This window comes from Companilactobacillus huachuanensis (assembly GCF_005404815.1).
Classification (GTDB): domain Bacteria; phylum Bacillota; class Bacilli; order Lactobacillales; family Lactobacillaceae; genus Companilactobacillus; species Companilactobacillus huachuanensis.
Genome location: NZ_BJDF01000012.1, coordinates 1 through 107,204, shown reverse-complemented (window position 1 = coordinate 107,204; position 107,204 = coordinate 1). Strand labels below are relative to the sequence as shown.

88 protein-coding genes, 1 tRNA gene and 1 pseudogene are annotated in these 107,204 nt (G+C 37.6%); 74 read left to right on the top strand and 16 right to left on the bottom strand.

The features are described from left to right. From FFM71_RS13625 to mgtE, 5 genes and pseudogenes are all read left to right on the top strand, one after another. A pseudogene (locus tag FFM71_RS13625) lies at positions 1-151 on the top strand (IS630 family transposase); the annotation flags it as partial. A gap of 290 nt (positions 152-441) precedes the next feature. Continuing rightward, a complete protein-coding gene (yjbM, locus tag FFM71_RS08340) occupies positions 442-1,095 on the top strand; it encodes a GTP diphosphokinase (RefSeq protein ID WP_137611715.1) in 654 nt (217 codons plus the stop codon). Beyond that, positions 1,095-1,907, top strand: coding sequence for an NAD kinase (locus FFM71_RS08335; RefSeq protein WP_137611714.1), 813 nt, complete (start codon positions 1,095-1,097; stop codon positions 1,905-1,907). Before yjbM ends, FFM71_RS08335 begins: the two co-directional genes overlap by 1 nt. After that, entirely contained in the window at positions 1,894-2,814 is a 921-nt protein-coding gene (locus FFM71_RS08330) for an RluA family pseudouridine synthase (protein ID WP_137611713.1), read from the top strand. The genes FFM71_RS08335 and FFM71_RS08330 overlap by 14 nt, the downstream gene beginning before the upstream one ends. Then, complete coding sequence (gene mgtE, locus FFM71_RS08325; protein ID WP_137611712.1) at positions 2,807-4,180, top strand: magnesium transporter; 1,374 nt, start codon at positions 2,807-2,809, stop codon at positions 4,178-4,180. Before FFM71_RS08330 ends, mgtE begins: the two co-directional genes overlap by 8 nt. Positions 4,181-4,660: 480 nt before the next feature. Here mgtE and FFM71_RS08320 read toward each other — a convergent pair whose 3' ends face one another. From FFM71_RS08320 to FFM71_RS08310, 3 genes are all read right to left on the bottom strand, one after another. Further along, positions 4,661-5,305 (bottom strand): copper homeostasis protein CutC, encoded by a 645-nt coding sequence (locus tag FFM71_RS08320; protein WP_137611719.1) that lies wholly within the window; start codon positions 5,303-5,305, stop codon positions 4,661-4,663. Between the two features lie 778 nt (positions 5,306-6,083). Continuing rightward, positions 6,084-6,923 carry an undecaprenyl-diphosphate phosphatase gene (locus FFM71_RS08315; RefSeq protein WP_137611711.1) on the bottom strand — a complete coding sequence of 280 codons (840 nt, stop codon included), beginning with the start codon at positions 6,921-6,923 and terminating at the stop codon, positions 6,084-6,086. A gap of 31 nt (positions 6,924-6,954) precedes the next feature. Next, complete coding sequence (locus tag FFM71_RS08310; protein ID WP_137611710.1) at positions 6,955-7,971, bottom strand: lactonase family protein; 1,017 nt, start codon at positions 7,969-7,971, stop codon at positions 6,955-6,957. A gap of 75 nt (positions 7,972-8,046) precedes the next feature. On the opposite strand from FFM71_RS08310, the gene FFM71_RS08305 reads away from it, so the two are divergent. From FFM71_RS08305 to FFM71_RS08240, 14 genes are all read left to right on the top strand, one after another. Continuing rightward, positions 8,047-9,255, top strand: coding sequence for an AI-2E family transporter (locus FFM71_RS08305; protein WP_137611709.1), 1,209 nt, complete (start codon positions 8,047-8,049; stop codon positions 9,253-9,255). A 727-nt stretch (positions 9,256-9,982) separates the two neighbouring features. After that, positions 9,983-10,492, top strand: a complete 510-nt coding sequence (trmL, locus tag FFM71_RS08300) for a tRNA (uridine(34)/cytosine(34)/5-carboxymethylaminomethyluridine(34)-2'-O)-methyltransferase TrmL (RefSeq protein ID WP_137611708.1) — start codon at positions 9,983-9,985, stop codon at positions 10,490-10,492. Positions 10,493-10,503: 11 nt separating this feature from the next. Then, positions 10,504-10,959 (top strand): DUF1149 family protein, encoded by a 456-nt coding sequence (locus FFM71_RS08295; RefSeq protein ID WP_137611707.1) that lies wholly within the window; start codon positions 10,504-10,506, stop codon positions 10,957-10,959. A gap of 149 nt (positions 10,960-11,108) precedes the next feature. After that, positions 11,109-13,508, top strand: coding sequence for a DNA translocase FtsK (locus FFM71_RS08290; protein WP_137611706.1), 2,400 nt, complete (start codon positions 11,109-11,111; stop codon positions 13,506-13,508). After that, positions 13,505-14,779 carry an EF-P 5-aminopentanol modification-associated protein YfmF gene (gene yfmF / locus FFM71_RS08285; RefSeq protein WP_137611705.1) on the top strand — a complete coding sequence of 425 codons (1,275 nt, stop codon included), beginning with the start codon at positions 13,505-13,507 and terminating at the stop codon, positions 14,777-14,779. The genes FFM71_RS08290 and yfmF overlap by 4 nt, the downstream gene beginning before the upstream one ends. Before the next feature lies 1 nt (position 14,780). Continuing rightward, complete coding sequence (gene yfmH / locus FFM71_RS08280; protein ID WP_137611704.1) at positions 14,781-16,019, top strand: EF-P 5-aminopentanol modification-associated protein YfmH; 1,239 nt, start codon at positions 14,781-14,783, stop codon at positions 16,017-16,019. Between the two features lie 3 nt (positions 16,020-16,022). Continuing rightward, positions 16,023-16,745, top strand: coding sequence for an elongation factor P 5-aminopentanone reductase (ymfI, locus tag FFM71_RS08275; protein ID WP_137611703.1), 723 nt, complete (start codon positions 16,023-16,025; stop codon positions 16,743-16,745). Between the two features lie 65 nt (positions 16,746-16,810). Continuing rightward, positions 16,811-17,659, top strand: coding sequence for a helix-turn-helix domain-containing protein (locus tag FFM71_RS08270; RefSeq protein ID WP_137611702.1), 849 nt, complete (start codon positions 16,811-16,813; stop codon positions 17,657-17,659). Positions 17,660-18,274: 615 nt separating this feature from the next. Beyond that, complete coding sequence (gene pgsA, locus FFM71_RS08265; protein WP_137611701.1) at positions 18,275-18,859, top strand: CDP-diacylglycerol--glycerol-3-phosphate 3-phosphatidyltransferase; 585 nt, start codon at positions 18,275-18,277, stop codon at positions 18,857-18,859. 23 nt (positions 18,860-18,882) lie between these two features. After that, positions 18,883-19,425 carry a nicotinamide-nucleotide amidohydrolase family protein gene (locus FFM71_RS08260; RefSeq protein ID WP_137611700.1) on the top strand — a complete coding sequence of 181 codons (543 nt, stop codon included), beginning with the start codon at positions 18,883-18,885 and terminating at the stop codon, positions 19,423-19,425. A gap of 88 nt (positions 19,426-19,513) precedes the next feature. After that, positions 19,514-20,689, top strand: coding sequence for a recombinase RecA (gene recA / locus FFM71_RS08255; protein WP_137611699.1), 1,176 nt, complete (start codon positions 19,514-19,516; stop codon positions 20,687-20,689). A 149-nt stretch (positions 20,690-20,838) separates the two neighbouring features. Next, a complete protein-coding gene (gene rny / locus FFM71_RS08250; RefSeq protein WP_137611698.1) occupies positions 20,839-22,404 on the top strand; it encodes a ribonuclease Y in 1,566 nt (521 codons plus the stop codon). Positions 22,405-22,520: 116 nt separating this feature from the next. Continuing rightward, a complete protein-coding gene (locus FFM71_RS08245) occupies positions 22,521-23,606 on the top strand; it encodes a glycosyltransferase family 4 protein (RefSeq protein WP_137611718.1) in 1,086 nt (361 codons plus the stop codon). Positions 23,607-23,746: 140 nt separating this feature from the next. Next, complete coding sequence (locus FFM71_RS08240; RefSeq protein WP_137611697.1) at positions 23,747-24,511, top strand: helix-turn-helix domain-containing protein; 765 nt, start codon at positions 23,747-23,749, stop codon at positions 24,509-24,511. 680 nt (positions 24,512-25,191) lie between these two features. Here FFM71_RS08240 and FFM71_RS08235 read toward each other — a convergent pair. After that, positions 25,192-25,830 carry a YigZ family protein gene (locus FFM71_RS08235; RefSeq protein WP_137611696.1) on the bottom strand — a complete coding sequence of 213 codons (639 nt, stop codon included), beginning with the start codon at positions 25,828-25,830 and terminating at the stop codon, positions 25,192-25,194. Positions 25,831-25,860: 30 nt separating this feature from the next. Here FFM71_RS08235 and FFM71_RS08230 point away from each other — a divergent pair, with 30 nt between their 5' ends. The 22 genes from FFM71_RS08230 to FFM71_RS08130 all read left to right on the top strand — a co-directional run bounded on the left by FFM71_RS08230 (position 25,861) and on the right by FFM71_RS08130 (position 48,470). Continuing rightward, the gene (locus tag FFM71_RS08230) at positions 25,861-27,171 is read left to right on the top strand and encodes a DEAD/DEAH box helicase family protein (RefSeq protein WP_137611695.1); all 1,311 of its coding nucleotides are present in this window, start codon (positions 25,861-25,863) and stop codon (positions 27,169-27,171) included. A gap of 290 nt (positions 27,172-27,461) precedes the next feature. After that, positions 27,462-27,848 (top strand): ComF family protein, encoded by a 387-nt coding sequence (locus tag FFM71_RS13620; protein ID WP_223876502.1) that lies wholly within the window; start codon positions 27,462-27,464, stop codon positions 27,846-27,848. Between the two features lie 96 nt (positions 27,849-27,944). Next, entirely contained in the window at positions 27,945-28,493 is a 549-nt protein-coding gene (gene hpf / locus FFM71_RS08220) for a ribosome hibernation-promoting factor, HPF/YfiA family (RefSeq protein ID WP_137611693.1), read from the top strand. Between the two features lie 211 nt (positions 28,494-28,704). Further along, on the top strand, positions 28,705-31,065 hold the full coding sequence (gene secA, locus FFM71_RS08215) for a preprotein translocase subunit SecA (RefSeq protein WP_137611692.1): 2,361 nt from the start codon (positions 28,705-28,707) through the stop codon (positions 31,063-31,065). A 42-nt stretch (positions 31,066-31,107) separates the two neighbouring features. Further along, positions 31,108-32,221 (top strand): peptide chain release factor 2 gene (gene prfB / locus FFM71_RS08210; protein WP_137611691.1). Its coding sequence is split into 2 segments (ribosomal slippage): positions 31,108-31,179 and positions 31,181-32,221, totalling 1,113 coding nucleotides; the frame shifts between segments, so codons are not numbered across the junction. Then, the gene (locus tag FFM71_RS08205; protein WP_137611690.1) at positions 32,221-32,886 is read left to right on the top strand and encodes a response regulator transcription factor; all 666 of its coding nucleotides are present in this window, start codon (positions 32,221-32,223) and stop codon (positions 32,884-32,886) included. The genes prfB and FFM71_RS08205 overlap by 1 nt, the downstream gene beginning before the upstream one ends. Positions 32,887-32,888: 2 nt before the next feature. Then, positions 32,889-34,538 carry a sensor histidine kinase gene (locus FFM71_RS08200; protein WP_137611689.1) on the top strand — a complete coding sequence of 550 codons (1,650 nt, stop codon included), beginning with the start codon at positions 32,889-32,891 and terminating at the stop codon, positions 34,536-34,538. Between the two features lie 98 nt (positions 34,539-34,636). Further along, the gene (locus FFM71_RS08195; RefSeq protein WP_137611688.1) at positions 34,637-35,512 is read left to right on the top strand and encodes a phosphate ABC transporter substrate-binding protein PstS family protein; all 876 of its coding nucleotides are present in this window, start codon (positions 34,637-34,639) and stop codon (positions 35,510-35,512) included. Position 35,513: 1 nt separating this feature from the next. Continuing rightward, positions 35,514-36,434 (top strand): phosphate ABC transporter permease subunit PstC, encoded by a 921-nt coding sequence (pstC, locus tag FFM71_RS08190; protein WP_137611687.1) that lies wholly within the window; start codon positions 35,514-35,516, stop codon positions 36,432-36,434. Continuing rightward, complete coding sequence (pstA, locus tag FFM71_RS13530) at positions 36,434-37,321, top strand: phosphate ABC transporter permease PstA (protein WP_179951376.1); 888 nt, start codon at positions 36,434-36,436, stop codon at positions 37,319-37,321. Before pstC ends, pstA begins: the two co-directional genes overlap by 1 nt. Before the next feature lie 3 nt (positions 37,322-37,324). Continuing rightward, positions 37,325-38,131: a phosphate ABC transporter ATP-binding protein PstB gene (pstB, locus tag FFM71_RS13525; protein WP_179951375.1), complete on the top strand. Its 807-nt coding sequence runs from the start codon at positions 37,325-37,327 to the stop codon at positions 38,129-38,131. A gap of 13 nt (positions 38,132-38,144) precedes the next feature. After that, on the top strand, positions 38,145-38,903 hold the full coding sequence (gene pstB, locus FFM71_RS08180; protein WP_444542312.1) for a phosphate ABC transporter ATP-binding protein PstB: 759 nt from the start codon (positions 38,145-38,147) through the stop codon (positions 38,901-38,903). Positions 38,904-38,915: 12 nt separating this feature from the next. Further along, the gene (gene phoU / locus FFM71_RS08175; RefSeq protein WP_137611686.1) at positions 38,916-39,608 is read left to right on the top strand and encodes a phosphate signaling complex protein PhoU; all 693 of its coding nucleotides are present in this window, start codon (positions 38,916-38,918) and stop codon (positions 39,606-39,608) included. Positions 39,609-39,663: 55 nt separating this feature from the next. Then, positions 39,664-39,921, top strand: coding sequence for a PspC domain-containing protein (locus tag FFM71_RS08170; RefSeq protein WP_137611685.1), 258 nt, complete (start codon positions 39,664-39,666; stop codon positions 39,919-39,921). 29 nt (positions 39,922-39,950) lie between these two features. Next, a complete protein-coding gene (locus tag FFM71_RS08165; protein WP_137611684.1) occupies positions 39,951-40,316 on the top strand; it encodes a phage holin family protein in 366 nt (121 codons plus the stop codon). Between the two features lie 194 nt (positions 40,317-40,510). Continuing rightward, positions 40,511-41,470 (top strand): HPr(Ser) kinase/phosphatase, encoded by a 960-nt coding sequence (hprK, locus tag FFM71_RS08160; protein WP_137611683.1) that lies wholly within the window; start codon positions 40,511-40,513, stop codon positions 41,468-41,470. After that, positions 41,470-42,279: a prolipoprotein diacylglyceryl transferase gene (gene lgt / locus FFM71_RS08155; RefSeq protein WP_137611682.1), complete on the top strand. Its 810-nt coding sequence runs from the start codon at positions 41,470-41,472 to the stop codon at positions 42,277-42,279. The genes hprK and lgt overlap by 1 nt, the downstream gene beginning before the upstream one ends. A gap of 64 nt (positions 42,280-42,343) precedes the next feature. Then, positions 42,344-43,285, top strand: a complete 942-nt coding sequence (trxB, locus tag FFM71_RS08150; protein ID WP_137611681.1) for a thioredoxin-disulfide reductase — start codon at positions 42,344-42,346, stop codon at positions 43,283-43,285. 278 nt (positions 43,286-43,563) lie between these two features. Continuing rightward, on the top strand, positions 43,564-43,815 hold the full coding sequence (locus tag FFM71_RS08145; RefSeq protein ID WP_048698728.1) for a helix-turn-helix domain-containing protein: 252 nt from the start codon (positions 43,564-43,566) through the stop codon (positions 43,813-43,815). Positions 43,816-43,950: 135 nt separating this feature from the next. After that, positions 43,951-45,669 (top strand): phospho-sugar mutase, encoded by a 1,719-nt coding sequence (locus tag FFM71_RS08140; protein WP_137611679.1) that lies wholly within the window; start codon positions 43,951-43,953, stop codon positions 45,667-45,669. A gap of 249 nt (positions 45,670-45,918) precedes the next feature. Further along, positions 45,919-47,211, top strand: coding sequence for an alkaline phosphatase family protein (locus tag FFM71_RS08135; protein WP_137611678.1), 1,293 nt, complete (start codon positions 45,919-45,921; stop codon positions 47,209-47,211). A gap of 14 nt (positions 47,212-47,225) precedes the next feature. After that, a complete protein-coding gene (locus FFM71_RS08130) occupies positions 47,226-48,470 on the top strand; it encodes an MFS transporter (RefSeq protein ID WP_137611677.1) in 1,245 nt (414 codons plus the stop codon). A 409-nt stretch (positions 48,471-48,879) separates the two neighbouring features. Here the strand turns inward: FFM71_RS08130 and FFM71_RS08125 are convergent, their stop codons facing one another. After that, positions 48,880-49,248, bottom strand: coding sequence for a type II toxin-antitoxin system PemK/MazF family toxin (locus FFM71_RS08125; protein WP_137611676.1), 369 nt, complete (start codon positions 49,246-49,248; stop codon positions 48,880-48,882). Between the two features lie 2 nt (positions 49,249-49,250). After that, entirely contained in the window at positions 49,251-49,511 is a 261-nt protein-coding gene (locus FFM71_RS08120) for an antitoxin (protein ID WP_137611675.1), read from the bottom strand. A gap of 225 nt (positions 49,512-49,736) precedes the next feature. On the opposite strand from FFM71_RS08120, the gene uvrB reads away from it, so the two are divergent. Further along, positions 49,737-51,746, top strand: coding sequence for an excinuclease ABC subunit UvrB (uvrB, locus tag FFM71_RS08115; protein WP_137611674.1), 2,010 nt, complete (start codon positions 49,737-49,739; stop codon positions 51,744-51,746). Between the two features lie 2 nt (positions 51,747-51,748). Beyond that, entirely contained in the window at positions 51,749-54,604 is a 2,856-nt protein-coding gene (gene uvrA / locus FFM71_RS08110; protein WP_137611673.1) for an excinuclease ABC subunit UvrA, read from the top strand. A gap of 68 nt (positions 54,605-54,672) precedes the next feature. Here the strand turns inward: uvrA and FFM71_RS08105 are convergent, their stop codons facing one another. Both FFM71_RS08105 and FFM71_RS08100 read right to left on the bottom strand, forming a co-directional pair. Continuing rightward, positions 54,673-57,237, bottom strand: coding sequence for a MucBP domain-containing protein (locus tag FFM71_RS08105; RefSeq protein WP_137611672.1), 2,565 nt, complete (start codon positions 57,235-57,237; stop codon positions 54,673-54,675). A gap of 286 nt (positions 57,238-57,523) precedes the next feature. Continuing rightward, on the bottom strand, positions 57,524-59,548 hold the full coding sequence (locus FFM71_RS08100; RefSeq protein WP_137611671.1) for a cation:proton antiporter: 2,025 nt from the start codon (positions 59,546-59,548) through the stop codon (positions 57,524-57,526). A 127-nt stretch (positions 59,549-59,675) separates the two neighbouring features. Between FFM71_RS08100 and rapZ the strand changes: the two genes are divergently transcribed. The 3 genes from rapZ to whiA are packed head-to-tail and all read left to right on the top strand — an operon-like array spanning position 59,676 to position 62,540. After that, entirely contained in the window at positions 59,676-60,590 is a 915-nt protein-coding gene (rapZ, locus tag FFM71_RS08095) for an RNase adapter RapZ (protein WP_137611670.1), read from the top strand. Further along, the gene (gene mgfK, locus FFM71_RS08090; protein WP_137611669.1) at positions 60,577-61,611 is read left to right on the top strand and encodes a gluconeogenesis morphogenetic factor MgfK; all 1,035 of its coding nucleotides are present in this window, start codon (positions 60,577-60,579) and stop codon (positions 61,609-61,611) included. Before rapZ ends, mgfK begins: the two co-directional genes overlap by 14 nt. Further along, positions 61,611-62,540, top strand: a complete 930-nt coding sequence (gene whiA, locus FFM71_RS08085; protein ID WP_137611668.1) for a DNA-binding protein WhiA — start codon at positions 61,611-61,613, stop codon at positions 62,538-62,540. Before mgfK ends, whiA begins: the two co-directional genes overlap by 1 nt. 55 nt (positions 62,541-62,595) lie before the next feature. Here whiA and FFM71_RS08080 read toward each other — a convergent pair whose 3' ends face one another. From FFM71_RS08080 to FFM71_RS08070, 3 genes are all read right to left on the bottom strand, one after another. Beyond that, positions 62,596-64,314 (bottom strand): putative glycosyltransferase family protein, encoded by a 1,719-nt coding sequence (locus FFM71_RS08080; protein WP_137611667.1) that lies wholly within the window; start codon positions 64,312-64,314, stop codon positions 62,596-62,598. A 606-nt stretch (positions 64,315-64,920) separates the two neighbouring features. Beyond that, the gene (locus FFM71_RS08075; RefSeq protein WP_137611666.1) at positions 64,921-66,312 is read right to left on the bottom strand and encodes a DHA2 family efflux MFS transporter permease subunit; all 1,392 of its coding nucleotides are present in this window, start codon (positions 66,310-66,312) and stop codon (positions 64,921-64,923) included. Between the two features lie 948 nt (positions 66,313-67,260). Continuing rightward, positions 67,261-67,779: a MarR family winged helix-turn-helix transcriptional regulator gene (locus FFM71_RS08070; protein ID WP_137611665.1), complete on the bottom strand. Its 519-nt coding sequence runs from the start codon at positions 67,777-67,779 to the stop codon at positions 67,261-67,263. A 151-nt stretch (positions 67,780-67,930) separates the two neighbouring features. Here FFM71_RS08070 and FFM71_RS08065 point away from each other — a divergent pair, with 151 nt between their 5' ends. Together FFM71_RS08065 and FFM71_RS08060 are read left to right on the top strand one after the other, a co-directional pair. After that, complete coding sequence (locus FFM71_RS08065) at positions 67,931-68,866, top strand: ATP-binding cassette domain-containing protein (RefSeq protein WP_137611664.1); 936 nt, start codon at positions 67,931-67,933, stop codon at positions 68,864-68,866. Positions 68,867-68,884: 18 nt separating this feature from the next. Further along, positions 68,885-69,661: an ABC transporter permease gene (locus FFM71_RS08060; RefSeq protein ID WP_137611663.1), complete on the top strand. Its 777-nt coding sequence runs from the start codon at positions 68,885-68,887 to the stop codon at positions 69,659-69,661. Positions 69,662-69,742: 81 nt separating this feature from the next. Here FFM71_RS08060 and clpP read toward each other — a convergent pair whose 3' ends face one another. The 3 genes from clpP to FFM71_RS08045 all read right to left on the bottom strand — a co-directional run bounded on the left by clpP (position 69,743) and on the right by FFM71_RS08045 (position 72,584). After that, on the bottom strand, positions 69,743-70,330 hold the full coding sequence (clpP, locus tag FFM71_RS08055) for an ATP-dependent Clp endopeptidase proteolytic subunit ClpP (RefSeq protein ID WP_137611662.1): 588 nt from the start codon (positions 70,328-70,330) through the stop codon (positions 69,743-69,745). 155 nt (positions 70,331-70,485) lie between these two features. Further along, positions 70,486-71,622 carry an acyltransferase gene (locus FFM71_RS08050; protein ID WP_137611661.1) on the bottom strand — a complete coding sequence of 379 codons (1,137 nt, stop codon included), beginning with the start codon at positions 71,620-71,622 and terminating at the stop codon, positions 70,486-70,488. 86 nt (positions 71,623-71,708) lie between these two features. Next, on the bottom strand, positions 71,709-72,584 hold the full coding sequence (locus FFM71_RS08045; RefSeq protein WP_137611660.1) for a LysR family transcriptional regulator: 876 nt from the start codon (positions 72,582-72,584) through the stop codon (positions 71,709-71,711). Between the two features lie 127 nt (positions 72,585-72,711). On the opposite strand from FFM71_RS08045, the gene FFM71_RS08040 reads away from it, so the two are divergent. The 7 genes from FFM71_RS08040 to FFM71_RS08010 are packed head-to-tail and all read left to right on the top strand — an operon-like array spanning position 72,712 to position 79,472. Then, positions 72,712-73,620 carry an ACP S-malonyltransferase gene (locus tag FFM71_RS08040; protein WP_137611659.1) on the top strand — a complete coding sequence of 303 codons (909 nt, stop codon included), beginning with the start codon at positions 72,712-72,714 and terminating at the stop codon, positions 73,618-73,620. Then, a complete protein-coding gene (gene mdcA, locus FFM71_RS08035) occupies positions 73,613-75,253 on the top strand; it encodes a malonate decarboxylase subunit alpha (protein ID WP_137611658.1) in 1,641 nt (546 codons plus the stop codon). Before FFM71_RS08040 ends, mdcA begins: the two co-directional genes overlap by 8 nt. Before the next feature lies 1 nt (position 75,254). After that, positions 75,255-76,055 carry a triphosphoribosyl-dephospho-CoA synthase gene (locus tag FFM71_RS08030; RefSeq protein ID WP_137611657.1) on the top strand — a complete coding sequence of 267 codons (801 nt, stop codon included), beginning with the start codon at positions 75,255-75,257 and terminating at the stop codon, positions 76,053-76,055. After that, positions 76,056-76,355 (top strand): malonate decarboxylase subunit delta, encoded by a 300-nt coding sequence (locus FFM71_RS08025; RefSeq protein WP_137611656.1) that lies wholly within the window; start codon positions 76,056-76,058, stop codon positions 76,353-76,355. Next, complete coding sequence (gene mdcD / locus FFM71_RS08020; protein ID WP_137611655.1) at positions 76,345-78,009, top strand: biotin-independent malonate decarboxylase subunit beta; 1,665 nt, start codon at positions 76,345-76,347, stop codon at positions 78,007-78,009. The genes FFM71_RS08025 and mdcD overlap by 11 nt, the downstream gene beginning before the upstream one ends. Further along, complete coding sequence (locus FFM71_RS08015) at positions 77,997-78,641, top strand: malonate decarboxylase holo-ACP synthase (RefSeq protein WP_137611654.1); 645 nt, start codon at positions 77,997-77,999, stop codon at positions 78,639-78,641. The genes mdcD and FFM71_RS08015 overlap by 13 nt, the downstream gene beginning before the upstream one ends. 39 nt (positions 78,642-78,680) lie before the next feature. Continuing rightward, positions 78,681-79,472, top strand: coding sequence for an alpha/beta fold hydrolase (locus tag FFM71_RS08010; protein ID WP_137611653.1), 792 nt, complete (start codon positions 78,681-78,683; stop codon positions 79,470-79,472). Between the two features lie 650 nt (positions 79,473-80,122). Here the strand turns inward: FFM71_RS08010 and FFM71_RS08005 are convergent. Further along, a tRNA-Arg gene (locus FFM71_RS08005) sits at positions 80,123-80,194 on the bottom strand. Positions 80,195-80,428: 234 nt separating this feature from the next. On the opposite strand from FFM71_RS08005, the gene FFM71_RS08000 reads away from it, so the two are divergent. From FFM71_RS08000 to FFM71_RS07940, 13 genes are all read left to right on the top strand, one after another. Then, entirely contained in the window at positions 80,429-81,475 is a 1,047-nt protein-coding gene (locus FFM71_RS08000; RefSeq protein WP_137611652.1) for a sugar-binding transcriptional regulator, read from the top strand. Between the two features lie 34 nt (positions 81,476-81,509). Beyond that, complete coding sequence (gene gap / locus FFM71_RS07995) at positions 81,510-82,538, top strand: type I glyceraldehyde-3-phosphate dehydrogenase (RefSeq protein WP_137611651.1); 1,029 nt, start codon at positions 81,510-81,512, stop codon at positions 82,536-82,538. 121 nt (positions 82,539-82,659) lie between these two features. Next, positions 82,660-83,874, top strand: coding sequence for a phosphoglycerate kinase (locus FFM71_RS07990; RefSeq protein WP_137611650.1), 1,215 nt, complete (start codon positions 82,660-82,662; stop codon positions 83,872-83,874). Positions 83,875-83,900: 26 nt separating this feature from the next. Continuing rightward, a complete protein-coding gene (gene tpiA / locus FFM71_RS07985) occupies positions 83,901-84,653 on the top strand; it encodes a triose-phosphate isomerase (RefSeq protein WP_137611649.1) in 753 nt (250 codons plus the stop codon). Positions 84,654-84,738: 85 nt separating this feature from the next. Then, positions 84,739-86,040, top strand: coding sequence for a phosphopyruvate hydratase (gene eno / locus FFM71_RS07980; RefSeq protein ID WP_137611648.1), 1,302 nt, complete (start codon positions 84,739-84,741; stop codon positions 86,038-86,040). 777 nt (positions 86,041-86,817) lie between these two features. Beyond that, complete coding sequence (locus tag FFM71_RS07975; RefSeq protein WP_137611647.1) at positions 86,818-87,876, top strand: oxidoreductase; 1,059 nt, start codon at positions 86,818-86,820, stop codon at positions 87,874-87,876. A gap of 15 nt (positions 87,877-87,891) precedes the next feature. Then, complete coding sequence (locus FFM71_RS07970) at positions 87,892-89,433, top strand: ClC family H(+)/Cl(-) exchange transporter (RefSeq protein ID WP_137611646.1); 1,542 nt, start codon at positions 87,892-87,894, stop codon at positions 89,431-89,433. A gap of 76 nt (positions 89,434-89,509) precedes the next feature. Continuing rightward, positions 89,510-89,746 carry a preprotein translocase subunit SecG gene (gene secG / locus FFM71_RS07965; protein ID WP_057892842.1) on the top strand — a complete coding sequence of 79 codons (237 nt, stop codon included), beginning with the start codon at positions 89,510-89,512 and terminating at the stop codon, positions 89,744-89,746. Between the two features lie 58 nt (positions 89,747-89,804). Then, positions 89,805-90,542, top strand: coding sequence for an alpha/beta hydrolase (locus tag FFM71_RS07960; RefSeq protein ID WP_137611645.1), 738 nt, complete (start codon positions 89,805-89,807; stop codon positions 90,540-90,542). A gap of 8 nt (positions 90,543-90,550) precedes the next feature. Next, positions 90,551-92,881, top strand: coding sequence for a ribonuclease R (gene rnr / locus FFM71_RS07955; RefSeq protein WP_137611644.1), 2,331 nt, complete (start codon positions 90,551-90,553; stop codon positions 92,879-92,881). 5 nt (positions 92,882-92,886) lie between these two features. Continuing rightward, on the top strand, positions 92,887-93,357 hold the full coding sequence (gene smpB, locus FFM71_RS07950; protein ID WP_137611643.1) for an SsrA-binding protein SmpB: 471 nt from the start codon (positions 92,887-92,889) through the stop codon (positions 93,355-93,357). A gap of 242 nt (positions 93,358-93,599) precedes the next feature. Then, a complete protein-coding gene (locus tag FFM71_RS07945) occupies positions 93,600-95,396 on the top strand; it encodes a DUF2207 domain-containing protein (RefSeq protein ID WP_171000512.1) in 1,797 nt (598 codons plus the stop codon). Positions 95,397-95,762: 366 nt separating this feature from the next. Beyond that, positions 95,763-97,571 (top strand): DUF2207 domain-containing protein, encoded by a 1,809-nt coding sequence (locus FFM71_RS07940; protein ID WP_137611641.1) that lies wholly within the window; start codon positions 95,763-95,765, stop codon positions 97,569-97,571. Between the two features lie 52 nt (positions 97,572-97,623). On the opposite strand, the gene FFM71_RS07935 is transcribed toward FFM71_RS07940, so the two are convergent. After that, entirely contained in the window at positions 97,624-99,816 is a 2,193-nt protein-coding gene (locus FFM71_RS07935; RefSeq protein ID WP_137611640.1) for an LPXTG cell wall anchor domain-containing protein, read from the bottom strand. A 260-nt stretch (positions 99,817-100,076) separates the two neighbouring features. Here FFM71_RS07935 and FFM71_RS07930 point away from each other — a divergent pair, with 260 nt between their 5' ends. The 6 genes from FFM71_RS07930 (at position 100,077) to FFM71_RS07905 (ending at position 106,951) form a co-directional block, all read left to right on the top strand. Next, a complete protein-coding gene (locus tag FFM71_RS07930; protein ID WP_137611716.1) occupies positions 100,077-100,721 on the top strand; it encodes a deoxynucleoside kinase in 645 nt (214 codons plus the stop codon). Positions 100,722-101,041: 320 nt separating this feature from the next. After that, a complete protein-coding gene (locus FFM71_RS07925) occupies positions 101,042-101,536 on the top strand; it encodes a QueT transporter family protein (protein WP_137611639.1) in 495 nt (164 codons plus the stop codon). 79 nt (positions 101,537-101,615) lie between these two features. Continuing rightward, positions 101,616-102,815: a glycosyltransferase family 4 protein gene (locus FFM71_RS07920; protein ID WP_137611638.1), complete on the top strand. Its 1,200-nt coding sequence runs from the start codon at positions 101,616-101,618 to the stop codon at positions 102,813-102,815. Continuing rightward, positions 102,808-103,842, top strand: coding sequence for a glycosyltransferase family 4 protein (locus FFM71_RS07915; protein ID WP_137611637.1), 1,035 nt, complete (start codon positions 102,808-102,810; stop codon positions 103,840-103,842). Before FFM71_RS07920 ends, FFM71_RS07915 begins: the two co-directional genes overlap by 8 nt. After that, complete coding sequence (locus FFM71_RS07910) at positions 103,842-104,885, top strand: lysylphosphatidylglycerol synthase transmembrane domain-containing protein (RefSeq protein ID WP_137611636.1); 1,044 nt, start codon at positions 103,842-103,844, stop codon at positions 104,883-104,885. Before FFM71_RS07915 ends, FFM71_RS07910 begins: the two co-directional genes overlap by 1 nt. Continuing rightward, positions 104,885-106,951: an LTA synthase family protein gene (locus tag FFM71_RS07905; RefSeq protein ID WP_137611635.1), complete on the top strand. Its 2,067-nt coding sequence runs from the start codon at positions 104,885-104,887 to the stop codon at positions 106,949-106,951. Before FFM71_RS07910 ends, FFM71_RS07905 begins: the two co-directional genes overlap by 1 nt. Positions 106,952-107,204: the final 253 nt, after the last annotated feature.

The window sequence follows — 107,204 nt, the reverse complement described above, 5'->3', positions numbered from 1 at the left end:
CAGGCGAATTCCAGAAATGGAACAATTAAAACAAGAAGTAGCAGCATGGTGTAGTGAACGTAATGCTAAAAATTTATCAATAGATTGGCAATTCACAACTGCAGATGCACGTATAAAATTACATTCACTTTATCCAAAACTTGAAGGTTGATTAAATATAAACATGAGAGCTACGCTCCACTAGTTGGAAGAGCTGAGAGTATTCATTTGCAGCGAAAGTGGCGATAGAGCTTCAGCTCTTACACCACCGGACGTGTTGAAGACTCGCGGGTTTTGCGAGGCTTCAACCGAGGCTTGAGACCGCTCTTTGGCTCGAGCCGCTCCGCGCAGCAATTGAATACTCTCAGCTCTGGAAACGTCAAGTCAAAAAAACATTTAGATTAGAGTGAATCTAAACCGAATATAAGATATATTTAAAGAAGTAAGTAAAGCGAGGTCATTATGTCAGAAATCAAATGGAATGAATTTTTGATACCATATTCACAAGCAGTAGACGAATTAAAAATCAAATTTAGAAATTTGCGTAAGGAATTTCTGGAGAAGAACGAACATTCTCCCATCGAATTTGTGACTGGTCGTGTTAAGACTGTCGACAGTATCAAAGAAAAGATGCGTCGTCGTTTTATTAATGAAGATTTATTAGAACAAGATATGCAAGACATAGCGGGAATTAGGATTCAATGTCAGTTTGTTGAAGATATTTACGATGTTGCTAAATTGCTTCATATCAGAGAAGATATGCGAGTAATTGAGGAACGTGATTATATTGCCAACAGTAAGTCGAGTGGTTATCGCTCATATCATGTGGTGATTGAATATCCGATTCAAACTGCTAGTGGTCAGAAGAAAATTTTGGCGGAAATTCAAATAAGAACTTTGGCGATGAACTTCTGGTCCACAATTGAACATTCTTTGAACTACAAATATAAAGGTGATTTTCCCGAGGAAATCAACGAACGGCTTAAGCGAGCTGCGGAGGCTTCATTCATGCTGGATGAGGAAATGTCTAAAATCCGCGAGGAGATTCAGGATGCTCAACAATATTTCACCGATCGAAAGCGTGATATAAATAACTCAACGGAGCACGATAAATAATGAAATTATGGATTAATAATAATAGTAAAGAAAAATCAGTTGCTGCGGCTAATCAATTGCGTAGTAAATTGCTTGATGCTGGTCTAGTTTTGGATCGTCGGGATCCACAATTGGTTATTAGTGTTGGAGGCGATGGAACGCTTCTGAGTACTTTTCACGCTTATGCAGCCCATTTGGACAGTGTTAAATTTTTAGCTCTGCATACAGGTCACTTGGGGTTTTATTCGGACTGGACCGACACTGAAATTGATGATTTGGCTAATCGAATCATAGAATGTAAGGACAATATTCCTTCCACAAGTTATCCACTTTTAGATGTGATGGTCGAAAACAAAGAAGGATCACTATTCCATGGTATCGCGATTAATGAAACCGTGGTCAGGCGACTATCTTCGTTGACGATGAAGGCTCGAGTTGACCTAGATAAAGAATTTTTTGAAAGTTTTCGTGGCGATGGACTATGTTTTTCGACGCCAACTGGTTCAACTGCGTACTCGAAGTCAATCGGTGGGGCACTAATTCATCCCAAGATCAGTGTCTATCAAATGATTGAAATTGCTTCGATCAATAACCGAGTTTACCGGACAATTTCGTCGCCAATTATCATTCCTCACAATCAACAAGTCGATCTTTATCCACAGACGGCGGACGATTACGTCATTAGTTGTGATGGAATTACGACAAAACTGAAAAATGTCAGAAAAATTACCATTAAATTGAATTATCAACGTGCACAATTTGCACAGTACCGTCACCGTCACTTCTGGACTAGAGTCGAGACAGCTTTCTTAGGACAAGATGAACAAAAATAACCGGATCATGAAGTTCACAATTGGTGATGATGATAAGAAAATTATCCGTAAGTTTTTAGTCCAACACGAATTTTCTTCCAGTCAATTGCACAATTTAAAGAACAAAGGCGGATTGATTTTCGTTAATCATAAGCAACGTCACTTTGATTTTAAGATGAAAATCGGCGATGTGATCTTGATTGTTATGAATGAAGAAGAACCCTCAGATTTGATTGCACCAATGCAAGGACCCGTTGATGTTATTTTTGAGGATAATTATTTATTAGTTGTGAACAAGCCACCGGGGATCGCTAGTTTACCCGCCAAAGCTAAGTCTGGAAAAACGATGGCTAATTTGGTGAAAGGTTATTTGTTGAATAAAAAAGAAAATCCGACAATTCACTTGGTAACACGATTGGACCGCAACACTTCTGGCCTGATGGTTTTTGCCAAGACTTCGTATGCCCATTCGTTGCTAGATCGAATTCTTCATAAGGAAGATTTTCAAAAATTCTATCTAGCGATGATTTATGGTCAAGTACAACCAGAAAATGGGTTAATTGATTTGCCAATTGGAATTGATCCAAGTGCCTTTTATATGCGCAATATTGACTATAAAAAGGGGAAACCGTCCCAGACTGTGTATGAAACTGTGGAAAAGTTTTCGACGGGTAGTTTGTTGAAACTGAAACTGTTAACAGGACGGACGCATCAAATTAGAGTTCACTTAACTGCAATTGGTCACCCAATTATCGGCGACGATATGTACAGTGGAAAAGTTGATTCACGAATAGATCGACAAGCACTGCATTGTTATCGGTTGAATATTGTTCATCCTGTGACCAAGCAGTTATTAAAACTTCAAGCACCATTGCCAGCTGATATGGTAATGTTAATGAGTGTGTTAAGGGGTGAGAAGAATGGATGAGAACGAAAAAAGACTGCAAGATAAATTTACGCAATTAAAGGGTTATCTTGATAATGGTGATAAGAAACGCTTTCGAAAAACTTATTTGGATATGCATTTTTATGACCAGAGCACTTTCTATCTTACGTTGAATAAGGCTGAACGTGTAACGTTATACTCAATTCTGGAACCAGATGAAATGGGTGACATGTTTGATACTATTGAGGATGATAATCCTGAGATTCCAGGATTGTTAAAGGAAATGGATCTTGGATATGCCTCCAAAATGTTGAACGATATGTATGATGATAATGCGGCTGATGTTTTGGAACATTTGAATAAAGTCGATGTTGACCGATTCCTTGAACAAATGCCAAATAGCGATGCTAACAATCTGCGCGGACTGTTGCATTACGATACCGAGACGGCCGGTGGTATTATGACCACGGACTATGTTAGATTTTATGAAGAAGAGAAGGCTGCTTCAGCGATTAAGGCGTTGAAAGGCTATGCTCATACAGCTGAAACAATTTATTACTTATATATTTTGGATCATCACGATGATTTAGTCGGCGTTATGTCGTTGCGTGATTTGATCTTGCTTGATGATAACGATACATTGGGCGAAAAAATGAATAGCGATATTATAACGGTCAATGTTGATGCAGAACAGGCAGAAGTTGCTCAAGTCTTTAGAGATTATGAATTCTTAGCCGTTCCCGTTGTTGATCACTCCAATAAATTAGTGGGTATTGTTACTGTTGATGATGTTATTGAAGTTATCGATGATGAAGCCCAACAAGATTACTCTGGTTTGGCCGGTGTTAGTATGGACGAAACCAATAATGACGGACCATTCAAGGCGGCCTCAAAACGATTACCTTGGTTGATTACGTTGCTATTACTGAGTATGATCACTGCAACATTGATCAATCATTTCGAAGGATTATTGGCAGAAGCTAGTATTCTAGCAGTTTTCATTTCGACAATCACCGGTACAGCTGGTAATGCAGGTACCCAAAGTTTGGCCGTAGCGGTTAGACGATTAGCAGTTGAAGAAATTGATCGCAATGATTTTTTGAAATTGATTGGAAAAGAGTTAGTAACAGGCTTCGTGACAGGTTTGGTAACTGGGATTTCCGTATTCATGTTAGTTGGAATTTGGAAACATAATTTTGTTTTAGGAATGGTAATCGGTTTAGCCATGTGCGCCGCCATTACCGTTGCCAACTTAGCCGGAAGTTTAATTCCAATGTTGATGTCAAGTTTTGGCTTCGATCCAGCTGTAGCTAGTGGGCCATTTATTTCAACTTTGAGTGATTTGACATCAGTTTTGATTTATTTCAGTATTGCAGGGATGTTTATGCAGTATTTTGTCAGAACATAGAACAAAAAAGGAGTTGCCCTTGTGTAGCTTGTTTTGAGACTTAGCTTACCAGCGATAAAAATGACTGAATATCTAAAGGTTGAAAGTTTAGTTAATTATGCCGTCTCCAGAGCTGAGAGTATTCATTTGCTGCGCGGAACGGCCCGAGCCAAAGAGCGGTCTCGGACCTCGGTTGAAGCCTCGCAAAAACCGCGAGTCTCCAACTCGCCCGGTGGTGTAATTGCTGAAGCAATAACGCCACTTTCGCTGCTAATGAATACTCTCAGCTCTTCCAACTAGTTTATTTTTTTTTTAGCGGAATAGTAGAATAAAGACTTCTGCTTATTTAAATAAATTAGCTCTAAGCCTGTAATAATAAGGGTTAGATTAATTTATCACCTTTCAACCTTCAGCTGAATATACAAAAAATAGGTTCGAATTCAAATGGGAAACATTATATCCCAAAAGAATTCGAACCTATTTAATTTTATCTAAAAACGGTTAGTTATTAATTCCATCAATAATTTTGGTGCCGTGTAATTCTTTAACACCGAGTTTTTCCGATATGGTATCAACATTTTCAAAATTAACACCACCACCAGGTAAAATTAAAATTCTACCGTCAGCGTAATCAATATACTTTTTGATATTATCCAAAGTCATATCGATTGGAGTAGTCAATGGGCCACCGTGAGTCAAAATACGATCAACATCGTGGTCAACTAACCAGTCAATAGCATTTTTTTTGTTATCCTCAGCTAAGGCATCAAAAGCCATATGGAAGACGATTTGCATGCCAGCGGAAGCCGCAATCAATTGTTCCATAGCATCTTCGTCAATATCGCCATCAGCAGTCAATGCACCAAAGGCAACAGCGTCAACGCCCAATTTTTGAGCCTCAAACAAGTCAGCTTCCATCATTTTGAGTTCAAGGCCGTTGTAAACAAAATTTCCACCACGAGGACGAATCATTTCGACTAGTGGCACCGATTTTTCTTGAAGGTATTTAGTGGCCTCTTGCAAGACACCATGGCTGGGAGTTGTTCCTCCAACAGCCAAATTATCGTTTAATTCGATTCGATTAGCACCTTTTAAAACAGCGGTGGGAATCTTAGTAAAGTTTTCTACAGCTACTTCTTTAAAGATAATAGTCAACCCCTCTTCATTGTTGTGGTTACATTCTAACAAATATTGTTGTAAAAGTCTGATGTTATGTAAATAAGCTCTTTTTTTGTCATTAGAAATCTAAAGTTTAGTTAAATATGCCGTTTCCAGAGCTGAGAGTATTCAATTGCTGCGCGGAACGGCCCGAGCCAAAGTGCGGTCTCGAACCTCGGTTGAAGCCTTACCAAAGCCCGGTAAGTCTCCAACACGCCCGGTGGTGTAATTGCTAAAGCAATAACGCCACTTTCACAGCAATTGAATACTCTCAGCTCTTCCAACTAGTTGGTTTTTTTATGAAAGGAATAATAAAACTAAAACAAAATTCCTGATTATTTATATAAATTAACTCTAGGCCGGTAACAACAATGGTTATATTAGATTTTCGATCTTTAGTTAGTATAATAATTTTGGTTTCATTTTTCATCGTATTGAATAAATTTATATTAGATTATCTGATCGAATATAAATTTAGTTTTAGAGGTATAACTGTGAGCTTGAAAAATTAATGAGAGACCCAGATTTTTAAAAATACAAGAGCATCCGGTTGACCACGATTGATGGCAGCAGTGGAAGTGATGTTAGGGCTTTAGCACTTACATCACAGGACGACTTTTGAGACGTGGTCTTCGGCTCAAAATCGAGGGTCGAGACCGTACTTTGGCTCGAGCCGGTCCCACAGCAGGCATCAATCGTGGTCAACCGGATGCGGCAATTACAGAGACAACAAAAAAAACGCCCCAAGGGACGTCCTTAATAAAGACTAAGCAACCATAGCTTTGATACCAAAGTAAGCAACAACTACAATAGCTAAAATAATTCTGTACCAACCAAATGCTTTAAAGTCATTACGTTTGATGTAATCAAGTAAGAACTTGATTGAAGCGTAAGCAACGATAAATGAGACCAATGTACCAACTAGCAAGATGATTGTTTGACTACCAGTAAAGACGTTGCCTTTCATAAAGTACTTAACAATCTTCAACAAACTAGCACCAAACATAGTTGGGATAGCGAGGAAGAACGAGAACTCAGTGGCAACAAATCTTGATGTACCAACGGTCATACCACCTAAAATAGTAGCTCCGGAACGTGATGTACCAGGTACTAGCGAAAGGACTTGGAAGAGTCCAATTTCTAAGGCAGTTTTGTATGAAAGACTTTCTAAATCAGCTGTTTGAGGCCGTTTATTCTTCAACCAATTTTCCACGATAATGAAAAGTACACCGTAGATAAACAGTGTGGCAGAAATAACTTGCCAGCTTGTTAAATGGGCATCCATCCAGTCATTCAATGGCAATCCGATAATTACTGAAGGTAATATAGCGACTAAAACTTTAAACCAAATACTCCAAGTTTGACTCTTCTCACGATGATTTTTCTTAGGTGAGAAGGGATTCAACTTGTGAAAGTAAATAAGGATAACCGCTAAAATGGCTCCGAATTGAATAACTACCATGAACATGTTGATAAAAGCCTTTGATTCATTCAATTTAATGAATTCATCGGCTAAGTACAAGTGTCCAGTTGAACTGATAGGTAGAAATTCCGTAAAACCTTCGATGATACCTAAAATGATGGTTTTAATAATTTCAATGAGCATGATTGATAATTCTCCTGATTATATTTGGAAACTAGATAAAGTGTACACAAGTACACTCCGGAATAGCAACGTTATTGTTCAAATTAGTCAAAATTCCTTTGTTAGGATTGCGTTTTAAAATGCTCAAGTCATTTGAATCTTGGTTAGCTGCAATGACATATTGTTCTGAAGGATCAAGGTCAAAATCTCTAGGACCGTTGCCAGTAGCGACTGAGCTGAGTTTTTTGAGGCGGTCACCATTCGGATCAACGCTGAACGTTGTAATTGTGTCGGCACCACGAGTTGAAGCGTATAAGAACTTGCCGTCCTTGCTAATTCTGATAGCAGCAGTAGTATTCTTTTGCTCATCTTTAGCAGCATCAGCTTCGTCAACTAGCGTTAAACGGGCTGTTTCGGCGTCGTATTGCATTACAAGCACCTTTGATGATAGTTCACAAGCAACGTAAACAAAAGGCTTTGTAGGGTGGAATACTAAATGTCTAGGAGCATAACCAGAAGGCGCAATGTAATTGTTCATTAATTTTGGTTCTTTAGGGTCGTCAATATTGTAAATATAAATTCGATCGGCACCGTAATCACAAATAATTAATTTTCCATCAGGTGTCAAAGCACTGAAATGAGGTTTCGATTGATCTTGTTCAACACGAGGGCCATGACCTTCAAATTTAACTTCTGAGTAATGTTCAATCTTGCCATCAGCTGTTAAATGGTCAATCTTAACTTTGCTCAAGTGGAAATAGGCACTGAAAATCAAGCTACGACTGGGGTCAAATTTAACATATGAGGGTGAAGTTGTTTCAGAATAATCTTCGTCCAAAAGTTTTGGTTCGTCGCTAGAAATATCATAGACAACGATACCGCCACGGTCACCTTTTTTAGCAAGAGCAATTAATTTCATATCGTTAGTTACATCGATATAAGTAGGCCCATTTAATTCAACCAGGGCCTTAGGAGCGGTTAGTTCACCATTGTCAGAATTAAATTCAGCAGAATAAACGCCTTTTCCAGCATTTTTGGTGTAGCCACTAAAGAGAACTTTTTCAATCATTATCGATTCCTCCAAATAATGTATAGTATTATAATATACAGTATAATCTTACTATAAAAATTTGGGGTGCAGTTTATGAAAGAAACGCCAGAGAGAAAAAAGAGTTGGTTTTACAAATGGTTTCTCGATAACCAGCTAACGGTGATTCTGATTAACATTTTTTTGATATTTTTGATTATCTTTTTATTTTCGAAAATTAGTTTTGTTTTCGATCCATTGGGCCAGATTTTAGGAATAACGATGCCACCAGTAATTTTGGCGCTGGTGTTGTACTACTTGATCAATCCGTTAATCAATGTGTTGGAAAGTAAATTTCATGTTAATCGAATTATTTCGATAACTTTTGTCTTTATTATTATTTTGGCCTTGTTGATATGGGGCGTCATGTCCTTGATACCATTCGTTCAAAGTCAGGTCGATTCGTTGGTTAAGAATTGGCCACAATATTGGAATTCTCTAAACAAGAGTTTACAAAATATGTTTTCTGATCCCAAGCTTCATTTGGTGAAAGATCGTCTAGTTCAAACAAATACCAGCATAACAAAGAGCTTTGAAAAATCGATGGATCAAATTTTACCACAGACAATGAACAATATTAGCTCAGCTGTTAGTGTTTTGACTAATGTAGTCGTAATTTTGATGACTGCACCGTTCATCTTATTTTTCATGCTAAAAGACGATAAAAAATTTAAAGAATCTGTGATCAAGTTTGTTCCTGATCGTGTAAAAGTCTCAGTTGGCGATATGCTATCAGAAATTTCGCAATCACTAAGCTCTTATATTACTGGTCAATTGACCGTAGCATTTTGGGTAGCAGTGATGTTTTTCGTTGGTTATCTCATCATCGGTCAACGTTATGCATTGATTTTAGGGATTGTCGCTGGAGTTTTGAATCTGATTCCATATATTGGCTCAACTTTAGCATTGGTTCCTTCACTCGTAATTGCGGCGTTTATTGCACCATCAATGGTCTTGAAAGTTCTGATAGTCTTTGCGGTTGAGCAAACAGTGGAAACACGTGTTATCTCGCCAATCATTGTCGGTAACAAGATGCAGATGCACCCGGTAACGACTATTTTGGTATTACTGATCTCAGCCGGTATGTATGGACTGATTGGTATGATTGCTGGTATTCCAATCTTTGCTATTTTGAAGATTATTTTCACCAGAGTTTTCAATTGGTTCAAACGTAATTCTAGCTGGTATAGCCAGGAGGAGTTGCTGGAGACAAAGGAAAGTAACGACTCTGATAACACGAAAACTTCTGAAAAACTTCATAAATAATTCAAAAATTCATTGTATAGACCGGATATATCGTATATACTAACTAGTGAGTTTTGTGTGTTATTTGTTTTTCTCAGAAGTGATTTTGACAAAAGCAAGTAAACAAGAGGCTAAACTAGCGCATGTCCTTGCTGTGGTTGTCACCGAGGGTATGCGCTTTTTTTGTTTTTACATTTTGATATCTGTCGTTTCCAGTAGTCTCAAGTACTTCACTGGTGACCTCCGACTGGTTTTATTTACATCTTAGATGTATTTCTTGTTAGTCAAAAAAAACTGCTTTTATATGATAAATGTTATATATGTAACGCATGGTGTTATTTGATAATTTATTACAAATATCCCATCAGTTGTATCATGAAATTTAAAATAGGCTGTATATAAAAGAAATTGGATATTTTTATATTAAGTTAATAACGATTAACTAGTCGGAAGAGCTGGGAAATATTTGTGTGCCGTGGAAGTTCGAGATCGTACTTTGGCTCGGACCGTTCCGCACAGCTAGTGAATATTTCCCAGCTCTGTAGACGGGATATTTAACGGTTGGATAAAAGATCAGATAACATTAAGTTAATTAATATTGTTCAGAATAATAGAACAGACCAATAAAAATAGCCATAGTTGGAAAGGATATTCACCTGTAGTGAGGCTTGATATTTATTTTGAATCAAAACGGCCTTCACACCAAGTGAAATTCTCTAGCCACTTTCGGCTGCAGGAGAAGAAATAAATGACTAATCATATTGCACTATACGAACCATTGATGCCAGCTAATACTGGTAATATTGCTAGAACTTGTGCAGGTACTAATACTAAATTGCACTTGATCCGCCCACTTGGATTTAATACTGATGATGCCCATATGAAGCGTGCTGGACTTGATTATTGGGAAAAAGTTGACATTACGTATCATGACAATTTGGATGAGTTCTTGAAGTCAGTACCTGATGACAAGTATCTTTATTTGATTACTAAGTTTTCCGATAAGGTTTACAGTGACCAAGATTTAAGCGATACTTCAGTTGATCACTATTTCTTATTCGGTAAAGAAACAACTGGCTTGCCTGAAGACTTTATGCGCCGTAATCCAGAAAAATGTTTGAGAATTCCAATGAGTGATAATATCCGTGCTTTAAATCTATCTAACAGTGCTGCTTTAGTTATTTATGAAGCTGTGCGTCAACAACATTTTGCTGGACTAGAATTAAGTCATCACTATGATCACGATAAATTAGACTAGGGGTAGAGAATATGAAAATTACAAAAGGTGAAGTTAGTGTTCAATCATTTCACTATGACGTTGAAGCACCAACTGCTGATGCCAAAACAGATTTAAATATCAATATCGAACATCCTGATTTAAAAGATGAAGATGGTCAACCTTTGAATGAAGATGAAGGTAAGATTTTACAAGTAGTAGTACCTTTCGAAATTCATATGGCAGATGCACCATTTAAAGTTTCCGGATTAATCGGTCAAGTAGTTCAACCAATTGGATTCCATGGAGAAATTCAGGATCTCGATGGCAAGCAAGTTCAACAATTATCACGTTCAGTTGTTGAATATATTGAAACACTGACTTATCAAGTTACTGCGGTAACGTTGAATCACGGAGTTTCATTGAATTTTACCAATCATGCGGAAATTAAACCGAATGAAGCGGTTGAAGAATTAAGAAAAAACGAAGATAAAAAAGAAGATAAGTAATAAGTGGCCAAGGTTCCATAGATAGAGGAAAAATCTCTAACAACCGGAGTCGGCGACAAAATATAAACAGTCCATTAGGGCTGTTTTTTTTAAGGCACAAAAAAGGTATAATTTTAGATGATTACTTTTTAAATTCATGTGAGGTACTTATGGTTAGAAAAAAGGCAAGTGCAACGCCTAGAAAGAAGAAAAAAACAGTTAATAATTCACGGCTGATTCGATCATTAGTTAGTTTGCTGTGGATTATTCTGTCGGTTTTAGGGTTATTTAAATTCGGCCTTGTGGGTAAAACGTTCGATAATTTGTATCGAATTCTTGTCGGTGACAGTTATCCAGTTCTGTTGATTGTCAGCATCTTTGTTGGTGCCGTTATAATCGCTACGGGACGAATACCCGTTATGACGCCGAAGAGGAGTTTTGGCCTGCTATTTATATACTTAGGCTCATTGATTATTTTACACGGCATCTTTTTCTCGAGTATGTCGTTATATCACAACTATAATCTGGTCACATGGAATACGTTAGCGGCTGATATGACTCAAGTGTCGGTTGATGGATCAGTCGGTGGGGGAATGATAGGCTCGTATTTATACAGCTTTTTCATGCCAATGTTTTCTAGTGTTGGAACTTATTTTGTCACGGCGTTATTAATTTTTATCGGTATCTTAATGATGTTTAACGTAACGATGAAACAGGTTTCTATCACGACAACCGACGTTTTAGTTAAATTCAAACATTTGGCTATCAAGGTTAAAAACGTGTTATCTGGTCACTATAGTAATTATGTTGACCAACGTAAATCGACTAAGACAGAGACTAAAACAGTGCCTAAATCAAGTTATCAAGAATCTGAGGTTACACGTGATGGGGATAAGATTGCCGATGGGTTGAGTAGTTTCAAGAATCATAACGAGAAGCCTGAGGAAGATTTCAAAATTGAAGGTGTTCAAACTCCAAGTGCCCCAGTAATGCCCGATTCAAATGAGGCTAAAACAGCTGAGGTAGTTTCTAAACCCTATGGAATTGATGGCTCCAAGGATAAGGACTTACCAGATCCTGTCAGTACTAGGAGAACTGATAGCGTAGCTAATGACGATGATTATAAACTGCCTACAACGGACTTGTTGCAGCAGGTTCCCCAAACTGATCAGACGTCTGAGGTTCACTTGATTGAAGATAATAAAGATACATTGCGTCAAACTTTTAAGAGTTTTGGCGTTGATGTTGAAGTTAAGAAGGCTAGTCTGGGACCAACTATTACCAAATATGAGGTTCAACCAGCTGTTGGTGTCAAAGTAAGTAAAATCGTCAATTTAGCTGATGATTTAGCGTTAGCTTTAGCAGCGAAGGATATTCGTATCGAGGCCCCAATTCCAGGGAAACCTTTTGTTGGAATCGAAGTCCCTAATAAGACGGCCTCGACGGTTTCCTTTAGAGAAATCACGGAGAAACAAAAGGATAAGACTCATCCATTGATTGTTCCACTTGGTAAAGATGTTTCGGGTAACATTATTGAAGCTGACATTACAAAAATGCCCCATTTGTTAATTGCTGGTTCAACTGGTAGTGGTAAATCAGTTGCCATCAATACTATCATTACGGGTATTCTAATGAAGGCCAAACCCAATGATGTTAAATTGATTTTGATTGATCCTAAGATGGTTGAATTAAATGTTTATAACGGTATTCCTCAACTCTTGATTCCAGTTGTCACAGATGCCAGAAGGGCTGCCGGTGCTTTACAAAAGGCAGTTAAAGAAATGGAACGGCGTTATAAACTCTTCGCTGAAACGAGTCATCGTAACATTGGCGAGTACAACGATGATGTTGATAAGTTCAATAAGACCGCATCAGATGAGGATAAAATGGAACGTTTGCCATATGTCGTCGTTATAGTCGATGAGTTATCCGATTTGATGATGGTAGCAGGGCATGAGGTGGAAGCGGCAATCGTTCGTTTGGCCCAAATGGCCCGTGCAGCTGGATTGCATATCATTATTGCAACGCAACGTCCTTCAGTTGATGTTATTACTGGTCTTATTAAGGCCAATATCCCTTCTAGAATTGCATTTGCTGTTTCTAGTGGTATTGATTCAAGAACAATTTTGGATTCTGTTGGTGCTGAAAAATTACTCGGACGTGGTGATATGTTATTCCAACCAATCGGTAAGAGTAAGCCTGTTCGACTTCAGGGAGCTTATATTTCCGAATCTGAAGTTGAGAATGTGGTTAAATTTGTCAGTGATCAACAAACCGCTGAGTATGATGAAGATATGATTCCAACCGATGTTGATGAAGGCGGATCAGATGGGGATAAGCCAGAGGATGAATATTGGGACGACGCAGTGGAATTGATTGTTAAGCAACAGTCAGCCAGTGTTTCCATGCTTCAAAGAAGATTTGCCATTGGATACAATCGTGCTGCACGCATGGTTGACGAGATGGAAAATCGGGGTATCGTAGGACCTTCAGAGGGTAGTAAACCAAGAAAAGTATTGATTACACCCGAGCAACTTGAAACAATTAGAAAAAATCAGGTGAAAAATTGAGAAAAACACTAGCAAAGAATATTTTCTTAAATATCAATCCAATAAAAAAATTTCGGACAATCAAGATTCAAATTGATTTTCTTCGGCCATTAAACAAAGATGAAACAACAGCTCGACGTTTGTTGGCTAACGTTATGTCTAATTCGACTAAGGATTATCCCAGTTTTCGAGCGATAAATGACCGTGAAATGGAACTTTATGGTTCAGAGATCAACGTCTACACACGCAATCTGTTGAATTTTAATGATTTAGCTTTTAGCGTAGAATTCGCTGATCCTAATTTTTTGCTGGATGGCAAGACACAACTCAAAGATAATCTGGATTTGCTTGGTGAAATAATCTTCAAGCCCAATTTGGCTGGTGATAAATTTGATGAGACTGCTTTTGAAACTGAGAAACGTAATCTAATGTCAAACTTGATGTCGATTGAGGATAATCAAGATTTGGTCAGTTCGCTTGGCATAGCTAAGCTAATTTATCGTGATAATCCTGATCGTCAAATGCCAATTTTTGGAACTATCGAGGAATTAAAGGAACTCACGAATGCAGAATTACTCAAAACCTATCAAGATGTCGTTCAAAATGATGCGGTAGTTATTAACGTTGTCGGGAATGTTGATGAAGACGAGTTCTTGGCGGAATTAAATGACAGTATTTTTGAAAGTAAATTGCAAAATGACCGTGAAGATTTAAAAATTGAGTTTGAAAAATTCGATGACTTGATTGCTAATCCTGCCAATCAGATTGATCACAAGCATCTCAATCAGAGTCGAATTTCTTTGGCTTATGCTACTAAAGGTGTATCCAAGGATTTCAATCGTATGGCTCCACAAATTATGAACCTGATCCTTGGTGGTGACGACCAATCGCAACTATTTTTGCAGGTGAGAGAAAAGAATAGTTTGGCATATTCCGTATCCAGTGTTTATCAACCAATCAGTCATCTGGTCATGATTCAAGCTGGACTCGATGCTGACTCAGTTGATAAGGCGTTGGATTTGATTAATCAGCAAATTAATTTTATCAAGCAAGGCAAATTCACCGATGCACAGGTTGAACATGCTCAGAAAGTGATGTTGACACAACGCAAGATTTCTAGCGATACGATTCAGCATTACATCATGCGTAGTATTTGGGAGACTGTCTATCCTAAGACTTTATTGACTGATGCCCAGTTCCAAGCTGAATTGGATAATTTGGACAAAAAACACATTGCAAGTGTGGCAGATCATATGTACGCCATTGCTCAGTATCAATTGATTGGAGATTAGGATGACAGAGAAATTAGAGAAACAAACAAAAAAATTAACTAATGGTTTGCAGATCAGCGTGGTTCCTTTGGCCGGATTCAGTCAAGTTTATGGGTTAGCAATGACAAACTTTGGTTCTGTCGACACTAAGACTGGAAACAAGACATTGCCATCAGGAATTGCTCATTTTATTGAACACAAGTTGTTTGCTAAGCCGGACTATGATATTTCGGAAAAATTTGCTAAATATGGAGCTAATTCTAATGCCTATACGAGTTATACAAAGACCGGTTACTTATTCCAAACTTTAGAAAACCCTTATGACAACTTAGAAGTTTTGTTGGATTTGATTCAACATCCATATTTCACTGAAAAGAATGTAGCATCTGAGCGTGGAATTATTGACCAAGAAATTCAGATGTATTTGGATATGCCTGAGTGGGTTTTGGAACAACGGATGCTAGGACAACTGTATCCCAATGATCCAATTGCTGAAGATATAGCCGGTTCTAGTGCTACCTTGCAACAAATAAACCATGAGAATCTATTAGAAACCTATCGTCAAAATTATCGTCCTGACAACATGGACATCGTGTTAGTTGGTGATGTTGAATTTGAAAAGGTAGAAAATGTAATTGAGAATTCTGATTTTCAGACAATTGATCAACCATATTCAAAAACTTTCAATAAATTTGAAAAAATTGGTGCTGGTGGACAGGAAACTATGGACATCACGCAAGCACGTTCAGCTTATGGAATTCGTATCGATACTGAAATGACCGGTTATGATTTGGTTAAGAAGCAATTTGAACTGAATATGGTTATGGAAACTTTAATTGGCGAATCGTCTAAAAATTATCAAGAAATGAGTCGTTTAGACTTAATTGATGATAGTTTTTCTTATAATGTTGTTGCAGAAAATAACTATTGTTTTATCATAATTAGTGGGTCTACTAATAATCCTGAAAAATTTCAAGAATATTTGCATGATCATCTTTCTTATAAAGAACTCAAAGAAGTTTTGACTGACGCTAAATTCGAACGTATCCAGCGTGATGCAATTGGATCTTACTTGTTTGCCCAAAACTCTCCTGAAGCGATTGCTAATCAAATGGCTGAGTTATATTTTTATGATGTTGATTATTTACAATTGATTCATATGATCGATTCAATAAAAAAAGATGACGTATTAGAAATTTCTGATAAATTTTTACAAGATGATAATTGTACCTATTACAATCTTTTGCCGAATAGGAAGTAAAAAATGTATGCATTAGTTATGGGCAGTTCTGGCGATATTGGAACTAGTACTGCTAAGAATCTGGCTGCAAAAGGCTGGTCACTGTATTTGCATTACAATCGCAATTATGAGCGAATTGACAAGTTGCGAACGGAACTAGTGGAAAAGTATCCTAAACAGGATTTCATTCCTATCAAATTCGATATGGAACACGATAAAGTGGACGATTTAACTAAACAGATTTTTGGTCTGGATGCCGTCGTCTTTGCTCAAGGTAATACTTACTATAAGTTGCTTGTCGATATTTCAGAGTCGGAGATTGATTCACTGTGGAACATTCACGTGAAGTTACCGATTTTGATTTTGAAACAGCTTCAAGATAAGTTAGCTAAGACCCATCATGGTCGGGTAGTATTTATTGGCTCGATCTATGGCAAAGTGGGTTCAGCGATGGAAGTTGTTTACAGTACCGTTAAAGGTGCGATGTCATCGTTTGCGGATGCATATGCCAAAGAGGTCGCATCTCTCGGATTGTCCGTCAATGTTGTGGCTCCTGGGGCAGTGAATACCAAAATGAATACCCAAGAATTCTCCAATGAGGATCTTGAAAGTGTTAAGGATGAAATACCAGCTGATCGGTTGGCAAATCCCGATGAGATAGCTGATTTAGTCAGTTATTTAGTCAATATCAAATCAAATTATCTGACTGGGCAAACGATATATTTTGCTGGTGGTTGGTTGCTTTAGGCTCGCTAGTAGTTGGATAATAATATATGTTATACTTAGAAAAATTAGTTAATCGGTGGTAAATAATGGACGAAATTGGCCAAAAGTTAAGAAATGCTCGTATCAAAAAGGGTTATACAATTGATGATTTACAACAAATCACCAAAATTCAAAAGAGATATTTAATTGCTATTGAAGAAGGTCAATTTGACCATCTTCCTGGTGATTTCTATGTTCGTGCTTTTATCAAGCAATATTCTGATGCCGTTGGTATCTCAAGTGACGACTTGTTGGAAGAGTACAAGGCAGATATCCCTAATTCACAACCAACTCAAGAATCAACTCCTGAGGAAACCAAAACTCGTACGATCAAAGAAGAATCCAATTCATTCTTCTCAAATTTGGGTAATTACATTCCTCAAATCGTAGTTGGTTTGGTAGTGATTGTTATCATTGCTGTAATTGCATTTGGAATGGTACACCGTAATCAAAGTGCTTCAAGTGTGACAATTCCTAAGGACAACACAACGCAAACAACAAAGAAAACTACTAAGAAGACGACGACAAAGAGCACTACAACTAAAAAGGCTGCAACTAAAACTGCAACCAAAGAAGTAACAGTTAAGGAATCTTCAACCGAAGGTACTTATACTATTACAAATGCTCCAACTTCAGGCTTAAAAGTCGTTGTTGAAGGTAGTGGTGGTCAAGCTTGGGTTCAATTTAGTGAAGGCTCAAATACAACTTGGCAACAGGCTTTGAGCTCTGGTGAAAAGAAGTCAACAACAGTACCAAGTGATACAACAACATTCACAGTTCAAACAGGTAATGTTACAAACACTAAGGTGACAATTGATGGAAAAGCCGTTGATTTGTCAAAAGTGCAGAGTGGCAGCACTATTGTTAGAACTTTGACATTTAATATTGAAAAATAAAATAATGGTGTCTAATCTTTTGGGGTAGACACCATTATTTTATTGGTTGGTTTTTTTTAAGGATGCCGCCACAGGTTTCGAGGGAGTTGAGTCTGCTGTGAGGACCGGCTCGAGCCTGGGGAGCGGTCTCGACCCTCGATTTTGAGCTGAAACCCGCATCTCAAAATCGTCCTAGTGGTGTAAGAACGGGAAGTTCGCCCGTCCTAACGCCACCCTCACTGCGGACTCACTCCCTCGAAACCTGTGGCTAGTTTGTTGTTGGTCTGATATTTGATATTTAAATATTTAAATAACTAAAATTCAGAGCAATTAAACATATATACCAAATAACAACGTAATTTAATTATTATATTGTTATTTAACGCTTTTACATTAAGATAATAATTGATTATCAGAAGATACACTAGCCTCTGGCTGTCAGCAATGTAGTCAGCAGTGAAGGTGGCGTTATGGCTTTAGCCATTACACCACAGGACGACTTTGGAGCCTTGCCGAACTCTGGCAAGGCTTCAAAGCGAGGTTCGAGACCTTGGCTCGAACCGGTCCTCACAGCGACTATATTGCTGACAGCCAGAGGCGGCAAATATATATATAACAGTATGGAGGAAATTTTAAATGGTTTGGAATGTACCAAATAAATTAACAATGCTACGAATTATTTTAATTCCAGTATTCATTATCTTGTTAGCTTTTAATTGGTCTGGATTGGGAGACATCTATGTTGCTAATGATTTGATTCCTATCAATCACGTCTTGGCCGCTGTTGTTTTCGTAGTGGCTTCACTGACAGATTTGCTTGATGGTAAAATTGCTCGTAAATATAATTTGGTTTCTAATTTCGGTAAATTTGCTGATACTTTGGCAGATAAAATGCTTGTTATGACTGCTTTTATCTTCCTTGTAAGTTTCAAAATGGCTCCGGCTTGGGTAGTTGCAATTATCGTTTGTCGTGAATTGGCTGTTACTGGTTTGAGAACGATTGTTTTGGAAGTCGGTGGTAAGGTCATGGCTGCTCAAATGCCTGGTAAGATTAAAACTACAACGCAAATGCTTGCAATCATCTTCTTATTGATGCACAATATTTTCTTCTCTGCCATCAATATTCCCATCGGTGAGATTTTCTTATATATCTGTTTGATCTTTACAATTTATTCTGGTGCTGATTATTTCTGGCAAAGTCGCGAAATTTTTAAATCATAATACGTAGTTTGGAAGAGAGAGCAATGAAGGATAAAGTAGCTGAAATTTTAAGTACTGTTGAAATGGCTGATTTTGAATCTGGTGTGCCCGTTGAATTTAGCAATTTAGCTAAACAAACGGTCGGTTTGCTGAAAAAAAAGCAATTGAAAATCACAGCAGCTGAAAGTTTGACTGCAGGAATGTTCCAGGCGACTGTAGCATCGATTCCTGGAGCTTCTAACGTCTTTGACGGTGGTTTTGTTACCTATGCCGATAATGTTAAAATTGAACTATTAGGGATGGATCCACAGCTAATTGAGCAAAATACTGTTGTCAGCGCACCAGTCGCTCGTGCAATGGCCAATTTGTCTGCTAAGAAATTATCGGCTGATATTGGCGTGGGATTTACTGGTGTTGCTGGTCCTGATCCATTGGAGGGAAATCCTGTGGGGACAGTTTTTATCGGCGCTTATAACGGTAAAGATAATACTGAAATTGTTAAAGAATTTCATTTTACAGGCTCTAGACAGGCGATTCGTGAGAAGTCAGTTCTTTGCGGATTTGCTCTCGTTCAAGAAATAATATAACGAACAAACATTTGTTCGCTTTTTTCTTGCTTTTTTGATGAATTACTAATAATATATCTAGTGATGAATGCATTAGGAGGAAAGCAATTTGGCTAAAGATGAACGACAAAAGGCTTTAGATGTAGCCTTAAAAAAGATTGAAAAAGATTTTGGTAAAGGGGCCATTATGAGAATGGGTGATGATCTCAATACCCAAATCTCAACTGTTTCTACTGGTTCACTAGCCCTTGATAACGCGCTTGGTGTCGGTGGTTTTCCACGAGGAAGAATCGTAGAAATCTATGGACCTGAAAGTTCTGGTAAAACAACTGTAGCTCTCCATGCCGTTGCTGAAGTACAAAAGCAAGGTGGTACTGCTGCTTATATTGATGCTGAAAATGCGATGGATCCTGCATATGCTACCGCTTTGGGTGTTAATATTGATGACTTATTGCTATCACAACCTGATACTGGTGAACAAGGACTTGAAATTGCTGATGCCTTGGTTTCCAGTGGTGCCGTTGATATCGTCGTTGTCGATTCCGTTGCTGCCTTAGTTCCACGTGCTGAAATTGAAGGCGATATGGGTGATGCTCATGTTGGTCTACAAGCTAGATTGATGTCACAAGCTTTGCGTAAGCTTTCTGGCTCAATCAATAAGACTAAGACTATCGCTCTTTTCATTAATCAAATTCGTGAAAAAGTTGGTATCATGTTTGGTAACCCAGAAACTACACCTGGTGGCCGTGCTTTGAAGTTCTATGCAACAATCAGACTTGAAGTACGTCGTGCTGAACAAATTAAGGACGGTTCTGATGTAATTGGTAATCGTACAAAGATTAAAGTCGTAAAGAACAAGGTTGCCCCACCTTTCAAGGTTGCTTTGGTTGATATTATGTATGGTCATGGTATTTCCCAAACAGGTGAATTAGTCGATATGGCTGTTGATAAAGATATTATCGACAAGTCTGGTTCATGGTATTCATACGGTGATGAACGTATTGGTCAAGGTCGTGAGAATGCTAAAGCCTACTTGGCGGAAAATGCTGACAAGATGGAAGAAATCAAGCTTAAGGTTCGTGCTGCATATAACATGGATGGTAAACCTGAGGACGAAAAAGCCAAAGACGAAAAGGCTAAAGATGATGACGCATCTAATAAGACAGTTGGTAAGACTGACTCAAAGGCAGATTCAAAATCAGACTCAAAAACTGATTCAAAAGCAAAAAAAGATGATAATAACATCGATTTGAAGCTTGATACAGACAAAAAAGAAACTGAATAATAAAAAAAGAGGCTGATTAAGTCTCTTTTTTTAGTTTTATTTGGTTGACAGGTCATATTTATTCTATAATATTAAGTTGTATGTAAATATTCTGTAACATATATGTTTTACAAACAAATTTTCTTAAAAGCAAACATGGAGGTGATGGCATGTATCCTGCTATCATAACCTTCTCTTTCGCTATAGTAACATTAATCGTAGGGGTCCTTTTCGGATATGCTCTCTGTAAGGACGCGTACGAGAAAAAACTTTCACAAGCAAAACAAACTGCTGGGGATATCGTTTCAGACGCAAAAAAGGCTGCTAAGTCTCTAAAAAAAGAAACTTTGCTAGAAGCCAAAGATGAGATTCATCAATATCGTGAAAAACAAGAAGATGAATTGAAAGAACGCCGCCGCGATGTTCAAAAACAAGAGAATAGAGTTCTTGAACGACAAGACATTTTGGATAAAAAAGACCAATCGCTTGAAAAGCGTGAGGAAAATATCGAAAACAATGAGAACAATGTTTCAGCACGACAACATAAACTTGATGAAAAAGATAAACAATTGACTGATACTCTTAAAGAACAGCAAGCGGAGCTGACAAGAGTAAGTAACTTAACTCGTGAACAAGCAAGAAAGATTATTCTTGATAAGTTGAACAAAGAATTAGTCCATGAACGTGCCAAGATGATTCAAGAAAGTGACGAACAAGCTAAACAACGTTCTGAAAAGGATGCTAAAGCTTTAATTGTTGCTGCTATTCAAAGAAGTGCAGCTGATACAGTTTCTGAATCAACTGTAACGACCGTCACATTGCCTAATGAAGACATGAAGGGGAGAATCATTGGTCGTGAGGGTAGAAATATCCGTACTATTGAAGCGCTTACTGGTGTTGATTTGATTATTGATGATACCCCAGAAGCGGTCGCTTTGAGTGGTTATGATCCTGTCAGACGAGAAATTGCTCGAATGGCTTTGGAGAAATTGATTGAAGATGGTCGAATCCATCCTGCACGTATTGAGGAAATGGTCGACAAGTCCAGAAAAGAAATGGATGATCATATTCGTGAGGTCGGTGAACAAACTGTTTATAGTTTGGGAATCAGCTCAATGAATCCAGATTTAATCAAGATTATTGGACGAATGGAATATCGTACGAGTTACGGTCAAAATGTTTTGAATCACTCTATTGAAGTAGCTAAATTATCCGCTGTAATGGCTGCTGAAATGGGTGAAGATGTTATGTTAGCAAAACGAGCAGGTTTATTGCACGATATCGGTAAAGCTATCGATCGTGAAGTTGATGGTTCCCACGTTGAAATTGGCGTGGATATCGCAACTAAGTATAAAGAACCAGAAGTAGTCATTAATACGATTGCTTCACATCATGGGGATGTGGAACCAACATCATTAATTGCAACAATCGTTGCTGCGGCTGATGCTATTTCGGCATCACGTCCCGGCGCTAGATCAGAGTCGATGGAGAATTATATCCACCGTCTTGAAAAACTAGAAGAAATTGCAAACAAGCACGAGGGTGTTGATCATAGTTATGCTATTCAAGCGGGTCATGAGATTCGTGTCATGGTTAAGCCAGAAGAAATTTCCGATGATCAAGCTGCGATTTTAGCTCGTGATATGAAGGGTGAAATTGAAGATAACCTTGAATATCCAGGTCATATTAAAGTTACAGTTGTTCGTGAAATCAGAAAAGTCGAATTAGCGAAATAATTATTGAGGGGTGTATCGAAAAGGTACGCTCTTTTTTAATTTCTTTTTGGAATAGGCGTAGGGTATTGTATAATTGTTCTATTAATGGAAAGTGAGTTTTTCTAAAAATGTCGGGTATGTTTAGTGTAATAGTAAAATTATTTTTAACGATGATCCTATCGGCTGCGATAACTCCTTTCGTAGTGAAATTAGCTTATATTTTGGGAGCTGTGGATAAACCTAACGCTCGGCGTGTAAATATCAAGCCAATGCCTACAATGGGTGGTCTGGCTATTTTTATTGCGTTTAACTTCTCAACGTTTGTGTTATTGCGAGAACAATTTCCAACGCACGAGTTGTTTAGTGTTTTCTTAGCTGAATGTATTATCATTTTAACGGGTATCATTGATGATATTCGTGAGTTGTCGCCAAAAGCTAAGTTGGCAGGTATTTTTGCTGCGGCTTTGGTGATTTATTTCTTAGCTGGAATCAGAATGAATGAAGTAACGTTGCCACTGATTGGTTCATTTGAATTAGGATGGTGGAGTTTACCAATCACAATCATTTGGATTATTGCAATCACAAATGCGGTCAATCTAATTGATGGATTAGATGGTTTGGCTACTGGTGTTTCAATCATTGCTTTGTTCACTATGGGAGTCATGGCATACTTTTTCTTGAATATGACTAACGTTTATGTAGCCATTTGGATTTTTGCCATGGTAGCGGCTCTAGTTGGCTTTCTACCACATAATTTCCACCCGGCCAGTATCTTCTTAGGGGATACGGGTTCGTTGTTCATAGGCTTCATGATGGCCGTTTTCTCACTCAAAGGTTTGAAGAATGTCACATTTATCACATTGTTAATGCCTGTTGTAATTATGGGTGTGCCAATTACTGATACAGTTTATGCGATTTTGAGACGATTATTGAACAAAAAGCCAATTATGCAAGCGGATAAACATCATTTGCACCACAGATTGATGCAGTTAGGCTTGTCACATCGACAAACAGTGTTAGTTATCTATGGCTTATCATTGGTTTTCGCCTTTATCTCAATGCTTTATCCACTATCAACATTGTGGGGCAGCGTGTTATTGACAGTTGGTGTCTTGTTCGGCTTGGAACTCTTTATCGAATCGATTGGGCTATTAGGTGATAATCGACAGCCGTTATTAAAAGCAATTCAAAGATTTGTGAAACGATTAGAAAAGAAAGATTAGCAAGCGCCGTTATAGCGCCTGCTTTTTTTGTCCCTAGAGTTAATTCTACAAGCAATAGACAATGAATCTATTGAGTTCCACGTTTAGCGGATGGTATATATATAACAACACCTTTTAAATAAGTTTTGAGGAGCAGAGGGATGGAATTAAGTGAGCAATTGAAGAAATATCGTAAGCAAGAAAATTTAACTCAGAAACAGTTGGCTTTGAAATTAAACGTTTCTGACAAGACGATTTCAAGTTGGGAGACTAGTCGGACTTATCCTGATATTTCATTATTGATCAATCTTAGTTCTGTTTTGAATGTATCCTTAGATGATTTTTTAAAGGGAGATACCAAAACAGTGGAAAAAATTGATAAGGATTTGAAGTTAAAGAAAGTTTATAAGAGATCATTGATAGTTCTAGCAGTTTGTGTTGCAATAATTGCCGGTGGATATGGATTTTTATCAACGTATCAATATCAAAATGAGACAGTTGACCGGTTCAATCCGTTGATCAAGACCAAAATCGGTTATGCTACGTTGCCGACCGAAAAAAATGCCACAGATTCAGAGCTTGCTCGTGTGCAAGTTGGCAATAATAAAACCAAGAAAGTTTTGGGTGCACCATTCAAAAATATGGTTGTGACAGACGATGCTTGGGGAAACTCTTCATTCTTAACATTTTATGGGGGATTACCACCAATTAATAAGCCATATGCGATGGTCGAACATCGAGGAATATATGTTTCCAGAATGAATTTTGTTGATTGGGAGTCGATTCCCAAATCCATTAGAAATAATATGTTTAAGGATTATTCTGATTATCGTGGCATGTATGAGACTTGGAGCAAAAATAAGCCTGCAAAGGGAGAAAGGCATAATGATTCTAAAGTATTTACTGTGAAAACTGGTAAATACTAGTTGTTACTAAAGGATGCCGTTTCCAGAGCTGAGAGTATTCAGTTGCTGCGCGGAACGGCCCGAGCCAGAGGGCGGTCTCGGACCTCGGTTGAAGCCTCGCAAAAACCGCGAGTCTTCAACGCGTCCGGTGGTGTAATTGCTGAAGCAATAACGCCACTTTCGCTGCAAATGAATACTCTCAGCTCTTCCAACTAGTTTATTTTTTTATGTCAGGAATAATAAAACGAAGATTTCTGATTATTTGAATAAATTTAACTCTAGGTCAGTAACAACAATGTTTATATTAATTTTCATCTTTCAGTCTTTAGTTATGAGAGAAAATTTATTGTGTATCATTCTTTAACTAGAATCCAAAAAAAAGTCATTTTTTTTACTTAAGGAATTATCCTAAGTAAAAATGACTTTTTTTATTGCCAACATTTATATAAAAGTATAAATGTTGTTATATTCATTGAATCAATTCTTTATCGAATAGTAAGTTAGTCGGAAGAGTTTAGAGTATCAACCAGCTGTGGTTGTGGCGTTACGGCTTTAGCCGTTACACCACCGGGCGATTTGGATACTTGCTGGTTTGTGCAAGGATTCAAATCGAGGTACGAGACCGCACTCTGGCTCGGACCGGCCCGCATAGCAGGTTGATACTCTAAGCTCTGGAGACGGCATATTTAACTAATACTTGGCTAGTCAGCTTCAATTGGAACTTGTTTATAAGTTTTGTCAGTTTCTTTAATAATAATTTGGTTTTGAAAGAGATCTTTAATAATTTGTACCGATTGCTCAGCAGTTGTGACATCCAAATAAATTTCACACTGAACATCTGCGGTGAATTGTTTGTTATCCAAATTAATACTTTCCTTACGAGCATAGTTATCAAATTTATCAAACATGTGATAAGGAATGGTTAGTTCATAACCTTGTTGGATCCGATTTTCGACTAATCCGATTTCTTTAACCGCTTCTGCCGTAGTCGATGAGTAAGCTCTGATTAATCCACCGGCCCCTAATTTGATACCACCAAAATAACGGGTAACCACGACTGTAACGTTTTGCAGGTTCTGTTGTTGTAACACGTTTAAGATTGGTGATCCGGCGGTTCCACTTGGTTCGCCATCGTCAGACATACGTTCAATTTTGACATTTTCGAGCACGATAAAAGCGGTACAATTATGTGTTGCTCCGGATTCTTGGTCTCGAATTTTTTGGATGAATTGATTGGCCTCTTTCTCTGAAAAGGTTTGAGCAATATGGGCAATGAAACGTGATTTTTTAATATCCTTTTCGTGGCTGCCGGTTTTGGCAATTGTTTTATAATTTTGCAAAAAATATGTCTCCTTTACGTAGTTTTGATTATGGACAATTTAGATGAGTATTTAGGCGGTCGTATTATTTTGACTGCCGACTTAAAGCCTGAAGTTTTACAGTATCTACAAAGTTGTGGTGGAAAAACTGTGCCGACCACGTTTAAGAAAAATGATAAACTATTTTGCCGTCGTTGCCTAATGAAACTCGATTATTTACCGATTAAACTTCAGTATTGTCGGCACTGTATTAATCTTGGTAAATTACCAATAGATGGTCAGTTGCTCATAACGCCGACAACTATCGGTTATCCCAAGCAGAGCGATTATTTGGTCTGGAGTGGGACATTAACAGCCAATCAAAAGAGGGGTGTTAGAGAGCTGCTGATGGCGTTTGAAAAACATCGAGATCATTTAGTCTGGGCGGTAACTGGTGCAGGTAAGACAGAGATGATTTTTCCCTTGATTGAACAGGTTCTTAAACAGGGGCAACGAATCGCTATCTGTTCGCCAAGAGTTGATGTTTGTATTGAGCTCTTTCCAAGAATTCAAAAGGTTTTTCCGAATACGACCGTGGGATTATTCCATGGTAAAAGTGAGGAGTCTTATCAACTGACTCAGATCATGTTGGCGACCGTTCATCAATTGATTCGTTTTGAAGAGGCATTTGACGTGTTAGTGGTCGATGAAGTCGATTCTTATCCATTAGCAGGAAACATGATGCTGCACCAGGCAATCAACAAGGCTAAGAAGAAAAGTGGGATAATTGTTTATTTGTCAGCCACACCACCAAAAGAATTGTTAACCCAAGTTAGGCAGCAAAAAATATCAATAACTAGATTATATCAACGGTTTCACGGTCATCCATTACCAGAACCACATTGTCACCTTCTGTTAAAGCCGATTATGTTTAACAGAATCAATCCTAGATTGAGAATGAAACTGCAACATCTAATTCAAAACAAACAACGTTTTATGTTATTTTTCCCGCAGATTCCCACAATGAAAAGTTTTGCTAAACAATTAATAAAATTATATCCGTCATTAACGTTTGTTGATGTTAGTTCTAAAGATGATGAACGTTTGGAGAAAGTTCAACAGTTCCGTGACCAACGTGTCCAAGCCATTTTAACGACGACAATTTTAGAGCGAGGGGTGACCTTTAAAAAAATTACCGTAATTGTTTTAGATGCTCAAGCAAAAGAATTTTCCAAGACGGCTTTGATCCAAATTGCTGGTCGGGCTGGCCGTGGCAGTGATTCATATGATGATGAAGTGCATTTTTATTATCAATATTACAATCAACAGATTCGTTTGGCGTGTTCAGAAATTGCTTATCTGAATCAACAGGCAAAAAAATGAAATGTCTTAATTGTGGTAATTCAATAAATAATAATCTGTCGATAAAAGAAATATTTTTATTTAAAGAAATAGTCCCAAATTATATTTGTAATTTATGCCGGCGGCAGTTAGCACCATTGATGGGACGGAATAATTGTCCAAGATGTCTTAAGCCAGATAGTGATGGTGTTTGCCGTGATTGTTACATGTGGGAGCAAAAATACGGTGTTATCAATTGCCATCAGTCCTTGTTCGAGTATAATCAGTTCATACACAGCTACTTCAAGCTGTATAAGAGATATGGAGATGTCTTGTTAGCTCGATTATTTTTTCAGGACATAAAGAACTGGTCTTTACGGAATAACTTTGATGTAGTTACATATATTCCTGCTAGCAAAAGCCATCTTCAAGCACGTGGATTTGATCCAGTCTATGAATTGTATGCCGATATTTTTGATTTAAGGCCGCTTTTGGTTAAGGCCGACGCTGATAAACCACAAGCACAGAAGAACCGAATTGAGCGTCTAAGGACACCCCAGACATTCTCGTTATTGCCTGAATTTGGTCAAATTCAAAAAAATCAAAAAATTTTAATATTGGATGATATTTATACGACTGGAAGGACTTTGATGCATGCTCATGATATATTTTTGAAGGCAGGATTTAAAAATATTTCCACATTTTCATTATCTAGGTAATGGAAACGTTGTCATATTGGCATAAAAATATTATAATTACACTAAAGAGATGTAAGAACACTCTTTAATTTCCTATCGTCGGAAGGAGAGATTATTATGTTAACTATTAATGTACGTGGTGAAAATATTGAAGTAACTTCATCAATTCGCGAATATGTCGAGAAGAGAATTTCCAAAATGGAAAAATACTTCAGCGATGAAAGTAACCCAATTGCTCATGTAAACTTGAAAACATACCCTTCAAAAGGTACAAAGGTTGAAGTAACAATTCCATTACCATACATCACATTGAGGGCTGAAGAATTAAACGATGATTTATATGCAGGTATCGATCTCGTTGTTGACAAGCTTGAAAGACAAGTTAAGAAATTCAAGACACGTGTCAATCGCAAGAGTCGTGAGGGCGGCAGTCTAAAGGATATTCCTTTGGATGATGTAACACCTGATGATACTGAAGATGAGAAGTCACAAATTGTTAGAACAAAGCGTCTATCATTGAAGCCAATGGATGCCGAAGAAGCCGTTCTACAAATGGAAATGCTTGGCCACGAATTCTTCATTTTTGAAGATTCAGAAACAAATGGAGCCAGCATCGTATACAAACGTAACGATGGCAAGTATGGTCTGATTGAAACAAACGAATAAAAAAATAAATATTAAGCTGAAGCGGCTTACTGCTTCAGCTTTTTTTGTACTCCGGAAATGCTTTTGTAAAGCTTTCTTAACACAAAAAAATATAAAATGGTGTATCATTGTAATCCTGAAAAGTCTGTTTAATTTATATTCAGTTTAAAAGTCTAAAAAAAAATGCTACTATTAAGAGTATGTTTATAACACTTAGGAGAGATATATTAATATGGCAAATCCACTAAGAAGATGGGTCGAAAGCGATAAAAGAGAAGTCAAACGTATGGGCAAAATTGCCGATAAGATTGAAAGTTATGCTGATGCTTACAGCAAACTCTCTGACGAAGAACTTCAAGCTAAGACACCAGAATTTAAAGAAAGACTAGCAAAAGGTGAAACGCTTGATGATATTTTGCCTGAAGCATTTGCTACGGCCCGTGAGGGTGCTAAAAGAGTCCTCGGATTGTTCCCATTTAGAGTTCAATTGATTGGTGGTATTACTTTGCATGAAGGTAATATTGCTGAAATGAAAACTGGTGAAGGTAAAACTTTGACAGCTACACTACCCGTGTATTTAAATGCGCTTGATGGTAAAGGTGTTCACGTTGTTACAGTTAACGAATATCTATCTGGTCGTGATGCTAAACAAATGGGTGAACTATACAATTGGTTAGGTTTAACAGTTGGTTTGAACATTAACAGCATGGATTCAGAAGAAAAACGTGCTGCTTATAATTGTGATATTACTTATTCAACAAACAGTGAACTTGGATTCGATTATTTGCGTGACAACATGGTTGTTTACAAAGAACAAATGGTTCAACGTCCATTACACTATGCAATTGTCGATGAAGTTGACTCCATTTTAATTGATGAAGCCAGAACGCCTTTGATCATCTCTGGTGCAGCTGAGAAGTCAACTGCTATGTATGTGCGTGCTGACCGTTTTGCTAAGACGCTTGAAAAAGAAGATTACAATATTGATTGGCCTACAAAGTCAATCAGTTTAACTGAAACTGGTATTAGAAAGGCTGAAGATTACTTTGGCCTCGATAACCTTTATGATATTGATAATACTGTTTTGAATCACCATATGGATCAAGCTTTGCGTGCTAATTACATCATGAGTTTAAATATTGACTATGTTGTTCAAGATGGCGAAGTTAAGATTGTTGACCAATTTACCGGTCGTGTTATGGATGGTCGTCGTTATTCTGATGGACTTCACCAAGGTATCGAAGCCAAAGAAGGCGTTGAGATTCAAGATGAAACCAAGACTATGGCTAACATCACTTATCAAAACTTTTTCCGTATGTATGACAAGCTATCAGGTATGACTGGTACTGCCAAGACTGAAGCTGAAGAATTTAGAGAAATCTACAACATGGAAGTTATTTCAATTCCAACTAACAAGCCAGTTATCCGTGACGATAAGGATGATTTGCTTTACCCAACTTTGCAAAGCAAATTTGGTGCTGTTGTTGAAGATATCAAACGTAGACACGCTAAAGGGCAACCTTTGCTAGTTGGTACTGTTGCGGTTGAATCATCAGAATACTTATCTAAGTTACTTGATAAAGCTGGTATTCCTCATGCGGTCCTTAACGCTAAGAACCATGCCAAAGAAGCTGAAATCGTTATGAACGCTGGTCAACGTGGCGCCGTTACGATTGCTACCAACATGGCTGGTCGTGGTACTGATATCAAACTTGGACCTGGTGTTGTAGAGCTTGGTGGTCTATGTGTACTTGGTACAGAACGTCATGAATCACGTCGTATTGATAACCAACTTCGTGGACGTTCAGGTCGTCAAGGTGATCCTGGTGTAACTCAATTCTATATGTCTCTTGAAGATGATTTGATGAAACGTTTTGGTTCAGAAAGAATCAAACGTGTCTTGAAGACATTGAAGATTGAAGATGACGATGCCGTTATCCAAAGTCGAATGATGACTCGTCAAGTTGAATCTGCACAAAAACGTGTTGAAGGTAATAACTACGATACTCGTAAGAATACACTTCAATATGATGATGTTATGCGTGAACAACGTGAAGTTATCTATAAAGAGAGAATGGAAGTTATCAACGAGGATAAAGATCTTGATCGTGTACTACTTCCAATGCTTGAACGTACTATTAAGGCTCAAGTTGAAGTTCATACACAAGGTAAAGAAGACGATTGGGAACTTGAAGCAATTGCTGACTTTGCTAAAGCTGCTTTGGTTAGTGACAAACAATTGGATGTCGTTGACTTGCAACTTAAATCTCAAGAAGAAATTATCAAGTATTTGATGGACTTTGTTCACAAAAATTACGAACAAAAGAAAGAACAAATTGGTGACCCTTCACAAATGCTTGAATTTGAAAAGGTTGTTATCCTGAGAGTTGTTGATGAACACTGGACAGATCATATCGATGCTATGGATCAACTACGTCAATCAATTGGTCTCCGTGGTTACGGACAATTGAATCCTTTGGTTGAGTATCAAGAAGAAGGATATCGTATGTTTGAAGAAATGGTTTCTGATATTGAATATGACGTTACAAGATTATTCATGAAGGCCGAAATCAGACAAAATATGGAAAGATAAAAAGCAGGCCGCTTGGCCCGCTTTTTTTATAAGGGTGATTATATGGAATTCGGAGAGATAAAAAATAGAATTTCTGACATGGAAAACAAAATAACTCAATTCAGGGGGTCTCTTTGACTTAGAAAGTCTAGAAGAGCACATTGCTGAGAATGAATCAAAAATGACTGAGAATGGTTTTTGGGACAATCACGAGAAAGCTCAAAAATTGATTGATGAAAACAATGACTTGAAGGATCAATACGATAATTTTAAGTCGTTGAGTGAAGGTTTAGACGATATCAAAGTTTTAGCCGAACTTTATCAAGATGATCCAGAAGATGAATTAATGCAACAATTAGTAGACGATTCGGATAGTTTGGCCGCAAAGCTCCGTTCTTATGAGTTAATGATGTTGTTATCTGAACCATATGATTCCCATAATGCAATTTTGGAAATTCATCCCGGTGCCGGTGGGACAGAGTCTCAGGATTGGGGCGAAATGCTGTTGAGAATGTATCAACGTTGGGCTGATCAACATGGCTTTACTGTTGAAATTGAAGATTATCAGCCCGGTGAAGAAGCTGGTATCAAGAGTGTTTCAATCATGATTCGTGGAAAAAATGCTTACGGATTGTTACGTTCAGAGCGTGGAGTACATCGTTTAGTTAGAATCTCACCGTTTGATTCTGCAGGACGTCGTCATACATCATTTGCTTCAGTAGATGTGATGCCAGAATTAGATGACAGTATTAAGGTCGAAATCAATGATGACGATTTAAGAGTTGACGTCTTTCGTTCATCTGGTGCTGGTGGTCAACATATTAACAAGACCTCATCAGCGGTTAGAATCACTCATTTACCAACTGGCATCGTAGTCAGTTCCCAAGCTCAACGTTCACAATTGCAAAACCGTGAAACAGCCATGAGTATGTTGAAGGCTAAACTTTTTCAACGAGAACAGGAAGAACAGGCCAAGAAACACGCTGAAATTCAAGGTGAACAAATGGATATTGGCTGGGGTTCACAAATTCGTTCCTACGTTTTCCATCCGTATACCATGGTCAAAGATCATCGCTCGAATCTTTCAGTCAGCAATGGTCAAGGTGTTATGGATGGGGATCTAGATCCATTTATTTATGCTTATCTCCAATGGAAATTACAAGGGGCCAAACAATAATGAAAAAGAAAATCTTAGTTGTCGACGATGAACCATCAATTCTCGAATTAATTGAATATAATTTGGAAAATAACGATTACCAAGTTTCTACAGCCACAGACGGCCAAATGGCTGTTGATAAAGCTAATGCGGGGACTTTCGACCTAATTTTATTGGATCAGATGTTACCCCAATTAAGTGGGATAGAAGTACTCAAACAGTTGCGAAAAATTGGTAATTTAACACCGGTTATATTTTTGACTGCGGTTGATGCGGAAGACAATAAGATTGAGGGACTGATTAGCGGTGCAGATGATTATATTACTAAGCCATTTAGTATCAAAGAATTATTGGCGAGAATTGAAGTAGTATTGAGAAGAACTTCACATACCGATAAAGAAAAATCCTTTGAACTCGATACGGATGTCAAGGGTTTGGTAATTGATGGTCAGGAAATTTCGTTAACGAAAAAAGAATACGAGTTACTGGAGTTTCTGATCAGAAATAAAGGTATCGTTGTCTCGAGAGAACAAATTTTTGATAATGTTTGGGGAATAAATTCAAATTCACAAATGCGAATGGTTGATATCCAAATTAGCCACCTCCGTGATAAAATTGAACAAGACACAAAGAATCCACAAATAATTAAAACCGTACATGGATTCGGTTATATTTTAGAGGTGTGAGAATGAAAAGAAAATTAGGACCAGTAGTTGCTATCTTGATTTCGATAGCTATCTTTCTCATTTTGGTGACATTCTCTGATAGTATCTTGGGAGATTCGCAAAATGATATGTTTACTGATGAGACAGTTTCATATGTTGAATTAAAGAAAAACCATGAGCCAGTTGAGGCGGCCAAAATTGCTGGTCTGGATTATGTCGACACGTCTAAGGAAAATACCACGATGCAACGCAAGGCATATGACATGTATCACAATGGTCGAACTGAACCCGGTAAGGATTACGTAACTGATACCTCAATGACAACAAGAGTTATGTATTTTATGTCTGGATCTGACCGTCACATCGTAGCCAAAAAATACAATCGTCTTTGGAGTCAGAGTCCGATGACTTTTGTGATTGTCGCTTTGATGTATTTCTTGATTACTGATTCGGTCATTCTTTATTACTATCGTAAACGTCAACAATTGAGTGAAGATATTCAGAGTGTGACAGAAAACTTGCGTCGTGTTCGCAAGAGTAAAGAAATGGCTTCGTTGATTTTGTCACCAGGCGATGAGTTATATGGCTTGGTTGAACAAACTAACAAGATCAGTATGGATATCAATGATTTACGAGATGATGTCCAGTTGCGTGAAAGACGCTTCCGTGGGTTAGTAGGACATTTGCCAATCGGGGTTATGTTGTTGAACTCGCAAGGGGATGTTTTGCTACATAATCAAGCAATGTCAAGTTTGTTGGATGTCAATATTTCTAATGATATTCACCCGTTTATCGAAGATGTCAAAACTTACAACTTGAGTCAGATGATCGAACATACTTTGCGGAAGAATAAGAACCATCATCGTGAAATTCAATTGGTCGGTAATTCTCAAAAGTATGTTGATGCCAATGTTATTCGTTTGATTCATTCTCGTGAAGATTATGATCAGCAAGTTTTAGTTATTCTATATGATTTAACAGAAAGCCGTCAGATCGAACGAATGCAGGTTGATTTCGTCAATAATGTTAGTCACGAGTTGAAGACTCCAGTCACCTCAATTGAAGGTTTCTCAGAAACGCTTTTGAATGGTGCTAAGGATGATCCGAAGAAATTAGATCACTTCCTAGAAATTATTCACGGTGAAAGTGTTCGTCTATCTGAGTTGATTCAGGATATTCTTTCATTGTCAAAAGTTAAGCGAGACACTGAAAAAATCGATGAAATCAATTTAAACGATGATATCAATCGAATTTTGGATCGACAGTCGATCACTCTTAAAAAGCATCACATCAAGGTCAACCAGCAATACTTTGGTAGTCCAGATGTAACAGCTAATAAAGAGAAACTTAATTTAGTTTTCCGTAATTTGATTAAGAATGCTATTTCATATAATAAAGAAAATGGTCAAATTGATATTGAAGTTCATCATGATGAGATTGAGAATCGCATCAAGTTTATCATCAAGGATACTGGAATTGGGATATCGGAAGATAACCAAAGTCGTATCTTTGAAAGGTTCTATCGAGTTGACCGTTCTAGAAGTTTAGAGACCGGTGGAACTGGACTAGGACTCGCAATCGTTAAGGAAACTTTGGATACACTTGATGGTGATATTCGTATCGAATCTCATAAGGGATTAGGCACAACTTTTATAGTTGACATACCATTATAAAAAAATTGCTGCAACAAAATATTTTATTTTGTTACGGCTTTTTTTTATACAAAAAATATACAAAGTTGTACTATTCTAGGTGGATAGAGGTGAGAACATTGAAAAAAAGACTTGTCGCATTATTTGCAATTGTGATTCCTTTAATAGCAGTGTTAAGTGGTTGCAAAGGCAGTGGGAGCCAAGAAACAATAACAGCGGTTGGATCCTCAGCTGCACAACCATTAGTGGAGCTTGCCGGGGAAGAATTTACGAAGAATAATCCTAATGAGTACGTTAATGTACAAGGTGGTGGTACTGGTACAGGACTCAGTCAGATTCAACAAGGTGCTGTCAATATCGGTAATTCTGATTTGTATGCAGAACAAAAACAAGATATTGATGCCAGTAAGCTTGTTGATCATCGAATCGCAGCTGTTGGGATGATTCCTGTTGTGAATAAGGATGTTAAAGTTAAATCTTTAACAATCATGCAATTGAGACAAATTTTTTCTGGTCAAGTTACAAACTGGAAAGAGGTCGGTGGACAAGATCTACCAATCACCATAATCAATCGTGCGGATGGATCGGGAACCCGTGCCGCGTTTGAGAGTGATGTTATGAACGGAACTCCTTTTGTGCGCTCCCAGGAGCAAGATTCCAGCGGTATGGTTAGACAAATTGTCTACAATACAAAAGGGTCAATCAGTTACTTGGCGATGCCATATCTTAACAATACTGTGAAAACAGTTAATGTGAACGGCGTTGAACCCACCATTGAAAATATCGAGAATAACAAGTGGAAAATTTGGTCGTACGAGCATTTGTACACTAAGGGACAACCTACAGGTATGACTAAAGATTTCCTTGATTTCATTATGACAGAGCATGTTCAGAAGAATGTTGTTGAAAAGATGAACTATGTTCCCATCCAAGCAATGAAATATCAAAAAGATTATAAGGGCAATATTACGCCCGTTTCAAAGGGGGTAAAGTAATTTGAAAGATCCTATTAGAGAAAGTCTAACCAAGAAATCTGTTTCTGCTAAACGTGAAACACGCGGTAAAATTATTTCTTTCAGTTTTACTGCAGTTATCGTTCTATTAGTTATCACTATTATCGGTTTTATCGCATCACGTGGTTTGATTATCTTCTTTAAAGATGGTGTTAATCCGATTGATTTTTTGACTCACTCAGTTTGGGCACCTAACAAATTAGATAGTGCTGGACATCCAATTGTTGGGGCAGCTCCAATGATTGTTGGTTCGTTTGCAGTAACATTGATTGCCGCACTTATCGGGACACCATTTGCTATTGCAGCAGCCATTTTTATGACTGAAATTTCGCCTAAATGGGGTCGAAAGGTTTTACAACCAGTCATCGAATTATTGGTTGGTATTCCTTCAGTCGTTTATGGATTCTTTGGTTTAACGATTGTCGTACCATTTGTAAGAAAGATTGCTGGCGGCAGTGGTTTCGGTATTTTGGCCGGATCATTCGTTTTGTTTATCATGATTTTGCCAACAATTACTTCGATGTCAGTTGATGCTCTAAAGGCCGTTCCAAGATATTATCGTGAAGCCTCATTAGCCTTAGGAGCTACTAGATGGCAAACTATTTCCAAAGTTATTTTGCGTGCAGCGACGCCAGGACTATTGACAGCCGTCGTTTTTGGTATGGCAAGAGCCTTTGGTGAAGCCTTAGCTGTTCAAATGGTTATTGGTAATGCGATGTTATTGCCACACAATTTAGTTTCACCATCATCAACCCTAACAAGTGTTTTAACAATGAACATGGGTAATACTATTATGGGTTCAACACCAAACAACGCGCTTTGGTCACTAGCCTTGTTATTACTATTAATGTCATTGTTATTCAACTTCGTTATTAGAAAAATTGCTAAGCGAGGTGAGTTCTAGTGTTTAATGAAAAAGTTAAAGACAAAATAGCTACTGGCGTGATCTACTTCATGTCAGGAATTATTGTGCTCATCTTAGCCGGTTTATTGGTTTATATCTTAGGAAGTGGCCTTCGTTATGTTAATTGGCATTTCTTAACATCAGGTTCCACAGCATTTCAAGCAGGTAGCGGGGTCGGAATTCAATTATTCAATTCCTTCTTTCTATTGATTCTTTCAATGCTGATTTCCATTCCAATTTCAATTTGTGCTGGGATTTATTTATCTGAATATGCTGGTAAGAATAGATTAGTTGGATTAATTCGAGTTTCAATCGAAGTCTTGAGTTCATTACCATCAATTGTTGTTGGTTTATTCGGATTTTTAATTTTCGTTATTAGTTTCAAGTTTGGTTTTTCAATTCTTTCTGGTGCCTTGACATTAACAGTATTCAATTTGCCGATTTTAACCAGAAATGTGGAAGATTCCTTAAGATCAGTTTCGCAGTCCCAACGTGAGGCTGGATTAGCTCTAGGTCTTTCAAAATGGGAGACTGTTATCCATGTTATTATTCCGGATGGATTACCTGGTATCATTACGGGGATGATCATTGGTGCTGGTAGGGTTTTTGGTGAAGCTGCTGCCTTGATCTATACAGCAGGCCAGAGTGCACCACCGTTGAACTTTGGTAATTTCAATATTTTCAGTATTACGAGCCCTTTGAATTTGATGAGACCTGCCGAAACATTGGCTGTTCATATTTGGAAAGTCAACTCGGAAGGTTTGATTCCTGATGCGGTTCAAGTTTCAGCCGGTGCTTCAGCGGTTTTGATTATTGCAGTTTTAATATTTAATTTATTAGCCAGATATATAGGCAATATAGTTTATAAAAAGATGACGGGTGAGTAAAATATGGACGTACAAACAGATGAACAATACATCCTTCATTTAAACGAGGATAATCATGAGATTGCCATGGAGACCAAAGATTTACAAGTTTTCTATGGCGAAAAAGAAGCTATGCATAACGCATCGCTTCAGTTCGAAAGATATAAAATCACATCCTTGATTGGAGCTTCTGGTTCTGGTAAATCGACATATTTGAGATCCTTGAATCGCATGAACGACAATGTACCTGGTGCAACGGTTAAAGGCCAGATATTGTACCGTGGTCTGGATATCAACAAGAATAATGTTGATATTTATGAAGTTAGAAAGCATATTGGAATGGTTTTTCAACGTCCCAATCCTTTTTCTAAATCAATTTATGACAACATTACCTTTGCTCTAAAGCGTCATGGATTGCATGATAAGAAACAATTGGACGAAATTGTCGAAACAACTTTGAAGCAGGCCTCGCTTTGGGACCAAGTCAAGGATGATTTAGGCAAAAGTGCTTTAGCGCTCTCTGGGGGTCAACAACAACGACTATGTATTGCCCGGGCAATTGCAATGAAACCAGATATATTATTGATGGATGAACCTGCAAGTGCCTTGGATCCAATTTCAACGTCGAATGTTGAAGAAACAATGTTGAGTTTGAAGGATAAATTTACAATTATTATCGTCACTCACAACATGCAACAAGCAGCTAGAATCAGCGATTACACGGCATTTTTCCACTTGGGACATGCTGTCGAATTTAATGAAACTAGAAAAATCTTTACTCGTCCTCATATTAAGACGACTGAAGATTATGTTTCCGGACACTTTGGATAGGAGCACAATAACTTTGTCAGAAAAAATTTTAACATCATCTGATGTACATTTGTTTTATGGAAAAAAAGAAGCACTGAGTGGTATTAACCTTGATTTCAATAAGAATGAAATCACAGCTTTGATCGGTCCATCAGGATGTGGGAAGTCGACATATCTTAGATGTTTGAATCGGATGAATGATTTAATTCCGAATGTAACGATAACTGGAACGATATCTTTGAACGGTAAAAACATCTATGCGCCCAATATTGATACGGTTGAATTGAGAAAACAAGTTGGTATGGTTTTTCAACAACCAAACCCATTTCCTTTCTCAATTTATGATAATGTAATATATGGATTAAGATTGGCCGGCGTCAAAGATAAAGCTGTCTTGGATGAAGCTGTTGAAACTAGTTTGCAAAACGCTGCCGTTTGGGATGATGTGAAGGATAAATTACATCAAAGTGCCTTGTCATTATCTGGTGGGCAACAACAGAGAGTGTGTATTGCTAGAGTTTTAGCAGTGAAACCTGATATTATTTTATTAGACGAGCCAACTTCAGCCTTGGATCCTATTTCGTCAGCTAAGGTTGAAGATACAATGTTAGCTTTACGTGAGGATTATACGATTATTACTGTTACACATAACATGCAACAGGCATCAAGAATATCTGATCAAACCGCTTTCTTCCTAAATGGGGAATTAATTGAGGCGGATAAAACTAAGAATATATTCTTAAATCCAAAAGAGAAACAGACGGAAGATTATATCTCTGGAAAATTCGGTTAGGAGAAAAGTAAGATGCGTACAACGTTTGAAGAACAGCTAAATAATTTACATTTACGCTTCTCAGAAATGGGTATGATGGCTAGTGAAGCCATTATGAAATCTGTTAAGGCGTACGTTGACCACGATAAGGCCTTAGCAAAAGAAGTTATCAAAAATGATCATGTCATCAATAAACGGGAAATGGATCTTGAAAAGGAATCGTTTGAAATGATTGCTTTACAACAGCCAGTTACTTCCGATTTACGGATGATCGTGACAGTTTTGAAAGCCAGTTCTGATTTGGAAAGAATGGGTGATCATGCAGTCAGTATCGCTCAAGAAACAATTCGTGTTAAGGGTGAAACTAGAATTCCGGAAATTGAAAAGTTGATTGCCGAAATGGGTGACATCACAACAAGTATCGTTGAAGATTCACTTGAGGCCTATCTGAAACGTGACAGCAAGATGGCTGAAGAAGTCGCTAACCGTGACGTTAGAGAACACTACTTGAGTGCAAAAATCAACAAAATGAGTATTGCGGAAATGCAAAAAGAGGGCGACTACGTTTTAAGTGGTTCCTCATATATGTTAGTTTCCAGTTATTTGGAACGTGCCGGGGATTATGCAACCAATATTTGTGAATGGGTTGTTTACTTGAATACTGGACATGTGGTAGAACTGAATCAGAAACACGTTGCAGATGAAGACTATCCTAACCAAGGTTAATTGATAAATCTGGTAATATGTAGTATATTTTTTGAACAAGTTGAGGTGATAATACATGAAAAATAGAATCACAAGATCCAGTACTGATCGGATGGTTGCCGGCGTTTGTGGAGGCTTAGGAGAGTACTTTGGAGTTGACTCAACTTGGATTCGCCTAGCTTTTGTCTTTTTATTGCCATTCACATATTTCTTACCGGCATTAGTTTATGTAGTTTGTGTTTTTTCTTTCCCAGAAAAAAGAAATATACAAAAAACTAGCTCGTATCGTGGCAGAAGACGTCTCAAGGCAAAGTCTTCCAAAAAATATTACTGATTCAAAAGAGAGTTAAATGAGGGTATAAAATGAAGTTTTTAATCAGATTGGTGATACAAACGTTGTTGTTCTTGGCAATTGCGCGTTTATTACCTGGTATGTTTCAAATTGATAGTTTAGGAACTGCTATAGTAGCAAGTTTGGTACTGGTATTTCTAAACTGGACTATCAAGCCATTGTTACATATCATTTCTCTACCGATCACGTTTATTACCTTTGGTTTATTTTCCTTCGTGATAAATGCAATCACTTTGGAATTGACATCGGTATTAGTGGGATCATCAAGTTTTCACTTTAATGGTTTTGGTTCAGCTTTAGTGGTTGCAGTTATTTTAGCGATTTGCAATTCTATCGTTAACAGCTACACCATGAACAATTTTCAAAGGCGCGTCTAGTACGCGTTTTTTTTGTCTTTTGATTTAGTGTTATTGAAGGTTTGAGACTGTGCCTGACGTCTGAACCAGGTTAACAAGGCAAGTTGATATTCCTTGACCACATGGACGACTCTTTGCAAAGAATACAATTTAAGTTTCAACCTTAGGTATTAATGATAAAATTGATATAAAAATAGATTTAGTGAGGGTTGGCTATGACAAATTTTGTGACTGTATCTCAAATGGTAAAAGATAATGGACTAAAGGTTTATAATGACGAAGCATTAATGAATAATAAGAAAATCACAACGAGTGATATTTCTCGTCCCGGAATTGAATTAACTGGTTACTTTGATTACTATCCAAGCGAACGTATTCAATTATTTGGACAAACTGAGTCAGCATATTCTCGTTCTATGACTGCTAATAACCGTTACAAGGTGATGTTGGAATTATGTCGTGAAGATACGCCGGCACTATTGATTTCTCGTAATATTCAACCGAGTGAAGAATTATTAAAGGCTGCTAGTGAACATAAAGTGCCTGTAATTGGTTCAGAATTACCAACAACTAGACTTTCAAGTATGATAACTGAATATTTGGATGAAAATTTAGCTCCTAGAGAGTCAATTCATGGGGTCTTAGTTGACGTTTATGGTATCGGAATTTTGCTTACTGGTCACTCTGGTATTGGTAAAAGTGAAACTGCTTTGGAATTGATTAAGCGTGGACACCGTTTGATTGCTGATGACCGTGTTGATGCTTATCAACGTGATGAAAAAACTATCGTTGGTGAGGCACCTAAGATTCTCAACCATTTACTTGAAATCCGTGGAATTGGTATTATCGATGTCATGAACCTCTTTGGTGCTGGTGCTGTTCGTTCTGAGAGTGAGATTCAACTGATTATCAATTTGGAGAATTGGTCAGCTGACAAGAACTATGATCGAATCGGTACTTTGGAAGATAAAAGAACTATTTTTGATGTTGATGTACCACAAATTACTGTTCCCGTTAAAGTTGGTCGAAATATTTCTATCATTATTGAAGTTGCAGCTATGAATTATCGCGCAAAGAAGATGGGGTATGACGCTACTAAGAAGTTTGAAGATAATTTGGGATTATTAATTAAAGAAAACGAACAAAAAACAAAGAATGACAAAGAAGGTAAGTAATGAGTTTATTAGCGTTAAATCCGATTGCAATTGATCTGGGGGGATTACAAATTCATTGGTATGGTGTCATCATTGCCATGGGTGCCTTAGTTGGTGTTCTGATGGCTATGCGTGAAGCCAAGCGTAAACACATGGATCCGGATAATATTTTGGATCTCGTCTTGTGGGGCGTTCCTATTGCTTTGGTCGGCGCCAGGTTGTACTATGTAATCTTTGAATTACCATTTTACTTGGCTAATCCCGGTGAGATAATCAAAATTTGGCATGGTGGTATCGCTATATATGGTGGTTTAATTGCAGCGTTTATTGTCTTGCTAGTTTTGTGTCACAAGCGGAAAATTTCGCCATGGTTGATGTTAGATATTGCAGCACCTTCAGTGCTTTTAGGCCAAATTGTCGGCCGCTGGGGTAATTTTATGAATCAGGAAGCCTTTGGTGCCAAAACCACCTTGAGTTTCTTACAATCGCTGCATTTGCCACACTTCATCGTTGAGCAAATGTATATCAATGGGGCTTACCGTCAACCAACGTTCTTATATGAATCTGTTGGTAATCTGGTAGGTTTAATTCTGATTTTGATTTTGCGTAATAGAAAACACCTGTTTAAACGTGGAGAAGTATTTTTAAGTTACTTGATTTGGTATCCAGCTGTAAGATTTTTCGTTGAAGGTATGCGTACTGACAGTTTATACATTTTTCCAGGTGTGAGAGTTTCACAGGTTCTTTCAATAGTATTATTTATCGTAGCAATAACCTTGTTCATTTATCGTCGAAGAAAACAAAATGAACCTTGGTATAATGAATTGTGAGCAACTTAATTGCCAAGTTTAAAATAAATGGTAATATTTGTTGAGTAATAGGAGGTAACGGACGATGAAAACATATGATGTAGTAGTTATTGGAGCTGGCCCTGGTGGTTTAACAGCGGCTCTTTATGCTTCACGTGCTAACTTATCAGTAATGATTCTTGATCGTGGTATCTACGGTGGTCAAATGAATAACACCGCTGCGATCGAAAACTATCCCGGATTTGATTCAATTCTCGGACCAGACTTGAGTGAAAAGATGTACAAATCTTCAACCCAATTTGGTGCTGACTTTGGCTATGGAGCCGTTGAATCTGTTGAGGATAAGGGTAATGTTAAAATCATCCATACTGATGATGGTGACTACGAAACAAAAGTTTTAATCATTGCAACTGGTTCACAGTATAAGAAGATTGGCGTTCCTGGTGAGGATGAACTTTCAGGACGCGGTGTTTCTTACTGTGCTGTCTGTGATGGTGCATTCTTTAAGGGTCAGGATGTTGCCGTTATTGGTGGTGGCGATTCAGCCGTTGAAGAAGGTATTTATTTAACACAATTAGCCAAATCTGTAACAATTATTCACCGTCGTGATCAACTACGTGCTCAAAAGATTTTGCAAGACCGTGCATTTAAGAATGATAAGATCAAATTCGTTTGGAATGCTGACGTTAAGGAAATTACGAGCGAAGATGACAAAGTTGCTGGTGTCAGATACGTTGACAAAGAAACTGGTGAAGAACATGTCGTACCAGCTAAAGGTGCCTTTATCTATGTTGGTATCGATCCAATGACAACACCATTCGAGGGTCTTGGTATTCTTGATAAAGATGGTTGGATCAATACAAATGAACATATGGAAACTAAAGTACCTGGTATTTTAGCTGTCGGCGATGTTAGAAAGAAAGATCTTCGTCAAATTGCGACAGCTGTTGGTGAGGGTGGTATTGCTGGACAACAAGCATTCAGCTATATTCAAGAACTTTCTGATGACAAGGTTTCAACTAAGTAATTAGTTTAATAATAAAGATAAAATGAGGATTATATGTCTAGGTAGATTCTGCCTATGCATATAATCCTCTTTTGTTTTTTGACACATGAATGTCAATTATATTTTTTACGTATATTGGATCTAATAACCTATTCAGGTAGGAAAAGGTATATCCATTACAACGCGTTATAAGTTTATGACTAATTGTCTAAATATTGAAAAGAAAATTGTTGAAATTTGATTCCATTGCGTATATGTTTAAACATATAATGAAATTAAAAAGTCAGGAAGTGATTCTTATGCGCGAAGTAGCAGATAAAAACTTGAACCAATTAATGCACGAATCAGGTTTCAACATTGCTAAAAATCTGAAGCAACTCAGACGTGAAAGAAACGTAACTCAAAAAGAAGTGGCACAACATTTGAATATTGATGTTACGACCTTATCTCATTATGAGACCGGTATTCGTATGCCAGATATTGACACTTTGATTGCCTTGGCTAGATATTACGATACCGACATCAACAGGATCATTAGCAGTGAATCTTAATGATTTGTAAGTTTGTTAATACAACTTAAGACTATTTTAAATATTTATTGTTAAAGTTGTGTAAATCAAATTTTAATAGTACTCCATGATTGTTATAATGAATGTAAGTACTTACAAATTAGGAGGATAATTCTAATGACTTGGCAAGATAATATGCAACAATGGCTTGATTATAAAGATTTAGATCCAGATATGAAAGAGCAACTGAACGAATTTAAAAAGGACGATAAAGTGGCTGAAGAAGCGTTTTACGCACCTATGGAATTTGGTACTGCTGGTATGCGTGGTTTGATTGGACCTGGTATCAACCGAATGAACATTTACACAGTTCGCCAAGCAACTGAAGGTTTAGCTTCATTCATGGATACTTTGGACGACAAGGTCAAAACACAGGGTGTAGCTATCAGTTATGACTCACGCTACTATTCTCAAGATTTTGCTTATGAATCGGCCAAAGTTTTAGGAGCTCACAATATTAAAAGTTTTGTGTTCGACAGTTTGAGACCTACTCCAGAATTATCATTTGCTGTAAGAAGCCTGCATACATATGCCGGAATTATGATTACAGCGAGCCATAATCCTAAACAATATAATGGTTTCAAGATTTACGGACCTGATGGCGGCCAAATGCCACCAACTGAATCAGATAATATTACTAATTTTGCCCGTAAGGCTAGTGACCTTTTTGCCATTAAAGTAAAGGCTGTTCAAAAGTTGAGAGCTGAAAAGTTACTCACTTTGATTGGTGAAGATGTCGATATAGATTATATGAAGAACCTCGAAACAGTTATCGTTAATCCCAAATTAATTGAAGAATATGGAAATAAAATGAAGTTTGTCTACTCACCACTTCATGGGACAGGTAAGATGATTGCCCCACGTATTTTCCAACAATTAGGATTCAAGAATTTTAACATGGTAACTGAACAAGCTATCCTTGATCCCGAATTTGCTACAACACCTTTCCCAAATCCAGAATTTGCCCAAACTTTTGACCTTGCAATTGAACGTGGTAAAAAAATTGGTGCTAACATTCTGATTGCGACTGATCCTGATGCCGATAGATTGGGTGCTGCGGTTAGACAACCGGATGGTTCTTACAAACTAATGACAGGTAATCAAATTGCTTCAGTTCTTTTAAATTATTTATTGCATGCTAAGAAGAACTTGAATGCATTACCTTCTAACGGAGCTGTTGTTAAGTCAATTGTTTCATCTGAATTGGCTACAGCAATTGCTGATAAATATGATATTAAAATGTTTGATGTTTTGACAGGATTTAAGTACATTGCCGAAAAAATCGAACAATTTGAAGAAACAGGTAGCAATGAATTCCTATTTGGTTTTGAAGAAAGTTATGGATATCTAGTTAAACCATTTGTTCGTGATAAAGATGCTATGCAATCAACATTGTTGTTGGCTGAAGCGGCAGCTTACTACGAATCAAAGGGCAAGACAATCTACGATGCACTTGAAGACCTTTATAAGGAATTTGGCTACTATCGTGAAAAGACTATTTCTAAGACATTCGCTGGTATTTCAGGAAAAGATAAGATGGCCCAAATCATGAAGACACTTCGTGAAGAAGGTATCGACGAGATCAATGGCGTTAAAGTTGTTGAATCAATTGATTACTTGAATGATACTGATACAACAGCAACTGGTACCAAGGAAACTGGTTTACCAAAGGCTAACGTGTTGAAGTACGTCTTAGCTGACGATACTTGGGTAGCTGCTAGACCATCTGGTACTGAACCTAAGATGAAATTCTATATCGGTATTAAGGGTGATACTGAAGACGGTGCTACTAAGAAGCTCGAAGAATTCGGTAAAGAAATCGAAGGCTGGGAATAGAATAGTATTTTCTAATTAAGGAATAAGGGTGTTAAAACCTTTGTTCTTTTTTTTGAAATATGCCGTTTCTCCCTCCAGCTAGGTTGGTTTGAATATATGTTAGATAACTCCAGATTTTTTAGGGTTATCTATTTTTTTATTAGTAATATACCAACAAAATGATAGTTTTGTCTCAATATTGCGTATAACATGGATTTCCTAACTGCGATATAATACTTTCATGTAGTTTGTGAAAAGAGGGAAATTATTTTGCCTACAAATCAACACCTAGTAATTATTTCATTGGATGCCCTAGGGTTTCGTGATATCAATGAGCACCAGAGTGAATTACCAACTTTAAATAAATTAGTTAATGGTGGAACTTGGGTCAAAGAGGTTAAGGGTATTTATCCAACTTTGACGTATCCATCTCATACGACAATCATTACGGGACAGTATCCTAGTGTTCACGGGATTGTTAATAATACTAAAATTCAGCCAGAACGCCGTTCTCCCGATTGGTTCTGGTATCAAAAAGATGTTAAATCACCAACGTTATATGATTTGGCCAGAAAGCAGAGGTTAACAACTGCGGCATTCTTGTGGCCGGTGACTGCTGGTAGCAAAATTACTTATAATTTAGCGGAAATTTTTCCTAATCGTATTTGGACTAATCAAGTATTAGTTTCAATGCGTGCCAGTTCGCCATTGTTTATTTTAGAAATGAACAATAAATATGGAAAACTTCGTAATGGTATTAGACAACCTGAATTAGATGACTTCATTACAGCTTGTGCAGTTGATACTATAAAGAACAAGCAGCCTAATTTAACACTATTGCACTTGGTCGATATGGACAGTATGCGTCATCGTTATGGCGTTCGTTCGGATGAAGCGATGGAAGCTTTGCATCGATTAGACAACCATGTTTCGCAAGTTATCGCAGCTACCAAGAGTGCTGGGACGTTTAATGACACCAACTTTGTTATCTTAGGAGATCATTATCAAATTAACGTTGATCGGATGATACATTTGAATACACTGTTTGCCAAACGTGGCTGGTTGACTGCTAAACCTGACCAGACCTTCAAGAAGGATTGGCAAGTTATGGCTAAGACTTGTGATGGTAGTACATACATTTATACGAGGAATTTCAGTCAAATTGATCGATTACGTGATTTGATTTCTGGTGTTGAAGGGGTGGAGAAAATCTATTCCGGACAGGAAGCGGCCCATCACGGTGCTGATCCTAAATGTACTTTGATGATTGAAGCCAAAGCAGGATATTACTTCACTGATGAAAGTGATCGTGCACAAGTTGTGGAAAAAGTTTTACCCGAGATGATGGGGGATGCTGACCGTTATCGCGGTGTCCATGGTTATGATCCAGATAAATCTGGATACAAGACTACTATGATTTTTAATGGGCCAATGATCAAGCAAAATAATACAGTTGAGAAGGCTGATTTAGTTGATGAAGCACCAACTTTTGCGAAGCTATTAGGATTAGAATTCCCAGAACCTCTGGCGGGTTCCGCAATTGACGATGTCTTTATAAATTAGGATTGAGGGACAATATGGGGTTCAATAAAAAGCAGTGGAGCTGGATTTTTTATGACTGGGCAAACTCAGGCTACGGAATAATCGTAACGACAGCCGTTTTGCCAGTTTATTTTAAAACCGTAGCTCAAAATGCAGGCGTTACACAAGCGAACGCTACTGCTTATTGGGGTTATGCAAATAGTTTTGGAACGCTGGTGGTTTCGATTTTGGCACCAGTTTTAGGAGCTTTGGCTGATTATCCACATCATAAGAAACGTTTGTTGAGTACATTTTCATTTTTAGGCATCGTTATGACGTTAGGATTAGCACTCTTACCACCGAGTCAGTGGCAGCTGTTGCTTGCTGTGTATATCCTGTCGATAATTGGTTATTCCGGAGGGAATCTTTTTTATGATAGTTTTTTGACCGATGTAGCCGACAATAAAAAGATGGACTCATTGTCATCAAATGGGTATGCATACGGGTATCTTGGCGGTGTGATAGCGTTCATTCTATTCCTAGTTTTACAGTTGACTAGCGGTTTTGGGATGTTATCAAGTTACGGCGTTGCAAGGTGGAGTTTTCTATTGGCAGCGTTATGGTGGATAATTTTTTTCATTCCACTTTTGAAGAATGTTCAGCAAGTTTATTCATTACCAGAAAATGCACACCCAATTACATCAAGCTTTAAAAGAGTCTGGGCGACAGTAACACATTTGCGACAATATAAAGCTGCAGCATGGTTCTTGATTGCATACTTCTTCTACATTGACGGGGTCGATACGATTTTTACGATGGCAACGTCAATCGGAATGGACATGGGTATCACAACGACGACCTTGATGATTGTTCTATTAGTAGTTCAATTAGTGGCCTTTCCATTTTCCATTTTGTATGGTCGGATTGCCAATCGTTTTTCGGCGAGAAAGGGAATTCTCTTAGCAATAATTTTGTACTTTGGAATTTGTTTATATGCTTTGAAATTAACAACAACCGTCGATTTCTGGATTTTAGCTGTTTTAGTCGGAACAAGTCAGGGTGGGATTCAAGCATTGAGTAGATCTTATTTTGGTAAGTTGATACCTAAAGAATCAGGAAGTGAGTTCTTTGGATTCTATAATATTTTGGGTAAATTCTCCGCAGTCATGGGTCCAGTGTTAGTTGGAATTGTGACACAAATAACCGGAAAATCTACGATTGGTGCAGCATCGTTAAGTATTCTATTCTTGATTGGATTGGTAATTTTCTTGATGTTACCTAAGTTAACTGGAGATAAGTAATAAATAACTAAAGGTTGAAAGTTTAAGGATGCCGTTTCCAGAGCTGAGATTATTCAATTGCTGCGCGGAACGGACCGAGCCAAGGAGCGGTCTCGAACCTCGGTTGAAGCCTCGCAAAACCCGCGAGTCTTCAACGCGTCCGGTGGTGTAATTGCTAAAGCAATAACGCTACTTTCGCTGCAAACGAATACTCTCAGCTCTTCCAACTAGTTTTTTTTAATAGACGGAACAATAAAACAAAGAGTTCTGAGTATTTAAATAAATTAGCTCTAGGCCTGTAATAGCAATCGTTATATTAATTTTTCACCTTTCAACCTTCAGTTAAGATAATTTAAAATAGCTGTTCTTAATTGGATTCCAATTAAGAACAGCTATTTTTTTGAATTTTTTCAACGTGTAATCTAGATTACTATATGTTAAAAATATAGCTAACATTGTCTATAAGTTTCTTCAACATGGTATTAGAAACATGCCCCATTATTTCTCCATGTCTAGCAATAAAATCATAACTAGGTAAATAATAAGTAACTACATTTCCTTTTATTCCACTATCCAAATCCATAATTGGAATATAAGATCCATCATTGTTCTCAAAAAAATTATGTGAGGTTATAGGCATCCCAGATACAAGGCCAGTTGCTTCATTGTAATCAGAATCGGAAAGCACTACCATTGGACGTCTTATATTTGAACTATCAATAGAATGTCCACCTAGCTCGTGTCCGGCATGCGGTTTTGCGTCTATAAAAATGATATCTCCCTGAATTGGATATTTCATTACTAAAGTTTTTCCTTTCCAACGGCTGTTTCATTACCTACATCAAATTCCAAAGTTTCCATATCTTTTTTGAAATCGTGATTTTTAAAGTGTCCATTCTTCCATGGATTATTCTGGCTTTCTAAATGTTTATAAACCAAATTACCATTTTCCTTTTGCAGACTAAATATTTCATTTTCAGAAATACCGGCTGATTTAGGCACAGTGATACTAATGCTATTCCCATTTTTTCGAGTTTTAAATGTTCCTAATATTTCTTTCACTTTAGTCACCTTATTTCATTTATTTAAATCCAGTATAGAAAATATTCGGGTCCTAGTCGACTCTGAATAGGACATTTTTAAATATTCGAGGTGTTACAAGTAAAAATATGGCGAAAATATGTTCGCTATGGTAATATAGAGCCAGCGAAATAAGTCGGTATTAATTACATCTAATTCATGATAAATTAGATGTATTTTTTAGCTTAAAGAGGGGGTAAGTCGTCTGTGATAGATAGAATTACTGATAATAAGTTTGATTTGGTTTCAAAATATGCTCCTGCTGGTGACCAAGCACAAGCAATCAAAACAATTGACAAAGATTTCAAGGCTGGTGACAAGGAAGTTATTTTGGAAGGTGCCACTGGTACTGGTAAAACTTTTACAATGGCCAATGTTATTAAAGATTTAAATAAACCAACCTTGATTATTTCTCACAATAAAACTTTAGCAGGTCAATTATATGGTGAAATGAAAGAGTTCTTTCCTAACAATGCTGTTGAATACTTTGTTAGTTATTATGATTACTATCAACCGGAGGCTTATGTGCCTTCTAGTGATACTTATATTGAAAAGGACTCTAGTATCAATGATGAAATTGATAAATTGCGTCACTCGGCGACCAGCTCACTTTTGGAACGTAACGATGTAATTGTAATTGCCTCAGTTTCATGTATCTTTGGTTTAGGTGATCCAAGAGAATATGCTGACAGTATTATTTCTTTGCATGTGGGTGAACAAATTGCCCGAGATAAATTATTAGAAGAATTGGTCGAAAATCAATTTGAACGTAACGATATTGATTTCCAACGTGGTAGATTTCGTGTGCGTGGGGATGTTGTGGATATCTTCCCAGCTTCACGCGATGACAATGCTATTCGAGTGGAATTTTTTGGAGATGAAATTGATCGAATCATCGAAATGGATGCTTTAACAGGTGAAGTTAAAGGTTCAATGGATCACATTGGGATTTTTCCAGCAACTCACTTTATGATCAGTGATTCCAAGATGGAGGAAGCACTCAAACGAATTCAAGATGAAATGGATGTTCAAGTTAAGAAGTTTACTGAAGAAGGTAAGTTACTTGAGGCACAGCGAATCCAGCAACGGACTGAATATGATATCGAAATGATGCGTGAGATGGGTTATACGTCTGGTATCGAAAATTATTCACGTCACATGGAAGGCCGAGCTGAAGGTGAACCACCATTTACTTTGATTGATTTCTTCCCGAAAGATTTCAATATTATGATTGATGAATCACACGTTACAATGCCACAGATTCGTGGTATGTATAATGGAGATCGTGCTAGAAAGCAACAATTGGTAGACTATGGCTTCCGTTTGCCAAGTGCTTTGGATAACCGTCCTTTAAAATTGGAAGAGTTTGAAAAACATGTTAATCGAATCCTCTATGTTTCAGCTACGCCTGGTCCTTATGAATTAGAGCGGACGAACAACAAGGCTGAACAAATTATTCGTCCAACTGGTTTGCTTGATCCAAAGATTGAGGTCCGTCCAATTATGGGACAGATTGATGATTTAGTTGGTGAAATCAATGACCGAGTTGAGAAACATGAGCGTGTCTTTGTCACAACTTTGACCAAGAAAATGGCCGAAGATTTGACGGATTACTTTAAAGATTTAGGAATCAAGGTCCGTTATCTACATAGTGATATTAAGACGTTGGAACGGTCTAAGATTATCCGCGATTTACGTTTAGGTAAATTTGATGTCTTGATTGGTATCAATCTGTTGCGTGAAGGTATTGATGTACCTGAGGTTTCTTTGATTGCTATTCTGGATGCCGATAAGGAAGGCTTCTTGAGAGCTGAACGTTCACTGATTCAAATCATTGGACGTGCTTCTCGGAACGAACATGGTAAAGTTATCATGTATGCAGACTCGATAACCGATTCGATGAAGGGTGCCATTGATGCGACATCCCGTCGTCGTAAGTTACAAGAGAAATTCAATGAGGAACATGGAATCACGCCAACAACCATTGTTAAACCAATCAGAGATGCAATCTCAATGTTCCAGAAGGTTGATAACAGTTCATCTGAAACAGAGAAGATCAATGATGATATCGACTTCAAGGATATGACTAAGAAGGAACGCGAAGAACTTTTGGCCAACTTGAAGGAACAGATGGAAAGTGCCGCTAAGAAGCTTGACTTCGAGGCAGCTGCCAACTTGCGTGATTCGATTTTGGAATTAAAGGCGGAAATGAAATAAATATGTTAAATGATAAGATTGTTATTCATGGAGCGCGTGCTCACAATTTAAAGGATATTGATGTCACTATCCCGCGTGATAAATTAGTTGTTATGACCGGACTATCTGGTTCAGGGAAGAGTTCTTTGGCATTCGATACACTTTATGCCGAAGGTCAAAGACGTTATGTGGAAAGTTTATCCTCATATGCACGTCAGTTTTTAGGTCAAATGGATAAACCGGATGTCGATTCGATTGATGGCTTGAGTCCGGCTATTTCTATTGATCAAAAGACTACTTCAAAAAATCCTCGTTCAACCGTAGGTACAGTTACAGAAATTAACGATTATTTACGTTTGCTTTGGGCACGTGTTGGAACTCCAATTTGTCCAAATGATGGAACTAAGATCACTAGTCAATCAGCACAACAAATGGTAGATGCTATCTTGAAGTTGGATGATGGTACGAAGCTACAAATTCTTTCACCAGTTATTCGTGCTAAACGTGGACAACATAAGAAAGCTTTGGCGCAAATCAAGAAACAAGGTTATGTCAGAATCCGAGTTGACGGTGAAGTTCGTGATATTGGTGAGGATATTGAGTTAGATAAGAATAAGAAACATGATATCGACGTTATTGTTGATCGTATCGTGATCAATGATCATATCAAGTCGCGATTGTTCGATTCTGTTGAAGCAGCATTGCGTTTATCTGATGGTTACATGAATGTTGATGTAATTGGTCAAGATATGATGGTTTTCTCAGAAAGGAATGCATGTCCAATTTGTGGATTTACTGTTGGTGAACTGGAACCTCGTTTGTTTTCATTCAACGCACCATTTGGAGCTTGTGATAACTGTGATGGTTTAGGAATGAAGCTCGAAGTCGATATGGACCTAGTTATTCCTGATCCAAGTAAAACTTTGGCCGAAGGTGCAATTGAACCTTGGAATCCTATTAGTTCACAGTATTATCCGGAAATGTTAGCTCAAGCAGCCAAAGAGTTTAAGATTGATATGAATACACCTTTTGAGAAATTATCTGAAAAGGCACAAAATATTGTTTTAAACGGTTCTGATGGCAAGACTTTCCACTTCCACTACGAAAATGATTTCGGTAGTGTTAGGGATGTTGATGTACCTTTCGAAGGTGTGGTTCCTAATATTGATCGTCGCTATCATGAAACCAACAGTGATTTCACACGTGAAGTGATGCGTAAGTATATGACTGAATTAACATGTCCTGTTTGTCATGGGAAACGTTTGAACCGTCAAGCTTTGGCTGTCAAAGTTAGTGGTAAAGATATTGCCGATGTTTCAGCAATGTCAATTAAGGATGAACTTCCATTCTTCAAGGATGTTGTTTTAGGTGAACAGAACACTGTTATCGCAAAGCCTATTTTGAAGGAAGTTAAAGATCGACTCAGTTTCTTAATTAATGTTGGCTTGGAATATTTATCACTTTCCAGATCGGCTGGAACACTTTCCGGCGGTGAAGCTCAACGTATTCGTTTGGCAACTCAGATTGGTTCTAACTTGTCAGGCGTTATGTATATTTTGGATGAGCCATCGATTGGACTACATCAACGTGATAATGATCGTTTGATTAGTTCGTTGAAAAAAATGCGTGACCTTGGTAATACGTTAATTGTCGTTGAGCATGATGAAGATACGATGCGTGCTGCCGATTATTTGATTGATGTAGGTCCAGGTGCTGGCGAGGCTGGTGGTAGAATCGTTGCTGCTGGAACACCAGAGGAAGTTGAGAAAAATCCTAAGTCTTTGACAGGACAATATTTAGCTGGTAAGAAGTTTGTGCCAGTTCCTTTAGAACGCCGTCAAGGCAATGGTGAGTTTGTCGAGATTTTTGGTGCCGCTGAAAATAACTTGAAGAACCTTAATGTAAAATTTCCATTAGGTAAATTTATTGTTGTGACCGGCGTCTCTGGATCGGGTAAATCGACTTTAGTTAATATGATTTTGAAACGAGCTTTGGCCCAAAAAATGAATCATAATTCTGAAAAACCTGGTAAGTACAAGAAAATCACTGGTTATGAAAATCTCGAAAAGATGATTGCTATTGACCAGAGTCCTATCGGAAGAACTCCTAGAAGTAATCCTGCCACTTATACAGGTGTTTTTGATGATGTACGTGATCTCTTCTCACAAACTAATGAAGCTAAGCTACGTGGTTATAAGAAGGGGAGATTCTCCTTCAATGTTAAAGGTGGTCGCTGTGAAAACTGTCATGGTGACGGAATCATCAAGATTGAAATGAACTTTTTACCTGACGTTTATGTTCCTTGTGAAGTTTGTCATGGAACACGTTATAATTCTGAAACTTTGGAAGTTACTTATAAAGGTAAGAATATTGCTCAAGTCTTAGATATGAAAGTTAAAGAAGCACTCGAATTCTTCAGTAATATCCCTAAAATCAGACGTAAATTACAAACTATCGTTGATGTCGGTTTAGGCTACGTTTCTCTTGGACAATCAGCTACACAATTATCTGGTGGTGAAGCTCAACGTATGAAGCTGGCTTCTGAATTGTACAAGAAATCTAACGGTAAGAATTTCTATATCTTAGATGAACCAACGACCGGATTACATACTGACGATATCAAGCGTTTACTGGAAGTTCTCCAACGTTTAGTTGATGAAGGTAATACTGTCTTAGTTATTGAACATAATTTGGATGTCGTTAAGTCAGCTGACTGGTTGATCGATTTAGGACCAGAAGGTGGCGAGGGTGGCGGTACGATTGTTGGTACTGGTACACCTGAACAAATTGCCAAAGTTAAAAAAAGCTATACTGGACAATATTTACAACCAGTTTTAGTACGTGATACCAAACGAACTAAAGATGCTGAAAAAGAATAATAAAAAAGAAGTCGTTTATCATTTGAAAAAATATTTCAAGTGATAAGCGACTTTTTTTGTCTTTGTAACTAAGCTTTGATAAATTCACCAGTTGCAACACGGTAGTAATTTAGACCATTAATCATTACAAGCTGATCAATTTTCCAAGATGTTTTAGCTGGTAATTTTTGAGGTAATAAGTTTCCAGCTAAATTATAAATTTTTGTGATCTGATTAGCGTGAAAAATTTTTGAGATTGGCTGATAAACGTAGAGATCAACTGCTTTGACCCATTCATCATCAGCAATTCGATACATCTTTTGATGATCAATGATTGCAAAACCATCACTGGACCAATTGCTGCCAAGGCTTAATTTAGTTTTTAATGGCTGACCTTTAGAATTGTAACTGATAGTATCGGCGGTTAAATGAAGTTTAGTATCATTGCTTTCTGGTGTGAATTCAACTGTGTCAGAAGCTAGGATAAATTCGTTGTTAGCAACTTCGTAATATTTTTGACCAAGGATAGTCACTGTTTTAAGGATTTTCCATTCGCTGTTTGATGCTAGTGAGTTACTGATGATTTTTCCATCCTTATTGACTAAAACAGTTTTGGAATCAAAGGTGCGAACATCTTTTTGGGTCAATTTTTGATTATAAAAGTCAGTTGATAAAACCCACTGCTTGTTACTTAGTTGATAAAATGTTTGATTATTTTTGTGAATTGAAGCAATGATGATGTTATTTCCAACGTGAACATAGGTATCAGCTAAGGGATGACCGTCTGGATTATAAACTTGAATAGGTGGTTCAGTTTGAGTAGTTGTTGAATTGTCGTCTGAATCATCTTGAGTGTTAATCTTACTATAAATTAAATTTACTTCTCGTGGATCTTGGGTGAAATTTCCCTTCAACAAAGTTAGTGGACTGGTTAGTTTATATCCTGGTATTTGGCTGATAGTCGTTAGGTCATAAGCGTCGCCAATATTTACACCACTAATGATTTGCTGATATGTCCCTCCTTTGACAGTTAATGGCTGGTTATTACTATTCAAATAATTTACTAGGATACTGGGATGTGTTTGCCAAATGATTGGCTGACCGTTCAAAATATAGTATTGCAGTGTCGCATTGCCATAAGTTTTATTGACGTAATTGTCCGGATTTGAACTATAGCCAAAGCCAAGATAGCCATATGCCAAAACTTGGGCTCCTTGGGTAGGATTGTCCAGACGATAATTATCATTTCCCAAGTTAGTTAAATCCTCCTCGGTCAAATACTGTTGAGGAACAGAATTGGAAAAATGATAACCGCCAGCTAAATCATCACCATTCAAGCCTAAGATAGGCTTAGCAGTGAAGGTAATTGGTTGGTTTTCGACTGCAAAAACAGGAGTATTGTCAATATGAACTGGTGTGTCCGCAATAACCATGACTTTTTTACCATTTTCCAGACCTTTGAGCGATGAAAAATCCGTTATATTGGTGTTGCTTAAAACAATTGTATTTATATTAGCCGAGGTATTAGTGCTGTTAGTGGCATAGTTAATCAACCAAGGGCTGATGGTTTGTAGTTGCTGGTTGGTGATGCCGTCGCCATACGAAAGTCCCAAATCTCCAGATAAATCAATGGCAGATGCGTTTACGACATTTAACTTTGTCAATTGCGTGACATCGATTTCTTTGGCACTAGGATTACTGAAGTTACCGACAATATCTAAATTAGATAATGTCAGATTATCTAGCGGCGTTAAATCAGTATTTGCTTTCGAATCAGAGGCAATTTTTGCTTGAAAGTCGACTAAAGTATTGGCAGGCAATAACTGTAGGTATTGCAATCCATCTAGGCTTTCAATCGGAGTGGCCTGCAGATCAGTCATAGTCGTGTGGGTTTGACCAACTAGATAGCCTGTTTCATTAGCACTGAAATATTTGCTCTTGTAGGATTTTATTTCTCCAACAGTTATCGGATCAGTTGATTTCAGATTCAATTGCTGCTTGATAACTGCTCCGAGCAAGGGATCAGCAAAGTTGACAACTGTATTGTCTGGTAAGTTGCTTGAGATAACATCAGATGTAACTGTCGTAGTTGTTGGATTTGAAGTAGTTGTTGATGCCGAAGCTGGACTGGAAGCGGCAGTAGTAGATGTTTGAACTGTACCAGAAGCAGTAGTAGTAGTAGATGTCAAAGCTGGGCTGGAGGCAGTGGTCGTTGATGTTTGGACTGGACTGGAGGCAGTAGTAGTAGATGTTGAAGCTGGGCTGGAAGCAGCAGTAGTAGATGTTTGAACTGTACCAGAAACAGCGGTAGTAGTAGATGTCGAAGCTGGGCTGGAGGCAGCGTTCGTTGAAGCTTGAACTGGACTGGAAGTAGTAGAAGTTGATACTGAAGTTGGACTTAAAGCAGACGTAGTACTAGCTTCTGTAGTGGGGGCAGGATTGATACCGACACTTTTAGTATCGGCAGTTATATCTTTTTGAGTAGTGCTTGTAGCCGTTGCAGACGTAGTTACAGGTGTGGTTGAACTGGTTTTTGCAGCATTAACTGTTGTAGGGGCAACATCAGCTTTGACTGGTGTAGCTGCTAAAGGAGTTAATATGATTGCTGAAAATAAAGATATACCTAGATAAAAATATTTATTATTAAATTTCATAAAGAAATCACCTGTTTCTATTTTTAGCCCAATACTAATTCCTCTAAAAAAATATAAAAAGATATAAGTACGTTCGTGTACTCAATGTCAAAAGTTGACTGTCTCTAAAACTGGGAATATCAAGGCAGACAAAGTAATCGGCTCCTTTGAGCCTTTCATAAGTTTTGTTATGAAAACAAAAAATATTGTTGTATCATCGTTTAGCAAAAAACTATAAAAAAAGAAGTTACTTTTTCATTTAGTGGGCACATACGCATCCACATTGAAAAACAACTTCTTGGTATTATTATTCCTCGTTAACAGATTGCAAATAGACTAATTGATCTGTAGAAATCTGTTCATATAGAGCGCTCCCAAGTTCAGTACTGAATTCCTTAGTAGCAATTTTCGATTGAATATAATTATTTTCTTGTTGAAAGGCCTCAATCAATAGTTCATTTTGGTTATCCTTGAAATTATAATTTTCAACAAAACTGCTAGTTAATCGACGGTGTCTTTCATCATAGGCTCGGCGGACTAAATTGATTTCTCGACTATTTTCGCTGTCATTAATCAAACTTTGGTTTAAATAACTAGTGACTTTTTCAAATGGTTTCTTCTCTGTAACGGCCATTTGTTGCCACATTTGTCGATTACGTTTGATCATTTCCGATCGATTATCATTTTGATAATGCTTCATTTGATGGAAAGTACGACGACGTTTACGGGCCTTTTTACTGGGAGAAAATTTTTCGAAAAAGTTAAACTTAATTATCATTTTGAATCTTTGCCAGCCACTTTGTTGATACTGTACAATCGTACGACGAGCCACACGCATATATAAATCGGCGTTAAGCTCGGATATTTCATCATTCTTCAACATTATTGCAATGGTTTGTTGTTCCAATTCGAAACAGTTGTCAAAGATAATATTTAACTTAGCTTTATCAATATGACCTTCAACCACTCTTTGACCATCCAAAATATTAATCACTTGACTGGCATTAACGTCCTGACCGTGTCTAGTTTGAAGCGTAACAATGGCATTGTCGACCATTTGTATTTTAGCTGTAGACAATTCTTTTTCACTATACTTGCTCGTTTGCTGTGGCAATAGTAATGGCAAGATGAATGTTGGGACAAGCATACTAGTTAATATAACCACTGCCGCTACGAAAATAATATCTGTTCGATAAGGGAATGATTGATTATTGAGTTTCAAAGGTAATGAAAAAGCCATTGCTAAGGTGATAGTTCCATGAACCCCACTGAGAGCCATGATAAGACTGTTAGCGCGTTTTTCTTTTTTATCCCAAGCTCGTATTCTTGCAAAATCTAGAACAGTCCATAAGTAGCGTAAGGCGGTCATGATGATATAGAGTAGGATTCCAAGACCCAATAGAATAAAAGTGGACCCAGTATTACGATTATGCAGGTCAATGATGACTCGAGGCAAGGATAATCCTAAGAGTACAAAGACGATTCCATTTAAAATGCTGGAAACGATTTGCCAAGTGCTCGTCATAACAATTTGTAAGCGAGAACTGGTTAGTCGCAGACGATCTTGTTGAATACCATGCATTAAGCCGGTAACGACAACAGCTAAGATTCCCGAAACACCCATTGCTTCAGCTATCAAGTAGACAATAAATGGTGTTAGAAGAGTAAAGGGAACCATGACTGATGGTGTATCAACGTGAATATTGATTAGACGAAATCTTATCGAAACGATAATTGCACCTAGTATTCCACCGAGGATAATACCTCCAAAGAAGACATAAACAAAATTTCCAATTCCATTCAAAAGTGAAAATTTTCCGGTAATTGCGGCTGCGGTGGCTAAATTCAAAGCTACGATACCAGATGCGTCATTGAATAGTGACTCGTTTTCCAGAGTTCCCATGACTTCAGTTGGAACTAACATATTACTTGTAATCGAGCTGACTGCAACTGCATCGGTTGGGGTAATGATAGCTCCCAATGCAAAGGCTAGAGCCAACGGCATACCGGAAATGAGTGAATGTGTCAAAAATCCGACTACCAAAATGGAAATGATAGCCAGTTCAACTGAAAGTGAAAAGGTTGTTCCAAATTGATGAGTTAACCGTGAAAGGCTGGTGTGTTGCCCATCGTTAAACATCAATACTGAAATAATCACTAATAGAAAAACCTCAGGTTCCAATTCAAAGTGTTTGTAAATAGGTATAAATGATAAAATTAACCCCGCTGCAATTTGAATGAACGCAATGGGTATTTTGTTAAATTTTCCAGAAATAATATTGGCTACGACTACTGCCGCAAGCAATAAGAGTATTAAAAAGACTGTATCCATATAATGCCCCCTCTCATGTATTTTATTGTATCGTAAATACGGGATAAAAATTATCTTATCTTTTAATTTTCAAAACTGACACGCCAGGCATGTTGTGTTATGCTTATATGCGAATGTGAGGTGCAATATGGCGGAAGATATGCTTAGTTTGGTCATTGTTACCGGGATGAGTGGTGCTGGTAAAACTGTAGCCATGCAATCCTTTGAAGATTTAGGATATTTTTGTATTGATAACATGCCACCTAACTTGCTTCCCAAATTCTGGGAGCTAGTTCATGAATCGGGTAAAATAAAAAAAGTAGCACTAGTTGTAGATATTAGATCACGTGCATTTTATGATGAAATTTTTTCTATGCTTTCAAAAATGGATGAAGATGAACAAGAGAAACACCAAAAAGTTGATATGAAGATTTTATTTTTGGATGCTTCTGATGAGGAGCTTGTTTCTCGTTACAAGGAGACGCGTCGCAGTCATCCATTAGCTATGGAAGGTCGTTTGTTGGACGGAATCCAAAAAGAACGTGAATTATTATCCGAAATTCGGGGACGTGCTTCAGTTGAAATCAATACGACTGACTTAACACCTCGTCAATTGCGTGAAGAGATCTTTGATAATTTCCAAGAGAGTTCAGTGGTTCCAACGTTCCATATTGAAGTGCTGTCATTTGGTTTTAAATATGGTTTGCCAATCGACGCTGATATTGTCATGGACGTGAGATTTTTGAGAAATCCGTTTTATATTAAAGAATTGAAAACTCAAACTGGACTGGATAAGCCAGTTTATGATTACGTGATGAATGATGAAGAAACACAAAACTTTTATAATAAATTTTATGATTTGATGCAAGATATTGTTCCTGGATATGAAAAAGAAGGGAAAACCAGTTTAACGATTGCAATTGGTTGTACGGGTGGTCAACACCGCTCAGTTGCCATTGCTCAACGACTAGGTATGGATTTGAAGAAGAAATACTACGTCGATATTACTCATCGTGACATGGAAAAATCGCAAAAGAAGGTAATCGAACATGGCAACAAATAGGATAGTTCGAGTTGTTAAAGGACGTCGTCCAAGAGTTGTAGTTATAGGTGGGGGTACTGGTTTACCAGTTGTATTAAACAGTTTAAGAAATATGGATGCTAATATTACCGCAATTGTTACCGTTGCTGATGATGGGGGATCATCTGGTATCATTCGTGATTATATTAATGTTGTCCCTCCTGGGGATATCCGAAATGTTTTGGCATCACTGTCTGATTTACCTAAAGTAGACTTAGATGTTTTCCAATATCGTTTTAGAACCAATGATGATTTCTTCTCAGGTCATGCGATTGGAAATCTTATTATTGCTGCTTTAACGGAAATGTCACCTAATATTTTTGATGCCGTACAAGAACTATCTAAAATGATGCACGTTGATGGCCAAGTTTATCCGGCAAGCAATACGAAATTGACATTGCATGCTGAATTTACAGATGGAACAACCTTAGCTGGAGAGCATGAAATTACTCATTCTGGTAAGCATGTTAAACGTGTTTGGGTCACAAATTCTGATGAACCTGAGAATGAGCCGAAGTCAGTGATCTCAGTTATTGCCTCAATTATGCAAGCTGATGTTGTTGTTTTAGGACCAGGTAGTTTATTTACTAGTATTCTACCTAATTTAATGATCAGCGATATCGGTGAGGCGGTTAAACAAACATCAGCTGAGGTTGTTTATATTTGTAATATTATGACGCAAATTGGTGAAACTGAAGGATTTACTGATGCTGATCATGTGAAGGTTTTGAACCAACACTTAGGCGGTAACTTTATTGATACCGTTTTAGTTAATACTAGAAAAATACCTGGCGGATATATGGATCATAAAAAATATGACGAGTATGTCAATCAGGTTCAAACAGATTTTAAGAGTTTAAGAGATATGGGATGTAAAGTTATTCAAGACGATTTCTTGTCATTGCATGATAAAGGTGCATTCCATGATGGTGAAAAGGTTGCTAAGGAGATACTGAATTTATCCTTACAATCAGGAAATAGAAAAAATGAGGTGAGACGTTAGTGGCATCATACGCAAGTGAGGTTAAACAAGAACTCACAAAATTAGTTGTCCATCCGGAACATGCTCGTGTAGAGTTAGCGGCATTGTTAAGGATGAATGGCTCATTAAGTATTCAGAATCATCACTTTGTCTTAACCGCACAAACTGAGAACGCTGCAATTGCCAGAAGAATTTTTTCTTTGATCAAGCAAAAGTATGGTATGGAATCAGAATTGCTTGTGCGAAAAAAGATGAAATTAAAGAAGAATAATCAATATCTAGTTCGTTTAAAACATGATACTAATAAAGTTTTGACTGACCTAGATATTTTGGATGAATCTGGATTGTCAATCAATACTGATGTACCAGAGGAAGTATTGAATGAAGATCAACGGATGCGTTCTTATCTTCGTGGAGCCTTCTTGGCTACCGGAAGTGTTAATAATCCTGAAACTTCGAGATACCACTTGGAAATTTATTCATTATATGAAAATCATAATGAAGGCATTGCCCAAATGATGAATTATTTCCATTTGAATGCCCGAACAACTAAGCGTCGAAATGGTTATATCGTTTACTTGAAGGAAGCTGAGAAAATTGCTGACTTTTTACAAGTGATCGGTGCTACTAATTCGATGTTGAAGTTTGAGGATATTAGAATCGTTCGTGATATGAGAAATTCAGTTAACCGTTTGGTTAATTGCGAGAATGCTAATATCAATAAGACTGTGGCCGCAGCCGAACGTCAAATTGAAAATATTAAACATTTGCAGGCAACTGTTGGTTTGGATTCCCTTCCAGATAAATTACGTGAAATTGCTGTTCTACGTTTGGATAATCCAGAAGTTTCTTTGAAAGAATTAGGCGATATGGTTCCTAGTGGACCAATTTCTAAATCAGGTATCAATCACCGCTTAAGAAAATTGAATGAATTGGCCGAAGTGGGGTAATATCTGCATCGGTTAGTAAAAAAATCCGTCCTTGATAATAATCAGGACGGATTTTTTAATGTCTAACTTTTATAAAAGGAATGAATAATACAATTATCAGTGCTGTAAATAAAATAAATGAGAACCAAATTAATGGTCGATAAATCATCGGCTGAATCTGCGTAATTTGATAATCAACTTTTTTATAAGCATGTTGATTGATCAATGTAATAAAACCAGTTTCATCAATCTTAAATGGAACGGTTTTCCCATTTAGTTTAATTTGATAATTTAAAGTGCGGTAACCAAAGACTGGTAATTTTATTGTTCCCTTAGGTGCATTATGAGCAGTTAAGGTGAGTGAATTGGCAATGGCTGTGTGTGTTAGTGGAACATCTTTTGTCGGTGTCACAGCTAAATGATGAGAAATTAAATAGTTTATCTGCGGATCTAAACTGGCACCATCTGAATTTTTTTGTAGTGGGACTGAATTGGGTGCATAGTCAGGAATGAGTGTCCGCATTAAGGTATCGCTGTTAATTCCGGTCGAAGTTATTTTAGCTGAATTATTCATCGGAACAGTGGTTTTAGAATATTCAGTCACAATTGGACTATGAAATGTTTTGTAAAATTGATCATGATAAGCTGTGTGGATTGCCATTCCATATGATAAAGCAGTCATCACAATGAAGATGAGTCGAGCATTCTTTTGGTCAAAGTTAATCAAAATTAATATTAGTGGGATCATGCCTAAAAATGGAGCAAAGCGCCAGTTAGCGTATTGGAAAGTATCGAGAACTGGTAATTTGCTGAGGAGGCCCCAAGGAACCAGATTAGTACTAAACACAATTAAAACTAGTTCCACTAAGAACCATGGCATTAGTTGGCGAATTTTATCTTTCTTGAGTCCAATTAATACGATTACCAACAAGATAATTGAAGCAACCGAGATAGTTGACTTGGCATTCCAACTAGTTGTCATAAATAACGTCCAGATTGGCTCACTGACAACATGACCTTTACCAAAAGGTGCTAATAAACCGGTTTTGGAAATACGAAGGATACGATAAATTATTGGCAGACATAAGACAACAGTTAACAAAGCAGCGATTATCAAATTAATCCAAGCTAAGTAATTTTTCTTAATAATGGTTTCAATAATCAGTAAGGGTCCAGCGACCATCGTAATAGTAACCGCACTTAGTAGATGAGAGTTAATAACAATCGTCATTAACAAAGCTGTTTTGATAATTAGCGGTGGATCAATTTTAGTACTTTCAATGGCATCTTTAAGTGTGAAGAGTATTGGAAAGGCAAAAATCATTACAATTGCGGTTCCAGTTTGCATTTCACTGGTTAAATCCTTCAATGCTGAACCAGATAAAGCAAAAATGGAGGCAGCTAAAACGGCGTTACGTGAATCAAAGCGCTTGTTTAGTGATAAAAATGAAACGATAAATGTTAGGGCATTAATCAAGACTTTAATAGCAATTTGTTGATGGATCGGCGTTAAAAAGTTGGTGATCCAAACAAAAGGCCAGAGTGTAAAGTCAGGATACATTCCATTAACAGCCTGTCCAGTATTGAAAAAAGTATTGAAATTAACCCAACTGGGTAGGGTGTGTTGTTGGAAAGCTAAGCGAATTTCATAGATACGTTGGGAATGAAAGTAAGTATCATACATCGAAACCATGTAGTTAAAATGAAATTGCCAGAGTGTCCAAATTAGTAAGGTGATGAAAAATAATAACGCAATTAAAATTGTCTGCAGAGCGGGTCTATTCTTTAAATTCAAAATTGCCCTCCTAAAAGTATGTAATCCAAAGATTAATTATACTGCATTTTCGAATAACTATGTATGCCATCGCCGATGGCTGCTTATCAGAATTTTCGGTGAGTGGATTTTTAGTAAACAGATTGTATTAGCCATTTCAGATGATATTTGATTACGCTTTTCCTTTTTGACTAAAGTTTATTAAATGAACCTTGAGAAATAAATAACTAAAGGTTGAAAGTTTAGTTAAGTATGCCGTTTCCAGAGCTGAGAGTATTCAATTGCTGCGCGGAACGGCCCGAGCCAAAGAGCGGTCTCGGACTTCGGTTGAAGCAATAACGCCACTTTCGCTGCAAATGAATACTCTCAGCTCTTCCAACTAGTTTTTTTAATGGGGGGAACAATAAAATAAAGATTTCTGAGTATTTAAATAAATTAGCTTCAGGCCTGTAATAGCAATCGTTAGATTAATTTTTCACCTTTCAACCTTTAGATAAATTATATAAAAAATGAGTTGTATCACACCTAATTATTTGATTCTTTAAGTGTGATGCAACCCATTGTTTTATATAATTTTCCTATAATTAAAGATTTAATTTTATCAGAAATCATTCTGACTAACAAAATTTAAGCAGTCTTTTTATTATTCTTAATCAACAAGGAAAAGATGAAGCCAATAACTGCCATGCCAAAGAAGAAGGCGAAGACTTTTTGGTAACCGATTAAACCAGTATTGGCTGGTAAGTGATGCTTTTGGTTAGACGTAACGAGAATTAATGTTGCCAGACTTACTCCTAGAGAGCCAAGTAGTTGACGGACGGTCGTAATGATGGCTGTTCCATGGGGAAGTAGTTCTTCAGATAATGAATTTCCACCTAAAGTTGTGGCAGGCATCATAACAAAGGCATTGCCACCTTCAATTAGTGTGGCGATGACAATCATTGGCCAAATGCTTAATTGTGTATGGATGATAAATAATAGGAACCAACCCACGACAATCATAGACATTCCGATGAGCAAAGTTGATTTGAAACCGATTTGATCGGCTAATCTACCCGTCAACGGATTAAGAATACTGAGGACAATAGCTGGCGGAACTAGAGCTAGCCCTGACATTAAGACGGTTGTGTGCAAAATATTTTGATAATAAAGCGGATAAATAATTGTCACTACAATCAGTGAAATGTACGAGAATCCTGTTAACAAAACGGCTAAATCGAAATTGAAATTCTTCATAACTTTCAAATCTAGTAGTGGTTCTTTTTTTGTTAGCTGACGATGAATAAATAAGAACGTTAAAATAATACTTATTACTAACAAGATTACTAGGTTGGTGCCAAAACTCCTCGTCGCTCCAGCTTGATTAACGACATAAAGTAAGCCAATAACGCCAAGTAAGTAGACTGTTGAAATTAAATCTAAGTTAGCTTTGTGACGTGGGATAACGTCTTTAATATTGAACAGACCACTGATAAAAATAACAATCATGATCAATAAGAAAATGACGAATAATCCTTGCCATTGAAGAAAGTTTAAAACGATACCGGAAATAATTGGACCACTTGCTAAAGCTGATCCCATAACTAAACCGGCATACCCCATCGTGGCACCGCGTTTTTGTTCTGGTGTAATGGACATTAGAACAGATTGAAACGATGGGAATAGGATACCAACACCAATAGCTTCCAAGGCTCGACCTAACATTGCGATTGGAAAATTGGGTGCGATGATGATTACAAAAGTACCAACGGCAAAAATTGCCACGACACTTAGAAAAATCTTTTTAAATGAAAAATTGTTTAAAAGCCAAGGACTGATTGGCATCATGATTGACATAATCAGCATAAAACCAGTTGTTAGCCATTGAATTGTTGGTGCAGTCACGCCGAAAAATTTCATTAATGTTGGATAAGCCGTTGAAAGTGAAGATTGACTGATCGACATTGTGAAGGTTCCGGACAACAAAGTTATGATGAATAACTTGCGTGATAGGCTATTTTGGATTTCACCCTTATTCATAAGATACCCCTTCTTTTGTTTAGTCTAATAACAATTTAAGGATAGCCTAAAATAAAAATCCTGTCCAATTCATTGATTAACTAAAGGTTTAAAATTTAGTTAAGCATGCCGTTTCCAGAGCTGAGAGTATTCAATTGTTGCGCGGAACGGCCCGAGCCAGAGAGCGGTCTCGAGCCTCGGTTGAAGCCTCGCAAAACCCGCGAGTCTTCAACGCGCCCGGTGGTGTAATTGCTGAAGCAATAACGCCACTTTCGCTACAAATGAATACTCTCAGCTCTTCCAACTAGTTTATTTTTTCACGGCAGGAACAAATAAAATAAAAACTTCTGCTTATTTGAATAAATCTGGTCTATGGCTGTAACAATAATGGTTATATTAATTTTTCTTCTTTCAACCTTTGGTTGTTTGAATTATAGCGATTTCAGAAGTAATTTAATTGTTCATAATGTCTTTTTTTGAAGTCTTAACTAATTTTTCTTCCTACCTGGATTAAGGTTTTAATACCAGAATCGAAGACATAATCTCAATTTTTTAACCTTCCGAATTGTACAAAAAAACACTAGACACTCTTCTAGGAAAAAAAAGTGTCTGGTGCTTTTGTATGGATAACTGAAGGTTGAAAAGGTGATATAAACATTGCTGTTACAGTCCTAAATTCAATTTATTTACCAATTTAGTTAAATGGCAAGAGATTACAGTTGAACATTCTTATTATAAAAAACCTAGTTGGAAGAGCTGAAAGTATTCATTTGCCGCGAAAGTGGCGTTAGAACTTTACTCTTACACCACCGGGCGTGTTGGAGACTTACCGGTTTTTGGTAAGGCTTCAACCGAGATTCGAGACCGCTTTTTGGCTCGGATTGTACCGCGCAGCATATGAATGCTTTCAGCTCTGGAAACGGCATCAAACTTTCAGCCTTTATTTGTAAGAATAAATTGAGCAATATTTTAAAGGAACCAATCACGGATTCCATCTTTAATAATTTGTTTCGATTTGCTAAAGAGATTCTGTTTATCAGAATTGTCGATTTCTTCATAAAGTTGTGTATTTATTTTGGTTAAAATATTGTTAAATTGGTCAAGTTCTTCATCATTCAAAACTTTTAAAAAGTCAGGTACTTCTGAAGCCTCAGTTGTGGCGGTTTGACGTCCCAAATCGGTTAAACGAATAATTGTCATCCGTCGATCTTTAGTCGATTTTTCTTTAGTAACGAGTTGTTTTTTTACTAGTTTATTGACGAACTCGGCGGTTGATTGTGCTGTCAAATCAAGTCGTGTCGCTAATTCCTTTTGTGATAATCCATCGGATTGTGAAAGTGCAAGTAAGATTTTTCCTTGACCCTGAAACATAGATCTTCGTTCGTTTTTATCAGAATCTTTGTGCGTTGCATTGTCAGCGATATGACGTACCATACCGAATTCAATGAGTTTTCCAGCAGCAGTTTTCTGTTTGAGTAAATTAGGCATATGGTTTTACCTCCAAAGAATATTATACTGGTTGCTTGGAAAAATGATAGTCAGGGGACATGAATAAAATACTTGCAATATTAATCAGGTACCCTTACAATTGAATTTGGTCAGGTAACCTGATTAAAAATTAGATATCGAGGCAACAATAATGACAGTAACTAATGCAATTGAGGTTAGTCATTTAACAAAAAAGTTTGGCGATAAAATCGCGGTTAATGATATTTCGTTTAATGTGAAACAAGGCGAAGTTTTTGGACTCCTAGGTCCCAATGGCGCTGGTAAAACAACAGCTTTACGAATGATGACGACCTTACTAAAGCCCAATAGTGGACAGGTAAAAATTTTTGGTCATGACACTATTGAAGAAGGTCGGCTGGCACGTTCAATGTTTGGTTTAACGGGACAATATGCTTCGGTGGATGAGGATATTTCAGCACGAGAAAATTTAATGATTTTTTCTAGATTAAATGGATTATCTCGAGTGAATGCAAAGCAGCGGACTGAAGAATTGCTGACTGAATTCTCGTTAGTTAATTCAGCTGATAAATCACTTAAAAATTTTTCAGGTGGCATGCGACGCAGGTTAGATTTAGCGGTTAGTTTGATTACGCGTCCAGCCTTGATTTTTTTAGATGAACCGACTACGGGTCTGGATCCAAGGACGAGAACACAAATGTGGGAAACGATTCGAAAATTAGTATCTCATGGTTCTACAATCGTGCTAACGACGCAATATCTTGATGAAGCAGATCAACTAGCTGATAGAGTAGCTGTAATTGATCACGGTAAACTAGTGAAAATTGGGACACCTTTGGAGCTTAAACAACAAGTCGGTGGAATCAATCTGAGTTTTTCCGTGACTGAAGTTCAGCAAGTAAAGGCAGCTGTTAAATTGGTAGCAGATCAATTAGGCACAACTGCTCAGATTTTGGGACAACGGTTGAGTACTAATTTAGCTAGTATCGATCAATTGACACCGTTATTAATCGCTTTAAAGCAGGCTAAAATTGTTATCAATAGTTTAACCGTTCAGGAGCCATCGTTAGATGATGTCTTTATGAATTTGACAGTTGGAAAAAATTAAAAATATAGAGGCTTAATTATGGATATAAAAACACATCGTGGCAGTTTAATTATGAATACAGCAACTATGGCATATCGCAATTTACTCAAGACGATTCACAATCCGGACAGATTTATGGATGTCATTATTCAGCCGATTATGTTTATGTTGATGTTTGGCTATTTATTCGGTGGGGCAATTGCCGGTAATGTTAAAAATTATTTACCAACAATTGTTCCGGGAATATTGATTCAAACAATGCTTTCAGCGGCATCAGGCTCAGGATCACAAATCAGGGAAGATTTAGACTCAGGAGTGTTCGATCGATTCAAGTCTTTACCTATGGCACACATTGCACCTTTAGCTGGACAACTGTTTGCTGATATCTTGCGCTTGACAGTTGCAACGATTACTTCGTTAGCGACTGGATATGTAATGGGTTGGAGACCTGAAGCTGGTTTTGGCGGAATTGTTGTCAGTGGATTACTAGCCATATTTACCGGTTGGGCAATTTCATGGATCTTTGCTTTGTTAGGATTGTTAGCTAAAAGTGCAACAACGGTTGAAAGTTTTTCAATGATAACGATGATGACATTGTCATTCCTATCAAATGCGTTTATTCCGATTAAGACATTGTCAAAGACCATGCAAATCATTGCGTATATGAATCCTATTACTTATGTGATCACTGCTATTAGACAGATTTTGACAACTGGAAGATGGACGAACGAAGCTTTCTTGGTCTTAATTTTTGGAATAATGATCGTAGCTGTATTTGCTCCTTTAACCGTTTGGGCATATAACCGTAATAATTAATGGATCAGATGTTCTTTAATATTTGGAAACACAAAAAAAGTCGAGATTTTAATAATCTCGGCTTTTTCTATTTAACAGATATTACTTATCTGCTTTGTTTGTCATAATTTCATCGATCAAACCGTAATCTTTAGCTTCTTCAGCTGTCATGTAGTTATCACGATCAGTATCTTTTTGAAGTTTTTCGAATGATTGACCAGAGTTATCAGCCAACATGTGGTTCAATCTCTTTCTTGTCTTCAAAATTTCTTGAGCAGCAATTTCAATTTCAGTCTGTTGACCTTGTGCGCCACCTAATGGTTGGTGAATAAGAACAGTTGAGTTTGGAAGTGCAAAACGTTTGCCCTTTGTACCTGATGATAAGATAACTGATCCCATTGATGCAGCTAATCCTGTAGCAATAGTTTGAACATCAGATTTAACAAAGTTCATTGTATCAACAATGGCTAAACCGTCGGTAACTGAACCACCGGGTGAGTTGATGTACATTGAAATATCTTTGTCAGAATCTTGAGCATCTAGGAATAGAAGTTCAGCAATGACCGTATTGGCCATTTGGCTGTTAACCTCACCAGATAACATGATGATTCTATCTTTTAATAATCTTGAGTAAATATCATAGGCACGTTCGCCACGTGAGCTTTGTTCAATAACTGTAGGAACTAACATTTAAAATGCCTCCTGTTTTTAATTAGCACTCTTAATAGCACAGTGCTAATTTAGCATAATATGATTTGTGGGTCAACAAACAAACCTCAAAATATAAAAAAAATTAGGATTTGTACGATAACTTTTTCATTATCGCACAAATCCCATTTTTTTAATCATTGTTTGACTTGTTCAGAGACTTGTTTGGAATCTTTAGAAGCAAATCCTGACTTTACACGTGACCAGATAATGTGGAATGTGTAAGCAGATGTGAATGCTAGACACCAAGTGATCAAGTAACAAACGACAATCGCAACAATTGGATGATTCAGTGCCACATTGTGACCGAAGATTCTCCAGATGATCTGAAACCAGAAGACGTTTGATAAGTATGCGCGGTAAGCATAGACCGCTAAGAAGTGGAACACAGGTAGAGCCTTGGAGTTATTGCGCAAGTGATACATTGATAATGCGGCAACTAAACTAATAACTAATAATGCATACAAAGTCATTGATGGTTTGTAGTAAGGAGCGTTAGTCAATTGAACAGGGAATCCATAAGCCGATAGTTCACTGTTCGTCCAATAATAGACGGCAATGATTGCTACAACTAGGAAAATCCAAACCTTTCTGATAAATGTCTCGAATTGTTCACGGTATACCCAAGCGATAACACCAAATATTCCATAAATAACGAAACTAACAAATAATCTATCTAATAGGTACCAGTTAGTAGCCTGTGGCCCGTGGAATACGTTGACATCGTAAAAGTATAGCCATGCTGCATATCCGACGATCGTCAAAGCAATTGCCCAAATAGCATTAGTAATGCTTTTCTTGACCCAATGTCCGAGAGCCCAGAAGAATGGCATTAAAATGATAAATTGAAGCATCATGGTGTTATACCACAAGTGTGGTGCGGCATTACCGTTTACAAAGTTCCATAAGAAACTACCAACATCATTAAATTGGTTTACTTGTTGAACGTCGGGGAATATTAATAAATAGGCTAGTGTCCACCAAATCGTAGGTACAAAAAGAGCAGACCATTGTTTCTTCATATATCCGCCATAGTTATTCCAGCTGTTGTCACCAGTAGTTCTGGCAGTTGTGTATAAAATACCAAAAATAAAGGCCGGTGCTGTAAATTTAACTAGATTATAAACAATCCCAATAAATGTTTGGGCGTTGTCGGGTGGATTAGTGCCTAGAACGACACCAAGAACAGTCTGCATCATAACGGCAGTACAAGCGAAGACTTTCATGTAGTCCCCGATATCAGCGGGCCTTGTATTGTCTAATCTTGAATTCATTAGTAATTTCTCCTTTTGTTTGATTGTGAGATCAACAAAAGGACTTCGTTGAAGCTAATATAACCGCATACAAAATAAATTGCAACTCAAATTTTTAATTCTGAACGTTGAAAACTCAAAAATAACTTAATTAGTTCATTACTGATCTCTCGTTGAATATCGGTCAAATTACTAGAAGGTGAGCATAAGAAAATGGTTCTCTGCAATGGTTCAGGAGTCAATCGGGCAAGTTGAACTTGTTCATTAATAGTCTGCCAAGTAACTGAAGGGATGAAACTTAATCCAATACCAGCTTCAATTAGACCACGAATAGTTGCTGGGTCGTCAGTTTCGTACATGTAATTTAAAGAAATCCCTCGTTCGTTGAAATAACGGTCAATGGTATTTCGTAATGGATTATTCTTGGTCAGACCGATAAATTTTTCAGATTTAATTTCCTTTGGATTAATAAATTTCTTGGAGTAGCCAAATTTGGAATTCCACCCAACGAAGACTTCTTCTTTTAATACAGGAACGTTTGTCAAATTTTTGAGTGGATGACTAGTAACGATGAAGTCGAACTGTTTGAAGTCAGCTTCTCTGACCGTATGCTGTGCCAGGCTTAGTCTAACGTTTGGAAATTTATCTTTGATATTGGTAACAATACTGGGAATAAAGGGGGATGCCACTTCCATTAAGATTGAAATAGGTTGTTCAGAATTATCAACACCGCCTTCAACAGCATTAACACCGCGATCCAATTCTTTCAAACTATCATTAACATAGCTGAAAAATAATCTGCCGGCACGATTTAATTTCAATGTTCGTCCAGTACGATCAAACAATTGAACCTGTAACTCATCTTCTAATTGTTTGATGGTTTTACTAACAGCGGGTTGTGAAATATATAGTATTTCGGCAGCTTTTGTAATGCTTTCTTGATTCGCAACGACGGCGAAGCATTTTAGTTGTGTCAAATTCATCCAAATATCCTCTATTCATAACTATTTGGTTATGTATCATTCGTTTTATGTATTATACACGTTATGATTACGCTTTTATACTATGTGATGTGAGATCAGCAAATAAGGATGATTTGGAGGTGAATATATGCGTACTTTATGGATATTCCCAGGACAAGGTGGACAAAGTTCGGGGATGTTGGATAACGTACCACAGGATTTAAAAACTAAAGTTAAAGATTTGACTGGGGTTGAGTTGACCGATGATGAAGAGGCCTACAAGGATTCCATAAAGATTCAATTAGGAATTTTGATTTTGCAACTATATAACATTAGACAGTTACAAAGTATTGATGAGAGGCCTGATGTTGTTGCCGGACATTCTTTGGGAGTGTTTGGTGCCGCTGTTGCTGCTGGGGTTTTGACTGAAGAAGATGCAATTAAGATTGTCTTTCTTCGTGCTACCAAGATGAAGGAAGCCTATCCAGTTGGATATGGTATGGGAGCAATTGTTGGATTGACTCGCAAGGAAGTTACGGTATTGGTTGAAAGGGTCATGGCACCTGATGTTTATGTTTCAAATCAAAATTCAGAGTTGCAGACAGCATTGTCTGGTTCTTTGGATGGTATCAAGAAAGTTTTGGCTTTAGCAAAAGATAATGGTGCTCAAAAGACGCTTATATTGAAAGTTCCAAATCCATCACATTCACCGTTGATGCAATCAGCTGCTGATGCTTTGCAAGAAGCATTCAAGACAGTCGAGTTGAAACGTCCCAATTGTACTTATCTAACTAATTACAACGGTCATGCCGTCCACACAGTAGATGAAGTCAAAAAGGATATGATCAACAATCTGATTTATCCGGTTTATTGGGACACGATGATGAATGTTGCCAGTGAACTAGGTATTGATACAACGATTGAAGTGATGCCAGGACATGCATTCACCAAGTTGATTCATACTAAATTACCTGATCTGAGAAATATTACCATGAGTGAAATGGGAATTGATGATACTGAATTTCTATTAAAAAAATGGAGGAAAATAAATGACTAAAAGAAGTTGGACTACACATCGCGATGCAAAAAACGCTAAGTTAGAAAAAGTTGCACCAATGATGGATGGTAAGTTTGTAGAAACTGAAAACGCTAAGGAATTGTTGGAGGACTTAATTGCCCCCGGCGACAAAGTTGTATTGGAAGGAGATAATCAAAAACAAGCTAGTTTCTTGTCAAAGGTATTGGCTTCCGTTAATCCCCAAAAGATTCATGACCTACATATGATTATGTCATCTGTCTCAAGACCAGAACATTTGGATATTTTTGAAACTGGTATTGCTAGCAAGTTGGACTTTTCATTTGCCGGACCACAAAGTACTCGTATCTCACAAATGATTGCTGATGGAACAATGAATGTTGGTGATATTCATACATATCTTGAATTGTATGCACGTCTATACGTTGACTTGATTCCTAACGTTGTCTTAGTTGCTGCTGATAAGGTTGACCATGATGGTAACTTGTACACTGGTGCCAACACAGAAGAGACACCCGTAATCGTTGAATCGGCTGCTTTCAAAGATGGTATTGTTATCGTTCAGGCTAACCAAATTGTTGATAAAGTTCCACGCGTTGATATCCCTGGTGACTGGGTCGATGTTGTTGTTCAAGCCGATCAACCATATCAACTAGAACCATTGTTCACACGTGATCCTCAGAATATTACTGAATTACAAATTCTGATGGGTATGATGGCAATTCGCGGTATTTATGAGAAACATAATGTACAAACAGTTAACCATGGTGTTGGTTTCAATACTGCTGCTATTGAACTATTGCTACCTACATATGGTGAACAATTAGGGTTAAAAGGGAAGATTGTCCCTAATTGGGAAGTTAATCCTACACCTACATTGATTCCTGCAATTGAAAGTGGTTGGGTCAAGACTATTCACAGTTTCGGTGGTGAAGTTGGTATGGAGAATTATATTGCTCATCGTCCTGACATTTTCTTCGTTGGTAAAGATGGCACAATGAGATCAAACCGTGCCTTTGGTCAAATGGCTGGCCAATATGCACTTGATATGTTCGTTGGTTCAACTCTACAAATTGATAAATATGGTAACTCTTCAACCGTTACAAATGGTCGTCTATCTGGATTCGGTGGTGCTCCTAACATGGGGAGTAACCCAACAGGCCGTCGTCACTCAACACCAGCATGGCAAAGCCTTCGTCCTGATAATGATCCACTAGGTAAAGGACAAAAACTAGTCGTACAAATGGTTGAAACATTTGGCTCAAACAAAAAGCCAGTCTTCGTCGATCACTTGGATGCTGAAGAGGTTAGAAAAGAAGCTAAATTAGCTAATGTTCCTATCATGATCTATTCAGAAGATACTACTCATATCGTTACTGAAGAGGGTATCGCATACTTGTACAAGACAGATAGCATGGCTGAAAGACAAGCGGCTATTGAAGCTATTGCCGGAGTTACACCAGTTGGATTGAGAAGTAATCCTAAACAACTTGCTGACTTGCGTGCACGTGGTATCGTCGCATTGCCAGAAGATCTTGATGTACATCGTAATGAAGCTAAACGTTCACTTCTCGCTGCACAAACAATGGACGACTTAGTAAGTTGGTCAGATGGACTATACAATCCACCAGCTAAGTTCAGAAGTTGGTCATAAAATGCAAACCAAAACATCTATTGCACAATCAGCAGTTGATGCTCTGAAATGGGAAGTAAATTTTACTCCCAAGCCCGGATTAGTAGACGCATTATCCAATGGTTCACATGATGATATGGATTTGAATTTGTTCCTAAAATCAGCTGATAGTCTATTATCAGGATTCCAACAGACAGCCGAGGCTAGTTTTGATCGAGATATTGATATTAGTTTACGTGAAGATATCGGTGCCATTGGCAGACAGACTGAAGCAGACATGTTTCAAGCAACTAATGGAGTTAATACTCACAAAGGTGCCATCTGGACAATGAGCTTGTTGATAAGTGCTACAAGTGCATTGCAGACAAATGATATAGGACAAATATTACTATCGGCGCAGTCATTAGCTAACTTACCAGATAAATATGTTCCACAAAACGCTAAGAAGACTCATGGTATGGCAACAAAGAAAAAGTATGCTTTATCAGGAGCACGTGGCGAAGCTCAGACGGGGTTCCCAAATATTAGAGAAATTCTGAGTTACACGAATGAAGAGGATGATTTATGGATGCGTCGTTTGATGTTGTTATACAGCAACGTTAACGATACAAACATTGTTTATCGTAGTAATTTAAAAGTTTTGCAATCATTACAAAAAATTTCAAGAGAAATATTTGAGAGTAACACGCCGGTTATTGAAAATTCCAAATTCGTTGAGTTGGAGAAATTCGTCAGTGAATATAATATTTCACCGGGTGGTTGTGCGGATTTATTTGCAGCAAGTTATTTTTTAGACAATCTAACAAATGTAGGAGAAAATTAAATGGAAAAATTACGTTATAAATTTGAAACTAAGAATCCCATTAAGAACCCAGTTCACATTGGTGTAGTTGCTTCTGGGGACCTTGAAGTAATCTTTCGTCCAACAGATTCTGATGAAACTGTTGTAAGTATTGTTACTGGTAGTGATGGTTTTAAAGAAGTTTGGCAAAATGTTTTGGATCGTTTCTTTGCAAGATATCCGATCCAAGCAAATATCGAGATCAATGACTTCGGTTCAACACCCGGCGTTGTAAATCTACGTTTAACTCAAGCAATGGAGGCATTAAAAGATGAGAAATAGTTTTGTTGAATTACATGCACGTGAACGTGCTGAGGCATTGCTTGATGATAATGCCCGTGAATTAGTTGGACCACTTGATAATATGATTTCACCACACTTGGAACCACAAGGTATCGTCCCTGAAAGTGACGATGGTGTCGTTCTCATGCGAGGTACTATCAACGGTAAGAATGCGCTAGTTATTTCTATTGAAGGTAAATTCCAAGGTGGTGGTATTGGTGAAGTTAGTGGTGCCAAGATTGTTGCTGCATTGGAGAAGGCTTTAGAAGATAACAAGGCCGGAAAGACAATCTATCCAGTTATTGTTCTTGATACTGGTGGTGTTCGTTTACAAGAAGCTAACTATGGTTTACTTTCAATTTCAGAAATTCACAATGCAGTTATTGCATTGAAGAAGTATGTTCCAGTTATCGGTCTAGTTCCTGGACGTGTTGGTTCATTCGGTGGTATGTCAATTACTGCTTCAATTCTTTCATACTTAATTGCTACTAAGAAAGCTAGAATTGCTCTAAATGGACCAGAAGTTATCGAACAAGAGGCCGGTGTTCGTGAATTTGATTCAAGTGATAAAGACTTGATTTGGAATACTTTAGGTACTAAGCAACGATTAGCAACTGGACTTGTTGATGAAGTTGTTGACGATACAGTTGAGGATATTAAGAAATCAGTTTCAGATGCTATTGATGCTAAGAAGGATGCTCACAGAACTGAACATGTGGACTTCTACCTATCATTACTAGACCAACTTGATCCTAATAAGAAACTTGATATTGAAGGATATCGTAAGCTTTATCCAGAAGTTAAAGCTGAGAAGCATGTTATTGCCGATGCAGTTGAAGGAGATAAACCAGGTACAAAGAGCCGTGGCCGTCTGTGGTTTGAGAAACTAACAGGTATCAAAAACGCCAAGAGTTCAGTATCTACAGTTTTGCATGCTGAAAAAGATGGTAAAGAATATGTTGCTATTGTCCCTGATGCCGACAACAAGTTCCCACGTGTTCGTAATGGTGAAGTAGGTCTTGAAGAAGGATTTGCTGTTGCAAGTATCGTCAACAAAGTTGTTGCTGATGATGTTGATAAGGATGTAAAACGTCCCATCATCATGGTTGTTGATGTACCTAGTCAAGCTTATGGTTATCAAGAAGAGTTAATTGGTATCCACGTTGCTTTAGGTTCAAGTGCTGCTGCATATGCTAAAGCTCGTCAAGCTGGACATCCAGTTATTGCTTTCATTCCTGGCGATGCGGTTTCAGGTGGTTTCTTGGCACATGGTCTACAATCAAATCGATTGATTGCCTTGGATGATACATCAATCACTATCCAAGCTATGTCAAAAGCCAGTGCTGCACGTATTACACAACGTACAATTGCTGAACTTGAAGAAGCTACAAAACATGTTCCAGCTATGGCTTACGATATCGACAATTATGAAAAACTTGGTGCTCTATACAAACTAGTTAAGGGTATTGGTTCATATGAAGCTACTGATGAGAATGTAGCTAAGATCAGTTCAATCATTGACGAAGCTATCCAAAGTACTGTTGGCAAACCAGCAGATTTGCACTTCCGTTATGAAACACCTATCGCTGTTGAAAGTGGTCGTAAAGCTACGAATGCAGTTCGTAAGGCTGTCTTTGAACAATGGAACGCATAGAGCTTTTACCACATAATTTGGTTAAAATTTATCCTGAAGAATTCTTCAGTGATGAAAAAAAGCCTAAATGGGTGGTTGATAGTTTGACCAAAGTACCATTAGTGATAATTCGTCGTGGAAATATCATTGATGGCAAAGTACCAGTAGGTGTCAGAGGTGTTAAACGTGAACAGAGATTTGCTGGATATATTTTTACTAAAGATGTTGTATCTGAAAGTATAATTACTCCATATTCACTGATATATGATACATGGGACTTGCTTTCGAAAAGTCGTCGAGAGTTACCAGCAATCAATGCTTTGCCTAAAATTGTTTCTATTATGAAAGCATATAAGTGGGGAATTGGCGGAAGTGTGGGATTTGAATTGGCTAGTCGACAAGCAACTGCTAAAAATAGTAGTGATTTGGATTTGATTTTATATGAAAAGAATCATCTATCACGTGAAGAGGCAAGTTTACTTTTAAAAAGATTGAATCAATTTGGAGTTCACGCAGATTTACAAGTTGTTCATGGTCAAAAAGGGTTTTCATTAGAAGAATTTGTGAATAATACTAGTGAAACGATATTAGTTAAAACTGCTAATGGACCAAAGCTTTCGCGAGATCCGTGGACGGAAATAGAGAAGGATTAAAAAATCTTGGATAGTTTTCCAAGATTTTTTTGGTAGATAATGAAATTTTTGACAGATGACAAAATTAAATTGGATTATAACGTTTATGGAACTGGAAATCCCGTTGTCTTGATTACTGGATTTGGGGGCTATCAGGAGATATGGAAATTACAGATCGAATATTTGATGAATATGGGCTATCAAGTGATAACTTATGATCATCGTAATCATGGAGCATCGCAACGAACTAATCAGGGATTAAATATCATGCGCTTGATTACTGATTTACATGAATTGATAGAATTCTTGCAATTGGACAAACCACTGCTGATCGGGCACTCTATGGGTGCAAGTATTTGTTATGGATATCTAACAAGATATGACAATGTAGCAGCAATTATGGGGATTGACCAAACAACCAAAATGTTAAATGATGCTAGGTGGCGTTATGGATTCATGGACATTAATGAAGATAATTATCGTGTCGCAACTGCAACGGCTGCTAAAGTCCATGAGACTTTGCGAGGAATAGATGCACGTATCATACCAAGTTTGAATGATGCTAAGGATCAGTATCCTTTTGATAGAAATTTAAATTTGCCATTACTATACGATCATGTAACAAAAGATTGGCGAGATGCGTTAAAAAAGAGCAGACATCCAATTATGCTGGTGGCTGCAAAAGATAGTCCATATTATAATTCTGATTTTGCAAAGGTAATGTCCGATTCATGTGATAATGTTACATCTGCCGTGGTGGATAATTCTGGTCATGATATTATGGCCGAAGTTCCTGATCAATTCAACCAGTTATTACGTCACTTTGTCCTGTCGAATAGAAGGTATCAATAAGCCCTTTGATATTTTAAAACAGGGGGAATTTTAAAATGAAGGCCAATACTGATTGCGTTATTACAGCTGTATAGCTAAAGGTTGAAAGGTTAATTAAGTATGCCGTCTCCAGAGCTGAGAGTATTCAATTGCTGTGCGGAACGGCCCGGGCCAAAGTGCGGTCTCGGACCTCGGTTGAAGCCTCGCAAAACCCGCGAGTCTCCAACACGCCCGGTAGTGTAATTGCTAAAGCAATAACGCCACTTTCGCTGCAAATGAATACTCTCAGTTCTTCCGACTAGTTTATTTCTTTAATAACAGGAACAATAAAACAACTATTTCTGATTATTTAAATAAATTGGATCTGTACCTGTAATGACAATGGTTATATTAATTTTTTACCTTTCAACCTTCAGATGTATAGGCAAAAGTTTTCGAATAATCACCCATATCAGTGGTTCGGGGATGATTTGTTGGTTTATTTAATATAACTTCTTTCTATTATTCATAATTACAACATATAACAGTGGGAAACTAAAAAAGAAGGGGATATTTCGGATGTAAAACCCGAAGTATTCTCTTCTTTTATATGAATAATATTCTGATTAAAAGCTAATCAAATTGGAAATGCTGATTTATCAACACTTACAAGTGAAACTTTGTGAAACAAATGCGCCATGCGGGAGTCGAACCCGCATTTCAGGAACCGGAATCCTACGTGCGATCCATTACACTAACAGCGCCTTACTCTCATACCACTATCTTATTCTATCGCACACTCATATAAAAAGTAAATCATGAAAAAAATAATATTAATTTAACTTTTTGCAACCATATCACTTGATATTTTCACAAGAGAGTTTATACTTATAACTGTGCTTGAGAGATGACAAAGAATCATCCGGGCTTTTATTTTTTGAGTACATGGGTCGTAAACAGACATACAGGGACGATAGTTGTCCCACGGAGTATATCAAATGACTAATAATGAAGATTTAGAATTGCTGGATTTAGTTGCCCCAGACTTCATTAAGACTCTGGAAAAGCGATTTAAAATACTTCAGAGTATCTCATTGATGGAGCCGGTCGGACGCAGAATATTAGCTGATGATCTTAACGTCACTGAGCGTGGTTTAAGAACAGAAACGGATCTACTAAAGAAACAAGGCCTACTTGTTTCTTCAAAATCTGGGATGTCTTTGACAAGAACAGGTAGCGATGTAGTGGTTCGTTTGACCGATATATTGGCTAATTACCAAGGAACAGCTCTTTTAGAGAAACAGTTGAGCCAGAAGCTTGGAATTAGTCGTTGTATCGTCTTACCCGGTAATGCTGATAAGCAATACCGAGTAGTTGATTCGTTTGGAAGAAGACTGAATCAACTCTTAGGGTCGATTTTACCAGTGGGACAGTCAATGATTTCTGTCACCGGTGGGAGTACCTTGGCACGTGTGGCTCGAAATCTTTCACCAGACTTATCGAAAAATCGACAGTTGGTATTTGTGCCAGCTCGTGGTGGAGTAGGTGAGTCGGTAACGATTCAAGCAAATAGTGTCTGTGCAGAGATGGCTTTGAAAACTCAAGGCCAGTACCGAGCTATGTACCTTCCTGAGGACATTAGCGAAAAAAGTTTTGAATCTTTGCAAAAAGAGACTTCAATTAAGTCGGTTCTTGAACTAATATATAGAAGTAATGTTGTGATTCACAGCATTGGCACAGCAAGTATTATGGCTGACCGGAGAAATCTTTCCGAAAAGGAACAAAGTATTGTTGATAATGGTAATGCTGTTTCTGAAGCTTTTGGTGATTTCTTTGATCGAAGTGGTAAACTTGTATATAAGGTACCTAGGATTGGACTTCATGTCCAGGACCTTGATAAAATAGAACATGTGATTGCGATTGCCGGTGGTCAAAGTAAGGCCGAAGCGATTCAATCATATATGAAAAATGCACCACATCATACAGTATTGATTACTGATGAAGGTGCCTCAAAGCTGATTTTAAGGGATAACCCTTTAAAATAATATTTTTTTGATTTCCTGAAGGAGGAATTTTTGTATGACTACAAAAGTTGGTATTAATGGATTTGGCCGTATCGGTCGTTTGGCATTCCGCCGTATTGCTGCACTTCAAGCAGCTGGCAAGACAGATTTGGAAGTTGTTGCAATTAACGATTTAACTTCACCTGCTATGCTTGCTCACTTATTGAAGTACGATACTGCTCATGGTAACTTCGAAATTGACAAGATCACTGCTGAAGATGCAGCTATCGTTGTTGATGGTAAGAAGATCCCTGTATATGCTGAAATGAACGCTGCAGACCTTAAATGGGTTGCTAACGACGGTGTTGATATCGTTCTTGAATGTACTGGTTTCTACACATCAACAGAAAAAGCACAAGCTCATATCGATGCTGGTGCAAAACGTGTATTGATCTCAGCTCCATCAGGTAACATGCCTACAGTTGTTTACGGTGTTAACGATGACGTTCTTACAAACGACGTTAAAATCGCATCAGCTGGTTCATGTACAACAAACTGTCTTGCACCTCTAGCAAATGCCGTAAACGAAGAATTCGGTATTAAAGCTGGTACAATGACAACTATCCATGCTTACACAGCTACTCAAAAACTTCAAGATGGTCCAGAACGTAAAGGTAATGTTCGTGCTGCACGTGCTGCTGCTGCAAACATCATCCCTCATTCAACTGGTGCTGCCAAAGCCTTAGGTATGGTTGTTCCTGCTTTGAAGGGTAAGCTTGATGGACATGCACAACGTGTTCCAGTTATTACTGGTTCAGTTACAGAATTAGTTGCAACTCTTGGCAAAGAAGTTACAGTTGACGAAGTAAATGCTGCTATTAAGAAATATACAGAAAACAACCCTTCATTCGGTTACAACGATGATGAAATCGTATCTTCAGACGTTATCGGTACATCATTCGGTTCAATCTTTGACCCAACACAAACACAAATTGTTGGTTCAGGTGACTCACAAGTTGTAAAGACTGTTGCTTGGTATGACAACGAATCAGGATTTACTGCACAAATGGTTCGTACACTTGAGAAATTTGCTACATTAGACTAATCAATTAGTTGAACTAGTAACTAATTTAAGATAAAACCTAATTTAGTGTGATTTAAATTGGCGGAGGGAGGATAACTCCTTCCGCCTTTTTTTAAGGAAAATATTGGAGGATTTATTTACAATGGCTAAACTTATTGTTTCTGACGTTGACGTAAAAGGCAAAAAAGTCCTAATGCGTGTAGATTTCAACGTTCCTATTAAAGACGGTGTTGTCGGCGATACAAACCGTATCGTTGGTGCTATCCCAACAATCAAATATGTTTCAGAAAATGGTGGAAAGGTTATCTTGCTATCTCACTTGGGTCGTATTAAGAGTGATGAAGACAAGAAAGCTTTGTCATTAAAACCAGTTGCTGAAAAACTTCAAGAATTAAGTGGAATGCCTGTTAAGTTCGTACCTGTTAACGAAGGTAAAGAACTTGAAGACGCTGTTAACGAACTAAAAGACGGCGAAATTCTACTTATGGAAAACACACGTTTCCAAGATATCGACAATGATTTCGGTAAACGTGAAAGTAAGAACGATCCTAAACTTGGCGAATACTGGGCATCACTTGGTGACGTATTTATCAACGATGCTTTCGGTACAGCCCACAGAAGCCATGCTTCAAACGTTGGTATCTCAACAGCCATGAAGGCTGCTGGCAAACCCGTTGCTGCTGGATTCTTGATGGAAAAGGAAATCAAGTTCTTAGGTAATGCCGTTGCTAATCCTGTACACCCATTTGTAACAATTCTTGGTGGTGCAAAGGTTTCAGATAAGATTGGTGTTATTGAAAACTTAATTCCAAAATCAGACCACATTATCATCGGTGGTGGTATGGCTTATACATTCTTAGCTGCACAAGGCCACAAGATTGGTAAGTCACTATTCGAAGCAGATAAAGTTGAACTAGCTAAGGACCTCCTTCAAAAAGCTGGCGACAAGATCGTACTTCCTGTAGACCACATTGTTGCTAAAGAATTCTCAAATGATGCTGACGCAACAACTACTGATGGTGTTGATATTCCTGATGACGAAATGGCTCTTGATATCGGACCTAAGACAGTTAAATTGTTCCAAGACACTCTAAAAGGTGCTAAGACTGTTGTATGGAATGGACCAATGGGTGCATTCGAAATGAGCAAGTTTGCTGAAGGTACACTAGAAGTTGGACGTGCTATGGGTAGCTTGACTGATGCTATTACTATTGTTGGTGGTGGCGATTCTACTGCTGCTGCTAAGAGTCTTGGTATTGCTGATAAGCTAACACACATCTCAACTGGTGGTGGTGCTTCACTTGAATATCTTGAAGGTAAGACATTACCTGGTATTGATTCAATTTCAAATAAATAATTATTTTTCAGAGGAGAATTAATTTTATGCGTACACCTATTATTGCGGGTAACTGGAAGATGAACAAAAATCCTAAAGAAACCCAAGAATTTTTAGACGGTATCAAAGGTAAATTACCAGAATCTGGCGTAGAAACTATTATCGGTGCTCCAGCTATTGACCTTACAACACTTGTTGCAGGTGCCGAAGGTACACCATTAAAGACTGCTGCTGAAAACTCATACTTTGAAGAATCTGGTGCTTTTACTGGTGAAACATCACCTAAAGCTCTTGACGAAATGGGTATCGACTATGTAATTATTGGTCACTCAGAAAGACGTCAATACTTCGGTGAAACTGATGAAGATATCAACAAGAAAGCTCACGCTATCTTGAAGAACAACATGTTACCTATCATCTGCTGTGGTGAAACTCTAGAACAACGTGAAGCTGGCAAGGCTGAAGACTGGGTTACTGGTCAAATCGAAAATGCTGTTAAAGGCATTTCTGCAGCTGACTTAGCTAAATCAGTTATCGCTTACGAACCAATCTGGGCTATCGGTACTGGTAAAACAGCTACTGCTGACCAAGCACAAGAAATGGTTCACGTAATCCGTGAAAAGGTTGCTAGCTTGTACGATGCTGATACTGCTGATAAAGTACGTATCCTTTACGGTGGCTCTGTAAAACCTGCTAACGTTAAAGAATTAATGTCTAAAGAAGATATTGATGGTGGACTTGTTGGTGGTGCATCAATGGATCCAGAATCATTCATCGCTTTAGCAACTTTCAACAAATAATAACTTTTTAGGTTATATATTTATTTTAAGTGTTAAAAAGGTTAAAATTAGTTTGTAATAAAATCGAAAAGGAGATTTTTAAAATATGTCTGTAATTACTGATATTTTAGGCCGTGAAGTTCTTGATTCACGTGGTAACCCAACTGTTGAAGTTGAACTATATACTGAACTAGGTGGCTTTGGCCGCGCACTTGTTCCATCAGGTGCTTCAACTGGTGAACACGAAGCTGTTGAATTACGTGATGGCGACAAATCACGTTTTGGTGGCAAGGGTGTTCTTAAAGCCGTTGCTAACGTAAACGACAAGATTGCTAAAAAGGTTATCGGCATGGATGCCACTGACCAACGTGCAATTGACCAAGCTATGATCGACTTAGACGGTACACCTAACAAGGGTGAACTTGGTGCTAATGCTATTCTTGGTGTTTCACTAGCTGCTGCTCGTGCTGCTGCTGACGAATTAGGTCTTCCATTGTACGAATACCTTGGTGGTCCTAATGCTCACGTATTGCCAACACCTATGATGAACGTTATCAATGGTGGTAAGCATGCTGACAACAACGTTGACTTCCAAGAATTCATGATCTTGCCCGTTGGTGCAAAATCAATGCGTGAAGCCGTTCGTATGGGTTCAGAAACATTCCACTCACTTAAAGCTGTTCTTGAAAGCCGTGGCTTGAACACAGCTGTTGGTGATGAAGGTGGTTTTGCTCCTGACCTTGAAAACAACGAAGCTCCTTTCAAGATTTTGGTTGAAGCTATTGAAAAAGCTGGTTACAAACCTGGTGAAGATGTTGCTATTGGTTTTGACTGTGCCTCATCAGAATTCTACAATGCTGAAACACACAAGTACGAACTAAAGGGTGAAGGCGAAAACGGTGCTGTTCTTTCAACAGACGAATTTATCGACTTGCTTGCTGGTATCGTTGACAAGTACCCAGTTGTTACAATCGAAGATCCTATCGATGAAAACGAATGGGAAGACTGGCAAAAAGTTACTGCTAAACTTGGTAAGAAAGTACAACTTGTTGGTGATGACTTGTTCGTTACAAACACAGACTACTTGAAGAAGGGTATTGAAATGGGAGTTTCAAACTCAATCCTTATCAAGCTTAACCAAATCGGTACACTTACAGAAACATTCGAAGCTATCGAAATGGCTAAAGAAGCTGGATTTACAGCCGTTGTTTCTCACCGTTCAGGTGAAACTGAAGATACTACAATTGCTGACCTTGTTGTTGCTACAAACGCAGGTCAAATCAAGACTGGTTCAATGAGCCGTACAGACCGTATTGCTAAGTACAACCAATTGATGAGAATTGAAGATCAACTTGGCGACCAAGCTGAATTCAAGGGTATCAAGAGTTTCTACAACTTGAACAAATAATTACAAATAAGTAATGAATTAAACAGCCTTAGGGCTGTTTTTTTTGTACAATGAAATAGTAGGTTTAAAAATGGCGGCCGGAGCTTGGCATCAATGTAGCTCAAGGTTGAAAGTTTAGTTAAGTATGCCGTTTCCAGAGTTGAGAGTATTCAATTGCTGCGCGGAACGGCCCGAGCCTGGAAAGCGGTCTCGAACCTCGGTTGAAGCCTCGCAAAACCCGCGAGGCTTCAACTCGCCCGGTGGTGTAATGGCTAAAGCCATAACGCCACTTTCGCTGCAATTGAATACTATCAACTCTTCCAACTAGTTTATTTTTTTAATATTGGAACAATAAAATGAAGACTTCTGCTTATTTGAATAAATCAGCTCTAGGATTGTAACAACAATGGATATATTATTTTTTCACTTTTCAACCTTTAGATATGAATTAGAATAGTCTAATTGTATTTATATCCATTAATAGAGTAGTCGGGATTTTTATTGTAGATTTTGTTCAATTTGAAATCAAAGAACAGTAACCCTAGCTGGAGATTGACAGAGAATTTCACGTGCAGTGGAAGTAGCGTTATGGCTTTAGCCATTACACTACAGGACGTATTTTGAGACTTGCTGGTTTTGCAAGGCTCAAAATCGAGGGTCGAGACCGTCCTTTGGCTTGAGCCGGTCCCACAGCAGGCGAAAATTCTCTGTCAACCGGAAGCGGTATAATTCAATAAGTTATCAAATTTTTGTACAATAATAATAGTCAGAGCAACACAATATTTGGAGGAAACGAATATGACCTTAAAAATTGCATTTATTGGTTTTGGTAAATCAGCCAATCGTTATCACTTACCTTATCTTAATATCAGAGATAATTTCCAAGTAAAAACCATCTACACACGTAAGTCAGTTAATGAAGAACTTGCTAAACCATATCGTGACAGAGGCGTTAATTTTACTAACGATTTAGCCGATATTTTAAATGATTCTGAAATTGATTTAGTAACTATTTGTACTCCCGCTCAAACGCACTATGATTTAGCTAAACAGGTTATTGAAGCTAAAAAATCAGTCATTGTCGAAAAGCCTTTTGTTGACACTTTAGGTCATGCTAAAGAATTGATTCAATTGGGTAAAGACAACGGGGTTTTAGTTATGCCTTATCAAAATCGCCGATTTGATGGTGATTATTTAGCCGCTAAACAAGTTATTGATCAAGGATTTTTGGGTGATATTGTTGAAGTCGAATCACATATTGACTATTATCGTCCCAATACTGTTAACAGTAAGGGTACCAAAGAACAAGGTGAATTTTACGGATTGGGAATTCATCTGATGGATCGCATGGTCGCTCTGTTTGGTCGTCCTGACAAAGTGGTTTATGATATACGTAACACTGAAGTGGCTGATGCGGTCGACAATTACTTTGATGTTGATTTACATTATGGTACACAGATGAAAGTAAAAATTAAGGTCAGTACAGATGTTGCGGTAGATTATCCGCGTTTTATTGTGCATGGAATGAATGGTTCTTTCATCAAATATGGAGCTGACCAGCAGGAAAATGATTTGAAAGCTGGCATCATGCCGGGAACTCCTGGTTTTGGCGAAGATAGTCCAATGTATTATGGTATTGCTAAATATCGCAATTCAAATGGTGATTGGATCAAGAAGCAAATTAAGACGCCGTTAGGTGATTATGGTTTGTACTATGATTCAGTATATGAGACTCTAGTCAATCACAAGTCGCGCTTAGTAACTGATGAAGAAATTTTGACCGATATGGAGTTACTCGAAGCGGGATTCTATCAACCGGCACCAGCGGTTTACGATGTTCCAAAATTAGACTTATAGTTATAGGGGAGAAAAATGAAGTTAGCGTTCACTGATAATGAAAAATTAAAACTGACAGCTGAAGGAATATTGGTGGGGATTCTTTCCGGGTTAGTAGTAAGTATGTTCCGTTGGTCGATTGCACGTTCTTTGAGGATTTTTCAAGGGTTGTATATTGCGGCTCGAACCAATATGGGATTAATAGTTGGGCTGGTTGTTTTAATGATAGCCATTGCTATTTTTGTTGGTTATTTACTGAAAAAAGAGCCAGATATTTCAGGATCAGGTATTCCACAGGTTGAAGCACAATTGGCTGGAGAAATGCAGATGCATTGGTGGTCAGTGTTGTGGCGTAAGTTCGTTGGGGGAATTTTAAGTATTGCCCCAGGGTTATTTCTTGGTCGAGAGGGTCCTTCAATCCAATTAGGTGCAGCGATTGGTCAAGGCGTTGGTGATTTAACACATGATAATGTAGGAGTTAGCCAGCGAGTTTTGATTGCCAGTGGCGCAGCAGCAGGATTGTCAGCAGCTTTTAGTGCTCCAATTGCTGGTGCAATGTTTGTTTTGGAAGAGGTTTATCATAACTTTTCGCCATTAGTGTGGGTTACATCTCTAGCTAGTGCGGTTAGTGCAAATGTGATTGCCTTGTATGTATTCGGCTTACAACCGGTTTTACAAGTTCCATATAAATTTAGCTTGCCAATCAAGTATTATTGGCATTTGATTGTTTTGGGAATTATTCTTGGGTTAATGGGACGTTTGTATCAAATCTGTACTTTAGCGATGCCAGCTGTGTTCAATTTGACTCGTTTGCCACGTTATATTCAATGTATTATTCCACTAATTTTGATTGTTCCCTTAGGAATGTGGGTACCGCAATTTATTGGTGGTGGAAATGAAATTATTGTGGATTTACAAAGCTATGGTCCTAGTTTAGGTTTGATGTTTGGACTACTGGTTATACGATTTGTCTATTCAATGATTTCATATGGATCAGGAGTTCCAGGTGGTATCTTTTTGCCAATTCTAAACCTAGGTGCCATTATTGGTGCACTTTATGCGATTGCTATGCATCAAATGGGATTATTACCGCTGTATTTTGAAAGTAACCTGATTATTTTTGCAATGGCTGGTTATTTTGCATGTATTAGTAAAGCACCATTTACGGCCATTATTTTGGTCACAGAGATGGTTGGTTCACTAAAGCATTTGATGCCACTAGCCGTAATATCGCTAGTAGCATATATCGTTGTGGATCTTTTGAATGGTGCTCCAATTTATGAAGCCTTGAAGGAACGTCTTAGTATTAATTCGACGTATCTCAATCGTGTCAGCAAGTTTAATGATCGACTTGAGGTACCGATTTATGAGGGTAGTTCAATCGATGGTAAATATATTCGGGATATTCCTTTTCCCAAAGACATTTTGGTTGTTTCAATTTACCGTGGCGAACGTCAATTGATACCACGTGGCGATACTTTGATCAAAGCTGGTGACCGTTTAATATGCATGGTTAATGCTGGTCAAAGAGCCAAGATGACTGAAAAGCTAAACAATTTGTTTAAGTCAATGGACTAGAAATTTGACTTCATTTATGTTATTGTTTTAGGAGTGATTTCAGCTTTTTTTAACACCATGAACGGAGGTTTTACAGGTGTATAACATTATCGAAACATTGTTGATAATCGTATCCATTTTGATAGTAATTGCCGTGTTAATGCAACCTACAAAGCAACAAGATGCTTTGAATGCATTGTCTGGTGGTGGTGGGGACCTATTCAGCAACCAGAAGAAACGTGGTTTTGAAGCCTTCATGGTTAAGGTTACCTACGTTTTACTAGTATTGTTTTTTGCATTTTCAATCATACTAGTATACTTATCATCTCACTAAGCAATTTATCCTCCTGAAAGTTACTCAGGAGGTTTTTTGTTATAAGGAGCAAAATAGTATGAAAATATTACGACCCAAACCATTCTATTTTGATAGTGGACCGACAGCGGTCTTGTTGTTACATTCTTTTTCAGGCACTTCCAACGATATGCGACTACTTGGTCGTTTTCTTGAAAGAAACAGTTATTCGGCGTATGCACCAATGTTTGCCGGACACGGAACAGCTGAACCGTTGGACATTCTAGAACTCGGTTCGCCTGAAAAATGGTGGCAACAGACTCAAAAAGCAATTCAATTTTTACAAGAACAACAGAAAACTCAAATTTATGTCTTTGGACTATCTCTGGGAGCAATCTTTGCTACAAAGGCTTTGGAAGAAGTCCCTGACATTATCGGCGGTGGAGTATTTGGATCACCATTAGGTAGTACAGGATATCACGGAATCAAGGAAGCCTTTTTGACTTATGCAAAAAAGGTGTATTCTATTCAACAGGACTTAACAGAAATTGAAATCGATTCTAAAATAAGAGTAGTTAGTTCCAAAATTGATGCTAAGTTGACTGAGATCAGAAAAACTTCCGTTGGTGTAACAAACCAATTAGCTGAAATAAAGCGACCATATTTTATTGGTCAAGGTACGAACGATAAATTAGTTAATCCAGATGCTGCATTAGAAGTGGCTAAGGACGTTAAAACATCACAGCTACATTTATATAATGCAGGGCATGTTTTGACTATCAACCGCGCTCATTCTCAGCTCGAGAGTGACGTATTAAAATTTTTAGAAAACAATTGAGGAAAGAAATGCCAGATAAAGATAATAAATTAATTGCAGACATACTAGAGGTTTTCAGAAGCAATCCTGACCGTCGTTACAAATCCGAACAGATTGAAGACGTGTTAAGAATGCATGGAGCATCCGCTTTTAAGCGTGTTGTTCAGGCTCTAGCTGTCTTAGAAGGTGAAAGTAAAATTACTTTGACCAACAAGGATGAATTCAAGATGGCCGCACCAGAGACTGTCGTTGAAGGAATATTCAAAGGTAATGATAAAGGATTCGGTTTCGTTAGATATGACGAAGTTGACCCGGATGCCTTTATTGCCAGAACTAATACGATGTTCGCTGTTAATGGCGATACCGTTAAAGTTAAAATCACAAAACCATCAAACCCTTGGATCGACAAAGGGCCAGAAGGTGAAGTTGTAGAGATCGAAGAGCGTTCATTGTCAAAAGTTGTCGGTGAATTTCATGCCTACAGTGATGTCCAAGTTGAAAAGACTGGTCATTATGGTTACGTTAAGAGTCATGAAAAGAAGATTGCTTCTTATATGATCTTCATCTCTGACAAGGGGTTGCACCCACAAATCGGTGATATGGTCCAAGTATCAATCGATCAATATCCAGATGCTAAGCACCCACAAAGTATGGACGGAACAGCACTTGAAGTTATCGGTAATAAAAACGATCCCGGTGTTGATATTATGTCAATCGTTGTTGACAATGACATTAACCCTGAGTTTCCTAATGAAGTGTTAAAAGAAGCTGAAAAGGTTCCTGACCACGTTTTGGACTCAGATCGAGTAGGTCGTAAAGACTTAACTGAAAACATGGTTATCACTATCGATGGGGATGACTCCAAAGATTTTGATGATGCCGTTGGTCTTGATATTTTGCCAAATGGCAACTTCCATCTTGAAGTCGATATTGCAGATGTTACGCACTATGTTAAAGAGGGCTCACCACTTGATACAGAAGCTTATACTCGTGGGACAAGTACTTACTTGGTTGACCGAGTAATTCCAATGTTGCCATTTAGATTGTCAAACGGAATTTGTTCATTGAATCCTGGTGAAGATCGTTTAGCTTTAACTTGTGAGATGGAAATTGACCATGAAGGTAATGTTGTTAAACATGATATTTACCCTAGTGTTATCAAATCTAAATATCGTATGACTTACAACAATGTTAATGAAATTCTTAAGGACGACGAAGAGTTGACTGAAGAATATGCTCCAGTTGTGCCAATGTTAAAGGAAATGGCTGACTTACACGCAATCTTGTTCAAAAAGCGTCATGAACGTGGTGCCATTGACTTTGAAGAAACTGAAGCACAAATTATCGTTGATGAAAACGGTAAGCCAATCGATATTAAGTTAAGAGAACGTGGAACATCTGAAAAGATGATCGAATCATTTATGTTAGCTGCTAACGAAACAGTTGCTGAACATTATAATTTGAAACATGTTCCTTTCTTATATCGTGTCCATGAAAAACCTGATGAAGAAAAAATCAAGAACTTCTTTGAATTTGCTGCTGCTATGGGTGTGCAGGTTAAGGGTAACTTGAAAGAGATTACTCCTAAGATGTTCCAAAATGTTTTAGCAAGTGTTGTTGGAACTCCTGAAGAACAAGTTGTTACAATTATGTTGTTGAGAAGTTTACAACAAGCTAGATATTCTGACGAACCACTTGGTCACTTTGGTTTAGCTGCCAAGTACTATACTCATTTTACATCTCCAATCAGACGTTACCCCGATTTGACTGTTCACCGTATGATTCACAGTTACGCTGAGAATGGTTTTACTGAGGAAGAACAGACTAAGTGGGGCGATAAACTTAAAGATATTGCCGAACATACATCTGGACGTGAAAGAATTTCCATTAACGCTGAACGTGCCGTTGACGATTTGAAGAAGACTGAATATATGGCTGATCAAGTTGGAAATACATTCGATGCCGTTGTCAGTTCTGTGACTGGTTTTGGTATGTTCATTCAATTGGATAATACTGTTGAAGGATTGATTCATATTTCTAACATGAAGGATGACTTCTACGAATATGATGAAAAGAGTATGTCGATGCACGGCCGTGGCACTGGTAAGACATTTAAGGTTGGGGAACCAATCAAAGTTAAACTTATCAGAGCTGACGTTGAACATAGACAAATTGATTTTGAACGTGTTTTAACTCCAGAAGAGCAAGAACAAGCTGATAAACGTGAAGCAGAATTTAAGAAGAAGCGTTCAATGCAACATGGACGCGAACGTGGTGGTCATGGTCGCCACAATGATAACAATAAAGACCATGGTGATAAGAATAGCCATAAGAGACGTGGTAAATACGAAAGTCGGTGATTCTTTTGAAGAAACATCATGCAAAGGCTGCTAATGAAGTAGCTAACAATCGTAAAGCTCGCCATGATTATAATATTTTAGATACATATGAGGCGGGTATTTCTTTAACGGGAACTGAAATTAAATCAGTTCGTGCCAGCAAGATGAACATTAAGGATGGATTTGTTCAAGCTAGAAATGGGGAACTCTGGTTAGAAAATGTTAATATTGGCATTTACAATCAGGGAAACCAATTCAATCATGATCCATTACGTAATCGAAAATTACTTTTGCATAAACAAGAGATTCGTAAGATTACTGCAAGTGTTCAGGAGAAGGGTATTACAGTCGTACCGTTGAAGGTTTACTTGAAACATGGTTTCGCTAAAGTATTGATTGGCGTGGCTGAAGGTAAGAAACAATACGATAAACGTGAAACAATTAAAAAACGTGATCAAGAGCGAGAAATTAGACGTGTTATGAAAAATGCGTACTAATTTGAAGCGATGATCGCTTTTTTTTTGAGTTTTTTCTGGGGAATATATTGGAGGATGTCGACGGATATTAAAAGTATTCAAAATATTAAGTATTTTCTGGATATTTTAATGGATTTCTTTAGTATATATTGTTCGAAAATTGTAGGTGCTAGACAAAGAAAGATATATAAAACCTTCCAAGTTAAGTTTTAAAAATCCTGACTATGATAAAATTAAAGCAATCAGTTCTACTGGGGGAAATAATGAAAAAAATATGGGGATTTGTCATAGCTTTTTTAGGAATTATTCTAGCTTTTCAGGTGACTTCTACCAATGTTTCGGCCGCGGGTAAGTATAAGGTTCAAAAATATAATATCGTAGCTAACGTGAAGAAAAATGGGGATATAGAATTAACGCAACGCCTAGACTATCATTTTGAAGGCGATTTTCACGGGGTCTTTTATAACCAAAGTTTGAAGGGTGTTAAAGATATTACTCAACCTAAGGTTTACGTTGATACCGGCTTTCAAACGGTCCAAATCCGGGAATCGAACAGCGGAGCAAACAATACCTTTAGGGCAACGAAGACTAATAAAAAGTTGGGATTGAAAGTTTACCATAAGATGTCAACTGGGGATGCTGCTTTTATTTATAAATATACCCTCAAAGGGTTGGTTAGAAATTATAATGATACGGCAGTTTTGAATTGGCGGATTCTCTATGGTTGGGACGATATTTTGAAGGATGTTAAAGTTACAGTTAACCTGCCACAGCAGAATATTTCTCAATTGCAGGCGTGGTCGCATGGGCCTTTAACTGGTCATAATCAAGTGGATAAAAAAAGGGGACGTGTCGTTATTAATGTACCTGAATTACCTGGAGATGAGATGATTGAGACTCGCATGCTTTTCCCAGTATCGGTTACTGCTGAGAATAAAAACGTTGTTAATAAAAATATGAAACAAAAGGTTCGTGCTGAAGAAAAACAGTTAGCCATTCAAGCTAATCAGTCACGTCAGAAGCAAAATGGTATTTATTGGTCATTGATGGCTTTTGGAATCTTAGTTGTGTTAGGTATTTATCTTTATAAATTCATTACGATGCGCAAGAGACCAGGTACTAAGCATCAAATTCCAACGCCGTTATATCACAGTTTTGATGCTCCAGAATTCTTGCCCAGTTTTAGTAAGGTGATTTTGGATCGGGAGCATGACGGTGATACTCAGTCATTGATAGCAGATTTGATGGATGAAGTTGGTCATCATCGGATGAAATTGGAAAAAGTTGGTACAACATTTGAAATTACAGCTTTAGTTCCGCCGACCAATGAATTCTTCAAGTATATGATCAATGATATTGGTGATGGAAAGAAAGTTACGCTGCGGGCGATTAGAAGTGAAGCTCAAGATTATGATGGCAAGGAAAGAGTTTCCAAGCATTTTGATGATTGGGCTTCGAATGCAGCTAAGGATCGAGAAAAATATTTAGATTTGCATAATATGGATATTACTAATGGGTTTAGCATCGCGGCTGTTTCTACCGATATTATTGTGGCAATCATGCTTGTTATTACACTGCTCTTTGGTAAACCAATGTTGTGGCCGGGTGTTATCTTGGCAACTTTGGCGGTATTGGTTTGGGGAGTTTATTATTTAATTAGAAAAAAAATCACTCCATATACTGATGAAGGTGAGATAGCCGTTAACCAAATTAGAGCTTTCAAGAGGATGCTTGAAGATATCGATGATATTAAGATGGCTGAAGTGGGCGATATTATTCTGTGGGAGCAGTTTATTCCATATGCCATTGCCTTTGGCATTTCAGAAAAAGTAATTAAGGCATTGAGAGTTAACTTTACCCCTGAGCAATTGGGGCAATCAATTGTTTTGGTAAATTATATTGGTTTTAGCAGAGCATTTGGAGCATCTAGTGTTGGATTCCAAAGTGCCTTTGCGGGTGCAATTGGTGCAGGTGGAGCTGCCAATATCAACGGAGGGTCTGGTGGATTTTCAGGTGGATCATCAGGCGGATTCGGTGGTGGATCTGGAGGAGCATTTTAGAGAGCGGAGCAGGCCCGGTAATTTCCGAGCATTTACGTAGCTTCACGATTTACGCACCGAATTTGTGCGTGATTTGGGAAGCTATGCAAAGCGGAAGAAATTGGCCTGAGTAGCTCGTTTTAGAATAGAGAGCAAAAAAAGGGCGGTCAGCTCCTGAGCATTTTCATAGTTAAGTGAATTGCACGCCGATTTTGCGTGTGATTTACTTAGCTACGAAAAGCGGAGGGAGTTGCCCTTGAGTAGCTCGTTTTAGAGCCACTGCCTTTATATAAAAAGGCGTCAGCAATCCTAACCGCGATTGTTGACGCCTTTCTCTTTACACCCGAATCATGATAAAATATGTCTACTAAAGATTGAGGGGTACATATGAGAAAAATATGGGGATTGCTTTTCACTTTGCTGGGTATCATCTGTGCTTTTAACGTTACTACTACAGTTAAAGCCGATGGTGACTATCAGATTGAAAAATATCATGCACAAGCTGATATTCAAAAGAATGGCGATATTGAATTGACCCAAAGAATTGAATATAAATTCCAAGGTGATTTTCATGGTGTTTATTATAATCAAAATATCGAAGGCATTAAGGGTGCCACAACTCCAGAGATTTCGATTCAAGATGGACAACGGATTACTCCTTTAACACAAGGTGATTTAGGTCAAGAGGATACTTTCAAGGTCACCAAAACTGACAAATACATGCGGTTGAAAGTTTATCATTCAGTCAAGGATCGTAATTTGACATTTATTTATAAATATCGATTGCTTGGGGCGATTACTAACTACACTGATACGGCCGAATTAAATTGGAAAATGATTGGTGGAGGTTGGGATAAAACCTTACACAATGTAGTATTGACGGTTAACTTACCCCAGACCAATGTTACTAAATTGCAGGCTTGGACTCATGGACCTTCTGATGGCTATACCAGTGTCAGTCATAAAAAGGGACAAGTTGTAATGAAGCTAGCTAAACTGCCTGCACATGAAATAGTGGAAACCCACATGATTTTTCCAACAAGTGTGACAGCTACTAATCAGAATGTTATTAACAAGAAGCATAAGGCTAAGGTTCTGGCACAGGAAAAGCAATTGGTTCTGAATGCTAATGCTAGTCGTCGTCGCAAGAAATTAATTTATCGAGCATTGATGATTTTTGGAACAATAGTTGTTTTACTGATTTATATTATTCGTTTCTATAATTTCCATAAGAACTCAGGAAATAAACATACTATTCCAACGCCATTACATCATTATTTTGATGAGCCAGATTTTTTACCCAGTTTGACCAAAGTTATTTTGAATCGAACTGATAAGGCTGACAGTTTGTCTTTAACAGCTGATTTGTTAGTCGAAGTAGGTCAGCGTCGCATGAAAATTGATAAGGTTAAGAAAACCTATGAAATAACGGCGTTAGTTCCACCTGTGAATCCGTTTTTTAAATATTTGATTGAGGATATCGGTGATGGAACGAAAGTTAGTTTGAAACAAATCAAGCGGTCAACTAAGGGAAATCGTCACAGCAGTCCCAAGTTGAGTAAACAATTTGAGAAATGGTCTAAAACTGCCGCTAAAGGTCGCGATAAATATCTTGATATGAATAATTTGAATATAGTCAAGGACTTTCAATTAGCAGCTATTTCGACCACTATCATTGTCTTTCTTATGTGGATAATTTCAATTATATTCGATAAGAATATACTGATAAGTGGCGGTCTAATGCTGATTTTTGTGGCAATATTTTGGACAATATTTGCGGTAGTCCAAAAGAAAGTTACCCCATATACCGATTTGGGTGAAGAAGAGGTCAATAAGATTCGCGCCTTCAAACGAATGTTGAAAGATATTGATGACATTAAGATGGCAGAAGTAGGGGATTTGATTCTCTGGGAGCAATTTTTGCCCTATGCAGTCGTTTTTGGAGTTTCGGATAAAGTTATTAAGGCATTGAAGGTTAACTTCAGTGTGGAGCAATTAGACAATTCTATGGTAATTCCATACTATATTGGAGCACACAGTTTTATCAATTCCAGTTCGTCAGGATTTCAAGCCTCATTTGGTAATGCCATTACTGGAGGTTCTGGTAGCTCATCCAGTGTTAGTGGTGGTTCAGGAGGATTCTCCGGTGGATCATCAGGTGGTTTTGGTGGAGGTTCCGGCGGTGGAGCTTTCTAATAGGTAAAAAAAATAGACCGAGATTTCTCGGTCTATTTTTTTTACCTATTAATTAAGCGTGACGACGCTTGAAGTAAACTGTACCTAGTAAAATAACAAAACCAATCAAAGTTACAGCCATGCCTGATTTAGCACCAGTTTGTGGAAGTGTGTTATTAGTATTGGTTGAATTATTACTACCGGGATTAGTGATAATGCCGCCGTTGTTGTTGCCATTATTGTTTGAACCAGGGTTTTCTGGATCAACAATTATGCCACCATTGTCGCCGCCTTCGTTACCACTGTTGTTGCCATCGGTATTACCGTCAGTATTTCCTTCGTTGCCACCGTTATCACCGGGGTCAGTAGTGTTACCACCATCGCCACCGTTATTACCGCCAGAACCACCTTCAGAACGTGGATCTGAAGTTTCAACTGCTTCTACAGTTTCAGTTCCAGAAACAATTGTAAAGTGAAGCTTTTTGGGATTTGAATCGAAGCCATCTGGAGCTTTTGTTTCTAAGAAGTAATAATCTCCAGGTTTTAAACCATCAATTGCAATCATTCCGTCTTTGTCAGTTACTCTTGTTTCGATTGGAGTACCATCAGCTGTATACAAAGTATATTCAGCTCCGGGTACACCAGTAGTCATATTGCTACGATCAAACTTTTGAAGTGTAACATTGTATGAATCATCAAAAACTGATTCTTTGGTATTTTTAAAAACGAACAAAGCAGGAGTTAAGTTATCTTTATCAATTGTTACTGTTTGTGTTTTATCAGTTGTTAGATAATCGTTTGGAGCTTTGGTTTCAGTGATAGTATAGGTACCTTGTTTGAGGTTGTATAAATGTCCGATACCTAGAGCATCAGTTGTAATTGTCCCAACTACATTATCGTTTTCATCTGTAACAGTAAATTCGGCACCAGCTAAACGATAACCAGTTTCGTCATCCATTTTCATGATAACGATTGAGCCTTCTTTGTCAGCGTCAACGTCAGTTTCGGGTTCATCTTCCGCTGTAACATTGACTGTGGCAGCAGTATTACCAGTGATTGAAAATGGAACTTCATTGCCATTTGGTTCAAAGCCAGTAGGCGGTGTAGTTTCTAAGAAGTAGTAGTTTCCTTTATCCAAGTTAGAAACTGAAATTTGACCATTGCTATCAGTTGTTAGACCAGATTCTACAAGTGTTCCATCTTCTTTATAAAGACTGTAAGTAGCACCTGCTAAAACTTCTGATTCATTATTAGCATCCAATTTAGTTAAAGTAACATTACCTTTAATATCGTTACCGTTACCACTACCGCTGTTGGTATTACTTGTTACACTACCATCAGCTGAATCTTTATTAACGTTACTACTGTTTCCAGAGCCGCCATTGCTCCAAGTAAAATCGGCATGGTTCCTAAATTTTACACCAGCCATGTTTTCAGGATCATTGATCTTTGTTTGTAAAGTAATGGCATAAAATTGATCATCTTTAGGAAGATTGGATAAAGTAAAGCCGTTACTTTCTTCGTTTAGAGTGTAAGAACCACTGCTGATAGGACCGCTCTTCTTGTAATAACCAGGAGAAGTCCAGGCAGCCTCATATACTTTGACTGATCCAGGGACGTAAGTTTGTCCAGAAGTACTAGGGTCAATAAAGTCACTGACAGTCAAATTAGGAAAATTCTGACTGTTACGATTGACCAAAATAGTCCATGTAACAATGGCATTTCCATTTTCGTCAGTCCCAATCGTTCCTTTCTTTGAAAAATCAGCATCTGAAGATGTAACAGTCATATTATCGTTCTTATCGCCGATAATGACATTATTATCACCAATAACGGCACCCTTACCGGGTCCGATACCTGATGCAATATTCAGACTACCTGAAAAATCTTGTTTACCTTCAACGTTTTCGTTAAAGGTAACAGTGATAGTGTTATCAGCATTTAATACTGCCTCGCCAATAACATTTTCATCCTTATCCTTTAGTTGAATTACTTCACCGTCATTTCTTACTTTGAGAGTGTCGGGTAATTCAATTGTCCATGTGTCGCCATCATGTAGCTCCTTGCCGGATGCATCCCAATCAAGCGTCAAATTAACATCACTAGCGGTACCATAATTCTTTTGCTGAATTGACATACCGCTTAACAAATCGTTCGTGTTGTAATTTGTAGCAGCTTGGGTTGTCGTCTGACTTGAAAAAGCTAGAACAACAAGTCCTAATGCGGCCACAAATGCAACTAGAAAATTGCGTAATTTGTTCCCCATGAATATTATCCCCCTTCTATTTGAATACAAATATAATTATAGAATGAAAGCTGAATAGAAAAAAGGGGGATACAGCAGAAATTTTAATAAAATAATTTTCTTTTCTAAACCCTACTAATAGGAAGTTTCTAGTTTGAAACTGCTACCATATCTTGTGAAATTTTGAAAAATGATACAATATGTAGCATAGAAGTGATATTATTATGAATGTTGTTTTTTTTACAAATAGAGAATTAATTGAGGTATGGAGGAGAATAATGATGATCGTATTGAGCGGCGCAATCGGAGCCGGTAAGAGTTCATTGGCAAAGTTATTATCAGAACATTTAGGAACAGAGGCTTTCTATGAACAGGTTGATAACAACCCAGTTTTGCCACTATTTTATAAGGACCCTAAGAAGTATGCTTTCTTGCTACAAATTTACTTTTTGAACAAGCGTTTTGAATCAATCAAGAAGGCTATGGTACAAGATAACAATGTTTTGGACCGTTCTATTTATGAAGACTCACTATTCTTCCATATGAATGCAGATATGGGAAGAGCAACTCCACAAGAAGTTAAAGTTTACGATGAATTGCTTGACAACATGATGCAAGAATTACCATTTGCTGCAGCTAAAAAGGCTCCAGATTTGTTGGTACACTTGGATATTTCATACGATACAATGATTCACCGTATTGAAAAACGTGGCCGTTCATACGAACAACCAGAGCAAGATCCAACACTTCCAGAATATTATCACCAATTGCTTGACCGTTATGACGGTTGGTATGATGACTATGATTACAGTCCCAAGATGAAACTTGACGGTGACAAATTTGATTTTGTTGAAAATCCTGAAGATCGTCAAAAAGTTCTTGATATGATCGATGAACAATTGCGTCAACGTGGTACTTTAGATTAATAATTAAAATTTTTACATAAATAAAGAAACCACTACAGGAAGTTAATTTCTTGCGGTGGTTTTTTTCTATCAATTAATTCTTTCTTTGGGTTCAAGTAATGCATGTTGCTGATCAATAGTAAAAAATCACTGATAATAATTTGCTTTAAATATTTAGGACTATCGAAGTCAAACAAATATAAAGTTAATTAAGAGATTATTCTCATCCATGTAGACGGCCTAGAAGGTATTAACTTGCGGCCAAAGGGAAAATAAGATAACCTATTAGAGGCAGTTTGCACTGGTAACCTGCTATTAATTAAAACAGTGGAGGTTTTACTTTGAGTAATTTAAAAACAAGAGATATTACCCAATTAGCGTTGATAGCAGCACTTTATGTAGCTATCACGATTGCACCAGGGATTTCGGCCTTTTCATATGGTCAAATTCAATTTAGAGTTTCGGAGATTTTAATGTTATTGCCATTTTTCAATCATAAGTTCAGTTGGTCTTTGATTGTCGGATGTTTCATATCAAATCTTTTCAGTGCTCAATTAGGGATGTACGATATTGTCTTAGGAACTTTAGCAACAGCAGTCGCTTGCTTGATTATTACGAGAATTCCATCACGTAACAGTTTACTTTGGACTGTGCCGGTCGTTTGTGCCGTCGTGAATGGGATTATAGTAGGCGCTGAATTGCACTTCGTTTTGAAGTTGCCATTCTGGTTAAATCTAGTAACAGTTGGCTTTGGTGAATTTGTAGTTGTTGCTATTGGAGCAGTAGTGTTCTATTTCTTAATGGAAAATAAAAATTTCAGCAAATTAATAAGATAAGACGAAGGATGGGGGAAGTGATTCCTCCATTTTTTTGTTATAATCTACTCTATAGAGTATTGTGAGGAGATGTGTTTATATGAATATCGGAATTTTTACCGATACATACTTCCCCCAAGTGAGTGGGGTAGCTACATCAATCCAGACATTGAAAAATGACTTGGAGCGTAAAGGTCACTCAGTCTACATTTTTACTACGACTGACCCTAATGTGCCTAAGGACACAATTGAGCCAAACATCTTTCGTTTGACTAGTGTGCCATTTATCTCATTTACCGATAGAAGAATTGCTGTCCGTGGTATGTTTCATGCGGTCGATTTAGCAAAAGAATTAAAATTGGATATTATCCATACACAGACTGAATTTTCATTGGGAATGATTGGAAAGTTTGTTGCCAAGCAGTTGAAGATTCCATTCGTGCACACATATCACACAATGTATGAAGATTATTTACATTATGTTTTGAACGGTCACTTATTGAAACCATATCATGTTAAGCAAGTGACTCGTTTATTCTTAAAGAACGCTTCTGGAGTGGTTGCTCCAAGTGTACAAGTTAAGGAAACGATGGATCGTTACGATGTAAAGACACCAATTTCTATTATTCCAACAGGAGTTGATCTCTCAGAGTATACGAAGCCGGTCAATGTGACTAATTTACGCGAAAAACTAGGTATCTCTGAAGAGACTCCAGTAATTTTAATGTTGAGTCGAATTGCTTTGGAAAAGAAAATTGATCACATGTTGAAGTCGATGCCGGAGCTTTTGAAATATAATCAAAAGATTATGTTAGTAATTGTTGGTGATGGTCCTGATATGGATGAGTTGGTCCAAATGAGTAAAGACCTTGGTATTAGTGATAATGTTATCTTTACTGGCGAAGTTGAGCATGATCAAATTTCACCCTATTATCACATGGCAAATATTTTTGTTTCTTCCAGTGATACTGAGTCACAGGGATTGACGTATATTGAAGCGATTGCATCAGGCACGAAGATTATTGTTAGAAGCGCGCCATATACAGACGCCTTGTTGACTGATCCTTCAGTTGGTGTAACATTCAACGAAGATGATCAGTTAGTACCTAAAATCAAGACGTATCTCGATCACCCCAATTCATTTGATGACCGTGAAGCCCGTCAAAAGGTACTTTATGGTATTTCATCTGATGGATTTGGTAATTCTATTCTTGATTTCTACCGTCGGTCCGAAGATTACTTTATAAGGGAGAAACTTTCAGATTCATCAATTGATCCAGAGGAGTATTCGAATGATTAAGATTAATATGTTTTCATCTGCAGATAAAGTGGCCGGCCAAGGTGTCGGTAGTGCCTATAAGGAATTGATTGGCTTGTTGAAAGATCACTTCAGTGATGAATTTGACATTAAGATAAATGATTATCATGCCAGTGATTTGAGCCACTATCACACAATTGACCCTCAATTTTACTTGTCGACTTTTTCTAAAAAACGTGGTCGAAAGATTGGCTACGTACACTTTTTACCTGAGACATTGGAAGGTAGTATCAAATTACCTGAACCAGCTAAGAGTGTCTTTTACAAGTATGTCATCAGTTTTTACAAGCGCATGGATCAGATTGTTGTTGTTAATCCAACGTTTATTGACAAATTGGTTGCACATGGTTTGGATCGTAAGAAAATCAAATATATTCCTAACTTTGTTTCAACAGAGAATTTTTATGAGAAAACTGCTGAAGAAAAAGCAGATTTTCGTAAAAAGTTGGGAATTCCAGCTGATAAATTCGTAGTTTTTGGTGATGGACAAGTTCAAGAACGTAAAGGTGTCGATGATTTCTACAAGTTGGCACAGACTAATCCAGATATTCAATTTATCTGGGCTGGTGGCTTTTCATTTGGGAAAATTACTGATGGATACGACCGTTATAAAGATATGATCGAGAATGCTCCTAGCAATATGAAATTCACAGGAATAGTTGATAGAAATGACTTAGTAAACTACTATAATATTTGTGATTTGTTCCTATTGCCTTCATTTGATGAATTATTCCCAATGTCTGTTTTAGAAGCATTCAGCTGTGGTGCACCAGTGCTTTTACGTGATCTTGACTTGTATCGTGCAATTATTGACGGATACTATCAAAAGGCAGATGGTTTTGCAGATATGAATGCATTCATCAATAAGGCAAACCATGATCGTTCAATTCTGGATGATTTTAAGAAGAAGTCTCAAGAAGCAACTAATCAATACTCAGAAGAAAATTTGAGTAAAATTTGGTATGATTTCTATACGAGTCAATATAATATTGCACAACGGGATAAATAATGAGTAGAAAACAAATTGCTGCACTTTTTGTAATGATTGGATTAGGCGTTGGTATTTTCTGGTGGGAAGCTAGAAAAATCAACTTCAGTTCCTTAGTTTCAACTTTTAAGAGTTTAAACTACTTCTGGCTAGCGGTGGCATTTTTGTCAATTATGTTATCGTATGGCGTTGAAGCCTTAGTTTTGCATACGCTTTTAAAAAAGAAAGAAGATCGTAAGTTTGGCTGGTGGGAAATGTACCGTATTCCTTTACTCCAAGCTTTGTTTAATGCTATAACGCCGTTTTCATCTGGTGGTCAACCTGCACAGTTAGTTGGTTTGATGCAATCTAAAATTGACGGTGGACGAGCTAGTTCCGTTTTGTTGATGAAGTTTGTTATTTATCAAGCAATGGTTTTGGTCAACTTCATTGTTGCGATGTTGGTTAGTTTCAATAGTGTTGCTAAGCATTTCTCCGGCTTAGCGACTTTGATAGTTTTTGGGATGGTCATACACGTTGTTACCATTTCATTCTTGTTGATGATCATGTATTATTATGATTTTACAAAAAAAATGGTACAAATTGTTTTGAAACCGGTTTTATTTTTTCTTAAAGAGGAAAAACGTGATAGAATTTTACAGTCAGCTACGAATTACATTGATAGTTTCTATAAAGAGAGTCTTGTACTGAAGCAAGAGAAAGCAAAAGTTATCAAAGCTTCATTACTGACAATTGTGCAACTATTCTTGTATTACTTCGTAGTCTACTTTGTTTTACTGGCATTGAATTGCGATCATGTTAACGTCGTCGATGTTTTGGTGATGCATATTATGATCGTTATGATTGTCTCAATCTTCCCAATCCCTGGTGGATCAGGTGGGGCAGAATTCAGTTTCAAGACGTTATTTGCTGGATTTATACCTTCTCCTTCAGGTTTGATTTTGGGTATGTTTTTATGGAGATTTATTACGTATTATTTGGGGATGTTCTTAGGGATTATTGCTGTTTCGAAGAAACCGAAAATTGAACAACAAGTTGCTAATAAATCTATGGAGCGAAAATAATGAAGCGTATTACTACGGGTATTTCTAAGTTCTTGAATACTAGGCTAGGTTTTGTGATCTTAGCTGTATTGCTATATACTCTTAAAACTATTTATGCTTATGAAACTAAGTTTAACTTAGGTGTTAAGGGTTCGATTCAAACTTTCTTAATGATTATTAATCCGATTCCAGTCATGCTATTACTGTTTGGAATCTCATTGTATATGAAAGGGAGAAAGTCATATATTTTTCTACTGATAATTGATTTCTTGGATACCGTTTGGTTGTTCTCGAATATCTTGTATTATCGTGAATTCTCAGATTTCTTGACAATGGTTTTGATTAAAGGATCAGGATCTGTTTCCAATAACTTGGGTAAGAGTATCTTAGGTATTGTGAAACCAACTGATTTCTTGGTCTTTATTGATGTGATTATTCTGATATTATTGCTAGCCTTTCACGTCATAAGAATGGACATTAAGCGTCTTAACTGGAGGATTCCAGTTTTGATTAGTTCACTAGCAGTATTACTATTTGGTGCTAATTTAACGTTAGCCGAAAGTGACCGTTCACAACTTTTGACAAGAACTTTCGATAATAACTATATCGTTAAATACTTGGGACTAAATGTTTTCAATGTGTACGATATGATTAAGACCACACAGACTAATGCTGTTAAGTCGCAGGCGAAGAGTTCCGATATCAATTCAATAGAGAAATATATGAAGGACAATTATGTTCAGCCTAATGTGGAATATACAGGTGTTGCAAAAGGTAAAAATGTCTTTGTCATTCATTTGGAAAGTTTGCAACAATTCATGATTGACTATAAGTGGGACGGTGAAGAGGTAACTCCTAACTTGAACAAGATTTATCATGAAGACGATACCTTGAGCTTTGATAATTTCTTTAACCAAGTTGGCCAAGGTAAGACGGCTGATGCGGAATTGATGCTTGAAAACTCACTCTTCGGATTGCCAGAAGGTTCAGCCATGGTTACTGATGGTACGACAAATACCTTCCAGGCTGCTCCAGCAATTTTGGATCAAGAAGCCGGTTATACGTCAGCCTCGTTCCATGGGGACGTTCCAAGTTTCTGGAATCGTGATAATGCTTATAAATCATGGGGTTATGATTATTTCTTCAGTTCTAATTACTATAAAGAAAAGAAGAGTTATAACGTTGGTTATGGTATGAAGGATAAAATTTTCATGCGTGACTCTGCACAGTATATTGAACAATTGCCACAACCATTCTATGCAAAATTGATTACTGTTACGAACCATTATCCATATACTCTTGATAAGAAGAATCAATCGATTGAAAAGACTGATACTGGCGATAAAACTGTTGATGGTTATGTTCAGACAGCTCATTACTTGGATCAATCTATCGGTGAGTTTATGGCCTGGTTGAAAGAAACTGGTTTAGATAAGAATAGTATGGTCGTACTCTATGGTGATCACTATGGTATTTCCAATAACCATAAGAAAGCAATGGCTAAGTTGACTGGAATCAAAGGATTCAATGAATTTAATGATGCTCAGTATCAACGTGTACCATTTATGATTCATATGGACGGACTAAAAGGCGGAATCAACCATACATATGGTGGTGAAATTGATGTTCTTCCTACATTATTGAATCTACTTGGAATTGATAATAAGAATATGATTCAATTTGGTAGTGATCTCTTATCCAGTGAGCACTCGCAAGTCGTGGCATTTAGAAATGGTAATTTTGTCTCGCCAACGGTAACGAAGGTCGGAGGAACTTACTATAATACTAAGACTGGTAAAGTTGATAAGAAGATTTCTAAAGAAGAGAAGGCAAAACTCTCTAATCGTGTAACAACAGAATTGTCATTGTCAGATCGTGTTATCAATGGAGATCTCTTGAGGTTCCATAAGCTACCTGGCTTTACAGTTGTTAACAAGAAGGATTTCTCATATAAGAAGAGTACAGCCTTGAAAGCACTTAAGAAGGCACAAAAGGAGAAGGGGACTAGTCTATTGGCTCAGAACGATAATAAGTCAATGGTTGATCTCTATCAAACGGATGCGCCGGAATTAAGTTCTGACAAGTAAATGAAAGCACTGGAGATAATTAATCTCTGGTGCTTTTTTTGTGTACAGAAGCCATCAATAGGCAGTAAGATAGCCATTAACACCAAATATGATTAACCTTTTGAAAAAAATTCAACTTTTTTGTAAAAAAGGGTTGCACACACTTAATCTAATTGGTAATATATATCTTGTTGTTGCGACAGATGACAACGGCGTCAACGGATTCAAGCTTAATAGCTTTTCCAAACGCCTTTAATTATTTTGAAAAAGTTCT

Bases quoted from the DNA above. Each gene is read 5' to 3' on its own strand.
- yjbM (WP_137611715.1), top strand. From the start codon at position 442: ATGTCAGAAATCAAATGGAATGAATTTTTGATACCATATTCACAAGCA.
- FFM71_RS08335 (WP_137611714.1), top strand. From the start codon at position 1,095: ATGAAATTATGGATTAATAATAATAGTAAAGAAAAATCAGTTGCTGCG.
- FFM71_RS08330 (WP_137611713.1), top strand. From the start codon at position 1,894: ATGAACAAAAATAACCGGATCATGAAGTTCACAATTGGTGATGATGAT.
- mgtE (WP_137611712.1), top strand. From the start codon at position 2,807: ATGGATGAGAACGAAAAAAGACTGCAAGATAAATTTACGCAATTAAAG.
- FFM71_RS08315 (WP_137611711.1), bottom strand. From the start codon at position 6,923: ATGCTCATTGAAATTATTAAAACCATCATTTTAGGTATCATCGAAGGT.
- FFM71_RS08310 (WP_137611710.1), bottom strand. From the start codon at position 7,971: ATGATTGAAAAAGTTCTCTTTAGTGGCTACACCAAAAATGCTGGAAAA.
- FFM71_RS08305 (WP_137611709.1), top strand. From the start codon at position 8,047: ATGAAAGAAACGCCAGAGAGAAAAAAGAGTTGGTTTTACAAATGGTTT.
- trmL (WP_137611708.1), top strand. From the start codon at position 9,983: ATGACTAATCATATTGCACTATACGAACCATTGATGCCAGCTAATACT.
- FFM71_RS08295 (WP_137611707.1), top strand. From the start codon at position 10,504: ATGAAAATTACAAAAGGTGAAGTTAGTGTTCAATCATTTCACTATGAC.
- FFM71_RS08290 (WP_137611706.1), top strand. From the start codon at position 11,109: ATGGTTAGAAAAAAGGCAAGTGCAACGCCTAGAAAGAAGAAAAAAACA.
- yfmH (WP_137611704.1), top strand. From the start codon at position 14,781: ATGACAGAGAAATTAGAGAAACAAACAAAAAAATTAACTAATGGTTTG.
- ymfI (WP_137611703.1), top strand. From the start codon at position 16,023: ATGTATGCATTAGTTATGGGCAGTTCTGGCGATATTGGAACTAGTACT.
- FFM71_RS08270 (WP_137611702.1), top strand. From the start codon at position 16,811: ATGGACGAAATTGGCCAAAAGTTAAGAAATGCTCGTATCAAAAAGGGT.
- pgsA (WP_137611701.1), top strand. From the start codon at position 18,275: ATGGTTTGGAATGTACCAAATAAATTAACAATGCTACGAATTATTTTA.
- FFM71_RS08260 (WP_137611700.1), top strand. From the start codon at position 18,883: ATGAAGGATAAAGTAGCTGAAATTTTAAGTACTGTTGAAATGGCTGAT.
- rny (WP_137611698.1), top strand. From the start codon at position 20,839: ATGTATCCTGCTATCATAACCTTCTCTTTCGCTATAGTAACATTAATC.
- FFM71_RS08245 (WP_137611718.1), top strand. From the start codon at position 22,521: ATGTTTAGTGTAATAGTAAAATTATTTTTAACGATGATCCTATCGGCT.
- FFM71_RS08240 (WP_137611697.1), top strand. From the start codon at position 23,747: ATGGAATTAAGTGAGCAATTGAAGAAATATCGTAAGCAAGAAAATTTA.
- FFM71_RS08230 (WP_137611695.1), top strand. From the start codon at position 25,861: ATGGACAATTTAGATGAGTATTTAGGCGGTCGTATTATTTTGACTGCC.
- hpf (WP_137611693.1), top strand. From the start codon at position 27,945: ATGTTAACTATTAATGTACGTGGTGAAAATATTGAAGTAACTTCATCA.
- secA (WP_137611692.1), top strand. From the start codon at position 28,705: ATGGCAAATCCACTAAGAAGATGGGTCGAAAGCGATAAAAGAGAAGTC.
- FFM71_RS08205 (WP_137611690.1), top strand. From the start codon at position 32,221: ATGAAAAAGAAAATCTTAGTTGTCGACGATGAACCATCAATTCTCGAA.
- FFM71_RS08200 (WP_137611689.1), top strand. From the start codon at position 32,889: ATGAAAAGAAAATTAGGACCAGTAGTTGCTATCTTGATTTCGATAGCT.
- pstB (WP_179951375.1), top strand. From the start codon at position 37,325: ATGGACGTACAAACAGATGAACAATACATCCTTCATTTAAACGAGGAT.
- phoU (WP_137611686.1), top strand. From the start codon at position 38,916: ATGCGTACAACGTTTGAAGAACAGCTAAATAATTTACATTTACGCTTC.
- FFM71_RS08170 (WP_137611685.1), top strand. From the start codon at position 39,664: ATGAAAAATAGAATCACAAGATCCAGTACTGATCGGATGGTTGCCGGC.
- FFM71_RS08165 (WP_137611684.1), top strand. From the start codon at position 39,951: ATGAAGTTTTTAATCAGATTGGTGATACAAACGTTGTTGTTCTTGGCA.
- hprK (WP_137611683.1), top strand. From the start codon at position 40,511: ATGACAAATTTTGTGACTGTATCTCAAATGGTAAAAGATAATGGACTA.
- lgt (WP_137611682.1), top strand. From the start codon at position 41,470: ATGAGTTTATTAGCGTTAAATCCGATTGCAATTGATCTGGGGGGATTA.
- trxB (WP_137611681.1), top strand. From the start codon at position 42,344: ATGAAAACATATGATGTAGTAGTTATTGGAGCTGGCCCTGGTGGTTTA.
- FFM71_RS08145 (WP_048698728.1), top strand. From the start codon at position 43,564: ATGCGCGAAGTAGCAGATAAAAACTTGAACCAATTAATGCACGAATCA.
- FFM71_RS08140 (WP_137611679.1), top strand. From the start codon at position 43,951: ATGACTTGGCAAGATAATATGCAACAATGGCTTGATTATAAAGATTTA.
- FFM71_RS08130 (WP_137611677.1), top strand. From the start codon at position 47,226: ATGGGGTTCAATAAAAAGCAGTGGAGCTGGATTTTTTATGACTGGGCA.
- FFM71_RS08125 (WP_137611676.1), bottom strand. From the start codon at position 49,248: ATGAAATATCCAATTCAGGGAGATATCATTTTTATAGACGCAAAACCG.
- uvrA (WP_137611673.1), top strand. From the start codon at position 51,749: ATGTTAAATGATAAGATTGTTATTCATGGAGCGCGTGCTCACAATTTA.
- FFM71_RS08105 (WP_137611672.1), bottom strand. From the start codon at position 57,237: ATGAAATTTAATAATAAATATTTTTATCTAGGTATATCTTTATTTTCA.
- FFM71_RS08100 (WP_137611671.1), bottom strand. From the start codon at position 59,548: ATGGATACAGTCTTTTTAATACTCTTATTGCTTGCGGCAGTAGTCGTA.
- rapZ (WP_137611670.1), top strand. From the start codon at position 59,676: ATGGCGGAAGATATGCTTAGTTTGGTCATTGTTACCGGGATGAGTGGT.
- mgfK (WP_137611669.1), top strand. From the start codon at position 60,577: ATGGCAACAAATAGGATAGTTCGAGTTGTTAAAGGACGTCGTCCAAGA.
- FFM71_RS08075 (WP_137611666.1), bottom strand. From the start codon at position 66,312: ATGAATAAGGGTGAAATCCAAAATAGCCTATCACGCAAGTTATTCATC.
- FFM71_RS08070 (WP_137611665.1), bottom strand. From the start codon at position 67,779: ATGCCTAATTTACTCAAACAGAAAACTGCTGCTGGAAAACTCATTGAA.
- FFM71_RS08065 (WP_137611664.1), top strand. From the start codon at position 67,931: ATGACAGTAACTAATGCAATTGAGGTTAGTCATTTAACAAAAAAGTTT.
- FFM71_RS08060 (WP_137611663.1), top strand. From the start codon at position 68,885: ATGGATATAAAAACACATCGTGGCAGTTTAATTATGAATACAGCAACT.
- clpP (WP_137611662.1), bottom strand. From the start codon at position 70,330: ATGTTAGTTCCTACAGTTATTGAACAAAGCTCACGTGGCGAACGTGCC.
- FFM71_RS08050 (WP_137611661.1), bottom strand. From the start codon at position 71,622: ATGAATTCAAGATTAGACAATACAAGGCCCGCTGATATCGGGGACTAC.
- FFM71_RS08045 (WP_137611660.1), bottom strand. From the start codon at position 72,584: ATGAATTTGACACAACTAAAATGCTTCGCCGTCGTTGCGAATCAAGAA.
- FFM71_RS08040 (WP_137611659.1), top strand. From the start codon at position 72,712: ATGCGTACTTTATGGATATTCCCAGGACAAGGTGGACAAAGTTCGGGG.
- mdcA (WP_137611658.1), top strand. From the start codon at position 73,613: ATGACTAAAAGAAGTTGGACTACACATCGCGATGCAAAAAACGCTAAG.
- FFM71_RS08030 (WP_137611657.1), top strand. From the start codon at position 75,255: ATGCAAACCAAAACATCTATTGCACAATCAGCAGTTGATGCTCTGAAA.
- FFM71_RS08025 (WP_137611656.1), top strand. From the start codon at position 76,056: ATGGAAAAATTACGTTATAAATTTGAAACTAAGAATCCCATTAAGAAC.
- mdcD (WP_137611655.1), top strand. From the start codon at position 76,345: ATGAGAAATAGTTTTGTTGAATTACATGCACGTGAACGTGCTGAGGCA.
- FFM71_RS08015 (WP_137611654.1), top strand. From the start codon at position 77,997: ATGGAACGCATAGAGCTTTTACCACATAATTTGGTTAAAATTTATCCT.
- FFM71_RS08010 (WP_137611653.1), top strand. From the start codon at position 78,681: ATGAAATTTTTGACAGATGACAAAATTAAATTGGATTATAACGTTTAT.
- FFM71_RS08000 (WP_137611652.1), top strand. From the start codon at position 80,429: ATGACTAATAATGAAGATTTAGAATTGCTGGATTTAGTTGCCCCAGAC.
- gap (WP_137611651.1), top strand. From the start codon at position 81,510: ATGACTACAAAAGTTGGTATTAATGGATTTGGCCGTATCGGTCGTTTG.
- FFM71_RS07990 (WP_137611650.1), top strand. From the start codon at position 82,660: ATGGCTAAACTTATTGTTTCTGACGTTGACGTAAAAGGCAAAAAAGTC.
- tpiA (WP_137611649.1), top strand. From the start codon at position 83,901: ATGCGTACACCTATTATTGCGGGTAACTGGAAGATGAACAAAAATCCT.
- eno (WP_137611648.1), top strand. From the start codon at position 84,739: ATGTCTGTAATTACTGATATTTTAGGCCGTGAAGTTCTTGATTCACGT.
- FFM71_RS07975 (WP_137611647.1), top strand. From the start codon at position 86,818: ATGACCTTAAAAATTGCATTTATTGGTTTTGGTAAATCAGCCAATCGT.
- FFM71_RS07970 (WP_137611646.1), top strand. From the start codon at position 87,892: ATGAAGTTAGCGTTCACTGATAATGAAAAATTAAAACTGACAGCTGAA.
- FFM71_RS07960 (WP_137611645.1), top strand. From the start codon at position 89,805: ATGAAAATATTACGACCCAAACCATTCTATTTTGATAGTGGACCGACA.
- rnr (WP_137611644.1), top strand. From the start codon at position 90,551: ATGCCAGATAAAGATAATAAATTAATTGCAGACATACTAGAGGTTTTC.
- FFM71_RS07945 (WP_171000512.1), top strand. From the start codon at position 93,600: ATGAAAAAAATATGGGGATTTGTCATAGCTTTTTTAGGAATTATTCTA.
- FFM71_RS07940 (WP_137611641.1), top strand. From the start codon at position 95,763: ATGAGAAAAATATGGGGATTGCTTTTCACTTTGCTGGGTATCATCTGT.
- FFM71_RS07935 (WP_137611640.1), bottom strand. From the start codon at position 99,816: ATGGGGAACAAATTACGCAATTTTCTAGTTGCATTTGTGGCCGCATTA.
- FFM71_RS07930 (WP_137611716.1), top strand. From the start codon at position 100,077: ATGATCGTATTGAGCGGCGCAATCGGAGCCGGTAAGAGTTCATTGGCA.
- FFM71_RS07920 (WP_137611638.1), top strand. From the start codon at position 101,616: ATGAATATCGGAATTTTTACCGATACATACTTCCCCCAAGTGAGTGGG.
- FFM71_RS07915 (WP_137611637.1), top strand. From the start codon at position 102,808: ATGATTAAGATTAATATGTTTTCATCTGCAGATAAAGTGGCCGGCCAA.
- FFM71_RS07910 (WP_137611636.1), top strand. From the start codon at position 103,842: ATGAGTAGAAAACAAATTGCTGCACTTTTTGTAATGATTGGATTAGGC.
- FFM71_RS07905 (WP_137611635.1), top strand. From the start codon at position 104,885: ATGAAGCGTATTACTACGGGTATTTCTAAGTTCTTGAATACTAGGCTA.